This is a genomic window from Streptomyces sp. BJ20, assembly GCF_022869105.1.
In the GTDB taxonomy this organism is placed as follows: domain Bacteria; phylum Actinomycetota; class Actinomycetes; order Streptomycetales; family Streptomycetaceae; genus Streptomyces; species Streptomyces griseoincarnatus.
This window is the reverse complement of sequence record NZ_CP094918.1, coordinates 1,707,669-1,823,011: the sequence shown is the minus strand read 5'-3', so window position 1 is coordinate 1,823,011 and position 115,343 is coordinate 1,707,669. Positions and strand designations below refer to the sequence as shown.

98 protein-coding genes, 1 pseudogene and 1 riboswitch (2 of these 100 cut by a window edge) are annotated in these 115,343 nt (G+C 72.4%); of the genes and pseudogenes, 35 read left to right on the top strand and 64 right to left on the bottom strand.

Annotated elements, in window-relative coordinates; all coding sequences use genetic code 11:
• From MTR79_RS08430 to MTR79_RS08410, 5 genes are all read right to left on the bottom strand, one after another.
• A protein-coding gene (locus MTR79_RS08430) for an ATP-binding protein (protein WP_244789651.1) crosses the window boundary here: on the bottom strand, positions 1–1,095 show its 5' portion. Its footprint begins 267 nt before the window's first position; the window shows 1,095 of its 1,362 coding nt (coding positions 1–1,095); the start codon lies at positions 1,093–1,095; its stop codon lies beyond the left edge, outside the window.
• Positions 1,096–1,227: 132 nt separating this feature from the next.
• Positions 1,228–1,920: an ABC transporter ATP-binding protein gene (locus tag MTR79_RS08425; RefSeq protein WP_244789650.1), complete on the bottom strand. Its 693-nt coding sequence runs from the start codon at positions 1,918–1,920 to the stop codon at positions 1,228–1,230.
• Positions 1,921–2,177: 257 nt separating this feature from the next.
• A complete protein-coding gene (locus tag MTR79_RS08420) occupies positions 2,178–2,930 on the bottom strand; it encodes a DUF3710 domain-containing protein (protein ID WP_048456201.1) in 753 nt (250 codons plus the stop codon).
• Position 2,931: 1 nt separating this feature from the next.
• Positions 2,932–3,489, bottom strand: a complete 558-nt coding sequence (gene dut, locus MTR79_RS08415) for a dUTP diphosphatase (protein ID WP_086703649.1) — start codon at positions 3,487–3,489, stop codon at positions 2,932–2,934.
• Complete coding sequence (locus tag MTR79_RS08410) at positions 3,486–4,070, bottom strand: PaaI family thioesterase (RefSeq protein ID WP_086703646.1); 585 nt, start codon at positions 4,068–4,070, stop codon at positions 3,486–3,488. Before MTR79_RS08410 ends, dut begins: the two co-directional genes overlap by 4 nt.
• A 92-nt stretch (positions 4,071–4,162) precedes the next feature.
• On the opposite strand from MTR79_RS08410, the gene MTR79_RS08405 reads away from it, so the two are divergent.
• On the top strand, positions 4,163–4,633 hold the full coding sequence (locus tag MTR79_RS08405; RefSeq protein ID WP_244789649.1) for a DUF3093 domain-containing protein: 471 nt from the start codon (positions 4,163–4,165) through the stop codon (positions 4,631–4,633).
• A gap of 27 nt (positions 4,634–4,660) precedes the next feature.
• Here the strand turns inward: MTR79_RS08405 and MTR79_RS08400 are convergent, their stop codons facing one another.
• From MTR79_RS08400 to MTR79_RS08385, 4 genes are all read right to left on the bottom strand, one after another.
• Positions 4,661–5,605 (bottom strand): hypothetical protein, encoded by a 945-nt coding sequence (locus MTR79_RS08400; RefSeq protein ID WP_086703643.1) that lies wholly within the window; start codon positions 5,603–5,605, stop codon positions 4,661–4,663.
• Between the two features lie 13 nt (positions 5,606–5,618).
• On the bottom strand, positions 5,619–5,915 hold the full coding sequence (locus MTR79_RS08395; protein WP_003993510.1) for a DUF4193 domain-containing protein: 297 nt from the start codon (positions 5,913–5,915) through the stop codon (positions 5,619–5,621).
• A 392-nt stretch (positions 5,916–6,307) separates the two neighbouring features.
• Entirely contained in the window at positions 6,308–7,552 is a 1,245-nt protein-coding gene (locus MTR79_RS08390; protein WP_033278020.1) for a HAMP domain-containing sensor histidine kinase, read from the bottom strand.
• Between the two features lie 9 nt (positions 7,553–7,561).
• Entirely contained in the window at positions 7,562–8,215 is a 654-nt protein-coding gene (locus MTR79_RS08385; RefSeq protein WP_003993508.1) for a response regulator transcription factor, read from the bottom strand.
• 439 nt (positions 8,216–8,654) lie between these two features.
• On the opposite strand from MTR79_RS08385, the gene MTR79_RS08380 reads away from it, so the two are divergent.
• Complete coding sequence (locus MTR79_RS08380) at positions 8,655–8,828, top strand: hypothetical protein (protein ID WP_167338244.1); 174 nt, start codon at positions 8,655–8,657, stop codon at positions 8,826–8,828.
• A gap of 647 nt (positions 8,829–9,475) precedes the next feature.
• On the opposite strand, the gene MTR79_RS08375 is transcribed toward MTR79_RS08380, so the two are convergent.
• Both MTR79_RS08375 and MTR79_RS08370 read right to left on the bottom strand, forming a co-directional pair.
• Entirely contained in the window at positions 9,476–10,285 is an 810-nt protein-coding gene (locus tag MTR79_RS08375; RefSeq protein ID WP_244789648.1) for an inositol monophosphatase family protein, read from the bottom strand.
• A gap of 8 nt (positions 10,286–10,293) precedes the next feature.
• Positions 10,294–11,421 carry a ferrochelatase gene (locus MTR79_RS08370; protein ID WP_244789647.1) on the bottom strand — a complete coding sequence of 376 codons (1,128 nt, stop codon included), beginning with the start codon at positions 11,419–11,421 and terminating at the stop codon, positions 10,294–10,296.
• A 148-nt stretch (positions 11,422–11,569) separates the two neighbouring features.
• On the opposite strand from MTR79_RS08370, the gene MTR79_RS08365 reads away from it, so the two are divergent.
• The 3 genes from MTR79_RS08365 (at position 11,570) to sepH (ending at position 15,591) form a co-directional block, all read left to right on the top strand.
• Positions 11,570–12,808, top strand: a complete 1,239-nt coding sequence (locus MTR79_RS08365) for an MFS transporter (RefSeq protein WP_048456209.1) — start codon at positions 11,570–11,572, stop codon at positions 12,806–12,808.
• The gene (locus tag MTR79_RS08360; protein ID WP_086705216.1) at positions 12,768–14,087 is read left to right on the top strand and encodes a D-arabinono-1,4-lactone oxidase; all 1,320 of its coding nucleotides are present in this window, start codon (positions 12,768–12,770) and stop codon (positions 14,085–14,087) included. Before MTR79_RS08365 ends, MTR79_RS08360 begins: the two co-directional genes overlap by 41 nt.
• 457 nt (positions 14,088–14,544) lie before the next feature.
• Positions 14,545–15,591 carry a septation protein SepH gene (sepH, locus tag MTR79_RS08355; protein WP_086705220.1) on the top strand — a complete coding sequence of 349 codons (1,047 nt, stop codon included), beginning with the start codon at positions 14,545–14,547 and terminating at the stop codon, positions 15,589–15,591.
• 291 nt (positions 15,592–15,882) lie between these two features.
• Here sepH and MTR79_RS08350 read toward each other — a convergent pair whose 3' ends face one another.
• Entirely contained in the window at positions 15,883–16,743 is an 861-nt protein-coding gene (locus MTR79_RS08350; protein ID WP_189365619.1) for a sulfurtransferase, read from the bottom strand.
• A gap of 208 nt (positions 16,744–16,951) precedes the next feature.
• On the opposite strand from MTR79_RS08350, the gene MTR79_RS08345 reads away from it, so the two are divergent.
• Entirely contained in the window at positions 16,952–17,755 is an 804-nt protein-coding gene (locus tag MTR79_RS08345; protein WP_086704944.1) for a VOC family protein, read from the top strand.
• A 65-nt stretch (positions 17,756–17,820) separates the two neighbouring features.
• On the opposite strand, the pseudogene MTR79_RS08340 reads toward MTR79_RS08345, so the two are convergent.
• Positions 17,821–18,039: pseudogene (locus tag MTR79_RS08340) on the bottom strand (MFS transporter); the annotation flags it as partial.
• A gap of 29 nt (positions 18,040–18,068) precedes the next feature.
• On the opposite strand from MTR79_RS08340, the gene MTR79_RS08335 reads away from it, so the two are divergent.
• Positions 18,069–19,292, top strand: a complete 1,224-nt coding sequence (locus MTR79_RS08335) for an SDR family oxidoreductase (RefSeq protein WP_244789645.1) — start codon at positions 18,069–18,071, stop codon at positions 19,290–19,292.
• On the opposite strand, the gene MTR79_RS08330 is transcribed toward MTR79_RS08335, so the two are convergent.
• Positions 19,289–19,690 (bottom strand): helix-turn-helix domain-containing protein, encoded by a 402-nt coding sequence (locus tag MTR79_RS08330; RefSeq protein WP_244789644.1) that lies wholly within the window; start codon positions 19,688–19,690, stop codon positions 19,289–19,291. The two genes, MTR79_RS08335 and MTR79_RS08330, sit on opposite strands and share 4 nt — an antisense overlap.
• 149 nt (positions 19,691–19,839) lie before the next feature.
• On the opposite strand from MTR79_RS08330, the gene MTR79_RS08325 reads away from it, so the two are divergent.
• Complete coding sequence (locus MTR79_RS08325; protein WP_244789643.1) at positions 19,840–20,568, top strand: alpha/beta hydrolase family protein; 729 nt, start codon at positions 19,840–19,842, stop codon at positions 20,566–20,568.
• An 18-nt stretch (positions 20,569–20,586) separates the two neighbouring features.
• On the opposite strand, the gene MTR79_RS08320 is transcribed toward MTR79_RS08325, so the two are convergent.
• Genes MTR79_RS08320 through MTR79_RS08305 form a run of 4 tightly spaced genes read right to left on the bottom strand, consistent with a single transcriptional unit; the run spans position 20,587 to position 26,019 of the window.
• Positions 20,587–21,237: a thymidine kinase gene (locus MTR79_RS08320; RefSeq protein WP_086704941.1), complete on the bottom strand. Its 651-nt coding sequence runs from the start codon at positions 21,235–21,237 to the stop codon at positions 20,587–20,589.
• A gap of 46 nt (positions 21,238–21,283) precedes the next feature.
• Positions 21,284–22,513 (bottom strand): nucleotide pyrophosphatase/phosphodiesterase family protein, encoded by a 1,230-nt coding sequence (locus MTR79_RS08315; protein ID WP_189365615.1) that lies wholly within the window; start codon positions 22,511–22,513, stop codon positions 21,284–21,286.
• Positions 22,513–23,097: a DUF5998 family protein gene (locus MTR79_RS08310; RefSeq protein ID WP_189365614.1), complete on the bottom strand. Its 585-nt coding sequence runs from the start codon at positions 23,095–23,097 to the stop codon at positions 22,513–22,515. Before MTR79_RS08310 ends, MTR79_RS08315 begins: the two co-directional genes overlap by 1 nt.
• 51 nt (positions 23,098–23,148) lie before the next feature.
• Entirely contained in the window at positions 23,149–26,019 is a 2,871-nt protein-coding gene (locus tag MTR79_RS08305) for a bifunctional GNAT family N-acetyltransferase/acetate--CoA ligase family protein (RefSeq protein WP_244789642.1), read from the bottom strand.
• A 177-nt stretch (positions 26,020–26,196) separates the two neighbouring features.
• Here MTR79_RS08305 and MTR79_RS08300 point away from each other — a divergent pair, with 177 nt between their 5' ends.
• Positions 26,197–26,478 (top strand): HPr family phosphocarrier protein, encoded by a 282-nt coding sequence (locus MTR79_RS08300; protein WP_006136411.1) that lies wholly within the window; start codon positions 26,197–26,199, stop codon positions 26,476–26,478.
• Positions 26,479–26,614: 136 nt separating this feature from the next.
• Here MTR79_RS08300 and MTR79_RS08295 read toward each other — a convergent pair whose 3' ends face one another.
• The 4 genes from MTR79_RS08295 to MTR79_RS08280 form a co-directional block, all read right to left on the bottom strand.
• On the bottom strand, positions 26,615–27,319 hold the full coding sequence (locus tag MTR79_RS08295; protein ID WP_086704917.1) for a GntR family transcriptional regulator: 705 nt from the start codon (positions 27,317–27,319) through the stop codon (positions 26,615–26,617).
• Between the two features lie 200 nt (positions 27,320–27,519).
• Positions 27,520–28,293: a M23 family metallopeptidase gene (locus MTR79_RS08290; protein ID WP_048456221.1), complete on the bottom strand. Its 774-nt coding sequence runs from the start codon at positions 28,291–28,293 to the stop codon at positions 27,520–27,522.
• A gap of 12 nt (positions 28,294–28,305) precedes the next feature.
• A riboswitch (cyclic di-AMP (ydaO/yuaA leader) is annotated at positions 28,306–28,471 on the bottom strand.
• A gap of 201 nt (positions 28,472–28,672) precedes the next feature.
• A complete protein-coding gene (locus MTR79_RS08285) occupies positions 28,673–30,061 on the bottom strand; it encodes a pitrilysin family protein (RefSeq protein WP_086704919.1) in 1,389 nt (462 codons plus the stop codon).
• Positions 30,058–31,434 (bottom strand): pitrilysin family protein, encoded by a 1,377-nt coding sequence (locus MTR79_RS08280; protein WP_244793089.1) that lies wholly within the window; start codon positions 31,432–31,434, stop codon positions 30,058–30,060. The genes MTR79_RS08285 and MTR79_RS08280 overlap by 4 nt, the downstream gene beginning before the upstream one ends.
• 515 nt (positions 31,435–31,949) lie before the next feature.
• Between MTR79_RS08280 and MTR79_RS08275 the strand changes: the two genes are divergently transcribed.
• Positions 31,950–34,403, top strand: a complete 2,454-nt coding sequence (locus tag MTR79_RS08275) for a DNA topoisomerase IV subunit A (protein ID WP_086704920.1) — start codon at positions 31,950–31,952, stop codon at positions 34,401–34,403.
• Here the strand turns inward: MTR79_RS08275 and MTR79_RS08270 are convergent.
• Positions 34,400–35,455: a GTP-binding protein gene (locus MTR79_RS08270; protein WP_244789641.1), complete on the bottom strand. Its 1,056-nt coding sequence runs from the start codon at positions 35,453–35,455 to the stop codon at positions 34,400–34,402. The two genes, MTR79_RS08275 and MTR79_RS08270, sit on opposite strands and share 4 nt — an antisense overlap.
• Before the next feature lie 319 nt (positions 35,456–35,774).
• On the opposite strand from MTR79_RS08270, the gene MTR79_RS08265 reads away from it, so the two are divergent.
• Positions 35,775–36,332, top strand: a complete 558-nt coding sequence (locus MTR79_RS08265; RefSeq protein WP_244789640.1) for a DUF6082 family protein — start codon at positions 35,775–35,777, stop codon at positions 36,330–36,332.
• 1 nt (position 36,333) lies between these two features.
• On the opposite strand, the gene MTR79_RS08260 is transcribed toward MTR79_RS08265, so the two are convergent.
• Positions 36,334–36,573: a hypothetical protein gene (locus MTR79_RS08260; protein WP_199204894.1), complete on the bottom strand. Its 240-nt coding sequence runs from the start codon at positions 36,571–36,573 to the stop codon at positions 36,334–36,336.
• A gap of 395 nt (positions 36,574–36,968) precedes the next feature.
• Between MTR79_RS08260 and MTR79_RS08255 the strand changes: the two genes are divergently transcribed.
• The 3 genes from MTR79_RS08255 (at position 36,969) to MTR79_RS08245 (ending at position 40,335) form a co-directional block, all read left to right on the top strand.
• Positions 36,969–37,910, top strand: coding sequence for a sucrase ferredoxin (locus tag MTR79_RS08255; RefSeq protein WP_244789639.1), 942 nt, complete (start codon positions 36,969–36,971; stop codon positions 37,908–37,910).
• 74 nt (positions 37,911–37,984) lie between these two features.
• Positions 37,985–39,658 carry a sensor histidine kinase gene (locus MTR79_RS08250; protein ID WP_189365608.1) on the top strand — a complete coding sequence of 558 codons (1,674 nt, stop codon included), beginning with the start codon at positions 37,985–37,987 and terminating at the stop codon, positions 39,656–39,658.
• Entirely contained in the window at positions 39,655–40,335 is a 681-nt protein-coding gene (locus MTR79_RS08245) for a response regulator (RefSeq protein ID WP_244789638.1), read from the top strand. The genes MTR79_RS08250 and MTR79_RS08245 overlap by 4 nt, the downstream gene beginning before the upstream one ends.
• 89 nt (positions 40,336–40,424) lie before the next feature.
• Here MTR79_RS08245 and MTR79_RS08240 read toward each other — a convergent pair whose 3' ends face one another.
• The 3 genes from MTR79_RS08240 to MTR79_RS08230 all read right to left on the bottom strand — a co-directional run bounded on the left by MTR79_RS08240 (position 40,425) and on the right by MTR79_RS08230 (position 44,752).
• Positions 40,425–42,017 carry a cation acetate symporter gene (locus MTR79_RS08240; RefSeq protein ID WP_244789637.1) on the bottom strand — a complete coding sequence of 531 codons (1,593 nt, stop codon included), beginning with the start codon at positions 42,015–42,017 and terminating at the stop codon, positions 40,425–40,427.
• Positions 42,014–42,478 carry a DUF485 domain-containing protein gene (locus MTR79_RS08235; RefSeq protein ID WP_199214459.1) on the bottom strand — a complete coding sequence of 155 codons (465 nt, stop codon included), beginning with the start codon at positions 42,476–42,478 and terminating at the stop codon, positions 42,014–42,016. Before MTR79_RS08235 ends, MTR79_RS08240 begins: the two co-directional genes overlap by 4 nt.
• Before the next feature lie 147 nt (positions 42,479–42,625).
• A complete protein-coding gene (locus MTR79_RS08230) occupies positions 42,626–44,752 on the bottom strand; it encodes a DNA topoisomerase IV subunit B (RefSeq protein WP_086704858.1) in 2,127 nt (708 codons plus the stop codon).
• A gap of 439 nt (positions 44,753–45,191) precedes the next feature.
• Here MTR79_RS08230 and MTR79_RS08225 point away from each other — a divergent pair, with 439 nt between their 5' ends.
• Positions 45,192–45,419: a hypothetical protein gene (locus tag MTR79_RS08225; protein WP_048456232.1), complete on the top strand. Its 228-nt coding sequence runs from the start codon at positions 45,192–45,194 to the stop codon at positions 45,417–45,419.
• Positions 45,420–46,162: 743 nt separating this feature from the next.
• Here MTR79_RS08225 and MTR79_RS08220 read toward each other — a convergent pair.
• From MTR79_RS08220 to MTR79_RS08195, 6 genes are all read right to left on the bottom strand, one after another.
• Complete coding sequence (locus MTR79_RS08220) at positions 46,163–47,005, bottom strand: serine protease (RefSeq protein WP_086705245.1); 843 nt, start codon at positions 47,003–47,005, stop codon at positions 46,163–46,165.
• 157 nt (positions 47,006–47,162) lie between these two features.
• Complete coding sequence (locus tag MTR79_RS08215; RefSeq protein ID WP_244789636.1) at positions 47,163–48,689, bottom strand: RNA polymerase sigma factor; 1,527 nt, start codon at positions 48,687–48,689, stop codon at positions 47,163–47,165.
• A 428-nt stretch (positions 48,690–49,117) separates the two neighbouring features.
• The gene (locus tag MTR79_RS08210) at positions 49,118–49,999 is read right to left on the bottom strand and encodes an FCD domain-containing protein (protein WP_063837940.1); all 882 of its coding nucleotides are present in this window, start codon (positions 49,997–49,999) and stop codon (positions 49,118–49,120) included.
• Between the two features lie 173 nt (positions 50,000–50,172).
• Positions 50,173–52,320 carry an ATP-binding cassette domain-containing protein gene (locus tag MTR79_RS08205; RefSeq protein ID WP_244789635.1) on the bottom strand — a complete coding sequence of 716 codons (2,148 nt, stop codon included), beginning with the start codon at positions 52,318–52,320 and terminating at the stop codon, positions 50,173–50,175.
• Positions 52,321–52,426: 106 nt separating this feature from the next.
• Positions 52,427–53,185, bottom strand: a complete 759-nt coding sequence (locus tag MTR79_RS08200; RefSeq protein WP_048456236.1) for an NUDIX hydrolase — start codon at positions 53,183–53,185, stop codon at positions 52,427–52,429.
• A 106-nt stretch (positions 53,186–53,291) separates the two neighbouring features.
• A complete protein-coding gene (locus MTR79_RS08195; RefSeq protein ID WP_244789634.1) occupies positions 53,292–54,917 on the bottom strand; it encodes a DUF4192 domain-containing protein in 1,626 nt (541 codons plus the stop codon).
• Positions 54,918–55,058: 141 nt separating this feature from the next.
• Here MTR79_RS08195 and MTR79_RS08190 point away from each other — a divergent pair, with 141 nt between their 5' ends.
• Both MTR79_RS08190 and MTR79_RS08185 read left to right on the top strand, forming a co-directional pair.
• Entirely contained in the window at positions 55,059–57,224 is a 2,166-nt protein-coding gene (locus tag MTR79_RS08190; protein ID WP_244789633.1) for a RecQ family ATP-dependent DNA helicase, read from the top strand.
• Positions 57,225–57,437: 213 nt separating this feature from the next.
• Positions 57,438–58,052, top strand: a complete 615-nt coding sequence (locus tag MTR79_RS08185) for a hypothetical protein (RefSeq protein ID WP_048456239.1) — start codon at positions 57,438–57,440, stop codon at positions 58,050–58,052.
• 374 nt (positions 58,053–58,426) lie between these two features.
• On the opposite strand, the gene MTR79_RS08180 is transcribed toward MTR79_RS08185, so the two are convergent.
• The 3 genes from MTR79_RS08180 to MTR79_RS08170 form a co-directional block, all read right to left on the bottom strand.
• Positions 58,427–59,050 carry a hypothetical protein gene (locus MTR79_RS08180; protein WP_244789632.1) on the bottom strand — a complete coding sequence of 208 codons (624 nt, stop codon included), beginning with the start codon at positions 59,048–59,050 and terminating at the stop codon, positions 58,427–58,429.
• Between the two features lie 67 nt (positions 59,051–59,117).
• Positions 59,118–59,819 carry a ribonuclease HII gene (locus tag MTR79_RS08175; RefSeq protein ID WP_189365602.1) on the bottom strand — a complete coding sequence of 234 codons (702 nt, stop codon included), beginning with the start codon at positions 59,817–59,819 and terminating at the stop codon, positions 59,118–59,120.
• Between the two features lie 82 nt (positions 59,820–59,901).
• Positions 59,902–60,525 (bottom strand): TetR/AcrR family transcriptional regulator, encoded by a 624-nt coding sequence (locus MTR79_RS08170; protein WP_102637201.1) that lies wholly within the window; start codon positions 60,523–60,525, stop codon positions 59,902–59,904.
• A gap of 185 nt (positions 60,526–60,710) precedes the next feature.
• Between MTR79_RS08170 and MTR79_RS08165 the strand changes: the two genes are divergently transcribed.
• Positions 60,711–62,258, top strand: a complete 1,548-nt coding sequence (locus MTR79_RS08165) for an MFS transporter (protein WP_086699474.1) — start codon at positions 60,711–60,713, stop codon at positions 62,256–62,258.
• A gap of 379 nt (positions 62,259–62,637) precedes the next feature.
• Here the strand turns inward: MTR79_RS08165 and MTR79_RS08160 are convergent, their stop codons facing one another.
• The 3 genes from MTR79_RS08160 to MTR79_RS08150 form a co-directional block, all read right to left on the bottom strand.
• Entirely contained in the window at positions 62,638–63,552 is a 915-nt protein-coding gene (locus MTR79_RS08160; RefSeq protein ID WP_244789631.1) for an ADP-ribosylglycohydrolase family protein, read from the bottom strand.
• A gap of 49 nt (positions 63,553–63,601) precedes the next feature.
• Positions 63,602–64,261 carry a histidine phosphatase family protein gene (locus MTR79_RS08155; RefSeq protein WP_048456245.1) on the bottom strand — a complete coding sequence of 220 codons (660 nt, stop codon included), beginning with the start codon at positions 64,259–64,261 and terminating at the stop codon, positions 63,602–63,604.
• Between the two features lie 99 nt (positions 64,262–64,360).
• A complete protein-coding gene (locus MTR79_RS08150; RefSeq protein ID WP_086699471.1) occupies positions 64,361–64,966 on the bottom strand; it encodes a YdbC family protein in 606 nt (201 codons plus the stop codon).
• Between the two features lie 157 nt (positions 64,967–65,123).
• Here MTR79_RS08150 and MTR79_RS08145 point away from each other — a divergent pair, with 157 nt between their 5' ends.
• Complete coding sequence (locus tag MTR79_RS08145) at positions 65,124–65,657, top strand: TerD family protein (RefSeq protein WP_048456247.1); 534 nt, start codon at positions 65,124–65,126, stop codon at positions 65,655–65,657.
• A gap of 115 nt (positions 65,658–65,772) precedes the next feature.
• Here MTR79_RS08145 and MTR79_RS08140 read toward each other — a convergent pair whose 3' ends face one another.
• Positions 65,773–68,667 (bottom strand): vitamin B12-dependent ribonucleotide reductase, encoded by a 2,895-nt coding sequence (locus MTR79_RS08140; protein WP_189365599.1) that lies wholly within the window; start codon positions 68,665–68,667, stop codon positions 65,773–65,775.
• A 164-nt stretch (positions 68,668–68,831) separates the two neighbouring features.
• Complete coding sequence (gene nrdR / locus MTR79_RS08135; protein ID WP_086699468.1) at positions 68,832–69,389, bottom strand: transcriptional regulator NrdR; 558 nt, start codon at positions 69,387–69,389, stop codon at positions 68,832–68,834.
• 587 nt (positions 69,390–69,976) lie between these two features.
• On the opposite strand from nrdR, the gene lexA reads away from it, so the two are divergent.
• The gene (lexA, locus tag MTR79_RS08130) at positions 69,977–70,756 is read left to right on the top strand and encodes a transcriptional repressor LexA (RefSeq protein ID WP_024885652.1); all 780 of its coding nucleotides are present in this window, start codon (positions 69,977–69,979) and stop codon (positions 70,754–70,756) included.
• Between the two features lie 574 nt (positions 70,757–71,330).
• Here lexA and MTR79_RS08125 read toward each other — a convergent pair.
• Positions 71,331–73,325: an ATP-dependent DNA helicase gene (locus MTR79_RS08125; RefSeq protein ID WP_122212534.1), complete on the bottom strand. Its 1,995-nt coding sequence runs from the start codon at positions 73,323–73,325 to the stop codon at positions 71,331–71,333.
• 354 nt (positions 73,326–73,679) lie between these two features.
• Here MTR79_RS08125 and MTR79_RS08120 point away from each other — a divergent pair, with 354 nt between their 5' ends.
• Positions 73,680–74,903, top strand: a complete 1,224-nt coding sequence (locus MTR79_RS08120) for a hypothetical protein (protein ID WP_244789630.1) — start codon at positions 73,680–73,682, stop codon at positions 74,901–74,903.
• Positions 74,904–75,004: 101 nt separating this feature from the next.
• Positions 75,005–76,213 (top strand): hypothetical protein, encoded by a 1,209-nt coding sequence (locus MTR79_RS08115; RefSeq protein WP_086699463.1) that lies wholly within the window; start codon positions 75,005–75,007, stop codon positions 76,211–76,213.
• 70 nt (positions 76,214–76,283) lie between these two features.
• Here MTR79_RS08115 and hflX read toward each other — a convergent pair whose 3' ends face one another.
• From hflX to miaA, 6 genes are all read right to left on the bottom strand, one after another.
• Positions 76,284–77,777, bottom strand: a complete 1,494-nt coding sequence (gene hflX, locus MTR79_RS08110) for a GTPase HflX (RefSeq protein WP_244789629.1) — start codon at positions 77,775–77,777, stop codon at positions 76,284–76,286.
• Between the two features lie 158 nt (positions 77,778–77,935).
• The gene (locus MTR79_RS08105) at positions 77,936–79,522 is read right to left on the bottom strand and encodes a M1 family metallopeptidase (RefSeq protein WP_244789628.1); all 1,587 of its coding nucleotides are present in this window, start codon (positions 79,520–79,522) and stop codon (positions 77,936–77,938) included.
• A gap of 130 nt (positions 79,523–79,652) precedes the next feature.
• Positions 79,653–81,827, bottom strand: a complete 2,175-nt coding sequence (locus MTR79_RS08100; RefSeq protein WP_244789627.1) for an HD domain-containing protein — start codon at positions 81,825–81,827, stop codon at positions 79,653–79,655.
• 296 nt (positions 81,828–82,123) lie between these two features.
• Complete coding sequence (gene dapF / locus MTR79_RS08095) at positions 82,124–82,993, bottom strand: diaminopimelate epimerase (RefSeq protein WP_048456256.1); 870 nt, start codon at positions 82,991–82,993, stop codon at positions 82,124–82,126.
• 570 nt (positions 82,994–83,563) lie between these two features.
• The gene (locus tag MTR79_RS08090; protein ID WP_048456257.1) at positions 83,564–84,067 is read right to left on the bottom strand and encodes a hypothetical protein; all 504 of its coding nucleotides are present in this window, start codon (positions 84,065–84,067) and stop codon (positions 83,564–83,566) included.
• Positions 84,068–84,175: 108 nt separating this feature from the next.
• Entirely contained in the window at positions 84,176–85,114 is a 939-nt protein-coding gene (miaA, locus tag MTR79_RS08085) for a tRNA (adenosine(37)-N6)-dimethylallyltransferase MiaA (RefSeq protein WP_086704703.1), read from the bottom strand.
• A 181-nt stretch (positions 85,115–85,295) separates the two neighbouring features.
• Here miaA and MTR79_RS08080 point away from each other — a divergent pair, with 181 nt between their 5' ends.
• Positions 85,296–85,568, top strand: coding sequence for a hypothetical protein (locus MTR79_RS08080; RefSeq protein ID WP_244789626.1), 273 nt, complete (start codon positions 85,296–85,298; stop codon positions 85,566–85,568).
• Between the two features lie 23 nt (positions 85,569–85,591).
• Positions 85,592–85,861 carry an antitoxin gene (locus tag MTR79_RS08075; protein WP_244789625.1) on the top strand — a complete coding sequence of 90 codons (270 nt, stop codon included), beginning with the start codon at positions 85,592–85,594 and terminating at the stop codon, positions 85,859–85,861.
• Between the two features lie 68 nt (positions 85,862–85,929).
• Here MTR79_RS08075 and MTR79_RS08070 read toward each other — a convergent pair whose 3' ends face one another.
• The 3 genes from MTR79_RS08070 to MTR79_RS08060 form a co-directional block, all read right to left on the bottom strand.
• Complete coding sequence (locus MTR79_RS08070; RefSeq protein ID WP_086704699.1) at positions 85,930–86,643, bottom strand: class III extradiol dioxygenase subunit B-like domain-containing protein; 714 nt, start codon at positions 86,641–86,643, stop codon at positions 85,930–85,932.
• Between the two features lie 61 nt (positions 86,644–86,704).
• Positions 86,705–88,231 (bottom strand): tRNA (N6-isopentenyl adenosine(37)-C2)-methylthiotransferase MiaB, encoded by a 1,527-nt coding sequence (gene miaB / locus MTR79_RS08065; protein WP_244789624.1) that lies wholly within the window; start codon positions 88,229–88,231, stop codon positions 86,705–86,707.
• Between the two features lie 72 nt (positions 88,232–88,303).
• Positions 88,304–88,897: a hypothetical protein gene (locus MTR79_RS08060; protein WP_244789623.1), complete on the bottom strand. Its 594-nt coding sequence runs from the start codon at positions 88,895–88,897 to the stop codon at positions 88,304–88,306.
• Between the two features lie 199 nt (positions 88,898–89,096).
• Here MTR79_RS08060 and MTR79_RS08055 point away from each other — a divergent pair, with 199 nt between their 5' ends.
• A complete protein-coding gene (locus MTR79_RS08055) occupies positions 89,097–90,092 on the top strand; it encodes a TAXI family TRAP transporter solute-binding subunit (protein ID WP_086704694.1) in 996 nt (331 codons plus the stop codon).
• Here the strand turns inward: MTR79_RS08055 and MTR79_RS08050 are convergent.
• Both MTR79_RS08050 and MTR79_RS08045 read right to left on the bottom strand, forming a co-directional pair.
• Complete coding sequence (locus MTR79_RS08050) at positions 90,071–91,501, bottom strand: HAMP domain-containing sensor histidine kinase (protein WP_244789622.1); 1,431 nt, start codon at positions 91,499–91,501, stop codon at positions 90,071–90,073. The genes MTR79_RS08055 and MTR79_RS08050 overlap by 22 nt on opposite strands.
• 9 nt (positions 91,502–91,510) lie before the next feature.
• Positions 91,511–92,197 (bottom strand): response regulator transcription factor, encoded by a 687-nt coding sequence (locus MTR79_RS08045; RefSeq protein ID WP_114874947.1) that lies wholly within the window; start codon positions 92,195–92,197, stop codon positions 91,511–91,513.
• Positions 92,198–92,478: 281 nt separating this feature from the next.
• On the opposite strand from MTR79_RS08045, the gene MTR79_RS08040 reads away from it, so the two are divergent.
• From MTR79_RS08040 to MTR79_RS08020, 5 genes are all read left to right on the top strand, one after another.
• On the top strand, positions 92,479–93,255 hold the full coding sequence (locus MTR79_RS08040; RefSeq protein WP_048456267.1) for an amino acid ABC transporter ATP-binding protein: 777 nt from the start codon (positions 92,479–92,481) through the stop codon (positions 93,253–93,255).
• A gap of 82 nt (positions 93,256–93,337) precedes the next feature.
• Positions 93,338–94,174 (top strand): glutamate ABC transporter substrate-binding protein, encoded by an 837-nt coding sequence (locus MTR79_RS08035; RefSeq protein WP_048456268.1) that lies wholly within the window; start codon positions 93,338–93,340, stop codon positions 94,172–94,174.
• 84 nt (positions 94,175–94,258) lie between these two features.
• Positions 94,259–94,924, top strand: coding sequence for an amino acid ABC transporter permease (locus tag MTR79_RS08030; protein WP_048456269.1), 666 nt, complete (start codon positions 94,259–94,261; stop codon positions 94,922–94,924).
• Complete coding sequence (locus MTR79_RS08025; RefSeq protein ID WP_086704689.1) at positions 94,921–95,826, top strand: amino acid ABC transporter permease; 906 nt, start codon at positions 94,921–94,923, stop codon at positions 95,824–95,826. The genes MTR79_RS08030 and MTR79_RS08025 overlap by 4 nt, the downstream gene beginning before the upstream one ends.
• A gap of 291 nt (positions 95,827–96,117) precedes the next feature.
• Positions 96,118–97,737: an FAD-dependent monooxygenase gene (locus MTR79_RS08020; RefSeq protein WP_086702478.1), complete on the top strand. Its 1,620-nt coding sequence runs from the start codon at positions 96,118–96,120 to the stop codon at positions 97,735–97,737.
• 130 nt (positions 97,738–97,867) lie between these two features.
• On the opposite strand, the gene MTR79_RS08015 is transcribed toward MTR79_RS08020, so the two are convergent.
• Positions 97,868–98,923: a TerC family protein gene (locus tag MTR79_RS08015; RefSeq protein WP_086702476.1), complete on the bottom strand. Its 1,056-nt coding sequence runs from the start codon at positions 98,921–98,923 to the stop codon at positions 97,868–97,870.
• A gap of 740 nt (positions 98,924–99,663) precedes the next feature.
• On the opposite strand from MTR79_RS08015, the gene MTR79_RS08010 reads away from it, so the two are divergent.
• Positions 99,664–100,503, top strand: a complete 840-nt coding sequence (locus tag MTR79_RS08010; protein WP_086702474.1) for a DUF4397 domain-containing protein — start codon at positions 99,664–99,666, stop codon at positions 100,501–100,503.
• Between the two features lie 50 nt (positions 100,504–100,553).
• Complete coding sequence (locus MTR79_RS08005; protein ID WP_244789621.1) at positions 100,554–101,189, top strand: class F sortase; 636 nt, start codon at positions 100,554–100,556, stop codon at positions 101,187–101,189.
• 37 nt (positions 101,190–101,226) lie between these two features.
• On the opposite strand, the gene recX is transcribed toward MTR79_RS08005, so the two are convergent.
• The 4 genes from recX to MTR79_RS07985 form a co-directional block, all read right to left on the bottom strand.
• On the bottom strand, positions 101,227–102,036 hold the full coding sequence (gene recX / locus MTR79_RS08000) for a recombination regulator RecX (RefSeq protein ID WP_189365586.1): 810 nt from the start codon (positions 102,034–102,036) through the stop codon (positions 101,227–101,229).
• Between the two features lie 3 nt (positions 102,037–102,039).
• Positions 102,040–103,152, bottom strand: a complete 1,113-nt coding sequence (gene recA, locus MTR79_RS07995; protein WP_189365585.1) for a recombinase RecA — start codon at positions 103,150–103,152, stop codon at positions 102,040–102,042.
• Between the two features lie 239 nt (positions 103,153–103,391).
• Positions 103,392–104,714, bottom strand: a complete 1,323-nt coding sequence (locus MTR79_RS07990) for an AI-2E family transporter (protein WP_189365584.1) — start codon at positions 104,712–104,714, stop codon at positions 103,392–103,394.
• A gap of 59 nt (positions 104,715–104,773) precedes the next feature.
• Positions 104,774–104,968 (bottom strand): DUF3046 domain-containing protein, encoded by a 195-nt coding sequence (locus MTR79_RS07985; RefSeq protein ID WP_086702469.1) that lies wholly within the window; start codon positions 104,966–104,968, stop codon positions 104,774–104,776.
• A gap of 79 nt (positions 104,969–105,047) precedes the next feature.
• Here MTR79_RS07985 and MTR79_RS07980 point away from each other — a divergent pair, with 79 nt between their 5' ends.
• A complete protein-coding gene (locus MTR79_RS07980) occupies positions 105,048–105,953 on the top strand; it encodes a hypothetical protein (RefSeq protein ID WP_244789620.1) in 906 nt (301 codons plus the stop codon).
• Positions 105,954–106,258: 305 nt separating this feature from the next.
• Here the strand turns inward: MTR79_RS07980 and MTR79_RS07975 are convergent, their stop codons facing one another.
• The 3 genes from MTR79_RS07975 to MTR79_RS07965 all read right to left on the bottom strand — a co-directional run bounded on the left by MTR79_RS07975 (position 106,259) and on the right by MTR79_RS07965 (position 108,229).
• Positions 106,259–106,567 (bottom strand): AzlD domain-containing protein, encoded by a 309-nt coding sequence (locus MTR79_RS07975; RefSeq protein WP_244789619.1) that lies wholly within the window; start codon positions 106,565–106,567, stop codon positions 106,259–106,261.
• Entirely contained in the window at positions 106,564–107,241 is a 678-nt protein-coding gene (locus MTR79_RS07970) for an AzlC family ABC transporter permease (protein WP_244793087.1), read from the bottom strand. The genes MTR79_RS07975 and MTR79_RS07970 overlap by 4 nt, the downstream gene beginning before the upstream one ends.
• Positions 107,242–107,374: 133 nt before the next feature.
• Positions 107,375–108,229: an AraC family transcriptional regulator gene (locus tag MTR79_RS07965; RefSeq protein ID WP_244789618.1), complete on the bottom strand. Its 855-nt coding sequence runs from the start codon at positions 108,227–108,229 to the stop codon at positions 107,375–107,377.
• 74 nt (positions 108,230–108,303) lie between these two features.
• On the opposite strand from MTR79_RS07965, the gene MTR79_RS07960 reads away from it, so the two are divergent.
• Both MTR79_RS07960 and MTR79_RS07955 read left to right on the top strand, forming a co-directional pair.
• Positions 108,304–113,157 (top strand): ATP-dependent helicase, encoded by a 4,854-nt coding sequence (locus MTR79_RS07960; protein WP_244789617.1) that lies wholly within the window; start codon positions 108,304–108,306, stop codon positions 113,155–113,157.
• Positions 113,158–113,190: 33 nt separating this feature from the next.
• Entirely contained in the window at positions 113,191–114,024 is an 834-nt protein-coding gene (locus tag MTR79_RS07955; RefSeq protein WP_189365579.1) for an Fpg/Nei family DNA glycosylase, read from the top strand.
• Positions 114,025–114,051: 27 nt separating this feature from the next.
• Here MTR79_RS07955 and MTR79_RS07950 read toward each other — a convergent pair whose 3' ends face one another.
• The 3 genes from MTR79_RS07950 to MTR79_RS07940 all read right to left on the bottom strand — a co-directional run.
• Positions 114,052–114,264 (bottom strand): hypothetical protein, encoded by a 213-nt coding sequence (locus MTR79_RS07950; protein WP_086702461.1) that lies wholly within the window; start codon positions 114,262–114,264, stop codon positions 114,052–114,054.
• Between the two features lie 65 nt (positions 114,265–114,329).
• On the bottom strand, positions 114,330–114,800 hold the full coding sequence (locus MTR79_RS07945; RefSeq protein ID WP_048456282.1) for a DNA starvation/stationary phase protection protein: 471 nt from the start codon (positions 114,798–114,800) through the stop codon (positions 114,330–114,332).
• 199 nt (positions 114,801–114,999) lie between these two features.
• A protein-coding gene (locus tag MTR79_RS07940) for a helix-turn-helix transcriptional regulator (protein WP_003993396.1) crosses the window boundary here: on the bottom strand, positions 115,000–115,343 show its 3' portion. The gene runs 37 nt beyond the window's last position; only the last 344 of its 381 coding nucleotides appear in the window; its start codon lies beyond the right edge, outside the window — the gene reads right to left on this strand; its stop codon occupies positions 115,000–115,002.

Sequence of the window (115,343 nt, the reverse complement as noted above, 5' to 3'; positions counted from 1 at the left end):
GGGGCCGCGGTCGACGACCCGCACCTCGACCCCGTCGGCGAAGGCGCTGGCGGCGACCGGCACCCTCTCCCCCGGCGGGCTGTACTTCACCGCGTTCTCGATCACGTTGGCCATCGCCCGCTCCAGCGGTCCGGGGTCGGCGTCGACCATGGGCAGGGTTTCGGTAACGTCCAGGACGACGGTGTGTTCGGGCACCCCGCCGAGGGCGCGCGGCACCACCTCGTCCAGGTCGGTGCCGCGCATCAGCGGGGTGACCGTACCGGTGTGCAGGCGGGACGTGTCGAGCAGGTTGCCCACCAGATGGTCCAGGCGGTCCGCGCCGTCCTCGATGCCCTCCAGCAGCTCGGCGCGGTCCTCGTCGGACCGTTCGACGTCCTCGGAGCGCAGGGAGGAGACGGCCGCCTTGATCCCGGCCGGCGGGGTGCGCGGGTCGTGGCTGACGGCGGCGAGGAGCGTGGTGCGGATGCGGTTGCCCTCGGCGAGGGCGAGGGCGCGGTCGGTCTGTTCGCGCAGCCGCCGGCGGTCCAGGACGACAGCGGCCTGCGCGGCGAAGGCGGCCAGGACCCTGCGGTCCTCGGCGGGCGGCACCCGGCCGGTCAGCGTCGGCGCCATGTGGTCGCCGACGGGCACCTGGACATCGGCGTCCTCGGGCCGTTCGACGGGGCGGCCTCGGCCCGCCCGGCCCGCGCAGGTCCACGGCTCGACGTCCCCGGCGCGTTCCAGCAGCGTGGCGGACTCGATGCCGGAGGCCTCCCGGACACGCTCCTCCACGTCCTGCCGGCGTTCGGCGTTGCGGGAGCCGGGCGCGTTGGCGTGGGCGAACTCGCCGACCAGGGCGACGCGGGGGCGGCGGGCGAGGACGGCGTCGAGGTCCGTCTCGGCCACGGTCACGCCGCCGTGCTCCAGCCGCCGGTGCGGGACCTGCTCCAGGCCGGTCAGCAGGGCCTCGGTGCGGGGCCTGCCGTGCGTCTCGGCGAAGGCGACGACGCAGTCGGTGTCCCGTTCGACGCGGCGGTGCGCCTCGGCGAGCATCGCGTAGGTCTTGCCCACCCCCGGCGCGGCGCCGAGGTGGATCCGAAGCTTGCCGCGTCCCATGGCCCCATTGTCTTCCCGGTCGTGCTCCTGGCGCAGTCGACCTTAGGCCGCCCTGCACGGCGGCCGGACGGCCGGCGGGGGCGCGGGGTCCGACCTTGACGCAACCCTGACGCGCACGCCGGGGCCGGCCGGTCAGTGCCCGACGATCTGCCCGTCGCTCAGTTCGAGGACCCGGTCGGCCAGGTCGAGCAGGGTGGTGTCGTGGGTGGCGACGAGCGCGGTGACGTTCTCGGTGCGGACGACCGCGCGCAGCAGCTCCATCACGGCGTGCCCGGTCTCGGCGTCGAGCTGGCCGGTGGGCTCGTCGGCGATGAGCAGGGAGGGGTTGTTGGCGAGGGCACGGGCGACGGCGACCCGCTGCTGCTGGCCGCCGGACAGCTCGCCGGGCCGCTGGGCGGCGTGGTCGGCGAGGCCGATGAGGGACAGCAGCAGCTCGACCCGCTCCTCGCGCTCGCGGGGGTCCGCGCCGCGCAGCCGCAGCGGGACGCCGACGTTCTCGGCTGCGCTGAGGATGGGGATGAGGCCGAAGGACTGGAAGACGAAGCCGACGCGGTCGCGGCGCAGGGCGAGCAGGCCCTCCTCGTCGAGGCCGGCGAGGTCGCGGCCGTCGACGTCGACCCGTCCCCGGTCGGGGGTGTCCAGGCCGCCGACGATGTTCAGCAGGGTGGTCTTGCCGGATCCCGAGCGCCCCTTGAGGGCGACGAGCTCGCCGCGCGGGACCTCGAAGGAGACGCCCCGCAAGGCGTGCACGGCGGCGGCGCCGCCACCGTACGACTTGTGCACGTCCTCGACGCGCACCATGGCGTCGGTGATCGTCTGCCCCATGGCTGCCCTCCCCCGTGAACCGGGCGCCAGTATCGCCGTCCGGCGCCCGGCAGATCAACAGGGTCAGGCGGGGTCGTCCCGGTGGCTGAGGGTCTCCCAGGCGACGAACATGTCGGTGCCACCAACGCCGGACGGGCTGGATACAGCCCTTCCGGCGTTCGAGGAACGGGGTCCGGGGCGGAGCCTCGGTAACGACAGCGACCCGCGGCGACCGGCCGCGAACGACCGGCCCCGCGGGCCACGACAGACGGACCGCGCTAGCGCACTTCCGTGATCTCGGGCCCCCGCTGCAGCCGGCTCATCCCGCCCGCGAACCGCGACCCTTCCTCCTGCTGCACGTTCTCCGGCACCATCTGCGCGTCGTTCGGCAGCTTCAGGACGATCGGATCGCGCGGGGCCATGGGCCCGTCCCCGCGCACCACGACCGTGTCCCGGAAGATCTGCTCCAGCAGACCCGCCGCCTGCGGCTGCACCGCGCCCTGACCGGAGATCACTCCGCGCAGGAACCAGCGGGGGCCGTCCACACCGACGAACCGCACGACCTGGAAGCCGCCGGTGCCGTCCGGCAGCTGCACCGGCACCTGGGCGCGCAGCTCCCAGCCCAGCGGACCCTCGACCTCGTCGATGATGCCGCCCTGCTGGGTGATGCCGGACGCGATCTCCTCGCGCACCTCGCCCCAGATGCCCTCACGCTTGGGCGCGGCGAAGGCCTGAAGCTGGACGGCGCTGTCCTGCAGCACGACGGTGGCCGCGACGATCGCGTCACCCGCGACCTCCACGCGCAGTTCCATGCCGTCCACACCGGGCACGAACAGACCGCCCAGATCGACCCGGCCCTCGCCGGGCTCGCGAACCTCGGAGCTGTCCCAGGGCCCGTCGGGCCGGGGCGCGGGCTCGAGCCTCACGCGCCCGCCCTCCTCGTCCGCCTCCGCGTCGACACCGTCGACGACCTGCTCGGCCTCGCCGGCCGCACCGTCGGCGGCATCCTTCTTCTTGCGACGTCCGAACACGTCACTGTCCTTCCCGGTCGGATACGACCGAAGCGTATCGATTCCCACCCGCTGCACCGCCCTTGGCGGCCTGAACGCTTGTGCCGCTCTTGCCTTCCACCGCGGCGTGGCCGCCGGTGGATCCGAAGCCCCCCTCGGCCCGGGCCGATTCGGGCAGCTGCGCGACCGACACGAAGCGCACCCTCTCGACCTGCTGGACGACCAGTTGGGCAATCCGGTCGAAGCGCTCGAACCGCACGGACTCGCGCGGGTCGAGATTCACCACGATCACCTTGATCTCCCCACGGTACCCGGCATCAATCGTCCCCGGGGCATTCACCAGGGCGACGCCGCAGCGGGCGGCAAGGCCGGATCGCGGGTGCACGAAGGCCGCGTACCCCTCCGGGAGCGCGACAGACACCCCGGTGGGCAGCACGGCCCGCTCCCCCGGGGCCAGCTCGCAGGCCTCGGTGGTGCGCAGGTCGGCCCCGGCGTCGCCGGGGTGCTCGTACGCCGGAAGCGGTACGTCCGGGTCGACGCGCCGGATGAGCACCTCGAGCGCTTCGCGGCCGGCGCTCACGGGTTCACCTCGAAGGCGCGGGCCCGGCGGACCTGGTCGGGGTCCTCCATGGCGGCCTGGATCTCCTCCTGGCGGCCGTGGTCGATGAAGTGGTCCACCTTGACCTCGATGAAGAGAGCGTCCGCGCGGACGGCGACCGGTCCGTCGGGGCCGCCGATGTGTCCGGTGGCGGTGCAGTAGATCTTCCGTCCCGCCACGGCGGTCACCTCGGCCTTGAGGTGCAGCACGGTGCCGACGGGCACGGGCCGGACGAAGTCGGTCTCCAGCCGTCCGGTGACCGCGATGGTGCGGAGCAGCCAGTTCAGCGAGCCGAGCGTCTCGTCGAGGGCGGTGGCCAGCACGCCGCCGTGGGCGAGTCCGGGGGCGCCCTGGTGCGCGGACTGCACGGTGAACTCGGCGGTGATCGACACACCTTCGCCGGCGCGCGCCTGGAGGTGCAGCCCGTGGGGCTGTTCGTCGCCGCAGCCGAAGCACTGTCCGTAGTGGGCGCCCAGGAGCTCGCCCGGTGCGGGGGCGTCGGGGTGGCGCACGGGCGGCACGGCGTCGGCGGGGGGCTGAAGAGCTGCGGAATTACCACTCACAGCCGCAGACCTTACCCGCCCGCCGCGAGGCGGCTGGGCATGCGTCCGCCCTGGCGCGGGACCCCCGCGGGAAGCGTGCCAAGCTTGGCTTCATGCAGCTTTCCGCGGCCCCGTACGAAGAACGCCTCACCGCTCCGCGCTCCTGGTGGTTCCTGTGCCTCCTGGCCGGGACCTCCTTCGCGCTGATCATGCTGCCGTTCGGCACCCTGCCGATGCTGGCCGGGCTGGCCGGCGGGACCGCCGCGGCGGCGGTCGTGGTGAGCGCGTACGGCTCGGTGCGGATCCGGGTCGTGAACGGTCATCTGATCGCGGGCGAGGCGAAGATCCCGGCGTCCGCGCTGGGTGACGCGGAGGTGCTGGACGCCGAGGAGGCGCGCGCCTGGCGCGGCCCGAAGGCCGACCCGCGCGCGTTCATGCTGCTGCGCGCGTACGTCCCCGGTGCGCTGCGGGTGGCCGTCACGGACCCGCAGGACCCCACTCCGTACGTCTTCCTGTCCACCCGTGAGCCCGAGCGGCTGGCGCAGGCGCTCCGGGCGGCGAGGGACGGGGCGGACGCGTCGTAGGGGCCCGTCAGCAGGCCGCCGGGCGGGTCACCCGGGGTCGTCGTCCTTCCGGTGGCGGCCGGCGCCCATGTCGAGCTCCAGCGCGTGCTCGGGGAGGGCGTCGGCGGGGCGCTCCAGCGCCGGGAGCGCGGGCAGCTCGTCCCAGGGGACCTGGACCTTGCGCAGGTCGTCCCGGATGCGGGCGGCGAGCTTTCTGGTGTCGCGCCGGTTCATCACGGCGCCCACGGCCGCTCCCACGAGGAACGGCATCAGGTTCGGCAGGTTGCGCACCGTGCGCTTCACGATCCGCTGGCGCAGTTCGCGCTTCATGCGGCTGTTCATCGCGGCGCTCACGGTGGAGGGCTTGGTCGCCTCGATGCCGCGCTCCTGGGACCAGGAGTTGAGGTAGACGGTGCTGCGCTGGGCGAGGGTGCCCGCGGGACGTACGCCGTAGACCTCGTGCAGTTCGGCGATCAGTTTGAGTTCGATCGCGGCGACGCCGGTGACCTCGGCGGCCAGCTCCGTCGGCATCGCGGGCGGTACCGGCATCATGGCGGCCGCTCCGACGCCGGCCCCGACCGTCGCGGTGGCCTTCGCGGCGCCCGCCACGAGCCTGTCGGCGATCTCCTCGGGACCGAGCCCGGGGAACTGCTCCCGCAGGGTCGTGAGGTCCCGTACGGGCACACGCGGGGCGATGTCGATGATCCGGTCGGCGAGGTGCGCCAGACCCGCGCGGGCGCGTGCGCCGCCCTTGCGGACGCCCTCCAGGGCCTTCCCCCGGACGACGGCGGTGCGCCTGCGCGCCATGGGCGCGGTGACCTCCACAGGCACCGGGAGGTCACCCCGGCCGTCCGGCGCTTCGAGCGAGGCCGCCCCGTCTCGGGTCCAGCCTCGCTCGGGTTCACGCGTGTCGTGCTGTGGGTCCTCGGTGGACCCTTGGTCCGCTCCCTTCGAGAAGAAGCGGCGCTTCCGCGGTGGGGTCGAGCCAGTCACGGCCGACCCCGCCTCAGTCGCAGTCGCGGCAGATCGGCTGGCCGTTCTTCTCACGGGCCAGCTGGCTGCGGTGGTGCACCAGGAAGCAGCTCATGCAGGTGAACTCGTCCTGCTGCTTGGGCAGGACCCGGACGGCCAGCTCCTCGTTCGAGAGGTCCGCACCGGGCAGTTCGAGGCCCTCGGCGGCCTCGAACTCGTCGACGTCCACGGCCGAGGCCGACTTGTCGTTCCGCCGGGCCTTCAGCTCTTCCAAGCTGTCCGAGTCGACGTCGTCGTCGGTCTTGCGTGGAGTGTCGTAGTCGGTAGCCATGTCACTCTCCCCCTCTGGGTGTATGCGGTGTCTCCAGCGCACGTAACGCGTGAGAGGCCGGACTTGTGCCCGACCTGAGGCGGAGATTTTGCCTCACATCAAGGTCTGTTACTCAATCGACACCCAACCGGACTCCTCACGAGTGATCGGCTGGGATGGCGATGGGGACCGTACACGGTCCCGATGCCGCACTACAAAGGCACCTCACCGTGTACTTCCCGTGAACGGGACCCCTGAAAACCGGGACTTTTCCGGCCTTCCGACGGGGTTCATGATCACGGAGAGTAGATGGCCGGATCGGCACCCCTGTGATCGATCACACATGAATTCGATTGCGGGGGTGCTCAGAAATTCCGCCCAGAGCGAACACGGATCGAGGGCGGGGCATGATGTCAGATCGGAAGGGTGACACGCATCACGAGTCCTCCGCCCTCCCTCGGCTGCGCGTAGATGTGCCCGCCGTGCGCCCGGGCGACCGACCGCACGATCGACAGCCCCAGTCCCACGCCCTTGTCGCTGCCCGTCCGCTCGGTGCGCAGCCTGCGGAACGGCTCGAAGAGGTTCTCGACCTCGTACGCGGGGACGACCGGGCCGGTGTTGGACACCACGAGGACCGCCTGGCCGTGCTGGACGTCCGTGGTGACCTCCACCCAGCCGTCCTCCGGGACGTTGTACCGCACGGCGTTCTGCACCAGGTTCAGGGCGATCCGCTCCAGCAGCACGCCGTTGCCCTTGACCACGGCGGGGCGGCGGGTGCCGCGGATCGTGACGTGCCGCGACTCCGCCTCGGAGGCGACCTGGTCGATGGCCTGGCCCGCCACCTCCGCGAGGTCGACGGGCCCCCGCTCCACGATCTGGTTGTCGCTGCGGGCGAGCAGCAGCAGGCCCTCCACGAGCTGCTCGCTGCGCTCGTTGGTGGCCAGCAGGGTCTTGCCGAGCTGCTGGAGCTCCACCGGCGCGTTCGGGTCGGAGAGGTGCACCTCGAGCAGCGTGCGGTTGATCGCCAGCGGGGTGCGCAGCTCGTGCGAGGCGTTCCCCACGAAGCGCTGCTGGGCGGTGAACGCGCGCTGGAGCCGCTCCAGCATGTCGTCGAAGGTGTCGGCCAGCTCCTTCAGCTCGTCGTCCGGGCCGTCCAGCTCGATCCGGCGGGACAGGTCGGAGCCCGCCACCGCGCGGGCGGTGCGGGTGATGCGGCCCAGCGGCGACAGCACGCGCCCGGCCATGGCGTAGCCGAAGGCGAACGCGATGACGGCGAGGCCGAGCAGGGCCAGCAGGGATCGGCTGAGCAGGTTGTCCAGGGCGACCTGGCGCTGGTCGTCGATGCACTCGCTGATCGCGTTGTTGAACTCGGTCAGGGAGAGGTTGCCGTCGGCGATGCCCGGACAGTCGTTGCTGGAGACCTTCAGTCCGTCGAAGTCGACGATCTTGAACAGCGGCTGGCTGCCGGTGCGCAGGGCCTGCGCGGCGAGCAGGTAGATGATCGACAGCAGCAGGATGCCGGCGATCAGGAACATGCCGCCGTACAGCAGCGTGAGCCGTATGCGGATGGTGGGCCGCAGCCACGGCATCGGCGTGGGCGACCGGGGGTCCCAGGTGGGCTTGGGGGGCGCGGTGGGGGGCGCGGGAGTGGCAGCCATGGTCGGTGATCAGATCCGGTATCCGGAGCCGGGCACGGTCACGATGACCGGCGGCTCGCCCAGCTTGCGGCGCAGCGTCATGACGGTCACACGGACCACGTTGGTGAACGGGTCGGTGTTCTCGTCCCAGGCCTTCTCCAGCAGCTGCTCCGCGGAGACCACGGCGCCCTCGCTGCGCATGAGGACCTCCAGCACGGCGAACTCCTTCGGCGCGAGCTGGACCTCCTTGCCGTCGCGGAAGACCTCGCGGCGGTTGGGGTCCAGCTTGATCCCGGCCCGCTCCAGGACGGGCGGCAGGGGCACGCTGGTCCGCCGGCCGAGCGCCCGCACGCGGGCGATGAGCTCGCTGAAGGCGAACGGCTTGGGCAGGTAGTCGTCGGCGCCGATCTCGAGTCCCTCGACGCGGTCGCTGACGTCGCCGGACGCCGTGAGCATCAGCACGCGCGTGGGCATGCCGAGCTCGACGATCTTGCGGCAGACGTCGTCGCCGTGGACGAGGGGGAGGTCGCGGTCGAGGACGACCACGTCGTAGTCGTTGACACCGATGCGCTCCAGGGCGGCCGCACCGTCGTACACGACGTCGACCGCCATGGCCTCCCGGCGCAGTCCGGTGGCCACCGCATCCGCGAGCAGCTGCTCGTCCTCGACGACGAGTACGCGCACGTCGCTTGTCCTTCCTCATGACCCGCCCGGCGGGCCGCGAGGGCGCGCACGCGGGCAGGGGTACGGGTGGGTGTTGTTGCCTCCATCCTGCCCTTTTCGGCCGTAAGTCGGCTGTAAGGCGACCGGAGCAGGGGTGACCGGCGGCCCCGCGACCGGGGAACGTGCGGACGAACGGGGCGGGAATACGAGAATTTCTCGCGAGGTCAGGTTTCCGCGGGAGGGAGCTTGGGGAGGACGGGTTTACATCCCGCGATCACGCTCTGCTTGTACCGCACCACCATGCGGTGCACACAGTCCGCTTCCGCAGAGCGGGCGTGGATGTCCGGTACCGTCGCCGCCCGGCCGAGCGGCGCCGGGCATCCGCCACGGACGTGATCGTCCCTTCCCACGGCACACCCCCGTGCCACCGACCCACCGACCCAGGACGAGGGGGCGCAGCATGGACGCATTCACCGCAGGACTTCTGCAGCGTATAAAGGCGACCGAGTCCGACCTGTCGCGGGCCCGCGACGAGGGCGACGACTTCCTCGTCGAAGTGGAGCAGGGCGAACTCGACGACCTGCGCCGCCTCGCGGCCGAACACGGCGTGGAAGTCGGCGCCCACAGCGTCTGACCGACGCAGCACGGAAGCGCCCGGCGGGCCCCGGTGGATCACTCCACCGGGGCCCGCCGTCGATCCTCACGGGCACGCCCACGACAGCCGTGGCGCTAGGGGCTGACGGCGCCCCGCCCGCACGCCAGTCCGCCGGGCGAGCCACCCGTCACCGGGCGGAGGAGGGGGACACGCCTTGGGCGTACGACCGACGGACACTCGACGCCCGCCGTCCGCCCACGGGCTCGGTCCCACCGAAGGTCGCCGCCTCCGCCTCTGCCCGGCTCGGCGAGCCGTCATACGGGCGCCGTCGACGCACGAACCGCCCCACGGGCGCCCGGTCGGCGGCATGGATCCCACCGACGCCACCCGGCCCGGCGGGCCGCTGCCTCGTCGGCCACGGCCAACCGACTTCACCCCGGACACGATCCGACCGAGCCGGGAATCGGCCCCCGCGGGCAACCGCCGTCAGCCGCATCGGCCCCACCGACAACCACCGGCCAGCACTCACCGTCCGCCGCCGCCCGGCCCGCCGGCCGCTGCCGCGTCGGCCGGGGCCGACCGACTTCTCCGCGAACGCGGTCCGGACCCGTCGGGAGTCGGTCGTCGGGCGGGCGATCGCCGAGAGCGTGAACACGTTCACGGTGGTCGGCGGCGTCAGCCGCCTCCTACGCCCCGAACTCCTCCAGCAGGCCCAGGAGCGGCTTCAGCACGCCCGGGGAGGCGGCGACCGTCATGTCGGCCGACGGCCGGCTGTCCGGGCGGCGGCCGGTCGTCAGGGCGCCGGACTCGCGGGCTATCAGGGCGCCCGCCGCCACGTCCCACGGGTGGAGGCCGCGTTCGTAGTAGCCGTCCAGGCGGCCCGCCGCCACGTCGCACAGGTCGATCGCCGCCGAGCCGCCGCGGCGGATGTCCCGCACCAGCGGGATCAGCCGGCGGGCGACCTCGGCCTGCTGTTCGCGGACGTCGGCGACGTAGTTGAAGCCGGTGGAGACCAGTGCCTGGTCCAGCGGCGGCGACGGCCGGCAGGCCAGGCGCCGCTCGCCCTCCCACGCGCCCGTGGCCCACGCCCCGCCGCCCAGCACCGCGTGGTACTCCTCGCCGCGCATCGGCGCGAACACCGCTCCGGCCACGGCGACGCCGTCCTGCTCGGCCGCCACGGAGACGGCCCAGGTGGGCAGGCCGTACAGGTAGTTCACCGTGCCGTCGAGGGGGTCGACGACCCAGCGGACGCCGCTGCTGCCGGCCGTGGAGGCACCCTCCTCGCCGAGGACGCCGTCCTCCGGGCGGCGCTCGGCGATCAGCCCGGTGATCAGCTTCTCCGCCGCGAGATCCATCTCGGTGACGACGTCGACGGAGCTGGACTTGGTGGCGGCGACCGCGAGGTCGGCCGGACGGCCGTCGCGCAGCAGCTCACCCGCGCGCCGGGCGGCCTCCCGGGCCAGTTCCAGCAGTTCCGCGTGCAGGGGGTCGGTCACGGGGCTCCTCAGGCGTAGGGGCTGTCGGCGCCCGCGGCGGCGGGACGCGGGGCGCGGGCCGGGCAGCAGCCCACCGGGCACAGGTCGTGGCTGGGGCCGAGCGCGCCGAGGGCGCACCGGGTGACGTCCCGCCCGCTCTCGGCCGCGGCACGCTCCACCACCAGCTCACGGACGGCGGCGGCGAACCGCGGGTCGTCGCCGACGGTCGCGGAGCGGCGCACCGGCAGGCCGAGCTCCTCCGCCTTGGCGGTGGCCTCGGTGTCGAGGTCGTACAGGACCTCCATGTGGTCCGAGACGAAGCCGATGGGGGCCATGACGACCGCGGGGACGCCGGCGGCCTTCCGCTCCTCGAGGTGGTCGCAGATGTCGGGCTCCAGCCACGGGATGTGCGGGGCGCCGGAGCGGGACTGGTAGACGAGCTGCCAGGGGTGGTCGACGCCGGTGCGCTCGCGGACGGCGTCGGCGATCAGCCGGGCCACGTCCAGGTGCTGAGCGACGTACGCGCCGCCGTCGCCGTGCGCCTCGACGGGGCCGGAGGTGTCCGCGGCGGCGGTGGGGATGGAGTGGGTGCAGAAGGCGATGTGCGCGCCGTCCCGGACGTCCTCGGGGAGGCCGTCGAGCGACCGGATCACCCCGTCGACCATGGGCTCGACGAAGCCGGGGTGGTTGAAGTAGTGCCGCAGCTTGTCGATCTTCGGCAGCTCCAGCCCTTCCTTCTCCAGCGTGGCGAGCGCGTCGGCGAGGTTCTCGCGGTACTGGCGGCAGCCGGAGTAGGAGGCGTAGGCGCTGGTGGCGAGGACCAGGATGCGGCGCCGGCCGTCGCGGACCATGTCCCGGAGGGTGTCGGTGAGGTAGGGCGCCCAGTTGCGGTTGCCCCAGTAGACCGGCAGGTCCAGGCCGTGCTCGGCGAAGTCCTTGCGCAGGGCGTCCAGAAGGGCGCGGTTCTGGTCGTTGATGGGGCTGACCCCGCCGAACTGGAAGTAGTGCTGCCCGACTTCCTTGAGGCGTTCCTTGGGGATGCCCCGCCCGCGCGTCACGTTCTCCAGGAACGGGACGACGTCGTCCGGGCCTTCCGGGCCGCCGAAGGAGAGCAGGAGCAGGGCGTCGTAGGGACTGGCATCGAGCACGTCAGACATGTCTCGATCCTCCCACCCGGCACCGACAGCGGGGACAGGGGCCGGGGGTGTCGCGGGGAGGTGCCGTACCTCACCGGCGCAAGCGGGTGACGCCGCCGGTAATCTGTATCGACGGCGATGGCGCCTTACTGATCTTCCGGAGAACTCCGTGCCCAGCCCCTATCTCGCCCTGTTCGCCGCCCCCGGCAGCAAGGCCTTCTCCGCCGCGGGGTTCCTCGGCCGGATGCCGCTGTCCATGATGGGCATCGGCGTCGTCACGATGATCTCCCAGGTGACCGGCCGGTACGGGCTGGCGGGGGCCCTCTCGGCGACCATCGCGCTGTCCGCCGCGCTTGTGGGCCCTCAGGTCTCGCGGCTGGTGGACCAGTACGGGCAGCGCCGGGTACTGCGTCCGGCCACGCTGCTGTCGCTGTCCGCGGCGGCGGTGCTGCTGCTCGCGGTGCACTTCTCCTGGCCGGAGTGGGTGCTGTTCGCCGCGTGCGTGGGCATCGGCTGCGTGCCGAGCGTCGGCGCGATGGTCCGGGCCCGCTGGGCGGCGCTGTACCGCGGCACCCCGAGCCTGCACACCGCCTACTCGTTCGAGTCGGTGATCGACGAGGTGTGCTTCGTCGTCGGCCCGATCGTCTCCATCGGGCTGTCCACGGCCTGGTTCCCGGAGGCCGGGCCGCTGCTGGCGGCCTGCTTCCTGGCGTTCGGCGTCTTCTGGCTGACCGCGCAGCGCGCGACCGAGCCGGAGCCGCACCCCCGTGAGCGGAAGGGCGGCGGCACGGCGCTGCGTTCGCGCGGTCTGCAGGTGCTGGTGGCGACGTTCGTGGCGACGGGCACGATCTTCGGCGCGGTGGACGTGGTGACGGTCGCCTTCGCCGAGGAGGAGGGACACAAGGCCGCGGCCAGCGTGGTGCTCGCGGTGTACGCCCTGGGCTCGTGCGTGGCGGGCCTGGTGTTCGGGCTGCTGCACTTCGCGGGGGCGCCGGAACGCCGGTGGCTGCTCGGCGTTTGCGCCATGGCCGTGAGTATGATCCCACTCCTACTGGTCGGGAACTTGCCGTTTCTGGCCGTGGCGCTGTTCGTTGCGGGTCTGTCCATCGCTCCCACGATGATCACGACCATGTCCCTCATCGAAGAGCACGTACCTCGCGCGCAGCTCACCGAGGGGATGACCTGGGTGAGCACCGGGCTCGCGGTCGGCATCGCCCTCGGCTCCTCCGCCGGCGGCTGGGTGATCGACGCGGCCGGGGCGCGCGCCGGGTACGGGGTTCCGGCGGCCGCCGGGGCCGTCGCGGTCGCGGTCGGTTTCCTCGGGTACCGCCGGCTCAAGCGGCCGGCGCCGGGTCGGGGAGGCTTCGTTGGTCAGCACGACGAGCGCGAGGAACGGCACGTGGCGTAACTGGGGAGGCACCGTCTCCGTCCGGCCGGCCCGGGAGGTCACGCCGGCCTCGGTCGAGGAGCTGGCCGACGCCGTGCGCCGGGCCGCCGAGGACGGTCTGCCGGTGAAGGCGGTGGGAACCGGTCACTCCTTCTCCTCCATAGCCGCGACCGAGGGCCTGCTGGTGCGCCCTCAGCTGCTGACGGGGATCCGGAGGATCGACCGCGAGGCGGGCACCGTCACCGTCGAGGCGGGGACCCCGCTGAAGCGGCTCAACGCCGCCCTCGCGCGCGAGGGTCTGTCGCTGACCAACATGGGCGACATCATGGAGCAGACGGTCTCCGGCGCCACCAGCACCGGCACCCACGGCACCGGCCGTGAGTCCGCCTCCATCGCCGCCCAGATCAAGGGCCTCGAACTGGTCACCGCCGACGGCTCGGTGCTCACCTGCTCCGAGAGGGAGAACCCGGACGTCTTCGCGGCTGCCCGGATCGGCCTCGGTGCCCTCGGCGTCGTCACCGCCCTCACCTTCGCGGTGGAGCCGCTCTTCCTCCTCACCGCGCGCGAGGAGCCCATGACGTTCGACCGGGTGTGCGCCGAGTTCGACGCGCTGCACGCCGAGAACGAGCACTTCGAGTTCTACTGGTTCCCGCACACCGGCAACACCAACACCAAGCGCAACAACCGCAGTGCGGGCCCCGAGCGTCCCGTGCCGCCGCTGCGCGGGTGGTTCGAGGACGAGTTCCTCTCCAACGGGGTGTTCCAGGTCGTCAACTGGGTGGGCCGCGCCGCACCGGTGACGATCCCGGCCGTCGCGCAGGTCTCCAGCCGGGCGCTGTCCGCGCGGACGTACACCGACATCCCCTACAAGGTGTTCACGTCCCCGCGCCGGGTGCGCTTCGTGGAGATGGAGTACGCGGTGCCGCGCGAGGCGCTCGTGGACACGCTGCGGGAGCTGAGGGCGATGGTGGACCGGTCCCCGCTGCGGGTGAGCTTCCCGGTCGAGGTGCGCACCGCGCCGGCCGACGACATCACCCTGTCCACGGCGTCCGGCCGGGAGACCGCCTACGTGGCGGTCCACATGTTCAAGGGGACGCCGTACCAGCGGTACTTCACCGCCGCCGAGCGCATCTTCACCGCGCACGAGGGACGACCCCATTGGGGGAAGATCCACACGCGTGACGCCGAGTACCTCTCACGGGTGTATCCGCGTTTCGGCGAGTTCGTCGCGCTGCGGGACCGGCTGGACCCGGAACGGCGGTTCCGTAACGACTACTTGCGGCGGGTCCTGGGCGCGTAGTCCGGGGCACGCGGTACGAACCGGGCGCACGCCCCGGTCCCGCGGACATTGCCTGCGTTTCTGGCGATTGCGTGAAGTTCCCCACAAGTCCCCTACGTCCAGGGGCGGATGAGTGGGGCAACGGCGGCCAAGTCCCACCTCTTGCGTGAACTCGCACGGCGTGCCAATCCACGCACGTGGCCCAAATGGAGTACTGTTGCGAGCCCTGGGTCCGGACTCCCGTCAGGGTGCCCGGGTCCTCGGAGGACCGCCGGGAGGGGGCTAGTTGCACAGGGTGACGCATTTGGTCACTTAGCGTTGCGAATAGGTAACCGTGCCATAACGGCGATCCAGGGCCCGCGCCCGACACGCCGGGCAACTCGGCAAGGTTGTGGCAGGCTGCACCCGGGCAGGCCACACTCGACTAGCGGAAGCAGCGACGCACGTGACGTCGGCAGGCACCACCCGGGAGGTCCCCATGCCCGAACTGCGTGTCGTGGCCGTCTCGAATGACGGCACACGGCTGGTGCTGAAGGCTGCGGACAGCACGGAGTACACGCTTCCGATCGACGAACGGCTCCGCGCCGCCGTGCGCGGCGACCGTCCCCGCCTCGGCCAGATCGAGATCGAGGTGGAGAGCCACCTCCGCCCCCGCGACATCCAGGCCCGTATAAGGGCGGGCGCGACCGCGGAAGAGGTCGCGCAGATGGCCGGCATCCCCGTGGACCGCGTACGGCGCTTCGAGGGCCCCGTCCTCGCCGAGCGCGCCTTCATGGCGGAGCGCGCCCGCAAGACGCCGGTCCGCCGCCCAGGTGAGAACTCCGGCCCCCCGCTGGGCGAGGCCGTGCAGGAGCGGCTGCTGCTGCGCGGCGCCGACAAGGACACCGTGCAGTGGGACTCCTGGCGCCGCGACGACGGCACCTGGGAGGTCCTGCTGGTCTACCGGGTCGCGGGCGAGCCGCACTCGGCGAGCTGGACGTACGACCCGCCCCGGCGGCTCGTCCAGGCCGTCGACGACGAGGCACGCTCGCTGATCGGCGAGTCCGACGACCTCGCCGCGCCCGAGCCCAGCTTCCCGTTCGTGCCGCGCATCGCCCGGCTGCCGCGGGACCGCCCGCTGGACCGTCCGGCCGACCGCGAGCGGCCCAGTCTGCCGGCGCAGGCGTCCGAGCCGGCCGAGGAGTCCACGGCGGCCACCGCCTCCGGCGAGCGCGACTCGCTGACCAGTCTGCTGGAGGCCGTGCCGAGCTTCCGCGGCGACCTGGTGGTGCCCGAGCGCACCGAACCGGCCGCCGAGGAGCCGGAGTCCGAGCCCGAAGCGGAGGAGCCGCCGGCGCCGGCCGCGTCCGCGGGTGCCGCGTACGCGGATGTGCTGATGCCCCGTTCGGTGGGCGGCCACCGGGACCGTCTCGTCGGCTCGACCGACCGCCAGGCCGAGGCGGACGGCGTCCGCCCGGGCCGCCGCGCGGCGGTCCCGAGCTGGGACGAGATCGTGTTCGGGACGCGGCGCAAGAAGCAGGAGTAGGCCGGCTTGCCGGCCCGTAACCCTTGTCCCTGACGGGGGTGCCCCCTCCACCTCCCCGCAGGCAGGCCGCCCCCTTGTCGGCCCTGACGGGCCTCGTCCTCAAACGCCGGACGGGCTGGAACGAGCCCCTCCGGCGTTTGAGGAGCGGGGCGGGGAGGCGGAGCCCCGGCTCTTCAAGCCCTTCCGGCGCCCGAGAAGCGGAGTTCAGGGGCGCTGCCCCGCACCCCAGCCCCTCCGGCGCCTGAGAAGCGGGGCCCGAGGCTGAGCCCCGGGGCGGAATGTTCGGGTTCGCTACTGGGGATCCGGGCCCACCGCGACCGGTCGCGCCGGGTCCGAGGTCCACTCGGACCAGGAGCCGACGTAGAGAGCCGCCGGGATACCGGCGACCTCCAGCGCCAGTACCTCGTGCGCCGCCGACACGCCCGAGCCGCAGTACACCCCCACCGGAACGTCCCGCGTCGCACCCAGCTCGCCGAAGCGGGCGCGCAGTTCGGCGGCGGGCCGGAAGCGGCCGTCCGCGTCCACGTTGTCGGAGGTAGGGGCGGACAACGCGCCCGGGATGTGGCCGCCGACGGGGTCGATCGGCTCCACCTCGCCCCGGTACCGCTCCCCCGCACGGGCGTCCAGCAGCACCCCCGACCGCGCCAGCGCCGCCGCGCCGTCCGCGTCCAGCACAGCGCCCTCCGCCGGCTTCGGCACGAAGTCGCCCTCGGCCGGCACCGACGCCTCCGTTTCCGTCTCCGTTTCCAACGGGCCGTCCCAGGCGGACAGTCCGCCGTCCAGGACCCGTACGTCCGGGTGACCGGTCCACCGCAGCAGCCACCACGCGCGGGCCGCCGCCCACCCGATGCCTCCGTCGTACGCGACCACGGGCGTCCCGGCGGACACACCGGCCCGCCGCATCGCCGCGCCGAACACGTCGAGGTCCGGCAGCGGATGGCGTCCCCGCGGGCCCGGCGCGGACGCCAGCTCGCGGTCCAGGTCGACGAAGACGGCGCCGGGGATGTGGCCGGACGCGTACGCGGCCCGGCCGTCGAACGGCTGACCGCTCGCGGCGGCCGTGCTGAGCTGCCAGCGGACGTCGAGCAGGACCGGAGGACGCTCCGACCGCAGCGCGTCGGCGAGTTCGGATGCGGAGATGATGGCGTTCATGGTCACCATCCTCGCGCACGGGGTGGCCGACTCGTCCCGGTCCGGCTACTCTGCTCGGCCGGGCACATCCGGTCACCAGGCGTACGGGATCGGGCACATACGGTGTCGGCCGCGGTGCGGGAACGATCCGCCGGGCCGGGCACGGGACGGCCCCTTGCAGGGGCGAGCGGACACGGCCGACGTACGGGCGGCCGAGAAGAGAGTGACGATGACCGACGCACGGGGGAACGCCCGCCCGAACCGCGACGGGTCCGCCCGGCACACGCCAGGCACACCGTGCTGGGTGAGCCTGATGGCCCGCGGACTCGCCGCGACCGAGCAGTTCTACGGCGCGCTGTTCGGCTGGGAGTTCCGTCCCGGACCGCGGCCGCTGGGCCCGTACGTGCGTGCCGTGCTCGACGGGCACGCGGTGGCCGGGATCGGGGTGCTGCCCCCGGACCGGCGGCTGCCCGTGGCGTGGACGCCGTACTTCGCCTCGGACGACGTGGATCTGACGGCCGAGTCGGTGCGTTCCTGCGGCGGGACCGTGGGCGTGGGGCCGCTGGACGCCGACGACGCGGGGCGGCTGGCGCTCGCCTCGGACCCGAGCGGTGCGGTCTTCGGTATCTGGCAGGCGGCCGACGGTGCCGTCGCGGGCGTCACCGGCCGGCCCGGCACACCGGCCTGGAACGAACTGACCACCTTCGAGACCACGAACGTGGCCAAGTTCTACGAGACCGTGTTCGGTTACGACGAGGATCCGGTCGTATCCGCCGACCTGGACTACGTGACGCTGCGCCTGGACGGCCGCCCGGTGACCGGCGTCCACGGCGTCGGCAACGCTCTGCCCCGGGACCGGGGGCCGTACTGGACGACGTACTTCACGGTGGCGGACACCGACGACGCGGTGGACCAGGTGCTGCATCTCGGCGGCCAGGTGCTCGGCGGTCCCCGGGACACCGAGCACGGCCGGGTCGCCACGGTGGCGGACCCGGAGGGGGCGCGGTTCGCGCTGGTACGGAAGGCGGGGTGACGCCTCCCAGCGCGGCGCCTCCGGGCGGGGCGGCTCCGGGCGGGGCGGCTCCGGGCGGGCGCCTCTCAGCGGGGCGCCGTGAACCGGGCGTCGAGGCTGTAGCGGGACTGGACCGCCAGGGCCGCCGCCATGAGGAGGGCGGGCAGGAGCGTGAAGCCGAGCAGGATGGCCGTGTGCGCGCCACCCGTCTGGGTGACGTCCTCGTCGGCCCGCGCGGCCGCGTATCCGCCGAGGGCGAGGGCCGCCGAGTAGAGGTAAGGGCCGGCGGCCACGCCCGTCGCCTCCGTCGCGGTCCAGCTTCGAGGGCCGCCGGGTGCGCTTCACGGACGGGCGGGAGGACGAGGTGGACCATGTGCTGTGGTGCACCGGGTACCGGGCGACCGTGCCGTTCCTCGACCCCGCGCTGGTGCCGGATCCGGCCCGGCTGCCGCTGTACCGGCATGCGTTCCCGCTGGACGACGACGCCCTGTCCTTCGTGGGGCTGATGCAGTCGCCGGGGTCGGCGCTGCCGGTGGTGGAGGTGCAGAGCCGGCTGCTCGCCGCGTACGTGACCGGGCGGCTGAGCAGGCCGTCGCGGGACCGGATGCCGGCATCGGTCACCGCCGAAGCGCACGCGGCGCGGGAACGCTGGGGCGACAGGCGGCCGCACATGCGGATCGACGTGGACCAGTACCTGCGCCAGGTGGCGCGGGACCTGGAGGGCGTGCGGAGGGCGACGCCGCTCGCCGGGCGGCGGGTGATCGTGACGGGAGCGGCGGGGACGTTCGGGCGGGCGCTGGGTGAGCGCTTCACCGAACTCGGCGCCCGCGTCGTCGGATCGGACCTGCACGCCGACGCCTCGGCACCGGTGCCGGTGGTGGGCTGCGACCTGACCGACCCGGAGTCGGTGACCAAGGGCGTCGAGGAGGCGGTACGGCTGCTCGGCGGCGGCGTGGACGTGCTGGTGAACAACGCGGGCCGGGGCGGACCGGCGCCGGCGGAGCTGCGGCCGTCCACGGAGGTCCACGCGCAGCTCGCCCTCAACCTGCTGGGCGCCTGGGACGTGACGGCCGCCGCCCTCCCCCACCTCGAACGGGCGCGCGGCCGGGTGGTGTTCATCGCCTCACGGATGGCGGGTCCTGCCACTGCCGCTGGCCGCCGCGTACGGGGTGTCCAAGCGGGCCCTCGCCGCCTACGCGGACACGCTGCGGCTGGAGGCCGGCACGCACGTGGGCGTGACGACCGTCTACCCGAGCATGGTGCGCAGCACGATCCACGACAGTACCTGCGAGGCGGGCCTCTCCCTGGACGGGATGTCGCGGCCGGAACCGCTGGACGGCGTGGTGTCGGCGGTGGTCACCGCGGTGACCGCGCGCCGGGGCCCGCGCGACGTGGCGACGACGCGGCGCGGCCGGGCGGAGATGGCCCTGGCCCGCCACGCCCCGTCCCTGGCCGACCGCGTCGTTCGCCGCACGGTCGCGGCGCGGGTGACGGCGGGCGCCTTCGCGAAAACCCGCTGGCGGAGGGGTTGCGGCGGCGGCACGGGCGGGCGGACTAGGAGGGCGCCGGCGGGGCCGCCTCCGCCCGGGAGTCGTACGCAGCGCGGGCGGCGTGAATGCCGTCCAGGTTGCCGAGGGACCACTCCAGCAACGGCGCGGTGGCCTCGCGCAGGGTCATGCCCATGGGCGTGAGCGCGTAACTGACGTGCGGCGGCATGACGTTGACGACTGTGCGGGTGAGGATGCCGTCGCGTTCCAGGCCGCGCAGGGTGACGGTGAGCATGCGCTGGCTGATGCCGGTGGTGGCGCGCTTGAGTTCGGTGAAGCGGCGCGGACCCTGGCTGAGGTTGCGGACGACGAGCAGGGACCACTTGTCGCCGACGATGCCGAGGACATCGCTGGTGCGGCACGGGTCCTGCCGGTGCGGCATCGACGACGGGCCGTCGGCTGCGGTCATGGTTACCTCCAGGGAACCGGGTCACCGGAATGTGCCTTATTGCCCCAGGTCGGGCGGGTGCACCACGATGAAAGGGCGGTTCCCGAAGCGTACCGAGGCACGGAAGGGAACCGCTTCTTTCCTCACGCCCCTTCTTGGAAGGCACCCCTGTGTCGACTTATCTTCTTGTCCATGGCGCCTGGCACGACGGCCGGTGCTGGGACCGGACGGCTCCGCTGCTGGAGGCCGCCGGCCACCGCGTGTTCCGCCCCTCGCTGACCGGCTACGGCGACAAGGCGCACCTGTTCGGCCCCGAGGTGGGCCTGGACACCCACGTCGAGGACGTCGTCCGGCTGATCAAGGACGAGGACCTGACCGACGTCGTCCTCGTCGGCCACAGCTACGCGGGCCTGGTGATCTCGTCGGCGGCGAACGAGGTCCCGGAGCGGATCGCGCACCTGGTGTATCTGGACGCGATGGTGCCGGAGCACGGCGAGACCGCGGTCGACGCGCAGCCGGTGACCCAGCGGCTGATCGACGCCGCCGCGTCCACGGACACCCCGTGGCGCATCCCGCCCCTGCCGGAACTGCCGCCGCCCTTCGGTCTGTTCGGAGTGACCGACCCGGCGGACCAGGAGTGGTTGCGCGGCATGCTCTCCGACCACCCGGTGCTGTGCCTGCGACAGCCGGCCCGCCTGGACAACCCCGGGCTGCGTGAGGTCCCGCGCACGCACGTCCACTGCGTGGGCGCGGCCCCGGAGGGCATAGTGCGGCGCCCGGTGCCGGCGCTCCAGCCCAACGGGACGCCGTCGCGGGTACGCGAACTGCCCACCGGGCACGACTGCATGATCACGATGCCGGTCGAACTGAGCGAGTTGCTGCTCGAAGCGTCGGGCTGAGTCGCCCTCGCCGCGCCCTCAGCCCGACGACACCGGCAGCACGTCCGGTGCCAGCGCCGCCGCCCGCGCCGTCGCCGCCGTCATCCGGCGTCGGTGATGGCGCCGGCACAGCACCTCGTAGCCGATCTCGTCCGTGGAGCCGGTCACGTCGCCGACGACGACCTGGGCGCCCTCGACGACCATGACGCCGCCGACCGTGCGGGCGTTGTGCGTGGCGCGGGCGCCGCACCAGCACAGGGCCTCGACCTGGAGCACCTCGACACGGTCGGCGAGTTCGACCAGGCGCTGGGAGCCGGGGAACAGCTTGGAGCGGAAGTCGGTGGTGATGCCGAAGGCATAGACGTCCAGGTCCAGGTCGTCCACCACGCGCGCGAGCTGGTCTATCTGCTCGGGCGCCAGGAACTGCGCCTCGTCGGCGATCACATAGTCCGCGCGCCGGCCCTGCGAGAGGTGGTCGACGAGGTGGGCGTACAGGTCGGCGCCGTCCTCCACCTCCACCGCGTCCGTGACCAGGCCCAGGCGGGAGGAGAGCTTGCCCTGGCCGGCCCGGTCGTTACGGGTGAAGATCATGCCGACCAGGCCGCGCGCCGACCGGTTGTGCTCGATCTGCAGAGCGAGGGTCGACTTCCCGCAGTCCATCGTTCCGCAGAAGAACACCAGCTCGGACATCAGGGGTCGGCAACCTTTCGGCAGGAGTCAGGGAGGGCGGAGCGCGTCAGGAGCGTACTTCGAGCAGGGGTACCAGCTGCTCGGCAGGGGTCATGGAACCGTGGTTGCCCACCATCGCCGACTCCCTGGGCTCCCGCTCGGATGCGATGAGCAGGACGTCGTCCCGCGCGGCGGCGATCACGTCGCCGAGCCGGTGGTACACCCGCTCGTCGACCTCCGGCCCGAACCAGCCCGCGGCGATCGCCTCGTCGCGGGAGGCGACCCAGAACTGCTCGCCGAGCACCTCGCGCCAGCACGCCAGCACGTCGCCCGCGGCGCCCGGCACCGCGTACACATGGCGGGCCCGGCCCTCGCCGCCGAGCAGGGCGACGCCCGCCTTCAGCTCCCAGTCCTCGTCGAAGTCGATGCGGTGCGTCTCGTCGAAGGGGATGTCGACCATGCCGTGGTCGGCGGTGACGTAGAGGGCGCTGCGCGGCGGGAGCTGCTCGGCGAGGCGCTGCACCAGGCGGTCGACGTACATGAGCTGGCCGCGCCAGGTGTCGGAGTCGACGCCGAAGCGGTGGCCGGCGCCGTCGACCTCGGCGTAGTACGTGTAGACCAGGGCGCGGTCGGCGGCGGCCAGTTGCTCGGCGGCGGCGTCCATGCGGTCCTCGCCGGACAGCCGCCCCTGGAAGGTGCCGCCGCTCAGCGCGACCTTCGTCAGCGGGGTGTTGGCGAAGGTCGGGGAGGACACCTGCGCGGCGTGCACGCCCGCGCGGTGCGCCAGCTCGAACACCGTCGGGTACGGCTGCCAGGCGCCCGGCGGGGTCCAGGGCTGCCAGCGCAGCTGGTTCATCAGCTCGCCGGTGTCCGGGTCGCGCACGGTGTAACCGGGCAGGCCGTGGGCGCCCGGGGGCAGGCCGGTGCCGACGGAGGCGAGGGAGGTCGCGGTGGTCGCCGGATAGCCGGCGGTGATCGGGCGTCCGGTGCCGCCGCGCGAGGCGGACAGCAGGGACGTCAGGAACGGCGCCTCCTCCGGGTGGGCCTTGAGCTGCTCCCAGCCGAGGCCGTCGATGAGGAAGACGCAGTTGCGGTCGGCGGGGGTGAGCTCGCCGATGCCCGCGGTCATGCCGGGGACGCCGAGTCCGGCGGCGAGGGTGGGCAGCAGGTCGGCCAGGGAGCCGGTGCCGTAGGCCGGGACGGGCGCGGAGCCGACGGGGAGGGGCTCCGGGTGGGTGTCCCAGACGCCGGGCGTCAGGTGTCCGCGGTCGTGGGCGGCGGGCGGGGGGTGTGCCATCAGCGCAGGTCCGCGGTCGCCTCGGAGAGGGCCTGGGCGAAGGCGAGCGCCTGGCGCACGGTCTCCGGGCCGTCGCCTGCCTCGCTGACGCGCAGGCTCAGGTCGTCGGCAGTGGAGCTGCCCGTGTAGCCGTGGTCGGCCTCGCAGTCGGGGTCGCCGCAGGCGGCCGGCTCCAGGTCGATGCGGGAGACCGCGCCCCAGCCGATGGTGAGCACGATCTCGCGGGGCAGCGTGCCCGGCGTGTACGACTCCGGGTTGGCGACCACGCGGCTGACCACGATCGACGAGATCCGGCCGAGCTTGACCGACTCGGTGGACGTGGTGGCGTAGGGGGTCGGGGACGTGGTGTCCGCGGCCTGCTCGTCGGTGTGGCTGACGATGAAGCGGTTGGCGGTGAGGACGAGCACGGTCACGTGCCGCCGCACCTCGTTCTGGTCGAACGTCGTCTCCTGGTGGACCAGATACGACCGCATGGGCTCGCCGCCCACGGCGGCCTCCACCGCCTCGGCCACGAGGGCCGGGTAGTAGCCGCTGCGCTCGATCGCCGCCCGCAGCCCCTGGGTCGTCGTACTGGTCTTGGCCATGTGGCCCATCCTACGGGTGGGCACTGACTGCGAGGCACCGCTCGCCCCGGGTCAGTACGCGGGGAGTGTCCGGGGCCCGTGGTCGTCGCGGGCGGGCGGCGGCGCGAGACGTACGGAGGCGCCGAGGACGCTGATGCCGTGCGGGGCGACGACGACCGGCTCCAGGGTGACCGCGACGACCTCCGGGTGGTCGTGGACCAGGCGCGACACCCGCAGCATCAGTTCCTCCAGCGCGGGGGTGTCGACGGGCGCCGAGCCGCGCCAGCCGAACAGCAGCGGGGCCGTGCGGATCGACCGGACCAGCGAGGTGGCGTCCCGGTCGGTGACCGGGATCAGGCGGTGCGCCATGTCGCCGAGCAGCTGGGAGGCGGCCCCGGCGAGCCCGAAGGACAGCACGGCTCCGGCCGCGGGGTCGATGACCGCGCGGACCACCGTGTCCACCCCGCGGGGGGCCATGCGCTGCACCACGGGGCGCAGCTCCTCCGGGCTGCCGAACAGCTCGGTGAGCTCGGCGTACGCCCGGCGCAGCTGCTCCTCGTCGGCGAGGTCGAGGCGGACGCCGCCCAGGTCGGCGCGGTGCCTGAGGTGCGGGGCGGTCGCCTTCAGGGCGACCGGGTGGCCGAGGGTGCGGGCGGCCTCGGCGGCGGCGTCCGGGGTGGGCGCGGGCAGCGCGCGGTGGACGTGGACACCGTAGGCGGCGAGCAGTTCGCAGGTGGCCTCGGTGGTGAGGGTGAGGCCTTGGCCGCGGGCGAGCATCCCTTCGATGAGTGCGGCGGCGCCCCGCTCGTCGATGTCCTCGTACTCGGGCACCTTGCCGGGGTCGGCCGCGTCCCGCCGCCACTGCCCGTACGCCACGGCCTGCGCGAGAGCCCGGACCGCGCGCTCGGCGGCGGGGTAGGCGGGGAGGGGGTGGGTGCCCTCGGGAGGTGGTGCGGGAGCGGGCGCGCCTTCGTCGTCCGCCGGGGCGCCCTCGTCCGCCGCCGCGCGGGGTTTCACGCGCTCCCCTGTGTGGGGGGTCGGGTCGGGGCCGGAGGCGGCGCCCGGCTGGGGCGCCGTGCTCGTCGCGGCGGACAGGGCCTCCGCGAGGCCGCCCAGCTCGACGTGGACCACGAGGACCGGCTTGGTCGGCTGCTCGGCGGCGGCCGAACGCAGCGCCTCCGCCAGTGCCGCGTCACCGACCGAGCCCTCGCCCACCGAGGGGATGGCGGTGACGACGACGGCGTCGGAGGAGTCGTCGGCCAGGGCGCGGGAGAGCGCCGCGTGGAAGTCCGCCGCGGAGGCGGCGGTGGTGAGGTCCTGCGGCGGGTGCGGGCGCAGCCCTTCGGCGAGGCAGGCGTCGTAGGTGAGCAGGCCCAGGGACTCGGAGTTGCCGAGGATCGCCACCCGGGGTCCGGCGGGGAGGGGCTGGCGGGCGAGCAGCAGGCCGGCGTCGACCAGGTCGGTGATGGTGTCCACACGGATCACACCGGCCTGGCGCAGCAGGGCGGAGACCGTGGCGTGCGGCAGCTGGGTCGCGCGGACGGCGTGCCCGCGCGGTCCCGACCCGTGGCGCGCGCCCTGCACCACGACCAGCGGCTTGGCGGCGGCGGTGCGGCGGGCGAGGCGGGTGAACTTGCGGGGGTTGCCGATGGACTCCAGGTACATCAGGGCGACGTCGGTGTCGGCGTCCTCGTACCAGTACTGCAGGACGTCGTTGCCGGAGACGTCGGCGCGGTTGCCGGAGGAGACGAACGTGGACAGGCCGGTGACGCCGGTGACGCCGCCGCCGCGCCGGTGCAGGCGGGACAGCAGCGCGACGCCGATGGCGCCGGACTGGGCGAACAGGCCGATGCGTCCCGCGCGGGGCATGTCGGGGGCGAGCGAGGCGTTCAGCCGCACCTCGGGCGAGGTGTTGATGACGCCGAACGAGTTCGGTCCGATGATCCGCATGCCGTAGCTGCGGGCCTGCCCGACGAGGGCGCGCTGGCGCTCCCTGCCGTCGGGACCCGACTCGGCGTAGCCGGCGGAGACCACGACGAGGCCCTGGACGTCGTGCTCACCGCAGTCGGCGACGACCTCGGGGACCCGTTCTGCGGGCACCGCGACGACCGCCACGTCCACGGGCCCGTCGATGTCGCGTACGGAGCGGAAGGCGGGGACGCCGTCGAGCTCCTTCTGTCCTTCCGGGAGTGCCCCGTTGACGGCGTAGAGGCGGCCGGTGAAGCCGCCGTCGCGGATGTTGCCGAGGATGCTGCGTCCGACGCCGCCGGGGGCGCGGCCGGTGCCGATGACGGCGACCGCGCCGGGGGCGAGGAGCCGCTGCACGGAGCGGGCCTCCGCGCGCTGCTCGCGCGCGTACTGCACGGCCAGGGAGCGGTCGGTGGGTTCGAGGCCGAACTCCAGGCGGACGACGCCGTCCTCGAAGCTCCGCTTCTGGGTGTACCCGGCGTCGGTGAACACCTTGATCATCTTGGTGTTGGCGGGCAGCACCTCGGCGGCGAACCGGCGGATGCCGCGCTCCCGCGCGACCGCGGCGATGTGCTCCAGGAGGGCGGAGGCGACGCCCCGGCCCTGGTGGGCGTCCTGCACCAGGAAGGCGACCTCGGCCTCGTCGGCCTCCGCGCCGGTGGCGGGCCGCCCGCCGGCGCCGATGCGGTCGTAGCGCACGGTGCCGATGAACTCGTCCCCGACGGTCGCCGCGAGCCCGACCCGGTCCACGAAGTCGTGGTGGGTGAAGCGGTGCACGTCCTTGGCGGACAGCCGCGGGTAGGGCGCGAAGAACCGGTAGTACTTCGACTCGTCGGACACCTGCTCGTAGAAGCTGACCAGGCGCTCCGCGTCGTCGGCGGTGATGGGGCGGATGCGCGCGGTGCCGCCGTCGCGCAGCACCACGTCGGCCTCCCAGTGGGCGGGGTACTCGTGGCGGTCCGACGAGGTCTGCATGGGCCCCAGAGTACGGCTCGCTTTCGGCGGCGGCGCGAGGCAGTCTGTGGTGGACGACCGCCGGGCCGAGGCCGCGGCCCGGCGGTCGGGGGGCCGTCCCGGACGCCGCTCCGGGCACGCGCGCCACGATATGGAAGACTGGTCTAGACAACCCTGAACTGCGAAGGGCAGCAACACATGGCTGAGCGCCGCGTCAACGTCGGCTGGGCCGAGGGTCTCCACGCCCGCCCCGCCTCCATCTTCGTCCGAGCCGCCACGGCCGCAGGCGTCCCGGTGACGATCGCCAAGGCCGGGGGCACCCCCGTCAACGCGGCCTCGATGCTGGCCGTCCTGGGCCTGGGCGCCCAGGGCGGTGAGGAGATCGTCCTCGCCTCCGACGCCGAGGGCGCGGACGCCGCCCTCGACCGTCTGGCGAAGCTGGTCGCCGAGGGCCTCGAAGAACTCCCCGAGACCGTCTGAACCGCAATTCCGCACGCGACGGCCGTGCGGCACGGAAAGGCCCGCCCGGATCACCGGGCGGGCCTTTCCCTTTCCCATTTACGGGCAGCAGAAATAGCCCCCGCCATTTACGCCCTCTTTGTATACGGGACTCGTGTTAATGGCGCAGGCTCGGCATGTTTACGGGATGTTGCGAGTTCCTCACACGGTCCGTGCGGACGGCTCGGTCGGCGCCGGAGCCGAACCGCAGCCGGTGTCCGGCGTTCGCCTGCTCGGTGTGCAGCGCCGTGAGCGACCGCGCCCGCTCGCCGTCGCCGCGCGCCACGGCGTCCGCTATCGCGCCGTGCTCCGCCCAGTACGCGACCGGGTCGGGCGGCCCGTCGACCGCGTACATCCAGGCGATCTTGTGCCTGAGCTGGGTCAGCATCGACGTCAGGGCCGGGCTGCCGGAGGCCTGGGCGAGCGTCTCGTGGAACCAGCCGCCCAGTGAGCGCAGGTCGTCGCTGTTGCCCTGACGTGCGCGTTCCTGCCCCAGCCTGACCAGGCCGCGCAGCACCTTGAGATGGGCGTCGGTGCGCCGCTGGGCCGCCCGGGAGGCACCCAGGGGCTCCAGGAGCTGGCGCATCTCCAGCAGGTCGGCGGCCTCCTGCTCGGTGGGCTCGGCCACGCACGCGCCCGCGTGCCGCCGGGTCACCACGAACCCCTCGGCCTCCAGGGTGCGCAGCGCCTCACGGACGGGGACGCGGGAGACTCCGTAACGGCGGGCGAGCAGTTCCTCGGTGAGCCGGCCCCCGCGCTCGTAGACACCGGCGACGATGTCGTCCCGGATCGCCGTGCACACCGAGTGCGCGGGAATACGCATGACCGACCTCCGGCTTAATCCCCGTGAAACGCCGACGATTGACGTCCGTTCGTGACTCTATTGCAATCGACGACAATTTCCGACGGCGGACCGGAATCCATACATAATTTTTGGACAGGCGGCGCCCGCGCGGAAGGGTTCGAAAACGGCGAAAGCCCCGGCTCGTGGGAGCCGGGGCCGTGGAGGCGGGAGGGTGCGCCTCAGATGTTCACGCCGTGCGACCGGAGGTAGGAGACCGGGTCGAGGTCGGAGCCGTACTCGGCGGACATGCGCGCCTCGAAGTGCAGGTGGGCGCCGGTGACGTTGCCCGTGGCGCCGGACAGGCCGATCTGCTGGCCGGCGGTGACCTCCTGCCCCGCCGACACGGAGACGGACGACAGGTGCGCGTACTGGGTGTACGTGCCGTCGTGCATCTTGATGACGACCTGGTTGCCGTACGCGCCGCCCCAGCCGGCCTCGACGACCGTGCCGACGCCGACCGACTGGACGGGGGTGCCGCTCGCGGCGTGGAAGTCGATCCCGGTGTGGCTGCCGGACGACCAGATGGCGCCGCCGCTCTGATAGGCCGTCGAGACGTACGAGCCGGGGATCGGTGAGACGAAGGTGTTGAGGCGCTTGCGCTCCGCCTCACGCGCGGCGCGCTCCTTCTCGGCGCGGGCCTTCTCGGCCTCCTCGACCGCGCGTTCGCGGGCCGCCTCCTCGGCGGCCTTGCGCGCGGCCTCCTGGGCCGCCACGCGGGCGGCCTCGTGCTGGGCGGCGGCCTGGGCGTCGACGCGGTCGGCGACCACGTCGCCGAGGGTGACGACGGGGGTGAGGCCGGTCTGTGCCGCGGCCGGTTCGGCGGCGAGCGCGGGGGCCGCGAGGGAGCCGACGACGCCGGTGCCCGCGAGGGCCGCGACGCCCGCGACGCGGGCGGTGCCGCGCTGGACGCGGCTGGGACGACGGTGCTTCCCGGTGGCGCGGGTGAACGCCATGTACAGGCTGGTCCTTTCCTTCCCTCTCGCCTACCGGGTTAGCTGACGGGTTCGGAGCAGGAAGGTCTCCTACGGACCCCCTCGCGACACGCGCGGGCGTCCGATTCACCCCAGGGACTTCGTGTGGGTCCCCGGCTCCCCTGGCTCGCGCCGTACGGGGACTCGGCGATGACTGTCCGGTGCCGCGGATGCGGCGCACTGCCCGACGAACAGCCCGGACGAAACTAAGCGGGTCATCTCACAATCCTCAAACGAATCCCGGGTTTTGTAGCGCATCCCACAGGGCAGACAGGCAACCTCCGCCCCAATTCGGGCATAAGGGAGCCCCGGTGACGTTCCCGCCACCGGGGCCCTTCGCGTGCGCGTGTGCCGCTGCGGCCTACTCGGCCGTGACGACGGTGACTTCGCCGATCCCGAGCGCCTCCACGGGCGCCTTGATCTGCGCGGCGTCGCCGACGAGCACGGTCACCAGACGGTCCACCGGGAAGGCGTTCACGACGGCCGCCGTGGCCTCCACGGTGCCGGTCGCGGCCAACTGCCGGTACAGGTCGGCCTGGTAGTGGTCCGGCAGATGCTGCTCGACCTGGTCGGCCAGCGTGCTCGCGACGGCCGCGGCCGTCTCGTACTTGAGCGGCGCCACGCCCACCAGGTTCTGCACGGCGACGTCACGCTCCTCGTCGGTGAGGCCCTCGGCGGCCAGCGTGCGCAGCACGGTCCACAGGTCGTCCAGCGCGGGCCCGGTGTTGGGGGTGTCGACCGAGCCGCTGACGGCCAGCATCGACGCGCCCGTGCCGTCGGGGGCCGAGCGCAGCACCTGGCCGAACGCCCGTACGCCGTAGGTGTAGCCCTTCTCCTCGCGCAGGACGCGGTCCAGACGGGAGGTCAGGGTGCCGCCGAGGCAGTACGTGCCGAGCACCTGCGCGGGCCACACGCGGTCATGGCGGTCCGGGCCGGTACGGCCGATCAGCAGCTGCGTCTGCACGGCGCCGGGACGGTCCACGATGACGACGCGGCCGGTGTCGTCCGCGACCACGGGCGGGACGGGCCGCGGCTGCGCCTGGGAACCCGTCCAGGCGCCCAGGGTGTCGGCGAGCAGCGCGTCCAGGTCGACGCCGGTGAGGTCGCCCACCACCACGGCGGTCGCCGTGGCCGGGCGGACGTGCTTCTCGTAGAACCCGCGCACGGCCGCGGAGTCGATGCGCGCGACGGTCTCCTCGGTGCCCTGACGCGGGCGGGACATGCGCGCGCTCGCCGGGAACAGCTCCTTGGCGAGCTCCTTCGCGGCGCGGCGGGACGGGTTCGCCAGCTCGTGCGGGATCTCGTCGAGGCGGTTGCGGACCAGCCGCTCGATCTCGCTGTCGGCGAAGGCGGGCGCGCGCAGGGCGTCGGCCACCAGTCCGAGCCCCTTGGCGAGCCGCGAGGCGGGCACCTCCAGGCTGAGGCGGACGCCGGGGTGGTCGGCGTGCGCGTCGAGGGTGGCGCCGCAGCGCTCCAGCTCGGCGGCGAACTCCTCGGCGGAGTGCTTGTCGGTGCCCTCGGAGAAGGCGCGCGCCATGATCGTGGCGACACCGTCCAGGTCCTCCGGCTCCGCGTCCAGGGGCGCGTCGAGGACCACCTCGACGGCGACGACCTGCTGGCCGGGGCGGTGGCAGCGCAGCACCGTCAGGCCGTTGTCGAGGGTGCCGCGCTCGGGGGCCGGGAAGGCCCAGGGCTTGGCCTCGCCCGCCTGCGGCCGGGGGTGGAACTCCATCGTGGCGAGCTCGGTCACTTCGCCGCCTCCTCGTTCTCGTCGGCGCCGGCTGCGGCGGCTTCCTCGGTCTCGTCGGCGGCGTCACCGGCCGCCTGGGCGACGGGCTCGTAGACGAGCACCGCGCGGTTGTCGGGCCGCAGGCGCGCCTTGGCGACCTCCTGCACCTCTTCGGCCGTCACCTCCAGGACCCGGCTCACGGCGGTCAGGGCGAGCTGCGGGTCGCCGAACAGCACCGCGTAGCGGCACAGTTCGTCGGCGCGGCCGGCGACCGTGCCGAGCCGGTCGAGCCACTCGCGCTCCAGCTGGGCCTGGGCGCGCTCCATCTCCTCGGCGGTGGGGCCCTCCTCGGCGAACCGGGCGAGCTCCTCGTCGATGGCGGCCTCGATCACCGGTACCTCGACGTCGCCGGACGTCTTGACGTCCAGCCAGCCCAGGGACGGCGCCCCGGCCAGCCGCAGCAGACCGAACCCGGCCGCGACGGCGGTGCGGTCCCGGCGCACCAGGCGGTTGTAGATCCGCGAGGACTCGCCGCCGCCGAGGATGGTGAGCGCCACGTCGGCCGCGTCGCTCGCGCGCGTGCCGTCCTCCGGGAGCCGGTAGGCGGCCATCAGCGCACGCGCCGGGACCTCCTCCTCGACGACCTCGCGCAGCTCCCCGCCCATGACGTCCGGCAGCGAGCCGTCACGCGGGGCGGGCTTGCCGTCGTGGGACGGGATGGAGCCGAAGTACTTCTCGATCCAGGCGAGCGTCTGCTCGGGGTCGATGTCGCCGACGACGGACAGCACCGCGTTGTTCGGCGCGTAGTACGTGCGGAAGAACTGGCGGGCGTCCTCCAGGGTCGCCGCGTCCAGGTCCGCCATCGACCCGATCGGGGTGTGGTGGTAGGGGTGGCCCTCCGGGTAGGCGAGGGCGGTCAGCTTCTCGAAGGCGGTGCCGTAGGGGACGTTGTCGTAGCGCTGACGGCGCTCGTTCTTCACGACGTCCCGCTGGTTCTCCATGGACTCCTCGTCCAGGGCGGTCAGCAGGGAGCCCATGCGGTCGGCCTCCAGCCAGAGGGCGAGCTCCAGCTGGTGGGCGGGCATGGTCTCGAAGTAGTTGGTCCGCTCGAAGCTGGTGGTGCCGTTGAGCGAGCCGCCGGCGCCCTGCACCAGTTCGAAGTGGCCGTTGCCCTTCACCTGGGCGGACCCCTGGAACATCAGGTGCTCGAAAAGGTGAGCCAGGCCGGTACGGCCCTTGACCTCGTGCCGTGAGCCCACGTCGTACCAGAGGCACACCGCCGCGACCGGGGTCAGGTGGTCCTCGGAGAGCACCACGCGCAGGCCGTTGGCCAGGCGGTGTTCGGTCGCTGTCAGGCCCCCGGAGCCTGCCTGGGCTGTGGCCGTGTGACCCATGGGCATGTACGTCCCTTCGATCGCGGAGGCGGTCGTCGTCGACACCGCCGTTTCTGCCGGTCCTGCCACTGTATGCAAGCGTGCGGACAGCCGGTGGAGTTCCCGGACCGGGCCGCTACGCCGAGAGCGAGAACCTGGTGAGGCGGGTGGTGCGGGCGGTGCGGGGGGTGAGGGAAGCGCACGGCGCGTGACGGGGGGTGTGCGCCGGGTCGCTCCCTGGGATGCGCCGTCGTGCGCCTCTGGGGACAGGGGTCGTGGGGGTGCGCCGGAGGGTGTCCTGCCGTACGCACGAGAGGGGCCACGCCGGTCGCGGGGCGGGCGCGCGGAGGGGTGGACGCCGTCCGCGGAGCGACCCCGCGCAGTGCGCGGCGACGGAGCCGCGTAGCCTGCTCGCGCCGCCGTACCGCGCCGAACCGGTCGGCAGGACCCGGGTCCTGGTCCCGCCCTGTCAGTGCGAAGGTCCACAATGGTCCGCGTCAGATCCCGTCCCACGCTTCAGCAAGGAGCCGGCAGCGATGGCCCGCCGCAGCACGAAGACCCCGCCGCCCGACGACCCGTACGAGGAGAAGATCCTCGACATCGACGTCGTCGACGAGATGCAGGGCTCCTTCCTCGAGTACGCGTACTCGGTCATCTACTCCCGCGCCCTGCCCGACGCGCGTGACGGTCTGAAGCCGGTGCACCGCCGCATCGTCTACCAGATGAACGAGATGGGCCTGCGCCCCGAGCGCGGCTACGTCAAGTGCGCGCGCGTGGTGGGCGAGGTGATGGGAAAGCTGCACCCGCACGGCGACGCGTCGATCTACGACGCCCTGGTCCGCATGGCGCAGCCGTTCTCCATGCGCCTGCCCCTGGTGGACGGCCACGGCAACTTCGGCTCGCTGGGCAACGACGACCCGCCCGCCGCGATGCGGTACACCGAGTGCCGCATGGCCGAGGCCACGAGCCTGATGACCGAGTCCATCGACGAGGACACGGTCGACTTCGCGCCCAACTACGACGGCCAGGAGCAGGAACCGGTCGCCCTGCCCGCCGCGTTCCCCAACCTCCTGGTGAACGGCGCCTCGGGCATCGCCGTCGGCATGGCCACCAACATGCCGCCGCACAACCTGCGTGAGGTCGTCGCCGCCGCGCGGCACCTGATCCGGTACCCGAACGCCGACCTCGACGCCCTGATGAAGCACGTGCCGGGCCCCGACCTGCCCACGGGCGGCCGGATCGTCGGCCTCAACGGCATCCGGGACGCGTACGAGACCGGCCGCGGCACGTTCAAGATCCGCGCGACGGTGACCGTGGAGGACGTGACCGCGCGCCGCAAGGGCCTGGTCGTCACCGAGCTGCCGTTCACGGTCGGCCCGGAGAAGGTGATCGCCAAGATCAAGGACCTGGTGGGCTCCAAGAAGCTCCAGGGCATCGCCGACGTCAAGGACCTCACCGACCGCGAGCACGGCCTGCGCCTGGTCATCGAGATCAAGAACGGCTTCGTGCCGGAGGCCGTGCTGGAGCAGCTGTACAAGCTGACGCCGATGGAGGAGTCCTTCGGCATCAACAACGTGGCGCTGGTGGACGGCCAGCCCCTCACGCTCGGCCTCAAGGAGCTGCTCGAGGTCTACCTGGACCACCGCTTCACCGTGGTGCGCCGCCGCTCGGAGTTCCGCCGCGGCAAGAAGCGCGACCGGCTGCACCTGGTCGAGGGACTGCTCACGGCCCTGCTCGACATCGACGAGGTCATCCGCCTGATCCGCTCCAGTGAGAACTCGGCGCAGGCCAAGCAGCGGCTCATCGAGCACTTCTCGCTGAGCGACATCCAGACGCAGTACATCCTGGACACCCCGCTGCGCCGCCTCACCAAGTACGACCGGATCGAGCTGGAGGCCGAGAAGGACCGGCTGAACGCGGAGATCGAGGAGCTGACCCGGATCCTGGAGTCGGACGCGGAGCTGCGCAAGCTGGTCTCGTCCGAACTGGCCGCGGTGGCGAAGAAGTTCGGCAACGAGCGGCGCACGATGCTGCTGGAGTCGGCCGGCGCCCCGGCCGCGGTGCCGCTTCAGGTGGCGGACACCCCGTGCCGCGTGCTCCTGTCGTCCACAGGACTGCTGGCGCGGACCGCCGACGACCGGCCGCTCGCCGACACCTCCGGCGGAAAGCGCGTCAAGCACGACGTGATCGTCTCGGCCGTCCCGGCGACCGCGCGCGGCGAGATCGGCGTGGTCACCTCGACGGGCCGGCTGCTCCGGGTCAACGTGATCGACCTGCCCCAGCTGCCCGAGTCGATGCCGGTGCCGAACCTGTCGGGCGGCGCGCCGCTCGCGGAGTTCGTGTCCCTGGAGGACGACGAGGAGGTGGTGTGCCTGACCACGCTCGACGAGTCCTCGCCGGGCCTGGCGATCGGCACCCGGCAGGGCGTGGTCAAGCGTGTGGTGCCCGACTACCCCTCCAACAAGGAGGAGCTGGAGGTCATCGCCCTCAAGGAGGGCGACCGGATCGTCGGCGCGACCGAACTCCGCACGGGCGAGGAGGACCTCGTCTTCATCACCGACGACGCGCAGCTGCTGCGCTTCCCGGCCTCCATCGTGCGTCCGCAGGGACGTCCGGCGGGCGGCATGACCGGCGTCAAGCTCGGTGAGGGCGCGAAGGTCATCAGCTTCACGGCGGTCGACCCGGCGGCGGACGCCGTGGTGTTCACCGTCGCGGGCTCGCGCGGCACGCTGGACGACTCCGTCCAGACGACGGCCAAGCTGACCCCGTTCGACCAGTACCCGCGCAAGGGCCGGGCCACCGGCGGCGTGCGCTGCCAGCGGTTCCTGAAGGGCGAGGACTGCCTGTCCCTGGCCTGGGCGGGTCCCGCCCCGGCGCGTGCGGCGCAGAAGAACGGCGCGGCGGTGGACCTCCCGGAGACCGACCCGCGCCGCGACGGCTCGGGCGTGTCCCTGGGCAGGACGGTCGCCGTGGTGGCGGGGCCGGTCTAGGCCGCGGGGTCCTCGGTCTCCTGGACGTAGCGCAGGACGCCCCACATGCCGGCCTCGTCGTCGGTGTGTGGGGCTCCGTCGCTCACACATCGCTCCAGCTCGGCGCGCAGGGCGCCGGTGTCGAGGCCGGCTCCGATCAGCACGAGCTGCGTCGCCCGCCCGGCGCCGGCCGGCCAGGGCTCCGGGTAGAAGCGCAGGAAGCGGCCGACGGCGTGCACGGCGTACCGGTTCCGTACGTCGTACGGGCCGAAGTCGACGTACCCCTTGATGCGGTACAGACCGGGGGGCCTGCTGTCGAGGAAGGCGATGAGACGCCGGGGGTCGAGCGGGCGCCCGGACACGAAGGAGAGGGTGTCGTACCCGGCGTGCAGATGGGGGTGCGCGTCGTGCTCCTGGTCGTCCCGGTGGAGGTCGTCGAAGGACAGCTGCCCGATGCGCTCCTCGCTCGGCCGGCAGTCGAAGAGGAACTCGGGGTCGACCCGGCCGTGCGTGGCGGGCACCACGGCCGCGCGGTCGACGAGGTCCCCGACCGTCTTCAGCACGGGCTCCGGGTCGTCCACCCGGTCGATCTTGTTCACGACCACGAGGTCGGCGAGCGCGAGGTGCCGGTCGATGCCGGGGTGCGCGGCCCGGGTCTCGTCGAACTCGGCGGCGTCCACGACCTCGACGAGGCCGCCGTACACGATGTTCGGCAGCTCGCTGGCGAGCACCATACGGACGAGCTCCTGCGGTTCGGCCAGGCCGCTCGCCTCGATGACGATGACGTCGATGCCGGCGGAGGGGCGGGCGAGCCGCTCGAGGTACTCGTCGAGCTCACTGGCGTCGACGGCGCAGCAGAGGCATCCGTTGCCGAGCGAGACGGTCGAGTCCCCCAGTGCGCCCGCGACCGCCATGGCGTCGATCTCGACGGCCCCGAAATCGTTCACGAGCGCGCCGATGCGGCTGCCGCCGCTGCGGTGGAGGAGGTGGTTGAGCAGGGTGGTCTTTCCCGAGCCGAGGAATCCGGCCAGCACGACCACCGGAATCTGCCGCCCGCTGCTCCGCTCCGACACACGACCCCTCTCACACCTGAGCGCACACCGGCTCGCTGACGGCGTGCGCACGGACGAACGACTGACGGTCCAGGATACGAGTACCCGTAACGACCCCGAAGTGAACGATTGTTAGCAGCATCCGCGGGGCAGACGTCTGGCAAGGCGCCGGACTGTGCGACCCTCGCTTCCCTCTGTGCGCCTCCTCTCCGCCTTCCCGCCGATCAGAGCCGCTCGGCACCCTGGAAGGCGGCAAGCGCCGCCCACCGCTCGCCGGTTCCCTGAAGTCGACCCACCACCCGACGACCGGCGGACGGCGGCCTGATCGGGGGTATTTGACATGGGCACAATGAGCGTGGGGTCGCGGGGGCTGCACTCCGCCACCGCAGCCGGCCTGGGGATGGTTGCAGGGGTAATCGCTGCGGTGGCAGCGCAGCGGAACGCGTTGGACGCGATCAATCGGCGCCTTGAGCGTCTGGAAGAACAGGCCGGCAATCAGCAGCGGGCCAACCTGGCCATGCAGCAGCGGCAGCACTGGGAGTTGCTGAGCAAGGCGATCGACGACCCTGAACTGGCCGAGGTGCTGGATCTGTACGATCAGCCGCTCACCATACAGAAGCACCGTCAGTACCTGTTCGCCAACGCGCTGTACACCAACCTGCTTTGCTACCACCGCATCGGCAACCTCACCCGGGAGGAGTTCTTCAAGCACGCCCGGGGCATGTTTCAGAACCCGATCGTCCGGGACTACTGGGAGGCCACACGCCCACACCGCGCCAGTTTGAAGGGAACGGAAGAGGCAGAGCTTGGCCAGCTGATCGACGACTGGCTGTTCCAGTTGGACGATGCGGACACCGAAGAATGGTGGGTGGTTGGCGATCCACCCACCGACGCGTGACCTATGCGTCAGGAATGTCGGGCTTCGCCTTGATCAGGGTCTCCCTGGTGATCACAACGATGCGCTCGTAATCGGCACGCGCCGCGTCTGCAGGTAGTTGTGAGTCCAATGAATCAGTGACGTCCGTACCGATGACGGCGAAGTTCCCATCCGCCAACTCGAAGAGATCGGGGCAGGTGGCCGCAGTGGCACTGCCTCGAAAACGCGGAGCGACGCCGAGACGGCGAACGATCTGACTCACTGTGTTCCTCTGTTTTCTCTTGGCGCGAGCACCAGCGCCCGCTGCCACGCAACGCGCGAGCGTATCTTCGCAGGTCCACCTCGCCACAAGAACGCTGGCACGCGCCACCGGAGCCGTCTGTACCGCATCGGACGTACACGGGCAGCAAGCACTGCAACAGGCACACGGAAACCGTGAGCACCGCAGCAGACGCGATAGCTTGCGGCATTCCTATCACCCGAAGGCGTGAAGGCACTCGAGGACTGAGGAATGATCCCCAAGAGTGATGAGTAAGCGAAGAATCGATGATGGCCCCGTTCTTGGAGTTCGTCACGTTTCACGCTCTGCCTGCGGGCGGCGCAAGTGCGGGTGGGCCAAGAAGGCACCGGAGTGCAACTCAGGTTAGGCTCACCTGTGTGAGTAGCACGTGCTCTACCGTCTCCCGCGAGCTCGACGAGCCCGTCGCGGGGACCGCGGCCACCGCGCGGACCTGGCTTCTGCTGGAGCAGCCCGGCCCGTGGGGGGCCAAGGCGCTCACGTCCAGCCATCTCGACCCCGCCCTGGGCCGCGCCCTGGAGGCCGCCGCCAAGGGCACCGGCGTACGCATCGCCCTCATCCGGCGTCCCGGACGCCACGCGGACAGCCGTATGCCCGCCACGCGCCGCGTGTACGTCGCCCACACCGTCCCGGGCAACGTCTGGCTGCACTCCGCGACCACGACCGACCCCGCCCCTCTGCTCGACCTCGACCTCACGGCACTCGGCCGCGGCGAGGCCGCAGGCTTCGACGCGGTGCTGGGCGGCGCACCCCACGCCGGCGACCCCCTCGCCCTCGTCTGCACCAACGGCAAGCGCGACCGCTGCTGCGCCCTGCTCGGCAGGCCCCTCGCGGCCGAGCTGGCCTCCTCCGGCGTCGACGGCGTCTGGGAGGTCACCCACCTCGGCGGTCACCGCTTCTCCCCCACCGTGCTGGTGCTGCCGTACGGCTACGCGTACGGGCGAGCGGAGGCGCACGCCGTCAAGGAGGTGCTGCACGGCGTGCAGGAGGGCCGCGTCGTCACCGAGGGCTGCCGGGGCTGCTCCGCGTGGGAGCGGCCCGGCCAGGCGGCCGAGCTGGCCGTGCGGCGCGCCGTGCGCGAGGACGCCGCGCAGGTGCTGAGCGTCGTACGGACCGAGGGCGAGGCGCCCCACTGGGAGGTGACCGTCGCCCACGTGGACGGGCGACGGTGGCGCGTCGAGGTCGCCCAGGGCGCGTCCCGGCCGCCCCGCCCCGAGAGCTGCGGCTCGGCGCTCGGCTCGCCCGCACGGATGGACGTGCTCGACGTCCGTGCCCTCACCCCGGCGAGCCTCGCCGGCTGACCGCCGGGAGAAGCGCGGGAGAAGCACGTCACACCCCCTACGGCGTCCCCGCCTCCCCCACGTACCGTCGGGGCATGACCCCCACGACCCCCGCTCGCCGTCTGCGCCTCGGCCTGCCGCGGCGGGTGTTCTCCCAGGTCCTGCTGATGCAGGTGGCGATCGCGGCGGGCGTCGCCGTCCTGGCGACCGGACTGTTCCTCGCGCCGCTCGGCGAGCAGCTCGACGACCAGGCGATGCGCCGCGCCCTCGCGATCGCGCAGACCACCGCGCAGCAGCCGCAGATCGCCGAGGACCTGCGCGCCACGGAGCCCACGCCCGACGGGCCGGTGCAGCGGGAGGCGGAGCGGATCCGGCAGGCCACCGGCGCGGAGTACGTGGTGGTGCTGGACCACAGGGGCGTGCGCTGGTCGCACACCGACCCCGAGCGGATCGGCGGCCTGGTGTCCACCGACCCCGGCGAGGCGCTGGCCGGCCGTGAGGTCATGGAGATCGACGAGGGCACCCTGGGCCGCTCCGCGCGCGGCAAGGTCCCGCTGCGGGACGCCGACGGCGAGGTGATCGGCGCGGTCTCCGTCGGCATCGCATACGACAGCGTCCGCGCGCGGCTGATCCACGCCATCCCGGGGCTGCTCGCCTACGCGGGCGGCGCCCTGGCGGTGGGTGCGCTCGCGGCCTGGCTGATCTCCCGGCGGGTCCAGCGGCAGACCCGTGACCTGGCCTTCTCCGACATCGCCGCGCTGCTCGCGGAGCGCGAGGCGATGCTGCACGGCATCCGGGAGGGCGTCGTGGCCCTTGACCGCGACGGGCGCGTCCGCCTGCTGAACGACGAGGCGCAGCGGCTGCTGGGCATCGGTGAGGAGGCCGTCGGCAGCTCACCGGACGAGGCGCTGGGCGCGGGCCGCACGGCCGACGTGCTGGCGGGGCGGGTGACCGGTACCGACCTGCTCACGGTCCGGGGGCAGCGGGTGCTGGTCGCGAACCGTATGCCGACCGACGACGGCGGCGCCGTGGCGACCCTGCGCGACCGGACCGAGCTGGACCAGCTGGGCCGGGAGCTCGATTCCACGCGCGGGCTGATCGACGCGCTGCGCGCCCAGGACCACGAGCACGCGAACCGTATGCACACCCTGCTGGGGCTGCTGGAGCTGGAGATGTACGAGGACGCGGTGGAGTTCGTCGGCGAGGTGGTGGGCGACCACCGGGCGACGTCGGAGCAGGTCACCGAGAGGATCCGGGATCCGCTGCTGGCGGCGCTGCTGGTGGGCAAGGCGACGGTGGCGGCCGAGCGCGGGGCGGCGCTGCGGCTGTCGGACCGGTCCCGTCTGCCGGACCGGCTGGTCGACCCGCGCGGGCTGGTGACCGTCGTGGGCAACCTCGTGGACAACGCGCTGGACGCCGTCGCCGGCACGCCCGACGCGCGCGTGGAGGTCGAGTTGCGTGCGGAGGGCCGCACGGCGGTGCTCGTGGTGCGGGACACCGGTCCCGGTGTGCCGCCCGAGCGGCGGGAGCTGATCTTCACCGAGGGCTGGTCCACCAAGGAGCCGCCCGGCCACCGTGAGCGGGGCATCGGGCTGCCGCTGGTGCGCCGGCTCGCGCACCGGCACGGGGGCGACGCGCGTGTGGGCGAGGCGCCGGGCGGGGGCGCCGAGTTCACGGTCGTCCTGCCGGAGGCGCTGAGCGAGCCGGGGCCGTCGGCCGCCTTCACGGACGCCCCCTCCCAGGCCGCCGAACTTGGGGAGGCGCGGTGATCGAGGTCCTGGTCGTGGACGACGACGTCCGGGTGGCGCGGGTCAACGCGGCCTATGTCGACAAGGTGCCCGGCTTCCACGCCGTACGTCCGGCGCACAGCGGGGCCGAGGCGCTGGAGCGGGTGGAGGCGCTGCCCCAGGTGGACCTCGTCCTCATGGACCACTACCTGCCGGACGAGACGGGTCTGGACGTCGTCCGGGAGATGCGGCGACGCGGCCACCAGGCCGACGTGATCATGGTGACGGCGGCCCGGGACGTGGCGACGGTGCAGGCGGCGATGCGGCACGGCGCGCTGCAGTACCTGGTCAAGCCGTTCGCGTTCGCGGGGCTGCGGGGCAAGCTGGAGGCGTACGCGCGGCTGCGCCGCACGCTGGACGGCGGTGGTGAGGCGGAGCAGGCGGAGGTGGACCGGATCTTCGGCGCGCTGTCGGAGGCGACCGAGCCGCAACTGCCCAAGGGGCACTCCCCCACCACGGCGTACCTCGTACGGCGGGCTCTGACGGCCGCCGAAGAGCCGCTGTCGGCTCAGGAGATCGCCGAACGCACCGGGGTGAGCCGTCAGACCGCCCAGCGCTATCTCAAGCTGCTGGAGCGCACGGGACGGGCCACGCTGACCCTGCGGTACGGGGACGCGGGCCGCCCGGAACACCGTTACGTGTGGGCGACCCGCGCCTGAGGCACGGCCCGTGGGGGCGGGGGAAGGAACCGTGCCCCTCTTCCCTACGGATGCCGGCGCCGTCCGTCTCCGGGCGGCCGCCCCGTCCTTCAGGCCGCGCCCGCGCCCGTAAGTGAGCGCACCTCGGTCTCGGCGTGGCGGGCCTCGTCGGGGACCTCGGTGGAGGTGACCGTGCCGAGCCAGCCGGCGAGGAAGCCCAGCGGGATCGAGACCAGTCCCGGGTTCTGCAGCGGGAAGAGCTGGAAGTCGGCACCGGGGAACAGGGAGTCGGGGCTTCCGGACACCACCGGAGACAGCATCACCAGCACCACCGCCGGGATCAGACCGCCGTAGACGGACCACACGGCGCCGCGGGTCGTGAAGCCGCGCCAGAACAGCGAGTAGAGCAGCACGGGCAGGTTGGCGGAGGCGGCGACGGCGAAGGCCAGGCCGACGAGGAACGCGACGTTGAGGTCGCGGGCCAGCAGGCCGAGGGCGATCGCGACGACTCCGATGCCGACGGCGGCGACGCGCGCGACGGCCACCTCGCTGCGGGGCTTGCCGCCGGGGCGGCGCAGGGAGGCGTACAGGTCGTGGGCGACGGACGCCGAGGAGGCCAGCGTGATCCCGGCGACCACGGCGAGGATGGTGGCGAAGGCGACGGCGGCGACGACCGCGAAGAGGACCGTGCCGCCGGTGGTGCCGGCGCCGCCGCCCAGGTCGAGCGCGAGCAGCGGCACTGCCGTGTTGCCCGACGCGTGCGAGGCGCGCACGGCGTACGGGCCGATGAGTGCGGCGGCGCCGAAGCCGAGCACGATGGTCATCAGGTAGAAGCCGCCGATGAGTCCGATCGCCCAGACCACTGACCGCCGGGCGGCGCGCGCGGTGGGGACGGTGTAGAAGCGGGACAGGATGTGCGGCAGACCCGCCGTGCCGAGTACCAGGGCGAGTCCGAGGCTGATGAAATCGAAGCGGGCGGTCCAGTCTCCGCCGTAGGCGAGGCCGGGGGCGAGGAACGCGTCGCCGTGGCCGCTGCGTTCGGCGGCGGTGTGCAGCAGGCGGTTGACGTCGCCGTGGAAACGCAGCAGGACGAGGACGGTCAGGGTGATGGTGCCGCCGAGCAGCAGGACCGCCTTCACGATCTGGATCCAGGTGGTCGCGCGCATGCCGCCGAGCGACACGTAGATCACCATGAGGGCGCCGACGCCGACCACGGTCCAGGCCTGCACGGCCTCGCCGGTGCCGCCGAGGAGCAGCGCGACGAGGCTTCCCGCGCCGACCATCTGCGCCACCAGGTACAGCACGGACACGGCGACGGAGGAGGTGCCGGCGGCGATGCGCACCGGCCGCTCCCGCATCCGGGCGGCGACCACGTCGGCGAGCGTGAACCGGCCGCAGTTACGGACCAGTTCGGCGACCAGGAAGAGCACCACCAGCCAGGCCACGAGGAAGCCCACCGAGTAGAGCATGCCGTCGTAGCCGACGAGGGCGATGAGTCCGGAGACACCGAGGAAGGAGGCGGCCGACATGTAGTCGCCGGCGAGGGCAAAACCATTCTCCATCGGCGAGAAGAGACGGTTGCCCGCGTAGAACTCCTCGGCGGAGCCCTGGCGGTGGCGGCTCACCCAGGTGGTGATGATCAGGGTGACGGCGACGAACGTGCTGAACAGCAGCAGGGCGGTGGTGCGGTGGTCGGTCGTCATGACGCGCCGCCTCTGCCTCGCGTCAGCTCCTGGGTGTCCCAGCGCAGTTCGAGCGCCGCGCGGTCGCGCCGCAGCCGGGCGTGGCGGACGTAGGCCCAGGTGAGCAGGAAGGTGGTGAGGAACTGGCCGAGACCGGCGAGCATCCCGACGTTCACCGCGCCCGCGACGGGGCGCGCCATCAGTCCGGGGACGGTGGTGGCGGTGACGACGTACGCGACGTACCAGAGAAGAAAGGCGACGGCTCCGGGGACCACGAACCGCCGGTAGCGGCGGCGTACTTCCTGGAAGGCCGCGCTGCGCTGCACCTCGAGGTAGATGTCGGCCGCCGCCGAGGGTGCGGCCTCCGGTTCGGGCCGGGCCGGCGGCAGGGCCACGGCCGCGGCCGATTCGCCCCAGCCCGAGGCCAGGGCGTCGTACCAGGGATCGTCGTAGGTCACGTCCCCCGCATTGCTTCGCTGCATGCCCAAGGATGGACAGAACGGGAAGTTCCCTGACGCTTCTTCCCGTACTGCTTCACCCCATCAGGTGACCGGGGTGTGCGGAGGCCCGGGAGGACGGCTCAGGGGCGCCGCCCCGGTCCGGAACGGCGCCTCTCGGGCTCGGTGCTCCTACGCGTCGATGCGGGAGCGGTCCAGCGTGGCCGCGGAACTGGAGATGAACTCCTTGCGCGGCGCGACGTCGTTACCCATGAGGAGGTCGAAGACCTGCTCGGCGGCCTCGAGGTCGGTGAGGTTGATCCGGCGCAGGGTGCGGTGACGCGGGTCCATCGTGGTCTCTGCCAGCTGGTCGGCGTCCATCTCGCCGAGGCCCTTGTAGCGCTGGATCGAGTCCTTGTATCGGATGCCCTTGCTCTGCAGCTCCATGAGCCGGTCCCGCAGCTCCCGGTCCGAGTACGTGTACACGTACTTGTCCTGGCCCTTCTTGGGCTGGACGATCTCGATCCGGTGCAACGGCGGCACCGCGGCGAAGACCCGGCCGGCCTCGACCATGGGCCGCATGTAGCGGTGGAACAGGGTCAGGAGCAGCGTGCGGATGTGGGAGCCGTCCACATCGGCGTCGGTCATCATGATGATCTTGCCGTAGCGCGCCGCGTCGATGTCGAAGGTCCGGCCGGACCCGGCTCCTATGACCTGGATGATCGCGCCGCACTCGGCGTTCTTGAGCATGTCCGTGACGGACGACTTCTGCACGTTGAGGATCTTGCCGCGGATCGGCAGCAACGCCTGGAACTCGGAGTTCCGCGCGAGCTTCGCCGTGCCGAGCGCGGAGTCGCCCTCGACGATGAACAGCTCGCTGCGGTCGACGTCGTCGCTGCGGCAGTCGGCGAGCTTGGCGGGCAGCGAGGAGGACTCCAGGGCCGTCTTGCGGCGCTGCGCGTCCTTGTGCTGACGGGCCGCGATACGCGTACGGGCCGCGGCGACGACCTTCTCCATGACCACGCGGGCCTGCTGGGCGGCGTCCCGCTTGGTGGAGGTCAGGAACGCCTTGAGCTCCTTGGACACCACGTTGTTCACGATGCGGCGGGCCGCGGAGGTGCCGAGCACCTCCTTGGTCTGCCCTTCGAACTGAGGCTCGGCAAGGCGGACCGTGACCACCGCGGTGAGACCTTCGAGGGCGTCGTCCTTCACGACGTCGTCCTCGGCCACGCGCAGCATCTTCTTGGTACGCAGGACCTCGTTCATCGTCTTGGCGACGGCCTGATCGAAGCCCGCGACGTGGGTGCCGCCCTTCGGGGTGGCGATGATGTTGACGAACGACTTGACGGTCGTCTCGTACCCGGTGCCCCAGCGCAGCGCCACGTCGACGCCGAGCTCACGGGTGACCTCGGTGGGCGTCATCTGACCGTGCTCGTCGAGGACCGGGACCGTCTCCTTGAAGGAGCCCTGCCCGGTGAAGCGGAGCGTGTCGCAGATCGGCCGGTCGGAGGCGAGGAACTCGCAGAACTCGGAGATGCCGCCGTCGAAGCGGAAGGACTCCTCACCCTTGCTGCCACCCTCGCCGAGCCCGTACTCGTCGCGAACGACGATGGTCAGGCCGGGCACCAGGAAGGCGGTCTGCCGGGCGCGCGCGTGCAGGGTGTCCAGGTTGAGCTTGGCGTCCTTGAGGAAGATCTGGCGGTCGGCCCAGTAGCGCACGCGGGTGCCGCTGCGGGTCTTCGGGATCTTCTTGACCTTGCGCAGGCCGCTCTTGGCCTCGAATTTCGCGTCCGGACCGAGGGCGGAGAAGGCGCCGGGGACACCGCGGCGGAAGCTGATCGCGTGGGTGTGGCTCCCGCGGTCGACCTCCACGTCGAGACGCGCGGAGAGCGCGTTCACCACGGAGGCGCCGACGCCGTGCAGACCGCCGGAGGCGGCGTAGGAACCGCCGCCGAACTTGCCGCCGGCGTGCAGCTTGGTCATCACGACCTCGACACCGGAGAGGCCGGTCTTGGGCTCGACGTCGACCGGGATGCCGCGGCCGTTGTCCCTGACCTCCACCGAGCCGTCGTCGTGGAGGACGACGTCGATGCGGTCGCAGTAGCCGCCGAGGGCCTCGTCCACGGCGTTGTCGATGATCTCCCAGAGGCAGTGCATCAGGCCACGGCTGTCCGTGGACCCGATGTACATACCGGGGCGCTTGCGCACGGCCTCGAGCCCCTCGAGGACGAGCAGGTGCCGCGCGGTGTAGTTGGAACCGTCCCGGTCTGCTCCTGCCAGCAGCGCTGTGGACGACGGCACGGACGTCTCGGCGGTCACGCGGTTCGCTCCTCGCTGAATTTCAGATGGGGCCCTCGTGGGTAAGGGCGCGGCTTGGTTCACCGGTGAGAGGGTACCGAGGCCTGGTAGAGCCGTTGTAACGCCACCCTCGTCTCGGTCCCACCCTAGTCGAGAGTCGCATGGGTGTTCGATCCCTCGATGGAGTGAAGCACACATCACGTTCCCATCGAGGCATGAACCATTTAGGCTCCGGGCACGTCCTCATGAACAACCGGCAACCCAGCCGGGAGGGCCGACCACCGATACGACGCGAATCCGTACGACACAGAGACACGCACTACGGCACATTCGCCGCCAACCGGCAGCAGCCGGCCGCCTCGGAGATTTTTTTCGAGGAAAAGCCTCGAGCGGGAACGTTTTGGGGCTGGTTGGATGTTGACCCTGGTACGACAGCTCGTCGAGCTAGAGAAGAGGCGACGTGACTACTGTTCTGACCCCCGCGAGCCCGCTGACGGCCGCCGATCGCTGCGACCGCTGCGGCGCCCAGGCTTACCTGCGCGTCGTCCTGCTGAGCGGTGGAGAACTGCTCTTCTGCGCCCACCACGGTCGCAAGTTCGAGCCGGAACTCAAGAAGATCGCCGCTGAGATACAGGACGAGACGGAGCGGCTGACCGCTCCGAAGGCCACTCCTGACGAGGAGCGCTGAGACTTCACGTCCGACGACGAGCAGCCAGCCCGGCACAGGCCGGCGGACGGGCGGCGTCCTCTCCCTACGGAGGACGCCGCCCGTCTGCGTGCGCGCTGCCGCTGCCGCTGCCGCTGCGGTGAGGGTGTGGGGGCGTTACGCGCCGGGGCGTGGGGGGCCGTCGGACGCGCCTGCGGTGCGGGCAGAAGCGCTTTGCTGAGCCTGCGGGCTCTGCGACACCGACCCGCGGGCCCGCCTGCGTGGCTGCCCCTAGGCGCCGGCGCTTCTGAGTTCGCGGGCCCCGCGACACCGACCCGCGGACACGCCTGCGCGGCTGCCCCTCAGTGCCGGCGTTCCTGAGTTCGCGGGCCCTGCGACTCCGACCCGCGGACACGCCTGCGCGGCTGCCCCTCAGCGCCCGCGTTCCTGAGTTCGCGGGCCCCGCGACACCGACCCGCAGGCCCGCCTGCGCGGCCAGCCCTCAGCGCCCGCGTTCCTGAGTTCGCGGGCCCCGCGACACCGACCCGCAGGCCCGCCTGCGCGGCCGGTCCTCAGCGTCTGATCCGCGGCGCGTGCCTTGGACCGGAGTCGGGATCATGCCGTATGTGGTCGGGCGGGGCCCCTGATGTCATCGGGCGCGGCCTCCGGCGGCGGATGGCTCCCCGGGTGCCACAGATGCCGCTCACACGCGCCGCGCCGTGCCCACCGGGGGACCAGGAGGGGCGACGCCGTCCAAGCCCCACAGCGGCAGACGGCGCCCTCTCTCAGCCCTGTGCCGTCGCAGGCCACCCCAGTGTGTCAAGGACGTCCGCGATGCGGGTGTAGACCCCCGGGCTGCCCGCCCAGCCGCAGCCGGCCCCCCAGGAGACGAGGCCTATGAGCCGCCCCTGGGCGACCAGCGGCCCCCCGCTGTCGCCCTGGCACGCGTCCCGGCCCCCGGCCACCTCGCCCGCGCACAGCATCGTCTCGGCGCGGTAGGTGCCGTTGGAGCCCCCGGAGTACGCCTTCTCGCACAGGGCGTCGGGCTGCACCCGCACCCGCGCCCCGTGCAGGCTGCCTGCGTAGCTGCCGGAGCCGGTGGTGTCCCCCCAGCCGTAGACCGTGGCGGGCGTGCCCGCGCGGTACGCCGGGTCGCCGGGCCCGGCCATGCCTATGACCGAGGCGGCGGGGAGCGGCTCGGCCAGGCTGAGCACGGCGAAGTCGCCGGAGTTGGTGTCGCCGTCGTAGTCCGGGTTCACCCAGACCTCGCGTACGGAGACCTCCTGGCCGCTTTCCGAGAGCAGCTCGGTCCGCCCGGCTATGACCTTGAGGTCCCGCACCCGCTCCGGGGAGGCGCCGAGCACCTCCCGGTCCATGCAGTGGGCGGCTGTGAGCACGGTGGTCCGTCCGACCGCCACACCTCCGCAGAACTGCCCCGCCCGCGTACCGCCGAACCGGTCACGACTGGAGAGCGCCACGGTGTACGGGCTCTGCCTCACATCGACGGGGAAGCCGCCGACGACGATGCTGTCGGCGGCCACCGGAGCGGCCGAGGCCAGTGGTATGACGGTCCCCGCGGCCACGAGGGTCAGCGGCCGGGCCAGGGCCCTGGCAAGTCGACGTCGCATGCACGCTCCTCACACTGGGGTGAACCTTGGACACCCACAGTGAGGGAAGTGGTCACCGCACGCACCCGCGCGACAGCGTGAAGGCCCGGCCCCTCCGAAGGGGGCCGGGCCTTCACGGACGGCGGCGCGTGACAGGCGTCGCGGCGGGGGCGACGTCCTAGTCGAGGTAGTCGCGCAGCACCTGCGAACGCGACGGGTGACGCAGCTTCGACATGGTCTTCGACTCGATCTGACGGATCCGCTCACGCGTGACGCCGTACACCTTGCCGATCTCGTCGAGGGTCTTCGGCTGACCGTCGGTGAGACCGAACCGCATCGAGACGACGCCCGCCTCGCGCTCCGACAGGGTGTCGAGCACGGAGTGCAGCTGCTCCTGCAGCAGCGTGAAGCTGACGGCGTCGGCCGGGACGACGGCCTCGGAGTCCTCGATGAGGTCACCGAACTCGCTGTCGCCGTCCTCGCCCAGCGGGGTGTGCAGGGAGATGGGCTCCCGGCCGTACTTCTGGACCTCGATGACCTTCTCCGGGGTCATGTCGAGCTCCTTGGCCAGCTCCTCCGGGGTGGGCTCGCGGCCCAGGTCCTGGAGCATCTGGCGCTGGACGCGCGCGAGCTTGTTGATGACCTCGACCATGTGCACCGGGATACGGATGGTGCGGGCCTGGTCGGCCATGGCGCGGGTGATCGCCTGTCGGATCCACCAGGTGGCGTACGTGGAGAACTTGTAGCCCTTGGTGTAGTCGAACTTCTCGACCGCGCGGATCAGACCGAGGTTGCCCTCCTGGATGAGGTCCAGGAACAGCATGCCGCGGCCGGTGTAGCGCTTGGCCAGGGAGACCACCAGTCGGAGGTTGGCCTCCAGCAGGTGGTTCTTGGCCCGGCGGCCGTCCTCCGCGATGATCTCCAGCTCGCGCTTCAGCTTCGGCGCCAGCTTGTCGGCGTTCGCCAGCTTGTCCTCGGCGAACAGGCCCGCCTCGATGCGCTTGGCGAGCTCGACCTCCTGCTCGGCGTTGAGCAGGGGGACCTTGCCGATCTGCTTGAGGTAGTCCTTGACCGGGTCGGCGGTGGCGCCCGCGGCGGCGACCTGCTGGGCCGGCGCGTCGTCCTCGTCCTCGTCGGACAGCACGAAGCCGGCGTTCTCGGTGCCCTCGGGCTCGTCCGCGGCCTTGGGCTCCTCGAGGACCTCCTCGTCGGCCAGCTCGGCGTCGTCCTTCTTGGCGGTGGTCTTCTTCGCGGCGGTCTTCTTGGCCGTGGTCTTCTTCGCCGCCGTCTTCTTGGCGGTGGTCTTCTTGGCGGCCGCCTTCTTCGCGGGCGCCGCCTCCTCCTCGGCGGCTTCGTCGGCGGCCGGGGCCGCGGACGCGGCGGCGGCCTTCCGGGGATGCGCCGTCTTGGCCGCCACGGTCTTGGTGGCGGTGCGCTTGGCGGGACTCTTCGCTGCGACGCTCTTTCGGGTGCGCTTGGGCTCTGCGGCACTGACCATCAGCGTCACACCCTCTTCCTCGAGGATCTGGTTGAGGCTGCGCAGTACGTTCTTCCACTGAGTGGCCGGAATCTGGTCAGCTTCGAAGGCCCGACGCACGTCATCGCCGGCGATCTGCCCCTCAGCCTTTCCCCGCTCGATGAGCGCCATGACAGAGACGGACTCGGCGATCTCCGGCGGGAGCGTACGGGATGTGCTGGCCGACACGAACAACCTCTCGGAACGTTGGAAAACGGCTTCCGGCTCCGTCCACAGTGGACAGGGGCCGACCGCCGGCTTGGGGATGGGCCGACGGTGCGGGCGGGGGCCGGGAAGATGCACAGCGCCATGAACGGCGTCCGTATTCCCTCCGCGGCTGTCACCTCTTAGGTCATCGCGTTCTTCCCAGGAGCGTTACGCCCATTCCGCGTGGCCCGAGTCACACCCCGTAACCAGTCAAAACCTGGCAGACGATGACAGAAGTGTGCACCAGGGTCGATGCGGTCGCCGCCCCGGGGCCGAAGCGGGCCTTTCGTACCGTCGGACCCCGCGGAACCGTCGACGGCTCCGCGGGGTCCGACGGGGGACGGCCCACGGGCGCGACTCTGCCACAGGAGGGGGATGGCAGGCCGGACCGCGCCGTCGGGGAAATGCGGTCAGTGCTCGCGCGGTGCGGGCACCACGCGCTCCACCTCGGGGTGGACCGTGAGAAGTTGCCGCATGGCCGCCTCGGCCGCGGCGCCGTCGCCGCCGGCGAGGGCGTCCACGATCCGGGCATGGTGGGCCAGCGAGGTCTCGTTCGGCCGCTCACAGCCGGTGACCGGGCCTCCCGACACCTGGAGCGCGGCGGACACGATCCCGGACAGGTGCTCCAGCATGCGGTTGCCGGCGACCTGGATGAGCAGGGAGTGGAACTCGTTGTCGGCCCGGGCGAAGGTCAGGGCGTCGCCCTGTCCGAGGGCGTGCCCCATGATCCCCACCATGTCGGTCAGCCGCTGCTGGACATCCTCCCGGCCGTGCCCGGCCGCCAGGCGCGCGGCGAGCGGCTCGATCGTCCAGCGCAGCTCGCTCAGCTCCCGGCGCTGGTCGTCCCGCTGCGGCCCGTAGGCCCGCCACTCGATGATGTCCGGGTCGAGGAGGTTCCAGTCGCTGACCGGGCGCACCCGCGTGCCCACGTTCGGCCGGGCACTGACCAGGCCCTTGGCCTCCAGGACGCGGAGCGACTCTCGGACGACGGTACGGGACACCTCGAAACGCTGGCCGATCTCCTCGGGCACCAGCGGGCGGTCGGCGCCCAGGTCACCGGAGACGATCATCTGTCCCAGCTGCTGGACGAGTTGTCCGTGCAGCCCGCGTCCGCGGCTGCCCGCGGTCCGCCGGCCCACGCGGCCCAGATCCGGCTCCGCCGTGTCCCATCCGGTGCCCCGGTCGGTGCCGGGCGCCTCCGCGTAGGGGTAGCGGTCGAGTTCGCCCGGGGTCGCGAGGCCGGAGTCGGCGGAGCGGGCGGCGGTCATCATGGTGTGCGCAAGGGTACTCACGCATCTTTTGTCGGCGTCGGTTCCAACTCCCTTGAGGTCTTTGGTGAAAAGCACACGAAAGGGTGATCGCTCACCTCGTCGCAATTGACGCCTTATCGGAAAGAAATGAGCCTTTCACGGGGAGTTGCGATCAGGGAGAGTCCGAGAAGCGCAAACTCGGTCGCCATCGGACGTCATCGGACTCGGCTTCGCAGACCCGTGAACGCGTACGCGCACAGGAGTGCCAGCACCGACAACGCCATGGCACCGCCCACGGGTTGGGCCAGCAACCGCAGCAGCGCCTCCAGTTGCTGCTCGCCCCCGAAGGGCCAGCGCGGCGGCAGCCCGCCCTTCAACCGCCCGGCGAACGGCACCGGACCGCGCGCCGAAGTGCCCTCCGTCATCTTGTGCACGGCGGGTACGACGAGAAGCGGCACGGCGACGACCGCGGCGAGACCGGCGGTGGTGGACCGGAAGACGCCCGCGGCCAGCACCCCCGCCCACGCGCAGCCCGTGACGAGGGCGAGCCACCCGGCGGTGAGAGCGGGCCAGTCCGCCGGGAGCGCCACGAGCTCGCTCCCGTAGACGAGATACAGCACTTCCGCGGTGCATCCGACCGTCAGCACGGCCAGGGCGAGGGCGGTCAGCGAGGCGACGAAGAGCTTCGCGGTCAGCAAGCCCAGCCTTCGGGGAACGGTGCCCCTGTCCACCGCGAGCGCGGGGTGGCGAAATTCGTCGCCGAACGCCAGTGCGCCGAGCAGCCCCGCCCCGAGCGCGGCGGGCGGCAGCGGCAACTCCGCGGGCCAGGCGGCCAGCAGCCGCGGCTGCGGGGTGTGGCCGATACGGGCCAGCAACACGGCGGTGAGGGCGGACACGGCGAGGACACAGGCCCCGACGATGTACCCCGTGGCCACCCCTGCGGCCCGCCGGATCTCGTAGCGGACCGGCCGCAGAGGGGTGGGCGCGGGACGGACGAGAACGGGGGGCGGGAGAGCGACGGTGGTGGGGCGGGGGGTGGTGAGTTGTTGTGAAGGTGCTGCCTGAGGGGTGTCGTCGGCGGGCGCTTCCTGGGGTGGCTCGAGCGTGGTTGACGCGGCGGGGACGGCCTCGGGTGCGGGTACGGCTGCGGCTGCGGGGGCCGAGGGTTCCGGTTCGGGCCCGTAGTCGGGGGCGGGGGGTGCGGCTTCCGGCTCGGGGCTGGAGCCGGGGGCGGGGGGCGCGAATTCCGGCTCGGGGCCGCAGTCGAGGGCGGGGGGCGCGAATTCCGGCTCGGGGCCGGAGCCGGGGGCGAGGGTTTGAGGTTCCAGCTCGGAGCCGGGAGCGGGGGGTGCGAATTTCGGCTCGGGGCTGGGGTCGAGGGCTGCCGCGGCTTCGGGCTCCGGGTCGGGACCGGTCTGTGAGTCGATCGCAGCCGACGAGGGCTGGGGCTCCTGCGCCGTCGAGGTTTCAGCCCCTGCACCGACCCCTGGGCCCATGTCCCCGACCTCGTCCGCCAGTTGATGAACGACGATTCCGTTCCGGAAGGCCGTCTCCCCCACCTCGGCGCAGGTACTTCCGTAGACGCAGAGGCGGTTGCCGCCCTCCCGTACGACCTCCACGGACCGCTGCGTGGAACGGGCCCGCTGGGCGAGCAGCACGGAGAGGCGAGCGGCGTGCGGGCTGCGGACGACGACGCGCGGGCGCAACCGCGTGCGGGCGAAGTCGGCGGCCCGCTGGTCGGCGACGACCCGGCCGCCGTCCAACGTGACCACGTGATCGGCGAACCGCGCCGCCTCCTTGGGATCGGCCGTGCTGCACAGCACCGTCCCGCCCTGCGCCGCGTGTTCCCGCAGCATGTCGTACAGCCAGCGCCTCTCCCCCACCGCGAGCCCTCGCGCGGGGTCGTCGAGCACGAGGGTGTGCGGGTCCGGCAGGAGGGCGCAGGCCAGGCCCAGGCGGCGGTCCAAACCGCGGGACAGGGTGCCGAGGCGTTCGTCGCGCAGGCTCACCAGGCCCACCGCTTCGAGTACTTCGTCAGCGCGCCGGGCCGGGACCCCGGAGGCCGCGCACAGCATGCGGAGATGTCCGCGGACCGAGCGGGCAGGGTGCCCCGGCACGTCGCCCAGCAGCACACCGACCTCGTGCGCGGGGTGCGGGATGCCGTGCAGGGGGCGGCCTCTGAAGTAGGTGATCCCACGCCCGCGTTGCAGTTCGAGCATCAGCCTCAACGCCGTCGTCTTTCCGGCGCCCGGTGCTCCGAGCAACGCGGTGACGCGGCCCGTGTGCGCTTCGAAGGAGACGTTGTCGACGGCGGGCGGCTGCTCTTTGCGGGGGATGCTGGTCAGTCCGATGGCCTCGATCACCCGATGCAAGATAGCGCGCCATAACGGGTTTTTCGGGCACCACGGGGCCCGTCGCACGGCAGGAGAACGGTCCGGGAACGCGTCCCGGAACCGCCCCTCTCCCGTGTCAGACCTCGGGGCGCAGCATGGGCGGGTTGAGCAGGGTGGCGCCGCCGGCCCGGAAGAGCTGGGCGGGACGGCCGCCCTGCCGGGTGGTGGTGCCGCCGGTGGGCACCAGGAAGCCCGGGGTGCCCGTCACCTTGCGGTGGAAGTTACGGGGGTCGAGCGCCACGCCCCAGACCGCCTCGTAGACCCGGCGCAGCTCACCGACGGTGAACTCCGGCGGGCAGAACGCCGTCGCCAGCGAGGAGTACTCGATCTTCGAGCGGGCGCGCTCGACCCCGTCCGAGAGGATCTGCGCGTGGTCGAAGGCGAGCGGCGCCACCGGCTCGCCGTCCCTGCCGTAACCGCCCTGCTCGAGCAGTTCGTCCACCGGCGCCCAGCGCGCGTTGCTGGCGTCGCCGCCCGCCCGAGGCGCCGGCAGGTCCGGGGCGAGCGCGAGGTGCGCGACGCTGACCACCCGCATGCGCGGGTCTCGCTTGGGGTCCCCGTACGTGGCCAGCTGCTCGAGATGGGCGCCGTGGTCCTGGGCCGGGACGGCCGGATCATGAACCCGCAGTCCCGTCTCCTCGGCCAGCTCCCGCGCCGCCGCCTGCGCCAGGTCCTCATCGGCCCGCACGAACCCTCCGGGGAGCGCCCAGCGCCCCTGGAACGGGGACTCTCCCCTGCGCACCGCCAGTGCACACAGGGCGTGACGTCGCACGGTGAGCACGACCAGGTCCACGGTGACGGCGAAAGGCGGAAAGGCTGACGGGTCGTAGGGCATGCGGCGATCATAGTCGTCTGCCTGACGATAAACACTCCCTTCACCGGCCGGATCGTCGGCCGATCTGCGCCTGTCCAGGCATCTCCCTACTCCTCCGCCTCCTCCCTTACTCCTCCGTCTCCTCCCTACGTGGCGTCGAGTGCGCACCCTCCTGACGGTGCACGCGCCGGCTCGCCGCGCCGGGATGCGTGGCACCCTTGGGCCGAACCCCGCCCGGTGACATACGAGGGCGCGGCACCCGCCCGGTCCCGGCGCTTCCCCGGGGAGCGGACCGCCCCGCGCGGACGGCCGCCCGCATCCGGCGCCTGCGGGAAGCGGGCTCCGTATCGCCACCGGGAGCCTCCTGGCACGCGTCCCGCCGCGGTGCCTCGCCCGCACCACCGTGGCCGGGCGCCTCGCTCACCTCGGAGACGCCGCCGTCCTCGCTCTCCTCCTCTCCCCGCAAGCAGCGGCGGATCGACTCCGGGTCGAGCCCCTCGTTGCACGCCTGGTGCAGCAGGCGCGCGAAGAGATAGTCCGGGTCGGCACCGAGAGCCATGGCGAGTGCTTCCCGAGCCTCCAGTTCGTCGCCGGAGGACCATGCGACCCATCCGGCGAGGGTGAGGGGCGCTGCGGCGTACTCCGCGTACGGGCCGACGCAGCGGCGTGCCAAGGTACGCCACAGGCGGAGGGCAGGGGCCGCTTCGTCGCCCTCCATCCACGCGGCGGCGCGGTCGCGGGTGGTGCGGTCCTGGAGGCCGTGGAGCACCATGGCCGCCTCGTCGTACTCGACCAGTTCGTCATCGCGCAGGTCCGCCGGGAGGGTGCCGGAGACGGCCGGCGCGTCGGCGAGGCGGCGCATGAGGCGCTCGGCCAGCTCCATCGTCTCGTCGGCGACGGCCCTCCGGTCCTCCGCGTCGACGATCCGGGGCAGCAGCTTCAGCGCGGCCTCGTCCAGTGCGCGACGCTGGTCGTGGGCGGCGGAGGTCTCCCAGGGCTGGAGCCGGGCGTGCAGTTCGCGCAGGGAACCGCGGACCTGGAGCCCGGCGTATGCGGCTGCGGCGGCCAGCACGGACGTGCCGGGCAGTCCCATCGGCGTCCCTTCGGCCGGGCAGCAGGACTGGTCGTCGCAGCAGTACGACCAGAAGCGGCCGTCGGAGACGCAGAGGGCTTCGACCACGGGCACGTCCAGGGCTCCGCACTCCAGTCGCAGGGCGTGGGCCAGCGGCCCCAGCCGCTCCTTGACCTGCGGGCCGGTCTCGCCCTGTCCCGGCTCCTGGCACAGGAAGACGACCATCTGCTCCGGCCGGGAGCCCCGGCGCTCGCTGCCGGTCACCAGGCCCTGGGCGAGCTGGCGGGCGGCCGAGGGCCAGTCGCCGGGGTCGGCGGGGATACCGAGCCGGGCCCGGCCGCCGAACCTGCCCCTCCCTCCGGTGTCGTGCAGGGAGACGAGGACCATGCTGTCCTCCGGGCGGTACCCGAGGAGGTAGGGCACGGCGTCGGCGAGCTCGGCCGGGGTGCGCAGCGTCACCTGCTGCGGGTCGCCGTGGCTCTCGTACGCGGTGCAGGTCACGTCCGGCGGGAGCGGAGGGCGGTCCTCCCGGCCCACCGGCACGGTCGTCCCGGGGTTGGCCGCGGTCGCTTCCGGGCTTGGGGCCGCCGCGTCGCGCCCGCCCTGGATCGGGATGTCCCCGCCCTGGATCGGGATGTCACTGTTCTCTGAGGGACCGGTCGTCCCGTTGTGGTTCGTCATGCCGCGACCTTCTCGCAGATTGCGACATTCCGGTTTTCCTGTGGACAACTTGGATCAGGTCCATGCCACCCCGGTCGCCGCAGGCCGGTCTTCGTCCACAGCCCTGAGCCGATGTCGGCGCCGTCCTGTTGTATGGGACCCATGGAGCACACGAGCAACACGGATCTCCGGACGGCCGCCGACGAGGTGCTCGCCCGTCTCGTCGGCGACGACACGGGCACCGCACGGCTGCGCGACGACCAGTGGCGGGCGATCGAGGCGCTGGTCGCCGAGAAGCGCCGAGCCCTGGTCGTCCAGCGCACGGGCTGGGGCAAGTCCGCGGTGTACTTCGTGGCGACGGCTCTGCTGCGGGCCCAGGGCAGCGGACCGACCGTGATCGTCTCCCCGCTCCTCGCGCTCATGCGCAACCAGGTCGAGGCCGCGGCCCGCGCCGGGGTCCGCGCCCGGACCATCAACTCTTCCAACAGCGAGGAGTGGGACGCCATCCGGGCGGAGATCGAGGCGGGTGACGTGGATGTGCTGCTGGTCAGTCCCGAGCGGCTGAACAACCCGGACTTCCGCGACCAGGTGCTGCCCCGGCTGGCCGCCGCGACCGGTCTGCTCGTGGTCGACGAGGCGCACTGCATCTCCGACTGGGGCCACGACTTCCGCCCGGACTACCGGCGGCTGCGCACGATGCTGAGCGACCTGCCGGAGGGAGTGCCCGTCCTCGCCACCACCGCCACGGCCAACGCCCGGGTGACCGCCGACGTCGCCGAGCAGCTCGGCACGGGCGGTTCCTCGGACGCGCTGGTGCTGCGGGGCCCGCTGGACCGGGAGAGCCTCAGTCTGAGCGTGCTGCGCCTGCCGGACGCGGCACACCGCATGGCCTGGCTCGCCGACCACCTGGACCAGCTCCCGGGGTCGGGGATCATCTACACGCTGACGGTGGCCGTGGCCGAGGAGGTCACCGCGTTCCTGCGCCGGCGCGGGCATGCGGTCGCCTCGTACACCGGGCGGACGGAGAACGCCGACCGGCAGCAGGCCGAGGAGGACCTGCTGGGCAACAAGGTGAAGGCGCTCGTCGCCACCTCCGCCCTCGGTATGGGGTTCGACAAGCCCGACCTGGGCTTCGTGGTCCACCTGGGGTCCCCGTCGTCGCCCATCTCCTACTACCAGCAGGTCGGCCGCGCGGGCCGCGGTGTCCGGCACGCGGAGGTGCTGCTCCTGCCGGGCAAGGAGGACGAGGCGATCTGGGAGTACTTCGCCTCCCTCGCCTTCCCCTCGGAGGGGACCGTGCGCCGTACGCTCGACGTGCTCGCGCGTTCTGAACGCCCTCTGTCCCTCCCCGCACTCGAACCGCTCGTGGAGCTGCGCCGCTCCCGCCTGGAGACCATGCTGAAGGTGCTCGACGTGGACGGGGCGGTGAAGCGGGTCAAAGGCGGCTGGATCGCGACCGGCCGGCCCTGGTCGTACGACGCCGAGCGGTACGCGTGGGTGGCGCGTCAGCGCGCGGCCGAGCAGCAGGCGATGCGCGACTACGTGTCGACGACGGACTGCCGGATGGAGTTCCTGCAGCGGCAGTTGGACGACGAGGGCGCCAAGCCCTGCGGCCGCTGCGACAACTGCGCGGGCGCCCGCTACACGGCCGGGGCGTCCGCCGTCGCGCTCGACGCGGCCCGCGCCGACCTCGGCCGGGCCGGTGTCGAGGTGGAGCCGCGTCGCATGTGGCCCACCGGACTCCCCGCGATCGGCGTGGAACTGAAGGGCCGTATCCCGGCGGGTGAGCAGGCTGCTCGGGGGCGGGCCCTCGGCCGGCTCTCGGACATCGGCTGGGGCAACCGGCTGCGTCCGCTGCTCGCACCGCAGGCTCCGGACGGACCCGTGCCCGACGACATCGCCCGGGCCGCGGTGGGCGTGCTCGCCGACTGGGCCAAAGGGCAGGGTGGTTGGGCGCCGGGGGTGGACGACGCACAGCCCCGGCCGGTCGGTGTGGTGACCGTCGCCTCGCGTACACGGCCGCAGCTCGTCCGATCGCTCGGGTCACACATCGCGGAGACGGGGAGGCTGCCGCTGCTCGGGGCGGTGGAGAGCACGGGCGAGCAACATCAGCTTCCCCGCAGCAACAGCGCGCAGCGACTCAAGGCGCTCGCCGGTGCGCTGACCGTCCCGCCCGAGCTCGCGGAGGCGCTCGCGCGGGCCGGAGGACCGGTGCTTCTGGTGGACGATTACACCGAGACGGGCTGGACACTCGCCGTCGCGGCACGGCTGCTGCGGCGTGCGGGTGCGCAGGGAGTGCTGCCGCTGGTACTGGCCGTACAGGGCTGAGCGGAAGCCCGCATTCGGCAGCTGGGGATATTAGCCGCGAATCATCCGATAACGGTCCCCTGCCCCAATTGCTCGTTGCCGCATCCAAGTTCGACAGGAAGAATTGAAGGACGCACCCGCACGGCTTGCCCGCCGACCAGGTAGGGCTCTGTTGCGTGCGCGCTCCCCCGAATCCGACCCGCCCGCAGTGTGGGCGTAGCCGAAGGGAGGACCGTGACCTTCGGATTCGCTCCGTCCTCGGCGGCTTCGCTGCCGACGTCCGCCGCATCCGCCAACCGCGTGCTCGAGCCTGCGGAGTGGGCGGCCGCGGGCATCCCGCTGCTGCGCAGTCCGCGCGAGGTCGTCAGCGGACTGCACGCCCGGCATCGTCCCGGCCTGACGACCGCGGTCGTCGCCGTGCTCGACCCGGACGAACGCCTGCGGGCGAGCGCGTCGTTCACGCGGCGCTCCGCCTCCGCCGACGGCTGGATGTACCGCAACACGCTGCTGTCCCAGCTTCGCCGGGTCATCCCGCACGACCTGCGGCGCCGCACGCCGGTGCGCACCGCCGTCCTGCTCTACTGCCGTGAGGGCGACGGCCGCTGGACGGAGGAGGACGGAGCCTGGATGTGGGGGCTGCGGGACGCCTGCACCTTGCACGGGCTGCGCTGCGGTGCGTACATCACGCTGACCCGTGACGGCTGGCAGGTCCTGGGCGAGGGCCGGGGCGGTCGCCATCCCAGCGCCGGTTCGGAGCCGGAACCGGTCGCCATGTCCGAGGCGCCGCCGCGGATCCCGCGCACCGGCGGGGCCGCGTCGGACGTGCTGCGGCGCGCTGCGGCCCGCTGACGTCGGGCCGTTCGCCCGCCCACGTGCCGACGGCCGCGCGTCCCTCGTGTGTGCCGGTGGCGCCGGCACCCCGGCGCGGCGCGACGGAGAGGTGACCGTGGACGACGCACGCCTCGCGAGTCGGCCGCCCCTCAGAGACCCCGAGGCACCGTGAAGCCGTCCCCGAGGTCCGGAAAGCCGCCGCCCAAAACCCGCGAACGACGCCCACGAAAGCCGCAAGCCGCACCGAAGTACGAAACGGCTCACCCGACCCCGGACGCACGACCGCGCCCGGGCACGCCGACCGGCCGGCGGCGCGGAAGGCACCGCGACCGCCGGCGTTCACACGGACACGCCGGCCCCGGCCGGGTGGCTGACGACGCCGCGGCGTCCGCTCAGACCCCGGCGCCCAGCACGGAGTTGATGCGCTGCGGGTCCCCGCAGACGATCAGCAGCGACCCGGCCCGGGCGTGGGCCGCCTTCAGGGCGGTGGCGGTCACGGACTCGGGGCCGCCGTTGACGGCGACGACCACGACGGGACGCGCCTCGGCACGCTTCGCCACCTGGGCGTCGGTGTAGAAGACGTCGTCGCCGGCGTCGTGCTGCGCCCAGTAGGACGCTTCACCGAAGGACAGTTCGTGGGTGGCCCACGGGTGCTGTTCGCCGGTGGTGATCACCAGCACGTCGCCGGGCGTGCGGCCGGAGTCCAGGAGCAGGTCGACGGTCTCCTCGGCGGCGTCGAGCGCCCCTTCGACGGAGGCCGGGATCAGCTGGATCTGCGGGCCGTCGGAGGCGGGCGCAGCCGAAGGGCCGGGCTTGGCCGCGGGGGCCGCGTCACGCGAGGTGCGCTGGGCCGGCGGCGCCGGCCGCGGCGGGCCGGGACGACCGGGACGCGACGGAGCCGCAGGGCGGGGACCGGGTACGGGGCGGGGGGTCGGCGCGGTGCGGCCACTGGCCGGCGTGGCGCGGGGACCCTGGGCACTCTCGTGAATCTGAGGCTCCTCGGGAATGAGAGGCATGAGCTGATTTTTATCAAACGGTGGCACGGCCGGCGTCGCCGGGTGGCACATCAGTGCGAGCGTCCGGTCAGAAGTCGAAGCCGAGTTGGCCCTCGATCTCCGGGACGCGCGCCTCCGCCCAGGCGCGGGCCTTCTTGAGGTGCCGCCACTGGGGCAGCGCATCAAGATACGCCCACGACAGCCGGTGGCACGGGGTGGGTCCCCGGACCTCCAGCGCGGCCCGGTGCACGGGGGACGGATACCCGGCGTTGTCCGCGAAACCGAAGTCTGCATGGTCGGCGCCCAGTTCGGCCATCATTTTGTCGCGCTGGACCTTGGCGATGACCGACGCCGCCGCCACGGCCACGCACGACTGGTCGCCCTTGATGACCGTCCGGACCCGCCAGGGCGAGCCGAGGTAGTCGTGCTTGCCGTCGAGGATGACCGCGTCGGGCCGGACGGGCAGACCCTCCAGGGCACGGACGGCCGCCAGCCGGAGCGCGGCGGTCATCCCCAGGTCGTCGATCTCCTCGGGCGACGCGTGCCCCAGGGCGTACGACGTCACCCAGCTCCGCAGCGTCTCGGCGAGTTCGGTGCGGCGCTTGACGGTGAGGAGCTTGGAGTCGGTGAGCCCCTCGGGGGGCCGTCGCAGTCCGGTGATCGCCGCGCAGACGGTGACCGGGCCGGCCCACGCACCACGCCCCACCTCGTCGACACCTGCAACGATCTTCGCTCCGGTCGTGGCGCGGAGTGAGCGCTCGACGGTGTGAGTAGGTGGTTCGTACGGCATGGCGCCCTTAGCGTACGCCGCCCGGTCCGGCGTCCGACACCCCGGTTCCCGGACTGTGGTCACCACCGTCACCACCTTGTGATCAGGAGGCGTGCCGACGCAGCAGCGGAACCATCAACTGGTCGATCATCTGCTCCAGATCGACGTCCGACCATTCGCTGCCGCACATCTTCGAGCGGTACATCATCATCGCCGGGATGGCGTCGAAGACGTACCCATTGGCCGCGTCGGGCCGCACCTCTCCCCGCTCGATACCGCGCTCGACCACCTCGCGGAGCATGGTGAGGGTCGGCTCCACGACACCGTTGAAGATCACCGCGTGGAAGCGTTCGGCCTCGGCGCTGTCGCACTCGTGAATGACCGCACGCAGGGCGAATCCCGGCTTGGAGAACATGGCTTCCCGGGCCCTGCGACACAGCTCCAGCAGGTCCTCGCGCACACTTCCCAGGTCCGGCGCCTCGTGGAAGTCGGGCAGCGCGGCGCGCAGGGCGTCGGCGACGAGGTCCTCCTTGGAGGGCCAGCGCCGGTAGACGGCCGCCTTCCCCGTCTGGGCGCCCGCGGCGACGCCCTCCATCGTCAGGCCGTTCCAGCCGACCGTGCTGAGCTGCTCCAGCGCGGCCTCGAGGATCGCGCGTTCCAGCACGGCGCCGCGGCGGCGGGAGGCGGCCGTCTGAGCCTGGGCGGCGGCCCAGCTCGAAGTAACCATCTGACTCTCTCCAACGAGCAGAGGAAGCGGGCATTCGGGGATGAAGCACCCGCCGCACGACGCCGAAGGGGGACGCGCCGACACGACGGCCATTCAGTGAACGCTTGCGTTCACTGTCGGGGTCTCCTAACGTTGACGCAACAGTGAACGCGCTCGTTCACTAACTCTTCCGTGGGGGACCCATCGTGACCACCTCTCCTTTGCTCCAGGATCCAAAGCCGGGTGCGGCTCGCCGGCCAGGGCGTCCCGGCATCGCCCTCGCCGTCATCGCGGCCTGTCAACTCATGGTCGTACTCGACGCGACGATTGTGAACATCGCGCTCCCGCACATCCAGAATGCCCTGCAGTTCAGCACCACCGATCTCACCTGGGTGGTCAGCGCCTACACCCTGACCTTCGGCGGACTGCTGCTCCTCGGCGGCCGGGCCGGCGACATCCTGGGCCGGCGCCGCGTCTTCATGAGCGGCATCCTGCTGTTCACCGCGGCCTCCCTGCTCGGCGGGCTCGCCCAGGAGCCGTGGCAACTGCTCGCGGCACGTGTTCTGCAGGGCGTGGGAGGCGCGATCGCCTCGCCGACGTCGCTGGCGCTCATCACCACCACGTTCCCGGAGGGCCCCGAACGCAATCGCGCCTTCGGCGTCTTCGCCGCGGTCTCGGCGGGCGGCGGCGCCATCGGACTGCTCGCGGGCGGCATGCTCACCGAGTGGCTCGACTGGCGGTGGGTGCTTTTCGTCAACGTGCCCATCGGTCTGCTGATCGCCGTCCTCACGCCGATGTACATCAACGAGTCCGAACGGCACAGCGGACGCTTCGACATCGCGGGTGCGGTGACCTCGACGGCCGGTATGGCCACGCTCGTCTACGGCTTCATCCGCGCGGCCGAGGAGGGCTGGAGCGACACCGTCACCATCGGCTCCTTCGTCGCCTCGGCGATCCTGCTGGCGGGCTTCGCGCTGATCGAGTCGCGCGCCAAGGAACCGATCACGCCGCTGCGGATGTTCGCCGACCGCAACCGATCCGGCACGTACGTGATCATGCTCAGCCTCGCCGCGGCGATGTTCGGCATGTTCTTCTACATCGTGCTCTTCGTGCAGAACGTCCTCGGCTACACCCCGATCGAGGCCGGTCTCGCCTTCCTGCCGGTGACGGTCGTGATCGCCGCCGGGGCGGGGATCTCGCAGCGGTTCCTGCCCGTGTTCGGCCCCAAGCCCTTCATGATCATCGGTTCGACGCTGGCCGCGCTGGGTCTTGCCTGGCAGACGCTGATCGACTCCGACAGTTCCTACGTCAGCGGCATCCTCGGGCCGATGCTGGTCTTCGGCTTCGGCATGGGCCTGAACTTCGTGACGCTGACGCTCACCGCGGTCTCCGGCGTGGCCCAGCACGAGGCCGGGGCGGCCTCCGGTCTGCTCAACGCGACCCAGCAGGTGGGCGGATCGGTGGGCCTGGCGCTGCTCACCACGGTGTTCGGCACGGCCAGCCGGAACGAGGCGGAGAAGCAGGTGCCGGCCTTCCTCGCGGAAGGGACGGCGGAGCAGAAGGCGGAGTTCGCCCGGACGCAGCAGCTTCCGGCGCCGTGGGGGCACGAGGTGCTCGCGCAGGGCATCTCCTCGGCCTTCGTCCCGGCCGCCGCGATGGCGGTGCTGGCCCTGGCCGTCGCCTGGCTCGTCATCCGGGTCCGCAAGAGCGACCTGGAGGCGCTGTCCGGCACGACGGGACCCGGCATCGGCTGAGGAGAACACCGCACGCGCCCGGCCCGGCGACGCACCGGCCGACTTCACGGGGGTCGGCCGGGCGACGCCGGGCCGGCGGCGCGCGTACGACAGCAGCACGGTGCACAGCACGATGAGCACCCCCGCCCACACAGTCATCCAGCACCCCTTTCCCCGTAGTACCCGCACCCCGCGCCGACACGTGTCAGCCTCCGCGGAACCGCACAGGGCCCACAGCACCTCGCACCGCCCGCAGCCGACACCCCGACAACGACCGCCGGTCACACAGAGTTCCCACTCTGCACGGAGAGTTCCGAAACAGGGGGGCCCAGGACAGGGAGGTCCAAAACAGGGAGGTCCGAGACGGGGAGTCCCGAGAGGTCGGACCGGCGTGGACGCCTCAGACCGCCACCGACCGCATGACCCACTCCGGCAACGCCTCCACACGCTCCGCCCACTCCTCCGGCGGCGCCCCCGCCGACCCGGCCGCGACCACCCCGCCCACGATGGCGCAGGTGGTGTCGACATCCCCGCCCACCTGCGCGGTCGTCCAGAAGGCGTGCTCGTAGTCGGTCAGGGAGCGGGCAGCGGACCAGAGCGCGAAGGGCACAGTGTCGTGCGCGGTCGTACGACGTCCGCAGCCGAGGACGGCCGCGACGGTGGCCGCGTCACCGTAGTCGAGCATGTCGCGCGCCCGGCGCAGCCCGGCGCCGACCGCACTGCGTGCGGGGATCAGCGCGACGACCCCGTCGAGGAGGTCCTCGGCGCCGGGCGGCCCGTCCGGCGCGGCGGCGAGGGCGGCCGCCGCGGCGACGGCCATGGCGCCGACCACGGCCTCGCGGTGCTGGTGCGTGGGGTAGGCGGAGATCTCCGCCTGGTGGGTGGCCTGCTCGGGGTCGTCGGCGTACCAGGCGCCCAGGGGCGCGATGCGCATGGCGGCTCCGTTGCCCCACGAGCCCTGGCCGTTGAAGAGCGCGGCGGCCAGTTCGCGCCAGTCGCCGCCCTCGCGGACCAGGCGCAGCAACCGGTTGACGGCGGGGCCGTACCCCCGGTCGAAGTCGTGGCGGTGGGCGAAGGAGTGGGCCAGGGCGTCCTGGTCGATGCGGTGGTGCGCGGCCAGGACGGTGACGACGGAGCACGCCATCTCGGTGTCGTCGGTCCACTGCCAAGGGCCCTCGGGCAGTTCGCGGCGCTTGAGCAGCGGGTAGTTCACCGGCACGAAGAACTGCGAGCCGAGCGCATCCCCCACCGACAGGCCGCGCAGGCTCGCCAGCGCGCGCCCCAGCCGCGCCTTTGGGGAACGTTCAGTGGTCATCGCCTCGCAACTCTCCCATCCGGCTCTCGCCGACTCCAGTACATCTCGTCTATCCGGTGATCGGGTAACGCCCCGGCTCGCGCCAGCGCTCGAAGGGCTTGTCGAGCGCGTACTTCCCGTTCTCGCCCAGGACGAGCATCCTCACCTCGGCGTTCCCCGGGTTGGACAGCGACTCGAACTCCGCCACGGTCCAGTGGAACCACCGCATGCAGAACAGCCGCATGGCCAGGCCGTGGGTGACGATGAGGACGTTCGGCGGATGATCCGGGGCCTCGAAACTGCGGAACAGGCTCTCCAGGAAGCCGCCGACGCGGTCGTAGACGTCGGCGCCGGACTCGCCCTGGGCGAAGCGGTAGAAGAAGTGGCCGTAGGCGTCCCGGTAGGCCTTCTGGAGGCGGACGTCCGCGCGGTCCTGCCAGTTCCCCCAGTCCTGTTCGCGCAGGCGGGGCTCCTCCCGGACGCGTATCAGGTCCGGGTCGAGGTGGAAGGCGTGCAGGGTCTCGAGCGTCCGTCGGTACGGGGACACGTAGACGCTGACCCGCTCCTGGCCGAAGAGGTCGCGGAGCCGCTCGCCCGTCCCCTCGGCCTGCTTTCTGCCCCGCTCGGTGAGGCCGAGGGCGTGGTCGGGCTCGCGCTCATAGACGGTGTCGTCAACATTGCCCGTTGATTCACCGTGCCGGACAAGGACGATGCGCCGTGGTCGTGCCATGCCAAAACCCTAGATCGGGCGAGGGCGCTTCGGGCACTCGTGCGGGCTCCGTACGGCATTTGTCACACATCTTCGCCGCGCCGGGCCACGGAAGCGTGCTCACACCGTCCAGGCGGACTCCATGTCGACGATGTCGCCCGCGAGGGCCGCGACGTCCGCCTCGGTCTGCGCCCTCAACGCCAGTCGCTCCACTCGTTCGGTCCGGTACTTTCCGTGTTCGGCGGCGGACCGCCACATCGAGAGCACGAGGTACTCGCTGCCCGGCGCCTCGCCGAACAGACCTCGCACCATGCCGGGCGAGCCGGCCATGGCCGGGTTCCAGACCTTCTCCTGCATGAGGACGAAGTGCTCGGCGCGCTCCTCGTGGACGCGGCACAGCGCGACCCGGATCAGGTCGGCGTCGGTGAAGCGGGCCTCGAACCCCGTCTTCACGTCGAAGCGGTGGTCGAACAGCCTGACCTGGGCGTTCTTGAAGGTGCCCGCCTGGGAGGAGGCCAGCCGGTCGTGGGACCGGGCCATGAAGGAGTCGTAGAAGGCGCGGCTCTCCCAGAAGGAGAAGACGTGCGCCACGTCCTGCCGGCCCCGGCTCCAGCCGCCACCCTGCGCGCGAAACCCCGGCTCCCCCAGAAGCCCCGCCCACTTCCGCTGTCCCCGCTCGAACCCCCGACGGTCCACCACGGTGCAGCGAATCCACTTGACCAGCACCGCGCCATCGTAAGGCCAGGGAGCGCGGCCCCGGTCGCCCTCGCGAGGACTGCGTACCGGCGCCCGGGAGCGCATGCGTGGCAGGATGGACAAACTGCCGTGGTTTCGCGGTAGTTGGGGTGCGCCGGCAGGACGGTCACGTGGAAGGGGACAACTGGTGAACGGCCTCAACAAGGGGATCCGCAAGGTCGAGATCGCGCTGCGGTGGGATCCGAGCCCGTCGGAGGAGCCCTCCACCGACCTCGATCTGGTCGCCGCGCCCTACCTGGCGGACGCCCCGCACGGGGACCCCGCCTACGTGGTGCACTTCGACAGCCGCTCCCCCGACGGCACCATCACGCTCGACCGGGACAGCCAGGACGGCAAGGGCTTCGGGTACGACGAGGTCATGACGCTGGAGCTGGACCGCCTGGACCCGCGCTACGCGCGCGTGGTGGTCGGGGTGGTCATCCAGCAACAGCAGGCGCCGCGGACGTTCTCGGGGGTGCGCAACCCGGGGCTTCGCATCCGCGAGGGCTACGACGTGCTGGCGGAGGACGACTTCGGCGGGGCGCCGGGGGCAACGGCGGCCACGGTCGCGGAGTTCGTCCGTGAGGGCTCGGGCCCCTGGGAGTTCCGCGCGGGCGTGCACGGCTTCGACGGCGACCCGGTGGACTTCACGCGCGCCATGGGCGCGGCCCGCCGGGCCTGACCCCGAAGGACGGCCCACGGAGAGGGGCGCGGAACGCCCGAGGGCGGTGGCACCGGTTACCCGGTGCCACCGCCCTCACCGTCTCACCGCCGGGCAGGGCCCGGGCGGGTCGGCGTCAGCTGCAGCCGCTGGTCGAGCCGCAGCCCTCGCAGATGTAGCAGGAGCCGGCGCGCTGCATCTTCGTGCCGCAGGAGAAGCACAGCGGGGCGTCGGCCTGGATGCCCAGCTGCATCTCCACCAGCTCGGCGCTGGTGTGGGCCTGCTTCGGGGCCGGCTTGGCCGCCTCGGTCTCGGCCTTCGGCGTGGAGACCGCCTTCAGCTCCTGGGCGCGCGGGGCCGACTGGGCCAGGCCCTCGACGTCGACCTCGTCGTCGGTCGGCTCGTAGGAGCCGGTCTCCAGGTGACGCTGGCGCTCCTCGGCGGAGTGGATGCCGAGCGCGGAGCGCGTCTCGAACGGCAGGAAGTCCAGCGCCAGGCGGCGGAAGATGTAGTCGACGATCGACTGCGCCATCCGCACGTCCGGGTCGTCCGTCATGCCGGCCGGCTCGAAGCGCATGTTGGTGAACTTCGAGACGTAGGTCTCCAGCGGCACGCCGTACTGGAGGCCCACCGAGACGGCGATGGAGAAGGCGTCCATCATGCCGGCGAGCGTGGAGCCCTGCTTGGACATCTTCAGGAAGACCTCGCCGAGACCGTCGTCCGGGTAGGAATTGGCGGTCATGTAGCCCTCGGCGCCGCCCACCGTGAAGGAGGTGGTGATGCCGGGACGGCCCTTGGGGAGGCGCTTGCGGACCGGGCGGTACTCGACGACCTTCTCGACCGCGGCGCGGATGGTCTCCTCGGCCTTCTCCGTGACCTCGGCCTTCTCCTTCTCCTTGGTCTTGGCGGAGAGGGGCTGGCCGACCTTGCAGTTGTCGCGGTAGATGGCGAGCGCCTTGACGCCCAGCTTCCAGGCCTCGAAGTAGATCTCCTCGACCTCCTCGACGGTCGCCGTCTCCGGCATGTTGACCGTCTTGGAGATGGCGCCGGAGATCCACGGCTGGATCGCGGCCATCATGCGGACGTGGCCCATCGGGGAGATGGCGCGCTCGCCCATGGCGCAGTCGAACACCTCGTAGTGCTCGGTCTTGAGGCCGGGGGCGTCGATCACATTGCCGTTCTCGGCGATGTGGGCGACGATCGCCTCGATCTGCTCCTCCTGGTAGCCCAGGCGGCGCAGTGCCTGCGGGACGGTGCCGTTGACGATCTGCATCGAGCCGCCGCCGACCAGCTTCTTGAACTTGACCAGGGCGAGGTCGGGCTCGACACCGGTGGTGTCGCAGGACATCGCCAGGCCGATGGTGCCGGTCGGGGCGAGCACCGACGCCTGGGCGTTGCGGAAGCCGTTCTTCTCGCCGAGGCGCAGGACGTCCTGCCAGGCCTCGGTGGCGGCCGCCCACACCGGGGTGTCCAGGTCGTCCATGCGCGTGGCGACGCCGTTGGCGTCGGCGTGCTGCTTCATGACGCGCTTGTGGGCGTCGGCGTTGCGGGCGTAGCCGTCGTACGGGCCGACGATCGCGGCGAGCTCGGCGGAGCGGCGGTAGGCGGTGCCGGTCATCAGGGAGGTGATGGACCCGGCGAGGGCGCGGCCGCCGTCGGAGTCGTAGGCGTGACCGGTGGCCATCAGCAGCGCGCCGAGGTTGGCGTAACCGATGCCGAGCTGACGGAAGGCGCGGGTGTTCTCGCCGATCTTCTCGGTCGGGAAGTCCGCGAAGCAGATCGAGATGTCCATCGCGGTGATGACCAGCTCGACGACCTTCTGGAAGCGCTCGGTCTCGAACGACTGGTTGCCCAGGCCGTCGTCCTTGAGGAACTTCATCAGGTTCAGCGAGGCCAGGTTGCAGGACGTGTTGTCCAGGTGCATGTACTCGCTGCACGGGTTCGACGCGGTGATCCGGCCGGACTCGGGGCAGGTGTGCCAGTGGTTGATGACGCCGTCGTACTGGATGCCCGGGTCGGCGCAGGCCCACGCGGCCTCGGCGATCTTGCGGAAGAGCGTCTTGGCGTCGACCTCCTCGATGACCTCACCGGTCATGCGGGCACGCAGGCCGAACCTGCCGCCCTTCTCGACGGCCTCCATGAACTCGTCGTTGACGCGCACGGAGTTGTTGGCGTTCTGGTACTGGACGGAGGCGATGTCGTCGCCGCCCAGGTCCATGTCGAAGCCCGCGTCGCGCAGGACGCGGATCTTCTCCTCCTCCTTCACCTTGGTCTCGACGAAGTCCTCGATGTCGGGGTGGTCGACGTCGAGCACGACCATCTTGGCCGCGCGGCGGGTGGCGCCGCCGGACTTGATGGTGCCGGCGGAGGCGTCGGCGCCGCGCATGAAGGAGACGGGGCCGGAGGCGTTGCCGCCGGAGGAGAGGAGCTCCTTGGAGGAGCGGATGCGGGAGAGGTTCAGGCCGGCGCCGGAGCCGCCCTTGAAGATCATGCCCTCTTCCTTGTACCAGTCGAGGATCGACTCCATGGAGTCGTCGACGGACAGGATGAAGCAGGCGCTGACCTGCTGCGGCTGGGGCGTGCCCACGTTGAACCACACGGGGCTGTTGAAGCTGAAGATCTGGTGCAGGAGGGCGTAGGCCAGCTCGTGCTCGAAGATCTCGGCGTCGGCGGGCGAGGCGAAGTACCTGTTGTCCTCGCCGGCCTTCCGGTACGTCTTCACGATGCGGTCGATCAGCTGCTTGAGGCCGGTCTCGCGCTGCGGGGTGCCGACGGCGCCCCGGAAGTACTTGCTGGTGACGATGTTGACCGCGTTCACCGACCAGAAGTCGGGGAACTCCACGCCGCGCTGCTCGAAGTTGACCGAGCCGTCGCGCCAGTTGGTCATGACGACGTCACGGCGCTCCCAGGCCACCTCGTCGTACGGGTGGACCCCCGGGGTGGTGTGGATGCGCTCGACCCGCAGTCCCTTGCCGGCCTTGCTCGCCTTGGCTCGGGAACTACGTGCCGGACCGCTCGCCGTCTCTGTCATGCCGCCTCCCTGATACGGGCGAAAACGCCCTGAAGTGCCCCGATGTTCCCGTGGCACGGTGTTCTGTCTGATGCTGCGGGCACCCACTCGCCTGCCCGCAACAGGTCTTCTTCGCCGCCGGTCGAACCGGTCCCGGACCCTCGCGTCCGGGGCCGGACCGCCGCTCAGCCGGCGGCGGGAGCGGGCGCGGGGACCTGCGCGGCCCCCTCCTGCCCGCTGTCGTCTTCCTGGCTCCCCGGGGCGGCCCCGTCGCCGCCCCCGTCGCCCTCGGCGGGCCGCTCCGCCCGCCGGAGTTCCGCGATCGCGGCCTCGAAGTCCTCCAGCGAGTCGAACGCCCGGTAGACGGACGCGAACCGCAGATAGGCCACGAGGTCGAGTTCCTGCAACGGGCCGAGTATGGCCAGCCCCACGTCGTGGGTGGTCAGCTCGGCGCTTCCGGTGGCCCGCACCGCTTCCTCGACCCGCTGGCCGAGCTGGGCGAGGGCGTCCTCGGTGACGGGCCGTCCCTGGCACGCCTTGCGCACACCGTTGATGATCTTGGTGCGGCTGAACGGCTCGGTGACTCCCGAACGCTTGACCACCATGAGCGAACACGTCTCCACGGTCGTGAAACGACGGGAGCAGTCCGGGCACTGGCGGCGCCTGCGGATCGACGTGCCGTCGTCGGTCGTACGACTGTCGACGACACGGCTGTCGGGGTGCCTGCAGAAGGGGCAGTGCATGGATCCCAACCCTCCTCACAGCAGACTCAATGACCTCGCCAGGCCTCAGGGGCCTCACGAAGCAGCACCAGCATAGGCGATCGCGGAAGCCTTGAAGACCGGGGGGACCACAACTTCTGGGCTGCTGTCGCAATCCAACCACTACATGTGGGGATTGGCTCATACAACGAGGCCCGCACGCGTGTCGCGCGCCTGAGCGGGAAGACGGCCTGGGATCCATGCCCGTCGCGGGGCCGGCGGGCCGTGAGCCGGTGCACTCCGGGAGCTCCGCCCGTTGGGGAGAAGGCGTGCCGGGTACGAAGAGAGGGCGTGCCGCTCCGGAACAGGGCGGGGCCGCTTCACGCGCGCGGGGGCCCACGATGGCAGACTGAGACCGCGCGCCGCGAGACCGCCGCCCCGGCGGACACCTCGGCGGTGAAGAGTACAACAAATGGCCCGTTTGTCCGGCAGGAAGTGCGGCGACCAATACACCTCGGCGAAAGAACGCGTGCCGCAATTCGCGATTTTTCACTCGAACGTGTGTTTGGCGCAACCTTTCGAAAGCATCTACCGTTGTGCTGCAGGGAGACCATCGAGAGGGGCCGACCGTGACCACCACCGCAGACAGTGCCGCCATCACTGCCCAGGACCGCTCCCAGGGCCGCATCGAGCCGGTGCATGCGATGAACGAAGCCACGAATCCCGAAGCGCACAAGCGCTCCCTGCCGGGCCGACCTCCCGGCATCCGGGCGGACAGTTCCGGACTCACCGACCGCCAGCGCCGGGTCATCGAGGTCATCAGGGACTCGGTGCAGCGGCGCGGGTACCCGCCGTCGATGCGGGAGATCGGCCAGGCGGTCGGGCTCTCCAGCACCTCCTCCGTCGCGCACCAGCTCATGGCGCTGGAGCGCAAGGGTTTCCTGCGCCGTGACCCGCACCGTCCGCGCGCGTACGAGGTGCGGGGGTCCGACCAGGCCGCGTCCGTGCAGCCGACGGACACCGCCGGCAAGCCCGCCGCGTCCTACGTGCCGCTGGTCGGCCGGATCGCCGCCGGTGGCCCGATCCTCGCGGAGGAGTCCGTCGAGGACGTCTTCCCGCTGCCCCGACAGCTCGTCGGCGACGGTGAGCTGTTCGTGCTGAAGGTCGTGGGTGACTCCATGATCGAGGCCGCGATCTGCGACGGCGACTGGGTCACGGTCCGCCGCCAGCCGGTCGCCGAGAACGGCGACATCGTGGCGGCGATGCTCGACGGCGAGGCGACCGTGAAGCGGTTCAAGCGGGAGGACGGCCATGTGTGGCTGCTCCCGCACAACGCGGCCTACGAGCCGATCCCCGGCGACGACGCGACGATCCTCGGCAAGGTGGTGGCCGTCCTCCGCCGCGTCTGACCCCGGCGGGACGCCGGGCCACTCCCTCGGCCCTCCCCGCCCCCTGACCGGACCCCGGAACCCCTGCGCCGGTTCCGGGGTCCTGTGGTGCCTGAGGGCGCCTCGAGCGCCGCGCTGTGACCCGCAGGCGGACGGGGTTGCGGACGCGTTCCAGGCGCGCCCCGGGAACCTTGTCGGGACGCCGCTTCACGCCCCGATGCCCCCCGGGGCGTACGTGGGCACCGTGGCCCCGTGCGGGCCGGCAGTGGCGTCGACGGGCCGCCGGGGCGCCGCTCCGCGCGGGCCGGACCCGGTCTCCCGCGCGCGGCTTGGCCACGGCAGGGCCGTCCGGCCACTCGGGCTCGGCACGCCAAGCGGCCTGGCGGACTGCGCGGGCGTGTGGCGAACCCGTCCCCTGAGGGGAGCCGCCGGGACGCCTGGGCCAGGCGGCCTGGGGGCTCCGCCGCGTACGAGCAGGCTCACCGCAGCCTCGGACGGCCCCGCCTCCGACCTTCCAAAGGGCGCGAGCCCCCACCCCGCCCCAAGCGCGAGCCCCCACCCCGCCCCAAGAAGGCACCGGGCCCCAGGCCCGGTCCTAGTCCGCCTGCTTCGCCGCCGCGTCGATCGCCGCCAAGGACTTCCGCACCTGGTTCCGGTCCGTCGTGTACCAGAAGTCCGGCATCGATGCCTTCAGATAGCTGCCGTAGCGCGCCGTCGCCAGGCGGGGGTCCAGGACCGCCACCACTCCGCGGTCGCCCGAGGCGCGGACCAGGCGACCCGCCCCCTGGGCCATCAGCAGGGCTGCGTGGGTCGCCGCGACCGCCATGAAGCCGTTGCCACCGGCCTCCTCCACGGCCTTCTGCCGCGCGCTCATCAACGGGTCGTCCGGACGCGGGAACGGGATCTTGTCCATGACCACCAGCTGGCAACTCGGCCCCGGGACGTCCACGCCCTGCCACAGCGACAGCGTGCCGAAGAGGCACGTCCGCGGATCCGCCGCGAAGTTCTTGATCAGCTCACCGAGCGTCTCCTCGCCCTGGAGGAGGATCGGGTACTCCGGGATCCGCGACCGCAGATCCTCCGCCGCGAGCTGGGCCGCCCGCATCGACGAGAACAGCCCCAGCGTGCGGCCCCCGGCCGCCTGGATCAGCTCCGTCAGCTCGTCCAGCATGTCCTTGCGGTCCCCGTCCCGGGCCGGACGGGCCAGGTGCTTGGCGACGTACAGGATGCCCTGCCTGGGGTAGTCGAACGGCGAGCCGACGTCCACGCCCTTCCACAGCGGGAGGTCGTCCCCCTCCGCGCCCTCGGGGCCGAGACCCAGTGACGCCCCCACGCCGTTGAAGTCGCCGCCCAGCTTCAGCGTCGCGGACGTCAGCACGACCGAGCGGTCGGTGAACAGCTTCTCGCGCAGCAGCCCCGAGACGGACATGGGCGCGACCCGCAGCGAAGCCCCACTGTGCCGATATGCGGCTCCGCCGCGGGGCTCGTGCCGCTCGTACCAGACGACGTCCCACTCGGAGCCGTGGGTGATCCGCTCCGCCACGTCATGGACGCTTTCCACCGAGGCCAGCGCCTGCTTGCGCACCGCGTCCTCGTCCTGGACCGACTTGTCGCGGGTGGAGCCGATCGCGGAGATCACCGTGCGGCACGCGTCGCGCAGCGCCATCAGCGCGTAGCCGAGATCCTCCGGGATCTCCTCCAGCCGGCCGGGCAGGGCCAGCTCCATCAGCCGCTCGAAGCCCTCGGCGGCCGTCTGCAGCTGGTCGGCCGCCTTCTCGTTCACCAGCTTCGCCGCACGCCGCACCGCGCGGTTCACCTGCCCGGGAGTGAGCTCGCCGGTGGCCACCCCGGTCACCCGGGAGACCAGCTCGTGCGCCTCGTCCACGATCAGCACCTCGTGCTGCGGCAGCACCGGCGCGCCCTCGATGGCGTCGATGGCGAGCAGCGCGTGGTTGGTGACGATCACCTCGGCCAGCTTGGCGCGCTCGCGGGCCGCCTCGGCGAAGCACTCCGCGCCGTACGCGCACTTCGTGGCGCCCAGGCACTCCCGCGAGGACACCGACACCTGGGACCAGGCCCGGTCGGACACGCCGGGCGTGAGGTCGTCCCGGTCGCCGGTCTCCGTCTCGTCCGACCAGTCGCGCAGCCGGAGCAGGTCCTGGCCCAGCTTGCTGGTGGGCGCGGCCGCCTCGAACTGGTCGAAGAGGCCCTCCTCCTCGTCCTGCGGGACGCCCTCGTGCAGCCGGTGCAGGCACAGGTAGTTCGACCGGCCCTTGAGCATGGCGAACTCCGGGCGGCGGCGCAGAATCGGATGCAGCGCCTCCACCGTGCGCGGCAGGTCCCGCTCCACCAGCTGCCGCTGGAGCGCCAGGGTCGCCGTCGCCACGACGACCCGCTCTCCGTGCGCGAGCGCGGGCACCAGGTAGCCCAGGGACTTACCGGTGCCGGTGCCGGCCTGGACGAGCAGATGGGCGCCGTCGTCGATCGCCTCGGCGACGGCTTCGGCCATGGCCACCTGACCGGGGCGCTCCGTGCCGCCGACGGCAGTGACGGCAGCATGCAGGAGTTCGGGGAGTGAGGGCTGAGTCATAGCCCGACCAACCCTACGGCCCCCCACCGACAAACGTGCGCGCACACGGAGGGCGGCCGAGGCGGCCGGCGCCCCGCGCCCGAAGCACCGCCCCCGCGCGCGGCGCGCGGAAGGACCGCCACCGCCACCACGCCCCGCGCCCCCACGCCCCCGCTCCACGAGGTCCGCACGCGACCGGCCAGGTCAGACGCCTTGTAGCCGAACCGTTGCCGTTCCGTCGGACGGCCCCCACGGCGAACGCCTAGTGTGTGGTGCCGTTGTCCCAAACCGTCGGAGCAGCCAAGCGACTCGTCCGAGTCGGATGCGAAGACGGGCGTCGTACCACCATCGTGCATTCCAGGGGGAGTTCAGATCATGCGATCCATACGGCCGTCGTCCACCGCACGCCGCGAGGTGAGGCGGTCGCCCAGAACCTCCCCCGTGCTGGCGGCAGTTGCCCTCGTCTCCGCGCTCGCCCTGACCACCACCGCGTGCGAGTCGGGCGACACCGACGCGAGCGCGGACGCCTCCGCGACGGCCGCCGCCGACGACGGCAAGTTCAAGATCCCGGACGACCTCGCGGACCGGCTCAAGGAACACGGGATCGACCTCGACAAGTGGCGGGACGGCGCCTGGAAGAACTGGGACAAGGACAAGTGGCTGCATGAGGCCCAGGACTTCGTCAACCCGGTCATCGAGGACCTGTGGGACCCGGACCGCATGCGGGACGCCGACGAGCCGGACCAGCCGGAGGTCGACGAGAACGACATCTCCGGTGACCAGGGCGTCACCGACCCGACGCCGGATCCGGTGCAGGCGAAGTCCGTGCCGCCGTCGTACCACGAGAGCGCGCCCACCGCGGGGAAGGTCTTCTTCGACTCCCCCGAGGGCACGATGGTCTGCTCCGCGACGGTGGTCGAGGACCCCGCCAACCCCGGCAAGTCCAACATGGTGTGGACGGCGGGGCACTGCGTGCACGCGGGCAAGAAGGGCGGCTGGTACCGCAACATCGCCTTCGTGCCGTCTTACAACGACTCGGGCATGTCGGCGCAGGAGATCGGCGGGGCCGCGAAGGAGGAGGTCGCTCCGTACGGCGTCTGGTGGGGCGACTGGGCGCAGACCTCGGACCAGTGGATCGAGCAGGGCGGCGCGACCGGCGGTGACGGCGCCTCGTACGACTTCGCCGTCATCCATGTGACGCCGGAGAAGGGCAGCGGCGGCACGTCGCTGGAGGAGACGGTCGGTGCGGCCATGCCGGTCGACTTCAACGCGCCCGCCGTGCCGAAGATCGAGGAGATGACGGCGGTCGGCTACCCGGCCGCGCCGCCGTACGACGGGCAGTCCTTGTACACCTGCGCGGACAAGCCGGGCCGGCTGTCGCTGAGCGCGTCCGACCCGACGATGTACCGCATCGGGTGCAGCATGACCGCCGGCTCCTCCGGCGGCGGCTGGATCGCGGCCGGGCAGGACGGGAAGCCGACGCTGGTCTCCAACACCTCCATCGGCCCGGTGACGACCGGCTGGCTGGCCGGGCCGCGGCTCGGCAAGGAGGCCGAGGGCGTCTACGACGCGGTGAGTGAGAAGTTCGCCGGTCAGTGACCGGACCGTCCGCCCCGGGTGGCGCCGCGCACCCGGGGCGGACGACGCAGCACCGCAGCGGCGGCACACGAACTTCGAGCAGTGACGGGGGTCACCACAGCATGCGTTCACTCTCCACGTCCGTCCCGCGCCCGCGCGGACGGCGGACCGCACTGGCCGCGAGCGCGCTGCTCGCCGCCGTGGCGCTCACCGCGACCGCCTGCGGCGGGTCCACGGAGGACAAGGCGGCCGACCGGCCCGACGCCGCGGCGAGCCGCGCCGGGGACGACGCGGGCGGCGGCGTCCGCGTCCCGGCCGACCTCGCCGACCGTCTGAAGGACCACGGCATCGACGTGGACCGCTGGCGGGACGGCGGCTGGAAGGACTGGGACAAGGACGAGTGGCTGCGCGACGCGCGGGACTTCGTCAATCCGGTCATCGAGGGCCTCTGGAAGCCGGAGCGGATGCGGTCCGCCGAGGAGGCCGAGAAGACGGTCACCACGAAGGACGCCTCCGCAGCCCGGGGACTGAGCGACCCGGAGCCGGCGCCGGTGACGGCGCAGGCGGAGAGGACGCCGTACCACGAGAACGCGGCCCCGGTCGGGAAGGTGTTCTTCGACTCCCCCGAGGGCCCGGCCGTCTGCTCCGGCACGGTCGTCAAGGACGTCAACCACCCGGGGAGGTCCAACCTCGTGTGGACCGCCGGGCACTGTGTGCACGCAGGCGGGAACGGCGGCTGGTACCGCAACATCGTCTTCGTCCCGGCCTACAACGACCACGGCCGGTCCGAGGCGGAGCTGAGCCGGGCGGGCGCCTCCGAGATCGCCCCGTACGGCAATTGGTGGGCCGACTGGGCGTCGACGTCGAACGGCTGGATCCAGGGCGGCTCGGAGAGCGGCGGCGACGGGGCGGCGTACGACTACGCCGTGCTGCACGTGCGGCCGGAGCAGGGCTCGAAGTCCCTGGAGGAGACCGTCGGCGCCGCGCTGGACGTGGACTTCTCCGGCCCGGCCGCCGCCGAGGCGGGCACGATGGGCGCCTGGGGCTACCCGGCGGCGCCTCCGTACAACGGGCTGCGGATGTTCAAGTGCCTGGACACCCCGGGCCGCTTCTCGCTCGCCCCGAACCTGCCGGACATGTACCGCATCGGCTGCACGATGACCGGCGGCTCGTCCGGCGGCGGCTGGTTCCGCGTGGCGAACGGCGGGACGGTCCTGGTGTCGAACACCTCGATCGGCCCGCTGGACCACACCTGGCTCGCGGGGCCGAGGCTCGGCCCTGACGCCGAGGCGCTGTACCAGAACATGAGCAGGACCCACGGCGGCCGTTGAACCGCACGCGACGAGGGCCCGCCCCCTGCGCTCGGCAGGAGGCGGGCCCTCTCGCATGTCCGCGGTCCGGTCAGCCGGCCGGGGTGGGAACGTACGGCGCGAACTCCGCCGCCAGCTCCTCGTGCACCCGCACCTTGAGCAGGGTGCCCTCCGGGGTGTGCTCCTCGGAGAGGACCTCGCCCTCGTCGTGGGCACGGGCGACCAGCTTGCCGTGGGTGTACGGCACGAGGGCCTCGATCTCCACCGACGGGCGGGGCAGCTCGCTGTCGATCAGGGCGAGCAGCTCCTGGATACCCCGGCCGGTACGGGCCGAGACGGCGATGGAGCGGGGCTCCACCCGCAGCAACCGCTGCAGGGTCAGCGGGTCCGCCGCGTCCGCCTTGTTGATCACGACGATCTCGGGCACGTCGGTGGCGCCGACGTCCCGGATCACCTCGCGCACGGCGGCGAGCTGCTCCTCCGGGTCCGGGTGCGAGCCGTCCACCACGTGGAGGATCAGGTCGGAGTCGCCGACCTCCTCCATGGTGGAGCGGAACGCCTCGACCAGGTGGTGCGGCAGGTGCCGGACGAAGCCGACGGTGTCCGCCAGCGTGTACAGCCGGCCGCTCGGGGTCTCGGCCCGGCGCACGGTCGGGTCGAGGGTGGCGAACAGGGCGTTCTCCACCAGTACGCCCGCGCCGGTGAGGCGGTTGAGCAGCGAGGACTTGCCCGCGTTGGTGTAGCCCGCGATGGCGACGGACGGCACCTTGTTGCGCTTGCGCTCCTGGCGCTTGATCTCGCGGCCGGTCTTCATCTCCGCGATCTCGCGGCGCATCTTCGCCATCTTCTCGCGGATCCGGCGCCGGTCCGTCTCGATCTTGGTCTCACCGGGACCACGGGTGGCGAGGCCGCCGCCCTTGCCGCCGCCCATCTGCCGGGACAGCGACTGACCCCAGCCGCGCAGCCGCGGCAGCATGTACTGCATCTGCGCGAGTGCGACCTGCGCCTTGCCCTCTCGGGACTTGGCGTGCTGGGCGAAGATGTCGAGGATCAGGGCCGTACGGTCGATGACCTTGACCTTGACGACGTCCTCGAGGTGGATGAGCTGGCCCGGGCTGAGCTCACCGTCGCAGATGACGGTGTCCGCGCCCGACTCGAGCACGATGTCGCGCAGTTCCACGGCCTTGCCGGAGCCGATGTAGGTGGCCGCGTCCGGCTTGTCCCGGCGCTGGATCACGCCGTCGAGGACGAGGGCGCCTGCCGTCTTGGCAAGGGCTGCGAGCTCCGCGAGGGAGTTCTCGGCGTCCTGCGCGGTGCCCGAGGTCCACACCCCGACGAGCACGACGCGCTCCAGGCGGAGCTGCCGGTACTCGACCTCGGTGACGTCCTCGAGCTCGGTGGAGAGGCCGGCGACGCGGCGCAGTGCCGCGCGCTCGGAGCGGTCGAACTGGTCGCCGTCCCGCTCTCCGTCGATCTCGAGGCTCCAGGCGACGTCCTCTTCCATCAGGGCATCGGCCCGAAGACCCTCGGCCTGGCTGTGCGCGAAGCGGTTGGTGTCCTGGGAAGGGGAAGAAGAGGAGGTCATTGGGTCCTTACGTCGTTGGGATGCCGTCTGCGGCGACGGACACGGCCGAGAGGCCTTCCGTCACTGTCCACAACGTCCGGGTACCCCGGGAGATTCCCGTTTCCCCTGCCGCGCGGACCTGACGATGGTCGCACGGTACGGCTCGTCTCGTCACCGTGTTATTCCCCGCCGGCGTCCGGCCGATGCCCGTGCGGGCCGGGCAGGTGCCCGTGCGGGTGCTCGCGGGTGTGGGGGCCGGGCTCCGCCGTCACGGCACGCCCGGAGGAGCGCCAGTCGGGGTGACCGGGCATCGGCGGGGTGGTGTCGTCGTACAGCCAGGCGTGCAGGAAGCCGGTGAGGTCGCGTCCCGCGGTCTCGGAGGCGAGCCGGACGAAGTCGGCGGTGGAGGCGTTGCCGTCGCGGTGCCGGTCGACCCAGGCGCGCTCCAGGCGGTCGAACGCCTCCTGCCCGATCTCCTGGCGCAGGGCGTAGAGCACCAGCGCGGCGCCGCCGTAGACGCCGGGGCGGAAGATGCCGATCTTGCGGCCCGGCTCGGGCGGCTTCGGCGCGGCGGGTGGTCCTCCCGCGGCGCGCCAGCCGTCGGAGGACTCGTACGCGGCCCGCATGCGGGCCTCCAGGGTCCTGCCGCCGCGCTTCTCGGCGTACAGCGCCTCGTACCAGGTGGCGTGCCCCTCGTTGAGCCACAGGTCGGCCCAGGTGCGAGGGCTGACGCTGTCGCCGAACCACTGGTGGGCCAGCTCGTGCACCATGATCGACTCGACGTACCAGGCGGGCAGGGCGGGGTCGGTGAACAGGTCGCGTTCGAAGAGGGAGAGCGTCTGGGTCTCCAGGGCGAAGCCGGTGGAGGCCTCGGCGAGCAGCAGGCCGTAGGTGGCGAAGGGGTAGCGGCCGACCCGGTCCTCCATCCATCTGATCTGCGCCGGGGTCTTCGCCAGCCAGGGTTCGAGGTCGGTGCGGTGCTCGGTGGGGACGACGTCGCGCAGGGGCAGGTCGTGGGGTCCGGTGCGGTGCAGGACGGTAGAGCGGCCGATGGACACCTGGGCGAGTTCGGTGGCCATGGGGTTGCGGGTGCGGTAGCTCCAGGTGGTGGTGCCGGGGGCGCGGTCGACGGCGGTGGGCAGGCCGTTGGCGACGGCGGTGTGTCCCTCCGGGACGGTGATGCGGAAGGTGAACATCGCCTTGTCGGACGGGTGGTCGTTGCACGGGAACACCAGATGGGCTGCGTCCGCCTGGTTGGCGAGGGCGAGACCGTCGGCGGTGCGCACCCAGCCGCCCTCGCGGTCGCCGGGCCGGGGATCGCTGGTGTGCCGGACGGTGATGCGCACCGAGTCGCCCGGGTCGAGGCCGTCGTCGGGGGTGATCACCAGGTCCTCGCCCACGCCGGTGAAGACGGCCGGCTCGCCGTCGACCTCGACGGAGCGGACCGTGCCGTGGGCGAAGTCCAGGTTGATCCGGTCCAGCTGGGCGGTGATGCGGGCGTCGACGGTGGTGACGGCCTCGAGCGGCCGGTCGTTGCTGCCGGAATAGGTGAGGTCCAGGTCGTACGCCCGCACGTCGTAGCCGGGGTTGCCGAGGTGCGGGAAGAGCGGGTCGCCGATGCCGAGCGGCTCGGCGGGGGCTCTCGCGGCGACCAAGCAGACGCCGACGGCGGAGGCGAGCAGGGCCTGGGCGGTACGACGGCGGGCGCGGGGCGGCGCCGCGCGTCGGGGGGTCTGCTGGGCGGGGTGGCGGGAGGTGAGCGGCATGCCTCACGGCTATCAGCGCGGGCGGGCGCCGCTGCGGCGGCGCGCTCCCGACCCACCCGATCGGGTAATCACACCGCAGGGTCTGTGCGCCGGGTGCCGTCACCGGGCGTGGTCAGGGCAGGAGCCGCTCTCAGGCGTCCGGCGTCTGCGGCTGCGCCCGGCTCACGTCGTACACGCCTGCCACGTTGCGCATGGCGCGCATCAGGGCGGGAAGCTGGGCGGCGTCCGGGAGCTGCACGGTGTAGGTGTGGCGCACCTGCTGCCGGTCCGGCGGTTCGACGGTCGCGGAGACGATCTCCGCTCCCTCGGTGGCCATCGCCTCGGTCAGGTCCGCGAGAAGGTGCGGCCGGACGAACGACTCCGCCGTCAGCGTGACCCGGCACTCGGCGCCCTCGCCCCAGCGCACGCCGACCTCGGTGCGGCCGTCGCTCCTCATCCGCTCCACCGCCGGACACTCCGTCCGGTGCACGGTGACCGCTCCCCCGCGCACCGCGAACCCGGTGACCTCGTCGGGCGGTACGGGTGTGCAGCAGCCGGCCAGCCGTACGGTCGCGCCGTCCCGGTCGACCAGCACCTGGGCGGCGGCGGGACGCCCAGGGTCCGTGTCGTCGGCGCCGGAGGGCTGGGGGGCCTCCGTCCCGGGCGGCCTGGGGGGCTCCACGTCCTCCGCCAGGGAGCGCGCGTCGCCGTCCTCCGCGGTGGGGTGGGCGGCGAGCCACCGCTGGATGGCGATACGGGCCGCCGGGGTGGTGGCGTGGTCCAGCCACTCGCGGGACGGCGCGGAGGCCGCGTCCTGGTCCATGAGCAGCTGGACGGTGTCCCCGTCCTTGAGCACGGTGCTGAGCCTGGCCAGCCGCCCGTTGACCCGCGCGCCGATGCAGGCGTGCGCGTCCTCGCCGTACTGCGCGTAGGCGGCGTCCACGCAGGTCGCCCCCTCGGGCAGGCCCAGGGTGCCGCCGTCGGGGCGGAAGACGGTGATCTCCCGGTCCTGCGCGAGGTCCTCGCGGAGCGTGGACCAGAAGGTGTCGGGGTCGGGCGCGGCCTGCTGCCAGTCGAGCAGCCGGGACAGCCAGCCGGGGCGGGTCGGGTCGACGCGTTCGCCGTCGCCCGCGGACTGCTCCTCCGGCGGGACGGCGTAGGGGTTGCCGAGGGCGACGACGCCCGCCTCGGCGACCTTGTGCATCTGGTGGGTGCGGATGAGGACCTCGACGACCCGGCCGTCGTCGCCCGCCACCGCGGTGTGCAGCGACTGGTACAGGTTGAACTTGGGGACGGCGATGAAGTCCTTGAACTCCGAGACCACCGGCGTCATACAGGTGTGCAGCTCGCCCAGCACGGCGTAGCAGTCGGCGTCCTCGTTCACCAGCACCAGCAGCCGGCCGAAATCGGCGCCGCGCAGTGGTCCGCGCTTGCGGGAGACGCGGTGCACGGAGACGAAGTGCCGCGGCCGGATGAGGACTTCTGCCGGGATGTCGGCCTCACGGAGCACCTTTCGGACGTCGTCGGCGACGTCGGCGAGCGGGTCGTCCTCGCGGGCGGCGTTGCGGAGGATCAACTCGCGCGTCTTCTCGTACTCCTCGGGGTGGAGGATCGCGAAGACCAGGTCCTCCAGCTCCGTCTTGAGCGCCTGGACGCCAAGGCGTTCGGCGAGCGGGATGAGCACGTCACGTGTCACCTTGGCGATGCGTTCCTGCTTGGCGGGGCGCATCACGCCGAGGGTGCGCATGTTGTGCAGCCGGTCGGCGAGTTTGATCGACATCACGCGGACGTCGTTGCCGGTGGCGACGAGCATCTTGCGGAAGGTCTCGGGCTCGGCGGCGGCACCGTAGTCGACCTTCTCCAGCTTGGTGACGCCGTCGACGAGATAGCGCACCTCCTCGCCGAACTCCTCGCCCACCTGGTCGAGGGTGACGTCGGTGTCCTCGACGGTGTCGTGCAGCAGCGAGGCGGTCAACGTCGTGGTCTCGGCGCCGAGTTCGGCCAGGATGAGGGTGACGGCGAGCGGGTGGGTGATGTACGGCTCGCCGCTCTTGCGCATCTGGCCCCGGTGCGAGGACTCCGCGAGGAGGTAGGCGCGGCGCAGCGGTTCGAGGTCGGCGTCGGGATGGTGGGCGCGATGGGCCTCGACGACGTGGCCGATGGCGTCGGGCAGCCGGTCACGGGCGGAGGACGTCCCCAGCAGGGCGGCGCGGCCCAGCCGGCGCAGGTCGAGCCGGGGGCGGGACTTGCGGCGCGCCCCGGCCGGTGTGACGTGACCCGGTGCGAGCGGGCCCGGGGTCGCAGGTTTCGCGGCCTCCGCGTTCATGTGCACCTCCGGCTGCGTGGGTCCGGCGGACGGCGCCCCAGGGCGGACTCGGGCCTGGGAGACGGCGTTGGTCCCCCGTCCGGGCCGGTGCCTGATGCTATCCAGCCGCAAGGGGGCGGACCGGCCGCCTCCGGCCGACCGTGAAACGGATCACTCCAAAGAGCGACGGGGCGTTCATGGTCGTTTTCACGCCATCGGGTGGGCGGTGCGCCATGATCTCGTAGCCTCACACCCGCTCCGGCCTGCGGATCGACGGCGGGGCGGGGCGGAGGGCGGAAGATCGTGCAGCGCATCGTTCAGCCGAGGGCGTTCTCCAGCCACTCGGCCTCGATCGCGCCCTCGGCGACGATGACCGCGGGACCGGTCATCTCGATCCGGCCGTCCGGCTGTTCGGTGATCACGAGAGTGCCGCCGGGGAGGTCCACGGTGTACGTCACCGGCAGGCCGGTGTCGCGCGGGTCGACGCCGTCGCGGCGGGCGGCGGCCACGGCGACGGCGCACGCCCCGGTGCCGCAGGAGCGGGTCTCGCCGACCCCGCGCTCGTGCACGCGCATCGCGACGTGCCGAGGGCCCCGGTCGACGACGAACTCCACGTTCACGCCGTCCGGATAGGCGGCTTCCGGGGCGAAGGAGGGCGCGGCGAACAGACTGCCCGCGTCGGCCAGATCGGCGACGAAGGCCACGGCGTGCGGGTTGCCCATGTTGACGTTGCGCGCGGGCCAGCCGCGCTCCCCGACGGCCACGGTGACGTCGCCCTCGGGGAGGACCGCGCGGCCCATGCCGACGGTGATGTCGCCGTCCTTGGCGATGTGGACGGTCTTCACGCCGCCGCGCGTGGCGATCGCGAGGTCGCCCTCGCCGACGTGCCCGGCGTGCTGGAGGTAGCGGGCGAAGACGCGCACGCCGTTGCCGCACATCTCGGCGACGGATCCGTCGCCGTTGCGGTAGTCCATGAACCACTCGGCCTCGTCCGCCATGGCCCGCGCCTCGGGGTGCGCGGCGGACCGCACGACGTGCAGCAGCCCGTCTCCCCCGATCCCCGCGCGCCGGTCGCACAACGCGGCGACGGCCGCCGCCGACAGCTCGAGGGCGTTCTCCGGGTCCGGCACGATCACGAAGTCGTTCTCCGTACCGTGCCCCTTGAGGAAGGCGATCCGCGTGCTCATTCCTCGATCCTACGGGGTGGGGGCGGGGTGGCGTCGGGCGCTGTGGACGGCGGAGGCGCGGGGCGGTTCGGGCGGTACCGGGGGCGCCGGGGGCAGCCCCAACGGGCCCCGGCGTCGGAGGCCGGAGCCGATGCGGCCAGAAGGTGAACGTGGCCCTGGCGGGCCGTGGATCCGCGAGGACCGGCGCGCGGGGGGCGCTCCGGCTTCCGGATGGCAGGGGCCGACGCGAGCAGGCCGAAGGGCGGCGCCGATGTGGGCGGGCCGCGGCCTCGCCGAGGTCGGCGCGAGCTGCCCGGAGGCCACAGTTCGGCATGCGCCCGGCCGCGAGAACCACGGAGCCGGTGCCCCGCGGAGCCCGGTGCCCCGGCTTCGCGGGCGCCGAGCCGCAGGGCCGGCGCGGACGATGTCGGGGATCAAGCGTTGCGGCGGCGGCGAAGGCGGGGCGTGTGGAGATCTGCGCGGACAACCGCGGGCTTCGGCGCAGGCGGCCCGCAGGAGCGGGGGTTCGCACGAGCCGGGGCGCGGGATCGTGCAGGGCACGAAACCAGTCCCCACGTCGCGGGGGGGGGCTCAGCGCAGGCGGGCCACTCGCCAGACCGCGAGGGCCACCACCGCCGCGACCATCACCGCGTACGCGGCCACCACGCGCCAGTCGGACTTGCGGTCCGAGCCGCGTGCGGTCAGGCCCGGCCAGGTGTAGCCGACCCTGCGGGCGGCCATCATGCCCCAGCCGGCCGCGCAGGAGCAGATCAGCAGGCCCAGCATGGCGATCACCGCGCCGCTGTCGCCGAAGTCGAAGGCGAGCGGGAAGGCGAACATCAGGGAGCCGAGCGCGCCGAGGCCGACGATAGGGGCGAGCTGCCAGACACGCAGCCGGCGCTGCGGGCGCAGCTCGACCTCGACCTCGTCCCCGCCGGTGAACATCTCCTCCGGCTCGGGACCGTCGTCGGTCACACCGCCCTGCGTCTCCTCGGGCCCGTCGGGGCTGAGACTCCCCGACTCCGGGTCCGGGGCATCCCGCTCGGTGGTGAGGTGATCGGTGCTGTGTGCGGTGTCGCGAGGGCCGGCCTCCATCGCCACGCGCCCTCCCAACTTAGGACTCCACTGGTCGATCGAAGCTTGATGATGGCACGGCGCCACAGGCCCGGATGACGGCCTGGGCGTCCCGATGCCAGGACGTGATCAGGCTGTAACCGGTCGTTCGACCAACGCCATCGCGAGCTGCGGAAGTTCCCCGAGGTCCGCCGCGGCCCCACTCAACCAGTGCACCCGCGGATCGCGCCTGAACCATGAATCCTGACGGCGCGCGAAGCGCTTGGTGGCACGGACGGTCTCGGCCCGTGCCTCCTCCAGGGTGCACTCGCCGGAGAGTGCGGCGAGCACCTGCTGGTAGCCGAGGGCGCGCGACGCCGTACGCCCCTCGCGCAACCCCTGCGCCTCGAGTGCGCGCACTTCTTCGACGAGCCCGGTCTCCCACATCCGGTCGACCCGGCGGGCGATCCGCTCGTCCAGTTCGGGGCGTGCCACGTCGACGCCGATCTGGAGCGTGTCGTAGACCGAGTCGTGGCCGGGGAGGTTGGCGGTGAAGGGCCGCCCGGTGATCTCGATGACCTCCAGCGCGCGGACGATGCGGCGGCCGTTGCTCGGCAGGATCGCGCGGGCCGCGTCGGGGTCGGCCGCGGCGAGCCGGGCGTGCAGCGCGCCCGGGCCGCGCAGCACCAGCTCATCCTCCAGACGCGCCCGGACCTCCGGATCGGTGCCGGGGAACTCCAGGTTGTCGACCGCGCCACGGACGTACAGGCCGGAGCCGCCGACCAGGATCGGCCAGCGTCCTTCGGCGAGCAGCGCGTCGATCCGCCCCCGGGCCATCCGCTGGTACTCGGCGACGGAGGCGGTCTCGGTGACGTCCCAGACGTCGAGCAGGTGGTGCGGGACGCCGCCGCGCTCCTCGGGCGTCAGCTTGGCGGTGCCGATGTCCATCCCCCGGTAGAGCTGCATGGAGTCGGCGTTGACGACCTCGCCCCCCAGCCGCTGGGCGAGGAAAACGCCCAGATCGGATTTTCCGGCCGCGGTGGGACCGACGACGGCGATGACGCGGGGGGCGTGGGGTGCGCTGCTCACCGATCCAGTCTCCCAAACCTCACGGACCGCTCTCGATCGGGTTACGTGACGTGGGGTCCGCCGGGTCGTTGCCCGTTCGAGGTTCCTGCCGCCGGATCGCGGCGGCGCTCGCCCGGCTCACACGGATGGACACACCGGGCTACGCGGAATCTCGCCCGCACGAGTAACGTATGGAGTGGATATGGGCGTTTTTGCACGACTTTTTCGGAGGTCGAAGACCACGGGAGAGACAGCGGCGGCCGAGACCCGGACCGACGGGGAGAAGACCGGAACCGGTACGGACGACACGGCGGCGACGCCTGGGGCCGAGGCCGCGGCCGACGAAGCGGAGGCCGCCTCCGAGACCCCGGTGAAGGGGTCCGACGAGGCCGGCGTCACGGAGAGCGTCGACATCCCGAAGCAGCAGTCCGGCAAGGCCGCCGACACCGAGGCCGGCGAGGGCGCCCGCACGTAGCGTGCCGCGAGGAAAGGTACATCATGGGTCTCCTGGACAATCTGAAGGCCAAGCTCGGCCCTGCCAAGGACAAGGTCTCCGGCCTCGCGCAGCAGCACGAGGACAAGATCCAGCACGGCCTGGAGAAGGCGGCGCACACCGTCGACCGGGGAACCAAGGGCAAGTACAGCGACAGGATCCAGTCGGGTACGGGAAAGGCCAAGCAGGCCGTGGACCGCTTCACCCACAAGAACGATCCCGGTCCGGACGCGGGCGGCACCACGCCGCCGGCCGGGCCTCCGCCCGCCTCCTGAGCGGCACGAACGGCGGACGGCCGGGGCGTGATGCCCCGGCCGTCCGCCGTTCGTTGCCGTCCGCCCGCCTACGACCAGGTGGCGACCACGTACCCCACGCCGTACGGGGCGTCCTCGTGGAGCAGCGCGCCGGACAGGTCGGCGCCGCCCTCGGCCGCTCCGGCGAGCACCTGCCAGGGCGCACGGCCTGACACCTTGAGCTCGCGTGCGGTCCCGGCGTCCAGCGCGCGCAGCGCGGTGATGTCGGCCGAGCCGAGCGCGCGGGCGATCTGCGCGTCATAGGGCGCCGCGCGTTCGTCGAGGTAGCCGGGTGCCTTCAGGGTGCGGCAGGCACTGGCGTCGCCCATCACCAGCAGCGCCACGCGGTCGGCCCGGCCCGCCAGCCGGCGTCCCTCCGCGAGGCACGTGTCCGGTGCGAGGGACTCCCCCACGCCCCGCCCCTCGACAGGGGCGTCGGCCCACCCGGTCCGCCCCAGCAGCCAGGCGCCCACGGCGAGTCCGTACGGCAGTTCCCCGCCGGTCACGCCGTCGCCCTCCCCCAGCCGTACGTCCAGGTCGACGCCGAAGCCGTGGAAGGAGCCCGGGGTCCCCGCGGGGTACTCGCGCGCCCCGGCGCCGTCGTCCGGGCCCACGACGACCAGCAGGTCGGGGCGGGCGGCGGCGAGCACGCCGAGCGCGTCCGTGCAGGCGGCACGAGCGGCGTCCAGCTCCGAGGCGGCGCCGGCCGCCACCTCGGGCACGAGCAGCGGCGGGCAGGGGCAGGCTGCGGCGGCGACAAGCATGATCAGCAGCCTACTGCGGCCGTACGGACCCGCCCGTCGGGGCGGGTCCCAGGCAGCGGGGTCAGTCGACGGCGCAGCCGCCGGTGACCGCCGGGAGCGGCTCGGGCACGCCCACCTTGGGCAGGCCGAGCAGCACGCCCGCGGGCTTGGCCGCCTTCTCCGCGGTGCGCTTCTCCCAGGCGTCGCCCGCGCGGGTGCGGCGGACGTCGAGGACGGGGCCCTCGGCGAGGAGGTGGTGCGGGGCCGCGTAGGTCACCTCGACGGTGACGACGTCACCGGGGCGGACCTCCTGGCCGGGCTTGGTGAAGTGCACCAGGCGGCTGTCGGGGGCGCGGCCGGAGAGGCGGTGGGTGGTGTCGTCCTTGCGGCCCTCGCCCTCGGCGACCATCAGCTCCAGGGTGTGGCCGACCTGCTTCTTGTTCTCCTCCCAGGAGATCTCCTCCTGGAGGGCGACAAGACGCTCGTACCGCTCCTGGACGACCTTCTTGGGGATCTGCCCGTCCATGTCGGCCGCCGGGGTGCCGGGGCGCTTGGAGTACTGGAAGGTGAACGCCTGGGCGAAGCGGGCCTCGCGGACGACGTGCAGCGTCTGCTGGAAGTCCTCCTCGGTCTCGCCGGGGAAGCCCACGATGATGTCGGTGCTGATCGCCGCGTGCGGGATCGCGGCGCGGACCTTCTCGATGATCCCGAGGAAGCGCTCCTGGCGGTAGGAGCGGCGCATGGCCTTGAGGACCGGGTCGGATCCGGACTGGAGCGGCATGTGGAGCTGCGGCATCACGTTGGGCGTCTCGGCCATGGCGGCGATGACGTCGTCGGTGAAGTCACGGGGGTGCGGGGAAGTGAAGCGGACCCGCTCCAGGCCGTCGATCGTCCCGCAGGCGCGCAGCAGCTTGCTGAACGCCTCGCGGTCGCCGATGTCGGAGCCGTAGGCGTTGACGTTCTGGCCGAGCAGGGTGATCTCGGAGACGCCCTCGGCGACCAGCGCCTCGATCTCGGCGAGGATGTCGCCGGGGCGGCGGTCCTTCTCCTTGCCGCGCAGGGCGGGGACGATGCAGAAGGTGCAGGTGTTGTTGCAGCCGACGGAGATCGACACCCAGGCCGCGTAGGCGCTCTCGCGGCGGGTGGGCAGCGTGGAGGGGAACGCCTCCAGCGACTCGGCGATCTCGACCTGCGCCTCCTCCTGGACGCGGGCGCGCTCCAGGAGCACCGGCAGCTTGCCGATGTTGTGCGTGCCGAAGACGACGTCCACCCAAGGGGCGCGCTTGACGATGGTGTCGCGGTCCTTCTGCGCGAGGCAGCCGCCGACCGCGATCTGCATGCCCGGGCGGCTCGCCTTCTTCGGGGCGAGGTGGCCCAGGTTGCCGTACAGCTTGTTGTCGGCGTTCTCGCGCACGGCGCAGGTGTTGAACACGACGACGTCGGCCTCGCCGTCGGAGTCCTCGGAGGCGCGGACGTACCCGGCGTCCTCCAGCAGCCCGGCGAGGCGCTCGGAGTCGTGGACGTTCATCTGACACCCGTAGGTGCGAATCTCGTAGGTCCTGGTCGAGAGAACGTCCACGGCGGGGCTCCGGTCACTGCTGCTGGTCATGGCAACAAGGGTAGGCGTTTCCCGGAGCGGTTCCGCCCGGTGTTCCCCCTCCGCCCGGTACGGCCAGGTGGCTCAGCCGCGTACGGCCAGGTGGCAGGCGGAGCCCCAGAGGACCGCCGCGCAGGCCAGACCCACCACGGCCCGTACGGACCCGGCGGACGGACCGGCCAGGGCCAGCACGGCGCCGACGACCGCCACCGCCGTCATCAGGGCGCCGGTCCACCGGTACTGCCACTGGTCGTAGAGCCGGGCGAGCGGGAAGAAGTGCAGGCCCACGACGAGCGCGATGCCGACCGGGATGTACGCAGGGCGTCCGGAGGCGTTGGCCGCGGCGATCACGGCGACGACGGCCAGCAGCTCGACGCCGTTCACCATGCCCACCCCGCGGGCCCAGTTCGGGGGCAGGTCCACCGTCCGGGGCGAGGGCCGGGCGTCCTTGCGGAGACCGAGGTACAGCACGACCGCCGTGATCACGAGCGCCGCCGCCTCGACGGCCACCGGCACCACGTCCGCCGCCGGTCCGGTGCCGGAGGCGCCCGCGAAGGCCCAGGCCAGCGCGAACACGGACAGCACGACGGTGCCCCGGCGCCGCAGCTGCCGGGTGAGCGCGAGGCACTCGGCGTCGGAGGCGGACGGCGTCGGCGCGGACTCGGTGGAGGACGTCATCGGTGGAGGCTACAGCGATCACGTCAACTCGGCGCGGGGTTCACCCACTTCACGGTCCGCGTGCCCTGCGGCCGTCCCGCCCGTCCGTGCCGCCGGGTACCGCCCCCGCGTCCGGCGCCGCGCCGTGGTCGCCGTCCACCACCCTGCCCTGTGAGTTCCGCCCTGGTCAGCGGGGCACCGGGCTGGCAGGATCGCGGCCATGTCCCACGTGCTGTCCCGCATCGGCAGGCGGCGGGCCCTGCGGGGCGCTGCCGCCGGTCTCGTGGTGCTCGGGCTGCTGCTGTGGTGGGCGGCGCCGTGGCGCGAGGAAGCGCCCGGCGGGACGATCACGATGAGCACCGGCACCCGCGCCGGCGTCTACCAGAAGTACGGCGAGCTGCTGCGGACCGCGCTCGGCAAGGACATGCCCGAGCTGGACGTACGGCTGGAGACCAGCGACGGCTCCTGGGAGAACGTCCGCCGGGTCGCCACCGGGCAGGCCGACTTCGCCTTCGCGGCGGCCGACGCCGTGGAGACGTACCGGCAGGAGGGCCGCACCGGCGCCGAGGGGCTGCGCGGGGTGGCGCGCCTGTACGACGACTACGTGCAGCTCGCCGTCGCGCCCGGCTCGGGCATCCGCACCGTCGCCGACCTGCGGGGCAAGCGGGTCGCCATAGGGCCGCCGAAGTCCGGGGTGCGGCTCATCGCCAACCGGCTGCTGCGGGCGGCCGGGATCGACCCGGAGCGGGACATCGTCCCGTCCGCGGACGGCATCGACACCGGGCCCGGACGTCTGGGGCACGGCCTGGACGCCTTCTTCTGGTCGGGCGGGCTGCCCACGGACGGACTGAAGAAGTACACGGAGGACTCCGCGCTGCGGTTCGTGCCGATCGACGCCTCCCTCGTCGCGAAGGTGCACGAGCAGGGCGGGGCCACCCGCCACTACCGCGCGACCAGCATCCCGGAGTCGGCCTATCCGGGCAGTCAGCTCGGCTCGGCCGTGCCGACCATGGCGGTGTCCAACGTGCTGATCACGCGCGCGGACGCGGACCCCCGGCTCACCGAGTGGCTGACCCGGGTCGTGCTGAAGAGCCGTGACGGCATCGGCGCCCATGTGCACTCCGCGCAGCTCGTCGACGTGCGCACCGCCATCTACACCGACCCGCTGCGGCTGCACGAGGGCGCCCGCCGGTACTACCGCTCCGTCAAGCCCTGACCGTCCGCCTCACCCGCGGGGGCGTTGCGCGGCACGCTCACGGTCACCCTCACCCCGTGCGGCTCGTGCCGTTCGTAGGAGAGGGAGCCGCCGCCCGCGACGAGCAGCGCCCGGGAGATGGACAGACCGAGGCCCGAACCCTTGATGTTCTGGTGCCGTCCGCTGCGCCAGAAGCGGTCGCCGACGCGGGTCAGCTCCTCGTCGGTCAGTCCGGGGCCGTTGTCGGTGACGACGACGGTCGCCGTGTCGCCGTTGGAGGCGACGGTGACCTCGACCGTCTCGCCGGACGGCGTGAACTTCACCGCGTTGTCGATGACCGCGTCCAGCGCGCTGGACAGCGCCACCGGGTCCGCCCAGGCGGTGGTCGGGGGGCAGACGCCGGTCAGCGTGACGTCCTTGGCGTCGGCGGACGGCGACCAGGCGGCGACCCGCTCGGCGGCCACCGCGCCGATGTCGACGATCCGCAGGTCGGGAGCGCTGTGCTCGGCGAGGGCCAGGTCGAGCAGGTCGTCGAGGACCTGCGCCAGCCGTTTGCCCTCGGCCCGCACGGAGGCGATCTCCTCGTTGTCCTCGGGCAGCTCCAGGGCGAGCAGCTCGATGCGCAGCAGCAGCGCGGACAGCGGGTTGCGCAGCTGGTGGGAGGCGTCGGCGACGAAGGCGCGCTGCTGCTCCAGCACGTTCTCGACGTTGTCCGCCATCTCGTTGAAGGAGCGGGCGAGGCGGCGCAGCTCGGGCGGTCCGCCGGCCTCCGCGACGCGGGACTTCAGCCTGCCGGTGGCGATGTCGTGGGTGGTGGCGTCGAGGACGCGCACCGGGCGCAGCACCCAGCCGGTGAGCCGGAGCGCCGCGCCGACGGCCAGCAGCATCGCGGCCGCCTCCCCCGCGGCGATGACCAGCCAGCCCTGGAGGATGCGGGACCGCATCTGTCCGGTGGGCGACTCGGTGACCACGACCGCCACGACGTCGCCGTCCCGGATCACCGGCGAGGCGACCACGAGGGTGCTCCGCTGCCAGGGCCACACCTGCTCGGGGTCGTGGCTGCGGCGGCTGAGCAGCGCCTCCTCGAAGGCGTCCCGCACCTCGCCGGCGCGGGGCAGGAAGAAGTCGGGGGCGTGCGCCATGGGGGCGTCGTTGCGGTAGAAGACGCCGGCGCGGATGCCGTAGACCTCGTAGTAGCTGCGCAGCTCGGCGCTGAGGGTCTCGCGGCGCTCGTTGACGTCGTTGCCGGAGGTGTCGGCCGGCTCGGTGACGAACTGGGCGAGGGCCGCGAAACGGGCGGTGTCGTCGATCCGGTCGACGACGACCTCCTGCTGCTGGGCGCCGGCGAGGCTGACCGCGAGGGGCACGCCGAGGGCGAGCAGGACGGCCGCCATCAGGACGATGAGCAGCGGCAGCAGACGTGTGTGCACCCGGCCCCGCTACGCCGCGGGCGCGACGAGCCGGTATCCGACGCCGCGCACGGTCTCTATCAGGGCGGGCATGCGCAGCTTGGAGCGCAGGGAGGCCACGTGCACCTCCAGGGTGCGGCCGGTCCCCTCCCAGCTGGTGCGCCACACCTCGCTGATGATCTGCTCCCGGCGGAAGACCACCCCCGGCCGCTGCGCCAGCAGCGCGAGCAGGTCGAACTCCTTGCGGGTGAGCTGGACGGGCGTGCCGTTGACGCTGACCTGCCGGGTCGGGAGCTCGATGCGCACCGGGCCGAGGAGCACCTGGGTCTCCGTGGAGCCGGTGACCTCCTCCTGGGCGCTGCGCCGGCTGACGGCGTGGATCCGGGCGAGCAGCTCCCCGGTGTCGTACGGCTTCACGACGTAGTCGTCGGCGCCGAGGTTGAGGCCGTGGATGCGGGAGCGCACGTCGGAGCGCGCGGTCACCATGATCACGGGGGTGCTGGTGCGCTTGCGTATCTTGCCGCAGACCTCGTACCCGTCCTGGTCGGGCAGGCCGAGGTCGAGCAGGACGACACCGAAGCCGTCACTCTCGGGGACGAGCGCCTGGAGGGCCTCCTCGCCGCTGCGCGCGTGGGTGACGTCGAAGCCGTGGCGGGCCAGTACGGCCGACAGGGCCGCGGCGACGTGGTTGTCGTCCTCGACGAGCAGCAGTCTCACCAGGGCCCCCTTCGGTTCATCGGCCGTTTGTCGGGTGTGTCCATCATGGGCACAGCCGGGTGCACCTTGCAGTCACGCCGATGAGGGACGACCACGTCAAGAGGGTTCCGGTTGCGCTTCGGTACCGGTGCCTCGCGCGGACGCGTTCCAGCTCACAAGTGCTACGACAGGTGTCCGATTGCTATCCGATCGTGATGCTCAGATTCCCCTCAGATGTAATGACGCAGGTCTGAAGGATTACTACTGTCCTCCGAAACCGAGGAGGACGGAGCCTGAGAGCGATGACCGAAGTATCGGTGGCCAAGGAAGATGTGGCCGCGACCGGCGATCTGGTCGTCCTGAAGAGCGTCAACAAGCACTTCGGCGCGTTGCACGTTCTCCAGGACATCGACCTGACGATCGCGCGTGGCGAAGTCGTCGTGGTCATCGGACCCTCCGGGTCCGGCAAGTCCACCCTGTGCCGCACCATCAACCGTCTGGAGACGATCGACTCCGGTTCGATCACGATCGACGGCAAGCCCCTGCCCGACGAGGGCAAGGCGCTCGCGAAGCTCCGTGCCGACGTCGGGATGGTCTTCCAGTCCTTCAACCTCTTCGCGCACAAGACCGTGCTCGAGAACGTGACACTCGGACAGGTCAAGGTCCGCAAGAAGGACAAGAAGGAGGCCGAGGAGCGGGCGCGTGCCCTCCTCGACCGGGTCGGCGTGGCCGCACAGGCCGAGAAGTACCCCGCACAGCTCTCCGGTGGTCAGCAGCAGCGCGTCGCCATCGCGCGGGCCCTGGCGATGGAGCCCAAGGTCATGCTCTTCGACGAGCCGACGTCGGCTCTCGACCCGGAGATGATCAACGAGGTTCTCGAAGTCATGCAGCAGCTCGCCCGTGACGGCATGACGATGATCGTCGTGACCCACGAGATGGGCTTCGCGCGTTCCGCCGCGAACCGCGTGGTGTTCATGGCGGACGGCCGCATCGTCGAGCAGGCGACGCCGGACCAGTTCTTCAGCAACCCGCGCAGCGACCGTGCCAAGGACTTCCTGTCGAAGATCCTTCACCACTGAGGCGCGGCTCCGCGCCCCTGCCGACCTGCGTCACCGGACATTGACCGGGCCGCATCACTTCACCAGTCAAAGGATGTGCACCATGAAGCTCCGCAAGGTCACCGCCGCCTCGGCCACCGTCTTCGCCCTCGCCCTGACCGCCACCGCGTGCGGGGGTGGCGACTCGGACAACGAGTCCTCGGGCGGCGGCAAGGACAAGATCACGGTCGGCATCAAGTTCGACCAGCCGGGCCTCGGCCAGAAGACCCCGCAGGGCTACGAGGGCTTCGACGTGGACGTCGCCACCTACGTCGCCAAGAAGCTCGGTTACGAGGAGAACCAGATCGAGTGGAAGGAGTCGAAGAGCGCCGACCGCGAGACGATGCTGCAGCGTGGCGACGTCGACTTCATCGCCGCCACCTACTCGATCACCCCGGAGCGTCAGGAGAAGGTCGACTTCGCCGGCCCCTACCTGCTCGCCCACCAGGACGTGCTGCTCCGCGCCGACGACGACAAGATCAAGTCGCCGGAGGACCTGAACGACGCGAAGCTCTGCTCGGTCACCGGCTCCACCTCGGCGCAGAACGTCAAGGAGAAGCTGGCCCCCAAGGCCCAGCTGCAGCCGTACCCGGCGTACTCGGCCTGCCTGCCCGGTCTGCAGAACGGTGCCGTCGACGCCCTGACCACGGACGACTCGATCCTCGCCGGCTACGCGGCCCAGGACCAGTTCAAGGGCAAGTTCAAGCTCGGCGGCTTCAAGCTGACGAACGAGAACTACGGCATCGGCGTCAAGAAGGGCAGCGACCTCAAGGACAAGATCAACAAGGCCCTTGAGGACATGGTCGCCGACGGCAGCTGGGACACGGCCGTGAAGGAGAACTTCGGCCCGGCCAACTACAAGAACGAGCCCGCTCCGAAGATCGGCGACATCAAGAGCTGAGGCAGCGCCTGACCGTGTGCGCCGCCCCCGACGCGGGGCGGCGCACCGGGGCATGCATCCCTACACGCGGAAGCGCGGGAGATCGTGTTCGACTTTCTTGAAGATTACGACCTGCTGGGGGCCTTCTGGACGACGGTGCAGCTCGCTGTGCTCTCCGCCGTCGGCTCCCTGATCTGGGGCACCCTGCTGGCCGCCATGCGCGTCGGCCCGGTGCCGCTGATGCGCGGCTTCGGGACCGCGTACGTGAACACCGTGCGGAACATCCCTCTGACGGTCATCATCCTGTTCACGTCGCTCGGCCTCAACCAGACCCTGGGCGTCACCCTCGGCGCGGACGACTTCGAAACGATCAACTTCCGGCTCGCCGTCCTCGGTCTGATCCTGTACACCTCGGCCTTCGTGTGCGAGGCGCTGCGCTCCGGCATCAACACCGTTCCGGTCGGCCAGGCCGAGGCGGCCCGCGCGCTCGGCCTGAGCTTCAACCAGGTGCTGGGCCTCGTGGTGCTGCCCCAGGCGTTCCGTTCGTCCGTCGGACCGCTGGCGAACGTCCTCATCGCGCTCATCAAGAACACCACGGTGGCCGCCGCGATCGGCGTGGCCGAGGCGGCGCTGCTGATGAAGGAGATGATCGAGAACGAGGCGCAGCTGCTGCTGATCTCGGCGGTCATCGCGTTCGGTTTCGTGGTTCTGACGCTGCCGACCGGCCTGTTCCTCGGCTGGGTGGGCAAGAAGGTGGCGGTGAAGCGATGAGCTCCGTTCTGTACGACGCCCAGGGCCCCCGGGCGAAGCGGCGGAACGCCGTCTTCACGGTGGTCTTCCTCCTCGCCCTCGCCGCCCTGCTGTGGTGGGTGTTCGGCACCCTCAACGACAAGGGCCAGCTCGAGTGGGCCCTGTGGAAGCCGTTCTTCACCGGCACCGAGGCCTGGACCACCTACATCTGGCCGGGTCTGCAGAACACGCTGAAGGCCGCCGTACTCGCGGTGATCATCGCGCTGCCGCTCGGCGCGGTCCTCGGCATCGCCCGTCTCTCGGACCACGCCTGGGTCCGCGTCCCGGCCGGCATCGTGGTGGAGTTCTTCCGCGCCATCCCCGTGCTGGTCCTGATGATCTTCGGCCTGGCGCTGTTCGCCGAGTACACCAGCGTCAGCTCCGACGACCGTCCGCTGTACGCGGTCGTCACCGGCCTGGTGCTCTACAACGCCTCCGTGCTCGCGGAGATCGTGCGCGCCGGCATCCTGTCGCTGCCGAAGGGCCAGTCCGAGGCCGCGATGGCGATCGGCCTGCGCAAGAACCAGCTGATGCGGCTGGTCCTGCTGCCGCAGGCGGTCACCGCGATGCTCCCGGCCATCGTCAGCCAGCTCGTCGTCATCGTGAAGGACACCGCCCTCGGCGGCGCCGTCCTCACCTTCCCCGAACTGCTCGCCTCGGCCAACACCATGAGCGGCTACTACGGCGCCAACGTGATCGCCAGCTTCACCGTGGTCGCCGTGCTCTTCATCGCGCTGAACTTCGCGCTCACCTCGTTCGCCTCCTGGCTCGAGGCGCGCCTGCGCCGCAGCAAGCGCGGCACGGGCGCGGTGCTCGGCGCCGACGACGTCGACGACATCAACGCGGCCGAGGTCGGCGGTCCGCACAAGACCGACGGCGTCTGACGCACGACTCCTCACCGACATGACTGTGGCCCGCCGGGAACGGCGGGCCACAGTCATGTCGGTGAACGGCCGTCGTCACCGTGACGGAAGAGCGATGCACCGTGGGCTCATGTGATGAACTGTCACATGCTGGGACCTCTCCCGCGGCGGCTCATGATCGCCACCGCCCTTCGGTCACTTGACGCAAGCACCGGCAATGGGTTGCATACGTTCTGTGATCGCGCACCCTGCTCCATCTTCCTGTTCCCTCACGTCCTCCCCGACGTCACTCCGAGCAGGGAGCGCCGCGCCGTGGACCCGGTGATCGTCGTCGGAGCGGGGCCCGTCGGGCTCACGCTGGCACTGGCGCTGGCACGGCAGGACGTACCGTGCGTGGTCCTGGACGAGGGGCCGGGCAAGGACGAGCCCCGCCCCGCGCGCACCGTCGTGCTGCGCGAGGACACCGCCGCGCTGATGGAGCGGCTGACCGGTCTGCCCCTCGACCACGCGGGGTTCCGTTGGGCCGGATGGCGGTCGATGCGGCGCAAGCAGGTGACGAACGAGGTCGCCTTCGAGGACGCCGAGGCCGCTCCCCTGCACATCGCCCAGCACGTTCTGACCGGCGCCCTGCGCGCAGCCCTGGAGAACGAACGGCTCGTCAAGATCGCCGTGGACAGCAGGCTGGACACCCTGGAGCAGGAACGGTCCGGCGTCACCGCCCGCACCCGGGGCGCCACCGGGACCTGGTGGCGCGGCAGTTACCTGGTCGGCTGCGACGGCCCCCGCTCCACCGTGCGCAAGCTCCAGGACATCCGCTTCCCCGGCCGCACCGCGGTGGAACGCCACGCCGTCGCCGCCCTGCGCACCGAACTCCCCTGGCAGGACGAGGCGCTGCTGCACCGCTCCCCGCCGTGGCGCACCTCCGGCCCTTCCGCCGGGGAGATCATCGCCCGCCCGCTGCCGGACGAGGTGTGGCGGCTGGACTGGCTGCTGCCTCCGGGCAAGGACCTGGTCACCCCCGAGATGCTGCTCACCCGCATCCGGGAGACCCTGGCCGGCTGGAACGGCGGCACGGTGCCCCCGTACGAACTCCTCGACACCGGCGTGCACACCGTCCACCACCGGCTGGCCCGGCGCTGGCGGGCCAAGCGCGTCTTCCTCGCCGGGGACGCGGCCCATCTGCTCGGCGCACTGGGCACGCACGGGCTGGACGAAGGGCTCCGCGACGCCGACAACCTCGCCTGGAAACTGGCCCTCGCCTGGCACCACGGCCCCCACGAGGCACTGCTCGACAGCTACCAGACCGAGCGCCGCGCGCTCGTCGCCTCCCGGCTGCGCGCCGCCGACCAGGCCCTGCCCCTGCTGCGCGGCGGCGGAGGACTGCGCACCTACGTCCCCGGCTCCTCGCGCAGCCTCGACACGCTCCTGATGGACGGTCACCTCGGGCGCGGAGCGCTGGGCGCGCCCGGTACGTACGCCGCCTCGCCCCTCGCACCCGGCCGCCTTGAGGGCGAGGCTCCGGTCGCCACGGCACCGGGGGCGACCGTCACGGACGTGATCGTCACCGCCGAGGACGGCACCTTCGTCCGGCTCCGGGACCGGCTCGGGCGGGGTGCCCTGCTGGTGGTGCTGATCGCGCCGGGCACGGGGGTGTGGGAACGCCGTCACTGGGTGTCCGCCGGGATCATGCCGCGCCTGGCGGCCGCCGTCTCCGCGCTGCCGCACCGCGCGGAACTCCTGGTCGCCGAGAGCTATCCGGGTGCGGCGGCCCACACCGTGCTGCTGGTACGGCCCGACGGCCACCTGGTCACCGCGCTGAGCGGGGTCCGCCCGGCGGACATGTACACGGCGGCCGAGGCCGTGCTCGGCGCACCCGGCGCGGCGGAGACGAAGACGGATGCCAAGGCGGACGCCGGGGCGGCGTCGCGCTGAGACTCAGAGCCTGCGTCCCGCCGCGTCGCTTCCGCGCCCGGCAGCCGGCCCTCGGCCCCGGTACCGTCAGCGGGCCGTGGGCACCGCGGGTGCGGCACCCGCGGCGAGGGCGGCGGAGCGGGAGTGAGCGCTACGGTCGGGGCGGCTTCGAACCGTGCGAGCGGGCGGCGGGCGCAGAGCCGGGGCCGGTCGCCCGGCCGGTGTCGGCGGCGTCCGCGCCGCCCGTACCCGGCGTGGCGCCGCCGTGGTCGCCGTGGTCGTCGCGCGTGGCGATGAGGGACCAGCCGATGGACACCGTGATGGTGACGGCGATGACGCCGAGAGTCAGGGGAATCGGCAGCTTGCCCACGGGAGTCTCGGACAGGATCAGTTTGACGCCGGCGAAGGCGAGCAGCACCGCGAGCCCGTAGTGGAGATAGGCGAAGCGGCGCAGCAGGCCCGCAAGGCAGAAGTACAGACTGCGCAGGCCGAGCACCGCGAAGGCGTTGGCGGTCCACACCAGGAACGTGTTGGTGGTGATCGCGAGGATCGCGGCGACGGAGTCGACGGCGAAGATCAGGTCAGTGGCCTCGATCGCGACCAGGGACACGAACAGCAGGGTGGCCACGCGCCGCCCGTTGATCTTCGTGAAGAACCGGCCACCGTGGAAGCTCGGGTCCGTGGGGATGATCTTCTTGACCAGGCGGACGACGATGTTGCGGTCCGGGTGGACTTCCTCGTCCTTGGAGACGGCCATCTTGTAGCCGGTCCAGATGAGGAACGCACCGAACAGATAGGCGGTCCAGAAGAAGAGCTGCAGCAGTTCGGCGCCGACGAAGATGAACACCAGTCGGAACACCAGAGCGCCGATGACGCCCCAGAACAAGACCTTGTGCTGGTATGCGTCAGGCACGGCGAAGAACGAGAAGACCAAGGCGAAGACGAAGACGTTGTCGATCGAGAGTGCCTTCTCGATCAGATATCCGGCGTAGTAGGTGGAGGACACCTCTCCGCCCTGCCACGCGAGCAGGACCAGCCCGAAGGCCAGGCCGATCGCGATCCACACCCCGGACCAGACGGCCGCCTCCTTGAACCCGATGACGTGGTTGTCACGGTGGGCGATCAGATCGACGGCGAGCATGACGGCGATGACGAGCGAGACCGCGACCCACACCCACAGCGGGACGGCGAACGACAGATCATTCATGGGACGTCGAGTTCCTCGGACGGAGTCGGACCGGGGAGACGGCGGGCGGTCGCCTCCGGGCCGGCGTCTCCCCGGTCCGCATCACGGCGGGACGGGGCTGGGGACGGACGGACATCGAGAACCCTCTCAAAAGAGGCTGAATAGGGACATCCAGCGATGTATTCATCCTCGCCCGACACCTCGAAACCCGTCAACACTTACGCGAAAAATAATTCGCCAAACATATTTCGCACAGGACGATGTCGGCGCTCGCGGCGGCGTCCTTGCTGAGCGTGCCGTCCGGTCCCGAGCCGTTCTCGGCGGAGCCGTGCGTGCCGACCCGGACCAACGCCCACCACTCGGAGGGCCTGGACCCGGCTTCGCCGGCGCCCTGCTGCGCCATCCCGCCGAGGCCGACCATCCCGCCGGGGTGCCGCTGACGACCTTCACACCGCGAGGAAACTCCGGCGGCCGAGTCCGGACACGCCGCCCCATAAGCCCCCCGGCGTCCCGGACGTCGGCGAGGCCGCGCGGCCGGACGGGCCACCCCTGATGGTGGCGGCCGCCTCCATCACCGCCTTCGCGGCTCGGCACGGACCGGCCCACACCGGCCGGCAGCATGGTGCATTTGAGGCATAAGTAACTCAAAGTGACACAAGTGGCGGAAATTCTCAGAGCTTCTCACTATGGACAGGGCGCCGCCACGGGGTTCGTGATGACGACCGCGGCAGCGCAAACCGGCCCCCACGAAGGGAGTCCCGATGACGAAGCGCAGCAGTAGGACAGTCGCCGCCACCGCCGGTGCCTGCGTCCTGTCCCTCGCCGTGGCCGTTCCGGCCTCCGCGGAGAGTCCGGCTCAGGAGGACGGCAAGGCCTCCGTGTCCGTGTTTCACGGTGTTCCCGGCCTCACCGTCGACGTGTTCGCCAACGGGGACGAACTGCTTCCCGACTTCAAGCCCGGCACCCTGACCGAGCCCCAGCCCTTGGACCCGGGCACCTACGACATCAAGATCTTCCCTGACGGCGAGGGCCCCGACGGCACCCCCGCCATCCAGAAGAGCGTCGATGTCCCGGCCGGGGCGAACGCGACGCTCGCAGCCCACCTCGACGCGCAGGGCGACCCCACGCTCACCGCGTTCGTCAACGACACCTCCGAGGTTCCGGCCGGCCAGGCGCGACTGACCGTCCGTCACGTGGCCGCGGCACCCGCCGTGGACGTCCGGGCGGGCGGCGAGCCGGTGATCCGGGACCTGACCAACCCGAACGAGAAGTCGCTCGAGGTGCCCGCCGGCACGGTGAACGCCGACGTCGTCCTGGCCGGGACCGACACCGTGGCCATCGGCCCCGCCGACCTCGACCTGGCCGAGGGCACCAGCACGGTCGTCTACGCCTGGGGCAGCGCCGAGGACGACAACCTCGCGCTGAAGACTCAGACGATCAGCGGCATGGACTCCGCGCCGAACGGTGTGGACGCCGGCGAGAGCGGAGCCATGGCCTCCGACAACGAGTCCGCCACCGCCTGGCTGGCCTGGAGCGCCGCGGGTGCCGTCGCGGTCGCCGGTCTGCTGGCCGCCCGCCGTCTGCGCGCCCGGGGCGACTGACGGCCGTGCGTTCCCGCACAGGACCCCGACGGCCGCTGCGGCGGCCCACCGTGACGGCCGTCGGGGCCGCCGCGGTCGCCGCCGTCGTCCTGGCGGCGGCGCTGGTCTGGTCGCTGTGGCCGTCCGGGGTCTCGATGCCGTCTGACTTCGGCACCCGTCCGCGTGCCCTGGAGCCCGTGACCGGGATGTCGTCGGGGACCCTCGACGACGCGCCGGGCGAGAGGAAGACATCCGGCCCCGTGTCCGAACCGACTGCGCTGCACGTCCCCCGGGTCTCCCTGGAGGCCCGGGTCCAGGGCGTCGGCGTCCGGGGCGACGGCACGGTGGAGGTTCCCGACGACGCGGGGCAGGCCGGCTGGTACCGCTTCGGGCCCGCACCGGGCTCCCCCGAGGGCTCCGCCGTCCTGATCGGCCACGTGGACGACCACACCGGCGACCTGGGCGCCTTCGCGAAGCTGTACGGGGTCCGGAAGGGCGACACCATCACCGTCGCCCGCGAGGACGCGCCTCCCGTCCGGTACGAGGTGACGGCCCGCGAGGTGGTCGACAAGGACCAGCTCCCCGACGAGGTGTTCCGGCGCCATGGCCGACCCGTCCTGACCCTGGTCACCTGCGCGCCACCGTACGACCGCGAACGCGGCGGCTACCAGCGGAATCTGCTGGTGTACTCGGTCCCTGCCGGGTGAGCCGCCGGACCGGGCGACCGGTGCGGTCCCCGCCGCTTCAGAACGGCTCCTCGCCGAGGAGGTCCGTGTCCTCGCCCTCCTCCTCGAGCGCCTGGCGGACCACGCGCAGGGCGAGGCCCTCCGGGTAGCCCTTGCGGGCGAGCATGCCGGCGAGGCGGCGTATCCGCTTGTCGCGGTCGAGCCCGCGGGTGGCGCGCAGCTTACGGGCGACCAGTTCGCGGGCGGTCTCCTCCTCCTGCTCGGAGTCGAGCCGGGAGACGGCCTCGTCGATCAGGGCGGAGTCGACGCCCTTGGTGCGCAGCTCCCGGGCCAGGGCGCGCCGGGCCAGCCCGCGGCCGTGGTGCCGGGACTCCACCCAGGCGTCCGCGAAGGCGCTGTCGTTGATCAGTCCGACCTCCTCGAACCGGGACAGCACCTCCTCGGCGGCCTCGTCGGGGATCTCCCGCTTGCGGAGGGCGTCGGCGAGCTGCTTCCGCGTGCGCGGGGTCCCGGTGAGCAGCCGCAGGCAGATCGCCCGCGCCCGCTCCACCGGGTCCCCCGGAGGCTCCTCCCGCTCTGCCCTCACCGAGTCGGAGGCGCCTCCGTCCGCCGCGGCCGCCTCGCCGAAGGAGCGGCGTCGGCGCCCACGTCCACCGTGCGGCCCGCCGTCACGCGAGCCACCCGTCCGTGCCGTACGACCGCCGCGCCGCCGGCCTCCGCCACCGCCCGCTTCCTGGAGGCCGGGGTCCGCGTCGTCGTACGCCGTGTCACCGCCGACGGCCGTGGCGTCGCCGCCCACGGTGTCCCTCCCCCGTGGGACACCGGGAGCGTCGTACTCGTACTCGGCCCAGTCGGTTCGTCGGGTCACGGGTCAGCTCTTGGCCGCCGCGGCCTTGGCCTTGGAGCCCTTGGCCGCCGGGACCGGCACCGCCGCGGGCTCGGCCGGAGCGGCGGCGTCCGCGCCTGCCTCGGCAGCGGCCTCCTCGGGCCGTACGCCGACACCCAGCTTCGTGAGGATCTTCTTCTCGATCTCGTTGGCGAGGTCGGGGTTGTCCTTCAGGAAGTTGCGGGCGTTCTCCTTGCCCTGGCCGAGCTGGTCGCCCTCGTACGTGTACCAGGCGCCGGCCTTGCGGACGAAGCCGTGCTCCACGCCCATGTCGATCAGACCGCCCTCACGGCTGATGCCCTGGCCGTAGAGGATGTCGAACTCGGCCTGCTTGAAGGGCGGCGCGACCTTGTTCTTGACGACCTTGCAACGGGTGCGGTTGCCGACCGCCTCGGTGCCGTCCTTGAGGGTCTCGATACGGCGGATGTCGATGCGCACGGAGGCGTAGAACTTCAGCGCGCGGCCACCGGTCGTGGTCTCCGGCGAGCCGAACATCACGCCGATCTTCTCGCGGAGCTGGTTGATGAAGATCGCGGTGGTCTTGGACTGGTTGAGCGCGCTGGTGATCTTCCGCAGGGCCTGGCTCATCAGACGGGCCTGCAGACCCACGTGGCTGTCGCCCATCTCGCCCTCGATCTCCGCGCGGGGCACGAGCGCCGCGACGGAGTCGATGACGATGAGGTCGAGGGCGCCGGAGCGGACCAGCATGTCCACGATCTCCAGGGCCTGCTCGCCGTTGTCCGGCTGGGACAGGATGAGGTTGTCGATGTCGACGCCGAGCTTCTTCGCGTACTCGGGGTCGAGGGCGTGCTCCGCGTCCACGAACGCGACCTGGCCGCCGGCCTTCTGCGCGTTCGCCACCGCGTGCAGGGTCAGGGTCGTCTTACCGGAGGACTCCGGCCCGTAGATCTCCACCACACGGCCGCGCGGCAGGCCGCCGACGCCGAGGGCCACGTCGAGCGCGGTCGACCCGGTCGGGATGACCTCGATGGGCTCCTTCGACCGCTCGCCCATGCGCATGACCGCGCCCTTGCCGAATTGCCGTTCAATCTGTGCGAGCGCGGCGTCGAGCGCCTTCTCGCGGTCGGTTCCTGCCATGGGTTCCACCCGGTTTGCTTGAGTCGATCGCTTCACGTCAAAGACGCTAACGCCTGCCACTGACAACGCGCCCCGACGCACGTCCGGCCTGTGGATAACCCGGGCCCATACCCGCCCCGACTGGGGCAGAACGCCCGGCGTTGAGCCTCACCGGCTCCCCCATAAGAATAGATGTTCGATTTTCGTGTCAAGCCGCACCGCCGGGGATCCGCACCCGCGATGTCAGAAGCCCCGGCCCTTCACGACGCTCCGGCCGTCCCACCCTCGCCAGGCCCGGCACCAGCCGCACCCGCGCCGGCCGCCCCGGCCCCGGCCGCCGGCCCGGCACCGTCATCCTCCGGGCGCCGCTGGGCCCACAGCCCCCGGACCCGCCGGCCGAAGGCACTCGTCCCGCCCGAGCCGCGATGCCCGAACACCCGCGGGTCGTCGGTGACGTCGTACCGCTTCACGTACGCGCCGAGGAACGCCTGGAGCGTGGCCACGGCGGGGATCGCTATCAGGGCGCCGACCGCGCCGAGCAGGGCCGTGCCCGCGACGACCGAGCCGAAGGCGACCGCCGGGTGGATGTCGACGGTCCGGGCGGTCAGTTTGGGCTGCAGCACGTAGTTCTCGAACTGCTGGTAGACCACCACGAACACCAGCACCCACACCGCGTACCAGGGCGCGACCGTGAAGGCGATCAGCATGGGCAGCGCGCCCGCCAGATAGGTGCCGATGGTGGGGATGAACTGCGAGACCACCCCCACCCACACGGCCAGCACGGGTGCGTAGGGCACGTCGAGGAACTCGAGCAGGACGTAGTGCGCGAGGCCCGAGATCAGGGCCATCAGGCCGCGCGAGTAGAGGTAGCCGCCGGTCTTGTTCACGGCGATCTCCCAGGCACGCAGCACCTCGGCCTGCCGGGCAGGCGGCAGGACGGAGCAGATGGTGCGGCGCAGCCGGGGCCCGTCGGCGGCGAAGTAGAAGGAGAACAGGGCGATGGTGAGCAGCCGGAAGAGCCCGCCGAGCACCTGCGCCGACACGTCCAGCACGCCGGTGGCGCTGTTCTGCACGTAATTGCGCAGCCAGTCGGACCGCAGCAGGTTCTCCTGGATGTCGACGCGCCGCAGTTCGGTGTGGAAGTGGGTGTTGATCCAGTTGATCACCGAGTCGAGATACTGCGGGAAGTCCTCGACGATCTTGATGATCTGCTCCGCGAGCATCGAGCCGAGCAGCGTGACGAAGCCCGCGCCCACCACCAGGACGCCCACGAAGACGAGGAAGGTGCCGAACCCCCGGCGCACCCCGCGCGCGGCCATCCAGCTCACCGCGGGTTCCACGGCGAGCGCCAGGAAGAACGCGATCAGGACGTTGATCAGCAGCCCGGTGAGCTGGTGGAAGGCCCAGCTGCCGAACTGGAAGACGGCGATCAGCGCGAGCGCGAGCACCATGGCGCGCGGCAGCCATCGCGGCATCCGGGCGCCGGTGCGGGGCGCCGGGTCCGTCGGCGGGCCGGCGGTCGGGGGCGTGCCGGGCACGGTCGTGTTCCGGCCCGCGGGCCCGGTCTCGTCGGTGGCTGCCACGGCCCAAGTCTCGCCCACGGCCACGACAACTGTCCGCTCCCGCGGGGCTTATGTGACGATCAGCGCAGTTCCCGGGGGACGTCCATGACGGAGCAGACCACCTGCCAGACGTCCTTGGCGTCCCAGCCGGCTTCCAGCGCCTCGTGGACGGTCCGTCCGCCGAGTTCGGACATGACATGGTCGCGCGCGAAGGTGTCGGCGTACCCCGTGCCGAAGTACTCCGACATGCGCTCCCAGAAAACCGTCAACCGCATGCTTCCAGTATCCCGCCTGCGGGGGTGGCGCCCTGCCACGGGCCCCGCGGGGCTCCGCCGTGCCCCTACGGTCGGTGCCATGGCCGACATCGCAGCCGTACCGCTCACCCCGGCGTCCCCTCCGCGCGGCACGCTCGCGCGCGCGGAGCGCTTCGTGTGGCTCACCGCGCGCGTACTGGAGCAGCGCCTCTTCGCCCATCACTTCCGCGACGGCGCCGCGGTTCCGGTGGAGACCGCCCTGGAGGCGTACCGGAACGACGACGGCGGCTACGGTCACGCCCTGGAGCCGGCCCTGCGCGGACCGGCCAGCCTGCCCGCGCACACGGCACGCGCGCTGCACGTACTGGACGCCGTGGGGCGCTGCGACGCGCGCCGTGCGGAGGGCGTGTGCCGCTATCTGACGTCCGTCTCGACGGCGGAGGGCGCGCTTCCGGCCGTAGGGACGCACGTGAGCGGCGGTGGGGCGGCCCGTCTGCCCGGTTCGCTTGCGGCGACCGCGCCGGCGGTGGGGCTGCTGCACCGCAACGAGGTGTGGCACCCGTGGCTGTTCCGCGCGACCGACTTCTGCCGGCAGGCCGTGGAGTCGCTGGAGGCGGCGCGCCCCGGTGACGTGGAGGCCGCGGTCGTCTTCCTGGACCACGCCCCGGACCGCATCCGCGCGGAGGCCGCCGCCGAGCGGCTGGGCCGCCTGGTGCGCCGGGAACGGCTGGTGGTGCTCGACCCGGACGGCTCGGGTCACGCTTCCGGCGAGCTCCCCCACGACTACGCGCGCACCCCGGACTCACTGGCGCGCGCGTGGTTCACCGACGCGGAGGTGGAGCGTTCCCTGGACGCCCTCGCGGCCGCGCAGCGGGACGACGGAGGCTGGCCGGCCCGCCGGCTCCCGGGCGCCCCGGAGTTCACCCCGGGCGCGCTCCTGGAGACTCGCTCCATCGCCACGATCGAGGCGTTGCGCACTCTGGCCGCGTACGGCCGCCTCGCCTGAGCGGCGTCCGACGCCCCGCGTCCGACGCCCCCGGAAGGCCGGACGAAGCGCCCGTCGTCCGTCCGCCCGACGCCCGGCTCGCCGCGACCACCGAGGCGCCGCGCACCTCGGCCGTGTACGTCTGCCCCTCGCCTTGGACAACCCGCGGCGTGCACGGCGGTCCAGGGGACCCGACCCGTCGGCTGCCGGAACCCGCCTCTGGGCGCCTGCTGCGAAGCCCGCGCCATCACCCGGGCGGAGTACTACGCACCTCGGCCACACGCAGCCTCCCCAGGCGGACCGCAGAGCCCGGCAAGGCCCCTGCCTCACCCGCCCAGCGCCCGCACCCCCGCCGTCACGAGCACGGCCGCCGCCACCACGAGCAGGAACGGCGCGCGCAGCAGGAGCGCCACGGCGGCAGCCGCCAGACCGGCCGCGCGCGCGTCCAGCACCAGGGCGCGGCCGTCCGCGAAGGCCTGCTGGGCCGTGAGGGCGGCGAGCAGGGCGACGGGGAGCAGCGCGGCGAGGCGCCGGACGAGGGACCGTTCGAGGACGCCCGCAGGCACCAGCAGCCCGGCGAGCTTCACGGCGTAGCAGCCGACGACGGTCAGGCCGATCGCGAGCCAGATGTTCATCGCCCCTCCTCCACGTCACCGCGCGACGCGATCCCGCGGCCGTGCGCCCACAGAACGAGCGGTGCGGCCAGGGCGGCCACCAGGACCGGGACGCCGGCCGGCAGCACGGGCAGCAGGCCGAGCCCCAGCAGCACGGCGAGCGCGGCGACGGCCCGCTCGGTGCCGGTGCGCAGCATGGGGGCGAGCAGCGCCAGGAACACCGCGGGACCGGCTGCGTCCAGGCCCCACACCTTGGTGTCCCCGATGGCGTCCGCGCCCAGCGCGCCGAGCAGCGTGGTGAGGTTCCACAGGACGTAGAGGCTGAGTCCGGTGACCAGGAAACCGATGCGGGCGGCGCGGCGGGTGGCCTGGGCGAGCGAGACGGCGGTGGTCTCGTCGATCACCCACTGCGCGGCGAACGGCCGCACCACGCGGGGCAGCGCCAGCAGCTGCGACAGCCGCAGCCCGTAGAAGGCGTTGCGCACACCGAGGAAGAACGCGCCCGCGGCGGCCGTGACGGCGCCGCCGCCCGCCGCCAGCGCCCCGACCAGGGCGAACTGGGAGGCACCGGTGAACACCAGCAGACTGAGCGCGCAGGTCTGGAGCAGGCTGAGCCCGCTGCCCGCCGAGGTCACGCCGAAGGCGAACCCGGAGAGTCCGACGGCGACCCCGACGCCGAGTGCGTCCCGTACCACGGCGCCGTCCGGCTTCTCCCCTCCCTGCGGGAGCGCGTTCCCTGCGCCCTCGGAGGGCGCGCCGCCTCCGTCACCGGGCCGTATGTCCGTGTGCTCATGCCCTGCTGTCCGTTCCACTGCCACGCCCCGGACGCTACGGAACGGTCCCCCGCGCGTCTTGTACGTTCTTGCGCTCGCGCTGGTAGGCGCCCGGCGGGACGCCGACGATGCGGCTGAAGTGCCGGTTGAGGTGCGGCTGGTCGGTGAACCCCACGGTGACGGCCGCCTCGGACGGTGCCGTCCCCGCGTCCAGCAGCCGCCGGGCGCGCCGCACGCGCGCGTCGGTGAGCCAGGTGTGCGGGGGCATGCCGTAGGTGTCGCGGAAGGCGCGCAGCAGGGCGAAGGGGCTGGTGCCGAGGCCAGCGGCGAGCTGCTGCAGGGTGGGTGGCGCTGCCATGCGTTCCTCGAGCACGGCACGCGCGCGTGCCGCGGTCCGGGCCCCGGCCGTGCGGACCTCGCGCCGGGGCAGCGTGCCGCCGTTCAGCCGCAGCAGCCGGGTCACGACGACCCGCAGCAGGGTGTCGGCGGCGAGCGGGTTGCCCTCGTCGGTGGCCCGCAGCACCTGGTGGACCAGGTGGACGGTGTACGGGTCGTCGAGGACCGGGGTGACGAAGCCGGGGGTGCCGCGCAGGGTGGTGGTCTCGGCGGCGATAGCGGCCACGACGTCCGGCGACGGGTAGACGGCACCGTACCGCCAGCCCTCGGGGACGCCCGCCCGGCCGGTGTGGGGCGTGTCCGGGTTCACCAGGGCGAGGGCGCCCGCGCCCGCGTACTGGTCACCGCTCCCGTGATGGAAGACCTCGACGCCGTCGGCGATGGCGGCGATCACGAAGTGTTCGTGGGTGTGCCGGACGAAGGACTTGCGGATGTAGTGGGCACGCAGCAGGTCGACACCGGGCAGTTCCTCGTACCGCCAGTGCCGTGCCCGTTCCCCGCGCGTTTCCGCCATACCGTCATTGTCACGCCGCCCGGCCGGCGCCCCGGACCGGCCCGGATGTCAGTGGCCGGGTGCACGATGGACGCATGGTCAGCGATCCGCGCCGCGCCCTGGACGGCTTCTCCCCCGCGACCCGTGGCTGGTTCACGGGGGCCTTCTCCGCGCCCACGGCCGCCCAGGCCGGCGCCTGGCAGGCCATCGGTGCGGGCTCGGACGTGCTGGTGGTGGCACCGACCGGTTCCGGCAAGACGCTGGCCGCGTTTCTCGCCGCCCTGGACGAGCTGGCCTCGACGCCCCCGCCGGCCGACCCCAGGAAGCGCTGCCGGGTGCTGTACGTCTCGCCGCTGAAGGCCCTCGCCGTCGACGTCGAGCGCAATCTGCGCAGCCCCCTGACCGGCATCCGTCAGGAGGCCGTGCGCCTCGGGATGCCCGAGCCCGAGGTGAAGGTCGGCATCCGCTCCGGCGACACCCCGCCCGCCGAGCGCCGCGCCCTCGCCACCCGGCCGCCGGACATCCTGATCACCACGCCCGAGTCGCTGTTCCTGATGCTGACGTCCGCCACGCGCGACGCGCTCACGGGCGTGGAGACGGTGATCCTCGACGAGGTGCACGCGGTCGCGGGCACCAAGCGCGGCGCGCACCTGGCACTGTCCCTGGAGCGGCTGGACGAGCTGCTGCCCAAGCCGGCCCGCCGCATCGGCCTCTCGGCTACGGTGCGCCCCGTGGACGAGGTGGCCCGCTTCCTGTCCCCGCGGCGCAAGACGGAGATCGTGCAGCCGGAGTCGGGGAAGGAGTTCGACCTCTCCGTCGTGGTGCCGGTCGAGGACCTCGGCGAGCTGGGCGGCTCGCCCGTCTCGGAGGGTTCGGAGGGCGCGGAGAAGCCCTCGATCTGGCCGCACGTCGAGGAGCGGATCGCCGACCTGGTGCAGAGCCACCGCTCGACCATCGTGTTCGCCAACTCCCGCCGTCTCGCCGAGCGGCTGTGCAACCGGCTCAACGAGATCGCCTACGAGCGCGCCACCGGCGAGCCCCTGGACGAGCACCACTCCCCCGCCGAGCTGATGGGCGGCTCCGGGGCCGCCCAGGGCGCGCCCGCGGTCATCGCGCGGGCGCACCACGGCTCGGTGTCCAAGGAGCAGCGCGCCCAGGTGGAGGAGGATCTGAAGGCGGGCCGGCTGCCCGCAGTGGTCGCCACGTCCAGCCTGGAGCTGGGCATCGACATGGGCGCCGTCGACCTGGTGGTGCAGGTCGAATCGCCGCCGTCGGTCGCCTCCGGCCTCCAGCGCGTGGGCCGCGCGGGCCACCAGGTGGGCGCGGTGTCCACGGGCGTGGTGTTCCCGAAGTACCGGGGCGACCTGGTGCAGGCCGCCGTCGTCACCGAGCGGATGCGCACGGGCGAGATCGAGGCCCTGCGCGTCCCGTCGAACCCGCTGGACGTGCTGGCGCAGCAGGTCGTGGCGATGACGGCGATGGACACCTGGCAGTTCGACGACCTGCTGGCGGCGGTGCGCCGGGCGGCCCCCTTCGCCTCGCTGCCCGAGTCCGCGTTCACGTCCGTGCTGGACATGCTCGCCGGGCGGTACCCGTCGGACGCCTTCGCGGAGCTGCGTCCGCGCGTGGTGTGGGACCGGGTCACGGGTGAGATCACCGGCCGTCCGGGGGCCCAGCGCCTGGCCGTGACCTCGGGCGGCACGATCCCGGACCGCGGTCTGTTCGGCGTGTTCCTGGCGGGCGCCGACCCCAAGAAGGGCGGGGGCCGGGTCGGCGAGCTGGACGAGGAGATGGTCTACGAGTCGCGGGTGGGTGACGTCTTCACGCTCGGCACCAGCTCGTGGCGCATCGAGGACATCACCCGCGACCGGGTCCTGGTCTCCCCCGCGCCGGGCGTGCCGGGCCGGCTGCCGTTCTGGAAGGGCGACCAGCTGGGCCGCCCGCTGGAGCTGGGCCGCGCGCTGGGCGCGTTCCTGCGCGAGGTGGGCTCGCTGGACGACGAGGACGCCAGGCTGCGGCTGCTGGCCGCGGGGCTGGACGCCTGGGCCGCGGACAACGTGCTGTCGTACCTGAGGGAGCAGCGCGAGGCCTGCGGGCACATCCCGGACGACCGCACGATCGTGGTGGAGCGGTTCCGCGACGAGCTGGGCGACTGGCGGGTGGTCGTGCACTCCCCCTTCGGCGCTCAGGTGCACGCCCCGTGGGCGCTCGCGCTCGGCGCCCGTCTGTCCGAGCGGTACGGCATGGACGCCCAGGTGATGCACGCCGACGACGGCATCGTGCTGCGCCTGCCGGACGCCGACCTGATGGGGCTGGACCTGCTCGACCAGGAGCCGGTGAAGGCCGGCGCCGAGTACGACGCGGACCAGGCACCCGTGGGCGCCGCCGACGTCGTCTTCGACAAGGGCGAGGTCGACCAGGTCGTCACCGACCAGGTCGGCGGCTCGGCCCTCTTCGCCTCCCGGTTCCGTGAGTGCGCCGCCCGCGCGCTGCTGCTGCCGCGCCGCAACCCCGGCCGGCGCACGCCGCTGTGGCAGCAGCGTCAGCGCGCCTCCCAGCTGCTCCAGGTGGCCGGCGAGTTCGGGTCGTTCCCGATCGTCCTCGAGGCGGTCCGCGAGTGCCTCCAGGACGTGTTCGACGTCCCCGGCCTGGTCGAGCTGATGGGCGACCTGGAGTCCCGGAGGGTGCGGCTGGTCGAGGTCACCACCCCGGAGCCGTCCCCGTTCGCCCGCTCCCTGCTCTTCGGGTACGTCGCCCAGTTCCTGTACGAGGGCGACTCCCCGCTCGCCGAGCGCCGTGCGGCCGCCCTGTCACTGGACTCGCGGCTGCTCGCGGAGCTGCTCGGCCAGGCGGAGCTGCGGGAGCTGCTGGACGCCGAGGTGCTCACGGAGCTGGAGCGCGAGCTGCAGTGGCTCACCGAGGACCGGCGCGCGAAGGACGCGGAGAGCGTCGCCGACCTGCTGCGACTGCTCGGTCCGCTCACCGAGGCCGAGCTGGCCGAACGGGGCGCCGAGCCGCAGTGGGCGCGGGAGCTGGCCTCCGCGCGGCGCGCCATCCGGGTGCGCATCGCGGGCGAGGACCACTGGGCGGCCGTGGAGGACGCGGGCCGGCTGCGGGACGCGCTGGGCACGGCGCTGCCGGTCGGCGTGCCCGAGGCGTTCACGGAGCCCGTGAAGGACCCCCTGGGCGACCTCCTCGCGCGGTACGCGCGCACGCACGGCCCGTTCACCTCCGCGACGGCGGCCGCCCGCTTCGGGCTGGGCGTGGCCGTGACCGAGGGCGCCCTGCAGCGTTTGGCGGCGGCCGGCCGGGTCGTGCAGGGCGAGTTCCACCCGGCCGGGATCGGTCAGGAGTGGTGCGACGCGGCGGTGCTGCGCCGGCTGCGCCGCCGTTCCCTGGCCGCGCTGCGGCACGAGCTGGAGCCGGTGCCGCCCGCCGCGCTGGCCCAGTTCCTCCCTCAGTGGCAGCACATGGGCAAGGGCCACTCCCTGCGGGGCATCGACGGACTGCTGCGGGCCGTCGAGCAGCTCCAAGGCGCGTCCGTGCCCGCCTCCGCCCTGGAGAAGCTGGTCCTGCCGTCGCGGGTGGCGAACTACGCTTCGGCGATGCTCGACGAGCTGACCGCGTCCGGCGAGGTGATCTGGGCGGGCGCGGGTTCCCTGCCGGGCAAGGACGGCTGGGTCTCGCTGTACCTGGCGGACGCGGCTCCCCTGCTGCTGCCTCCCCCGCATCCGCTGGAGACGACCGCGCTGCACGAGTCGGTGCTGGCCGCCCTGTCCGGCGGCTACGGCCTGTTCTTCCGTCAGATCGCCGACCAAGTCCGCGCCACCACGCACCCCGAGGCGAGCGACGTGCAGCTGGCCGACGCCCTGTGGGACCTCGCCTGGTCCGGGCGTCTCACCAACGACACGCTCAACCCGCTGCGCGCCCTGCTCGGCTCCGGCCGCACCGCCGGGTCCACGGCCCACCGGGCCAAGCGCGCGGTCCCGCGCGGACGCTACGGCTCCCTGACGGCGGCGGCCCGCAGCGCCTCCCGCACGGGCCCGCCCACGGTCGCCGGCCGCTGGGCGCTGCTGCCCGACCGGGAGGGCGACACCACGGTCCGCGCCCACGCCCTGGCCCGCACCCTGCTGGACCGGCACGGTGTGGTGACCCGGGGCGCCGTCGCGGCGGAGGGCGTCGAGGGCGGCTTCTCGGCGGTGTACCGGGTGTTGTCCGCGTTCGAGGAGACGGGGCAGGCCCGTCGTGGCTACGTGGTGGAGGGTTTGGGCGCCGCCCAGTTCGCGATGGACGGCGCCGTGGACCGCCTGCGCGCGGCGGCCAACGCCCGGGAGCGCGGCGAGGGACACCCGGTCCCGGACGCGCCCGCTCCGTTCGGCGGACAGTCCGACCCTTACGGGCTCGGGCAGGGCCAGGACGACGTGTCGTACCTGCCCTCGCGGCCCGGTGAGTACGTCTCGCCGCGCGACCTCGCCGCCCAGGGCTCGCAGCCCTGGCAGAACGGCGGGGGTCCTTCGTACGACCCGTTCGCCGGACGCCGTTCGGGGCCGGACCGCGGCTCCCGGGCCGTCGTACTGGCCGCCGCCGACCCGGCCAACGCCTACGGGGCGGCCCTGGGCTGGCCGGAGCCGCCGGAGGGCGCGAGCCACAAGCCGGGCCGCAAGGCGGGCTCGTTGGTGGTGCTGGTGGACGGCGAGCTGACGCTCTACATGGAGCGCGGCGGCAAGACCGTGCTGGCCTGGCCCGCCGATCCCGGCGCCGACCCGGCCGACGACCCGAGGCTGCCGGTGGCCGCCGAGGCGCTCGCGAACGCGGCCCGCGCGGGCTCCCTCGGCACGGTCACCGTGGAGCGCGTCAACGGCACCCCGGCCCTCACGTCCCCGCTCGGTGCCCTCCTGGAGACCGCGGGTTTCGTGGCCACCCCGAGAGGGCTGCGGCTGCGCGCCTGACCGGGTGCGGGCCGGCCGTGTCACCCTTGACGCATGCCCGAAGGAGACACGGTCTGGCAGGCCGCGCGACGGCTGCACGACGCCCTCGCGGGCAGAGTACTGGTCCGCAGCGATCTGCGCGTGCCCCGCTTCGCCACGTCCGACCTCACCGGACGCTCGGTGCTGGACGTCACGGCGCGCGGCAAGCACCTGCTGACCCGGATCGAGGGCGGCCTGACCCTGCACTCGCACCTGCGGATGGACGGCTCGTGGCGGATCTTCGCGCCCGGGCAGCGCTGGAACGGCGGCCCGGCGCACCAGATCCGCGCCGTCCTCGCCAACGCCGAACGCACGGCCGTCGGCTACCGGCTCCCCGTGCTGGAGCTGATCCGCACCGAGGACGAGGAGGACCGCGCGGTCGGCCACCTCGGCCCCGACCTGCTGGGACCCGACTGGGACGCCGACATCGCTCTCGCCAACCTCGGGAAGGACCCCGACCGGGAACTCGGCGAGGCCCTGCTGGACCAGCGGAACCTCGCGGGCATCGGCAACGTGTTCAAGAGCGAGCTGTGCTTCCTGCTCAACGTCACGCCCTGGCTCCCCGTCGGCGAGCTGCCCGCCGACCGGATGGCGAGCCTCCCGGAGCTGGCCAGGAAGCTGCTGGAGTTCAACCGCGACCGCCCGATCCGCAACACCACGGGCCGGCGTGGCCAGGACCTCTACGTGTACGGCCGCGCCCGCCGCCCCTGTCTGCGCTGCGGCACGCCGATCCGGGTGGCCGAGCAGGGCGACGGCTCACGCGAACGCCCCACGTACTGGTGCCCCGTCTGCCAGCCGGGACCGGCCCCGGATCCCGCGCCGCGAGACCGCCGAAGCCCCGCCCGCTAGCCGACACAGCCGCCCGGGGGGAGGGCGTCACTCCTCCCCGGGCTCACGACGAGCGGCGCGCCAGGCCCGCCGCCAGCGTCCCGCGGCGAGCGCCCCGTCCGCCCGTGCCTTGGGCAGACAGTGCACCGGAAGCACGCTCAGTCCCCATCCGCCGGCCGCGACCGTACCCTCCAGGGCGCCGGCGTCCGGCGCGAGCAGCAGCCGTGCCGCCGCCCACCACCACAGGGCGGTGAACGCCACGCAGGCGCCCCACCGGTACCCCGTGGGCCCGTTTCTCCGCGCCAGGGCTGGGCCCCGCGGCCGGGTCACCCGTTCGCGGCCTGGAACATCCAGTGGTGCTTCTCGAGGTCCGCGGTGATGGTGATGATGATGTCCTGGGTCACCGGGTCGGGCTCCTCGGTCGCCGCGATCCGCTCCCGCATACGGGCGATGACCGCGCCCAGCGCGTCCACCAGCGCGCTCACCGCCGCCGCGTCGTCGACCCAGCCCTCGGGCGTGACGCCGATGCCGCTGCCCACGGCCACGGTCGCGGCCCGCCCGTCGGGCGAGACGCCCAGCGCCGCGGCGCGCTCGGCGACGGTGTCGGAGTGACCGCGTGCGGTGGCCACGACCTCGTCGAGCTGGAGATGAACGGAGCGGAAGCGCGGTCCGACCACGTTCCAGTGGATCTGCTTGGCCACCAGGGAGAGGTCGATGAGATCGACCAGGGCGCCCTGCAGTGCCTCAGAAACAGTCTTCAGGTTCTCGTCGGACAACGGGCTCTTCACGACGTACATCCGCACCTCCGTGGCTGGTCCCCCGCCTCCGTCTCCACGATGACGGCCCGCCGCCGCACCGGCAAACGCAGCCCCGCCCCGCTCCCCCACGTCCGTCCGGGCATGCGAAAACCCCGGTAGCACTCCTCCGGAAGCTTCCGGAGGAGCCCTCACCGGGGCATCTCACACCTTCACACCGCGCGGGCGCCGGACACCGCGCTCAGGCGGCGACGACGTCCACCGCCTCGGCGGGCGCCTTGATGGTCACCCGTTCCGGTGGCACACCGGTCACCGACACGGAACCCAGCATCGGTCGAACCGGCGTGGGTACGGGCTCGCTGGGGGTCGCTGCAGCAGACTGGGCCAGCTCGGCGAGAGCGAGTTCGTCGCTCACCTCCCGCATGAGCTCGGACATCCGTACGTCCAACGCGTCGCAGATCGCGGAGAGCAGCTCGGAGGAAGCCTCCTTCTGCCCCCGCTCCACCTCGGAGAGATAGCCGAGCGAAACTCGGGCGGACGAGGAGACTTCGCGCAGAGTACGGCCCTGGCGCTGGCGCTGCCGAC

Bases quoted from the DNA above. Each gene is read 5' to 3' on its own strand.
- MTR79_RS08425 (WP_244789650.1), bottom strand. From the start codon at position 1,920: ATGGGGCAGACGATCACCGACGCCATGGTGCGCGTCGAGGACGTGCAC.
- MTR79_RS08405 (WP_244789649.1), top strand. From the start codon at position 4,163: ATGCAGCTTTCCGCGGCCCCGTACGAAGAACGCCTCACCGCTCCGCGC.
- MTR79_RS08395 (WP_003993510.1), bottom strand. From the start codon at position 5,915: ATGGCTACCGACTACGACACTCCACGCAAGACCGACGACGACGTCGAC.
- MTR79_RS08390 (WP_033278020.1), bottom strand. From the start codon at position 7,552: ATGGCTGCCACTCCCGCGCCCCCCACCGCGCCCCCCAAGCCCACCTGG.
- MTR79_RS08380 (WP_167338244.1), top strand. From the start codon at position 8,655: ATGGACGCATTCACCGCAGGACTTCTGCAGCGTATAAAGGCGACCGAG.
- MTR79_RS08370 (WP_244789647.1), bottom strand. From the start codon at position 11,421: ATGTCTGACGTGCTCGATGCCAGTCCCTACGACGCCCTGCTCCTGCTC.
- sepH (WP_086705220.1), top strand. From the start codon at position 14,545: ATGCCCGAACTGCGTGTCGTGGCCGTCTCGAATGACGGCACACGGCTG.
- MTR79_RS08350 (WP_189365619.1), bottom strand. From the start codon at position 16,743: ATGAACGCCATCATCTCCGCATCCGAACTCGCCGACGCGCTGCGGTCG.
- MTR79_RS08345 (WP_086704944.1), top strand. From the start codon at position 16,952: ATGACCGACGCACGGGGGAACGCCCGCCCGAACCGCGACGGGTCCGCC.
- MTR79_RS08330 (WP_244789644.1), bottom strand. From the start codon at position 19,690: ATGACCGCAGCCGACGGCCCGTCGTCGATGCCGCACCGGCAGGACCCG.
- MTR79_RS08320 (WP_086704941.1), bottom strand. From the start codon at position 21,237: ATGTCCGAGCTGGTGTTCTTCTGCGGAACGATGGACTGCGGGAAGTCG.
- MTR79_RS08315 (WP_189365615.1), bottom strand. From the start codon at position 22,513: ATGGCACACCCCCCGCCCGCCGCCCACGACCGCGGACACCTGACGCCC.
- MTR79_RS08310 (WP_189365614.1), bottom strand. From the start codon at position 23,097: ATGGCCAAGACCAGTACGACGACCCAGGGGCTGCGGGCGGCGATCGAG.
- MTR79_RS08305 (WP_244789642.1), bottom strand. From the start codon at position 26,019: ATGCAGACCTCGTCGGACCGCCACGAGTACCCCGCCCACTGGGAGGCC.
- MTR79_RS08300 (WP_006136411.1), top strand. From the start codon at position 26,197: ATGGCTGAGCGCCGCGTCAACGTCGGCTGGGCCGAGGGTCTCCACGCC.
- MTR79_RS08295 (WP_086704917.1), bottom strand. From the start codon at position 27,319: ATGCGTATTCCCGCGCACTCGGTGTGCACGGCGATCCGGGACGACATC.
- MTR79_RS08290 (WP_048456221.1), bottom strand. From the start codon at position 28,293: ATGGCGTTCACCCGCGCCACCGGGAAGCACCGTCGTCCCAGCCGCGTC.
- MTR79_RS08280 (WP_244793089.1), bottom strand. From the start codon at position 31,434: ATGGGTCACACGGCCACAGCCCAGGCAGGCTCCGGGGGCCTGACAGCG.
- MTR79_RS08275 (WP_086704920.1), top strand. From the start codon at position 31,950: ATGGCCCGCCGCAGCACGAAGACCCCGCCGCCCGACGACCCGTACGAG.
- MTR79_RS08265 (WP_244789640.1), top strand. From the start codon at position 35,775: ATGGGCACAATGAGCGTGGGGTCGCGGGGGCTGCACTCCGCCACCGCA.
- MTR79_RS08250 (WP_189365608.1), top strand. From the start codon at position 37,985: ATGACCCCCACGACCCCCGCTCGCCGTCTGCGCCTCGGCCTGCCGCGG.
- MTR79_RS08240 (WP_244789637.1), bottom strand. From the start codon at position 42,017: ATGACGACCGACCACCGCACCACCGCCCTGCTGCTGTTCAGCACGTTC.
- MTR79_RS08235 (WP_199214459.1), bottom strand. From the start codon at position 42,478: ATGCAGCGAAGCAATGCGGGGGACGTGACCTACGACGATCCCTGGTAC.
- MTR79_RS08220 (WP_086705245.1), bottom strand. From the start codon at position 47,005: ATGCGACGTCGACTTGCCAGGGCCCTGGCCCGGCCGCTGACCCTCGTG.
- MTR79_RS08200 (WP_048456236.1), bottom strand. From the start codon at position 53,185: ATGCCCTACGACCCGTCAGCCTTTCCGCCTTTCGCCGTCACCGTGGAC.
- MTR79_RS08195 (WP_244789634.1), bottom strand. From the start codon at position 54,917: ATGACGAACCACAACGGGACGACCGGTCCCTCAGAGAACAGTGACATC.
- MTR79_RS08190 (WP_244789633.1), top strand. From the start codon at position 55,059: ATGGAGCACACGAGCAACACGGATCTCCGGACGGCCGCCGACGAGGTG.
- MTR79_RS08180 (WP_244789632.1), bottom strand. From the start codon at position 59,050: ATGCCTCTCATTCCCGAGGAGCCTCAGATTCACGAGAGTGCCCAGGGT.
- MTR79_RS08175 (WP_189365602.1), bottom strand. From the start codon at position 59,819: ATGCCGTACGAACCACCTACTCACACCGTCGAGCGCTCACTCCGCGCC.
- MTR79_RS08170 (WP_102637201.1), bottom strand. From the start codon at position 60,525: ATGGTTACTTCGAGCTGGGCCGCCGCCCAGGCTCAGACGGCCGCCTCC.
- MTR79_RS08160 (WP_244789631.1), bottom strand. From the start codon at position 63,552: ATGACCACTGAACGTTCCCCAAAGGCGCGGCTGGGGCGCGCGCTGGCG.
- MTR79_RS08155 (WP_048456245.1), bottom strand. From the start codon at position 64,261: ATGGCACGACCACGGCGCATCGTCCTTGTCCGGCACGGTGAATCAACG.
- MTR79_RS08140 (WP_189365599.1), bottom strand. From the start codon at position 68,667: ATGACAGAGACGGCGAGCGGTCCGGCACGTAGTTCCCGAGCCAAGGCG.
- nrdR (WP_086699468.1), bottom strand. From the start codon at position 69,389: ATGCACTGCCCCTTCTGCAGGCACCCCGACAGCCGTGTCGTCGACAGT.
- MTR79_RS08125 (WP_122212534.1), bottom strand. From the start codon at position 73,325: ATGACTCAGCCCTCACTCCCCGAACTCCTGCATGCTGCCGTCACTGCC.
- MTR79_RS08120 (WP_244789630.1), top strand. From the start codon at position 73,680: ATGCGATCCATACGGCCGTCGTCCACCGCACGCCGCGAGGTGAGGCGG.
- MTR79_RS08115 (WP_086699463.1), top strand. From the start codon at position 75,005: ATGCGTTCACTCTCCACGTCCGTCCCGCGCCCGCGCGGACGGCGGACC.
- hflX (WP_244789629.1), bottom strand. From the start codon at position 77,777: ATGACCTCCTCTTCTTCCCCTTCCCAGGACACCAACCGCTTCGCGCAC.
- MTR79_RS08105 (WP_244789628.1), bottom strand. From the start codon at position 79,522: ATGCCGCTCACCTCCCGCCACCCCGCCCAGCAGACCCCCCGACGCGCG.
- MTR79_RS08100 (WP_244789627.1), bottom strand. From the start codon at position 81,827: ATGAACGCGGAGGCCGCGAAACCTGCGACCCCGGGCCCGCTCGCACCG.
- dapF (WP_048456256.1), bottom strand. From the start codon at position 82,993: ATGAGCACGCGGATCGCCTTCCTCAAGGGGCACGGTACGGAGAACGAC.
- MTR79_RS08090 (WP_048456257.1), bottom strand. From the start codon at position 84,067: ATGGAGGCCGGCCCTCGCGACACCGCACACAGCACCGATCACCTCACC.
- MTR79_RS08080 (WP_244789626.1), top strand. From the start codon at position 85,296: ATGGGCGTTTTTGCACGACTTTTTCGGAGGTCGAAGACCACGGGAGAG.
- MTR79_RS08075 (WP_244789625.1), top strand. From the start codon at position 85,592: ATGGGTCTCCTGGACAATCTGAAGGCCAAGCTCGGCCCTGCCAAGGAC.
- MTR79_RS08070 (WP_086704699.1), bottom strand. From the start codon at position 86,643: ATGCTTGTCGCCGCCGCAGCCTGCCCCTGCCCGCCGCTGCTCGTGCCC.
- miaB (WP_244789624.1), bottom strand. From the start codon at position 88,231: ATGACCAGCAGCAGTGACCGGAGCCCCGCCGTGGACGTTCTCTCGACC.
- MTR79_RS08060 (WP_244789623.1), bottom strand. From the start codon at position 88,897: ATGACGTCCTCCACCGAGTCCGCGCCGACGCCGTCCGCCTCCGACGCC.
- MTR79_RS08055 (WP_086704694.1), top strand. From the start codon at position 89,097: ATGTCCCACGTGCTGTCCCGCATCGGCAGGCGGCGGGCCCTGCGGGGC.
- MTR79_RS08040 (WP_048456267.1), top strand. From the start codon at position 92,479: ATGACCGAAGTATCGGTGGCCAAGGAAGATGTGGCCGCGACCGGCGAT.
- MTR79_RS08035 (WP_048456268.1), top strand. From the start codon at position 93,338: ATGAAGCTCCGCAAGGTCACCGCCGCCTCGGCCACCGTCTTCGCCCTC.
- MTR79_RS08025 (WP_086704689.1), top strand. From the start codon at position 94,921: ATGAGCTCCGTTCTGTACGACGCCCAGGGCCCCCGGGCGAAGCGGCGG.
- MTR79_RS08015 (WP_086702476.1), bottom strand. From the start codon at position 98,923: ATGAATGATCTGTCGTTCGCCGTCCCGCTGTGGGTGTGGGTCGCGGTC.
- MTR79_RS08010 (WP_086702474.1), top strand. From the start codon at position 99,664: ATGACGAAGCGCAGCAGTAGGACAGTCGCCGCCACCGCCGGTGCCTGC.
- recA (WP_189365585.1), bottom strand. From the start codon at position 103,152: ATGGCAGGAACCGACCGCGAGAAGGCGCTCGACGCCGCGCTCGCACAG.
- MTR79_RS07985 (WP_086702469.1), bottom strand. From the start codon at position 104,968: ATGCGGTTGACGGTTTTCTGGGAGCGCATGTCGGAGTACTTCGGCACG.
- MTR79_RS07980 (WP_244789620.1), top strand. From the start codon at position 105,048: ATGGCCGACATCGCAGCCGTACCGCTCACCCCGGCGTCCCCTCCGCGC.
- MTR79_RS07975 (WP_244789619.1), bottom strand. From the start codon at position 106,567: ATGAACATCTGGCTCGCGATCGGCCTGACCGTCGTCGGCTGCTACGCC.
- MTR79_RS07965 (WP_244789618.1), bottom strand. From the start codon at position 108,229: ATGGCGGAAACGCGCGGGGAACGGGCACGGCACTGGCGGTACGAGGAA.
- MTR79_RS07960 (WP_244789617.1), top strand. From the start codon at position 108,304: ATGGTCAGCGATCCGCGCCGCGCCCTGGACGGCTTCTCCCCCGCGACC.
- MTR79_RS07955 (WP_189365579.1), top strand. From the start codon at position 113,191: ATGCCCGAAGGAGACACGGTCTGGCAGGCCGCGCGACGGCTGCACGAC.
- MTR79_RS07945 (WP_048456282.1), bottom strand. From the start codon at position 114,800: ATGTACGTCGTGAAGAGCCCGTTGTCCGACGAGAACCTGAAGACTGTT.